Raw genomic sequence first — 114,684 nt, 5'->3', positions numbered from 1 at the left:
CAGCCCAGCACGCCGGCGTGGAAGGTGGAGAATCCGGTGCCGGCCATCACGAAGACGAACATCAGCCCGGCAGACGCGTTGAGGGCGCCGTGGGCCAGCGCCGCCGGCCAGACCGAATCCGAGCGCAGCCGCAGCCAGGCGAAAACACCGCCGAACACAATGCACATGCCGCACATGGCCAGGACGCCCAACCAGCCGGGTCCGTCCGGGTAGTTATAGCCAAGCAGGATCAGCGGGGCATGCCACAACCCCCATACGACGCCGGAAACCACGATCGCAGCGGGCGCACCGAGCGGCATCAGCCGCGGCAGCAACCAGCCGCGCCAGCCGAGCTCTTCGCCGAGGGCCGGAACCGTGTTGATGATGGTCCCAATGAAGATATTGATGAACTGCGCGGCCACCAGGACGCCGATGGGGATGGCCGGCAGCGGTGCCCCGACAGCCTCGGTCTGCTCGCGGAGGGCAGCTTCGAATCCGGAGAAGTTCTGGAAGTCAGCCGGGTAAACGCCCAGCCAAGCCCCTACGATCAGTGCCCCCATGACAAGGACAACCGGGACCACCAGCCCCAGGCCCAGGTAGAGCAGGAAGCGTCCCACCGGGCGCACCTGGACGAGTCCGAGTTCCCGCGGAATCGACGCGGGCCGATCCAGGAAACGGCTGACGATCAGGGCGGCTACCGCTGGCGTGAACATCATCAGTACCGCATAAACCCCGAAAAGCGGGTCCCGCAGACCGCCGCCAAGCCACAGCGGCAACGCCGCCAGCCACGCGAGTGCGTACGCGAGCACAATGAAGACGATAACGGGACGCCATTTAACCGCTGCCATAAGGCCAGCGTAATAGCTCAGGAAACCTGGGCCGGATCCCAGCTGAGTGAACGGGCCGAATCGATGGTAGCCTGCCCGAGCACCCGGGTGCCCTGGTAGAGCACCATGGTCTGGCCGGGCGCCACGCCGCGCATCGGCTCCACCAGTGTGACCACCAGTTCGGGCCGGCCGTCGTCGGCGGGCTGCACCTGTGCGCGGGCCGCAACCGGATCGCCATGGGCGCGGACCTGGACCATGCAGTCGAAATCGGTCCGGGACTCGACCTCGGCGATGGGCACGCCGGCCCAGGAGACCTTGATGCCGCGCATCTGGTCCACTGCCAGCAGCGCCTCGGGGCCAACGACAACCTTGTTTTCCTTGGGCCGGATCTCCAGCACAAAGCGTGGCTTGCCGTCCGCTGCCGGGCGGCCCAGCTTCAGGCCGCGGCGCTGGCCTACCGTGAAGGCGTTGGCGCCGTCGTGCTCCCCGACCACTTCGCCGGTCTGGTCCACGATCTGCCCGGTTTCCATCTCGATCTTCTCGGCCAGCCAGCCGCGGGTATCGCCGTCGGAAATAAAGCAGATGTCGTGGCTGTCCGGCTTGTTGGCCACGGAGAGCCCGCGCCGCTCGGCCTCTGCCCGGACCTCGGCCTTGGACGGGGTCTCGGCCAGCGGGAACATGGAATGCTTGAGCTGCTCGTGGGTGAGTACGCCGAGCACGTAGGACTGGTCCTTGGCCCAGTCGGCGGCACGGTGCAGCTCCCGGTTGCCGTCCGCGTCCTCGATCACCTTGGCGTAGTGGCCCGTGCACACGGCGTCGAACCCCAGCGCGAGCGCCTTCTCCAGCAGCGCGGCAAACTTGATCCGCTCGTTGCAGCGCATGCAGGGGTTCGGGGTGCGTCCGGCGGCATACTCGGCGATGAAGTCATCCACCACGTCTTCCTTGAACCGCTCAGAGAAGTCCCAGACGTAGTACGGAATGCCCAGGATGTCGCAGGCCCGCCAGGCATCGCGCGAGTCCTCGATGGTGCAGCAGCCGCGGCTGCCGGTGCGCAGCGTGCCGGGCATGCGGGACAGCGCCAGGTGGACGCCGACCACATCGTGTCCGGCTTCCACCGCGCGCGCTGCTGCCACGGCGGAGTCGACTCCGCCGCTCATCGCTGCCAATACCTTCATGAAAAATCCTTATGTGTTGTGTTCAATTGCAGTTGCCTTAATCCCCGGCGGGCTCGAAGGCGCTCCGGCGGCGCTGCTATTGCCAGCGCTCGGTGCCGGCCGTGACGATGCTGGACATGTGCCCGGCCATGCCGGCTTTCCTGGCCCGTGCGTAGGCGTCCGGCAGCACCTTCAACAATGCATCAACGTCATCGGCGGTCGATGTATGCCCGAGGCTGAACCGCTGGGCGCCGCGCGCCTCGTCTTCGCCCAGCCCCATGGCCAGCAGCACGTGCGAGGGCCGGGGCACGCCGGCGGTGCAGGCGGAGCCGGTCGAGGACTCAACCCCGGCCAGGTCGAGCAGGAACAGCAGGGAGTCGCCTTCGCAGCCGGGGAAGGTGAAATGCGCATTGCCCGGCAGCCGTTTGCCCGCCAGCTGAGGATCCGGCGTGCCGCGCAGCACCGCCTCGGGAACCGCACTTACGACGCCGGCAATCAGCTTGTCGCGCAGCCTCGCCAAACGTTCGCTTTCCTCGGCGAGATTTCCGACGGCGGCCTCCGCCGCCGCGGCAAAGGCAGCGATGGCGGGGGTGTCCAAGGTGCCGGAGCGGATGTCCCGTTCCTGCCCGCCGCCGTGCTGGACAGGCGTCAGCTTGACGCTGCGCCCAACCAGCAGTGCGCCAACACCCACCGGTCCGCCGATCTTGTGTCCACTGATGGCCATCGTGTCCAGCCCGGACTCTTTGAAGGACACCGGCAGGGAACCAAACGCCTGGACGGCGTCGGAATGGACCGGGACCCCGTAGGCGCGCGCCGCCGCGACAATCCCGGCGATGGGCTGGACCGAGCCGACCTCGTTGTTGGCCCACATGACCGCAACCAGCGCCACGGAGGAGGCATCGGCGTCGAGCTCAGCCTGCAGGGCCGGAAGCGAAACGACACCGAATTCGTCGACAGGCAGCCATACGATTTCCGCGCCCTCATGCGCGGCCAGCCATTCAACGGTGTCCAGCACTGCGGGGTGCTCCACCGGAGAGCAGATGATCTTCCGGCGGCTGGGATCAGCGTCGTGCCGGGCCCAGTAGAGCCCCTTGACGGCGAGGTTGTCCGCTTCGGTGCCGCCGGAGGTGAAGATGATCTCGCTCGGGTGCGCACCGGCGGCCGCGGCCAGGGATTCGCGCGCATCTTCGACCACCCTGCGGGCACGGCGGCCGGAGCCGTGCAGCGAGGAAGGATTGCCGCTGCGGCTGAGTTCAGTGGTGAGTGCGGCCAGGGCCTGCGCCGAAATGGGCGTGGTCGCCGCGTGGTCTAGATACACGGGCACACCAGAATTCTACCGGTCGCACGAAGAGTTCACGAAAATCACCTCCATTGACTTCCATCAACACCCTTTCTAAAGTCATAAATACCCGTTTTAGAGCAATTGCAATCCGGAGCCAGCACCGCACACCACGCAGTCAAGGAGCGCCATCATGGGGACCACATCAATCGTTATTGCGGGTGCGGGCCTGGCCGGCGCCACCGCCGCCGAGACCCTGCGCGGTGAAGGCTTCACCGGCGATATCACCCTGGTCGGCGCCGAACCCCACGAACCGTACATCCGTCCGCCGCTATCCAAGGCCTATCTGGCCGGGAGCGAGGACGCGTCCGCTGCCCTGGTCAAGGACCCCGGCTGGTATGCGGAGAACAAGGTCGATCTGCGGCAGCAGACATCAGTGGAGTCTCTCGATCCGGCCGGCCACTCCGTGACCCTGGCCGACGGCACGAAACTCGGTTACGGGCAGTTGCTGCTGGCTACCGGCGCTTCATCCCGGCGGCTGGATATCCCCGGCGCCGCGCTGGAAGGCATCCACTACCTGCGCTCACTCGAAGAGAGCAGCGCGCTGCACTCCGCGCTGGCCGGAGGCGGCAAGAAACTCGTGGTCATCGGACTCGGCTGGATCGGGATGGAGGTCGGCGCCACGGCCCGGCAACTGGGCAATGACGTAACGCTCGTCGGCCCCGAGGACGTGCCGCTGGGCCATGCCCTGGGCACTCTCATCGGCAACCAGTTCGCGGACCGGCACCGGCGGGAAGGCGTTATTATCCGTACCGGGATGACGCCGCTGGAGTTCACCGGCGGGGAAGGCACGGTCGAGGAAGTGGTCCTCGAGGGCGGCGAGCGCCTGCCCGCGGACTTGGTGCTCGTTGCCATCGGCGCCGTCCCGAACACAGCCCTGGCCAAGGCGGCCGGGCTGGCCGTGTCCAACGGTATCGATACGGACCAGAGCCTGCGCACTTCCGCAGCGGACGTGTTCGCCGCCGGTGATGTCGCCAACGCCTATCATCCGGCTCTTGGCCGCCCCTTGCGCAGCGAACACTGGGCCAACGCGATCGCCCAGGGCAAGACGGCGGCGCGGGTAATGCTGGGCCAGGATGCGGTCAACGATGACATTCCCTACTTCTACACGGACCAGTTCGATATCGGCATGGAGTATTCCGGCTACTTCCCGTGGGCCACGGCCGAGCCGGTCATCCGCGGTGACCTGGACGCCATGGAGTTCATTGCGTTCTGGTTGCGGGAAGGGCGCGTGGTGGCTGGTATGAATGTAAATGTTTGGGATGTGCAGGACGACATCCAGGACCTGATCCGCTCCGGCCGCCCCGTTGAAGCGGTGGACGTATCCAACACTGCCAAGGAGTTGAAGAGCCTGTGACGGAAACTGCGCTACCCGGCATCTACCTGCCGACCCTCGACCATCCGGTCCACACCTTCGGTGACCGGAAGATCGATTTCGACAACCAGGTAGCGCTGATGGCCATCATCAACCGCACGCCCGATTCCTTTTTCGACGGCGGCCGGACGTTTGCGCTGGAAGCGGCAGTGGACGCGTGCCTGCAGGCAGTTAACGACGGCGCCGACTGGGTTGACATCGGCGGTGTTCCGTTTTCACCGGGGCCGGCTTTGAGCGCCGCCGAAGAGGCAGAACGGATCGTGCCGGTCATCGAGGCCGTCCGCGCGCGGTCCAACGTCATCATTTCGGCCGACACTTTCCTGCCCGAGGTCGCAGAAGCCAGCATCAAGGCTGGCGCCAACGTCATCAATGACACCACCGGGCTGCAGAACAAAGACCTCGCCGCCGTCGTGGCCGCAAGCGGCGCCCACCTGGTCATCACGCATTCGCTGGCGGCGCCGCGGACCGTCTATCCGCGTCCCCAATACAACGACGTCGTCGTCGAAATTACGGACTTCCTGCGGCGCAAAGTGGATCTGGCCGTGGAGCTGGGCATCGCGCCCGAGAAGATCGTTATCGACCCTGGCCATGACCTGAACAAGAACACCCTGCACTCGCTGGAAATCACCCGCCGTTTCCAGGAAATAGCCGCTCTCGGTTTCCCTGCGCTGGCCGCCGTTTCGAACAAGGACTTCATCGGCGAGACGCTGGACCAGCCCAAGAAGGACCGCCTGTCCGGGTCCCTTGCTGCCGCCGTCATGTGCATTATGAACGGGGCCAGAATCGTGAGGATGCACAATGCCGCCGAAGCCAACTCGGCCGTGCGCTTTACCGAAGCGGCGCTCGGCTGGCGCGAACCGGCATATCTGAAACACAACATGGGCGAGTTCAACGAACCGGCGCAGCCGTGACCGAAGGGAAGAATCTATGACGGACGGCTCAGTCGCCCGGACTGCCGCACCGCTTGCCGCGATTAACCGGATCTTCCCGGAGGCCGCCGCTGACGCCACCGACGAGCAATTGCTGCAGTGGTACGGCGAACTGCCGCACAACGGGCCCTGGGTGCGCTTCAATTTTGTCTCCAGCCTAGACGGCGCCGCCACCTACGAGGGCAGGTCCGGTCCGCTGGGCAACGAGGTGGACCAGCACGTTTTCTCGCTCCTGCGCAGGCTTGCCGACGTCATCGTCATCGGAGCCGGCACCATCCGTGCCGAGGGATACGGCGGAGAACTGCTCTCGGCCGAAAGCCGGCGGTGGCGGATAGAACACGGCATGCCGGCCCGCCCTGCGTTCGCCGTCGTTTCCGGTTCGCTGAATCTGGACCCGGAGAGCGAACTGTTTGTCCAAGCACCGGTCCGTCCGCTGCTGCTCACCACGGCCAGAGCTGATGCCGGCCGCCGGCGGGCGCTGGAGGAGGTTGCGGATGTCGTCGACGCCGGGGACCAGCGGGTGGAACCGGCCAGGATCGTCAAGATCCTGACCTCCAGGGGACTGACCCAGATCCACAGCGAGGGCGGGCCCACTCTTCTGGGCTCCTTTGAAGCCGCCGGGCTGGTCGACGAACTGTGCCTGACCATGAGCCCCGTCCTGGCCGGGGGGACCGGCAAACGGGTGGCGGAACATGTGGCAGAACACGCACCGCAGGCCATGAGGCTTGCCCATATCCTCGAGTCGGACTCGATGCTGCTGCTGCGCTACCTCTCCGTTGCTCCGGCTTCCCAGCCGTGAGGCGCTGCCGGAGAAGCCAACGGCACCCGGAACCCGGTCCGCCTCCGGTTCGTTGAAATCCTGACAGAGCAACAGGAGCCAGCACCGCTAGACTTGCGTTCGGACAGCGGCGATTTCGACGGACTACAGGAAGGCGGCAGGTGACTCCCCCATCCCACTATGAGACTTTGGGGCTGCCTGCCAATGCCACCGCACAGCAGATCAAAGCGGCATACCGCCGGGCCGCACGTGCCACCCATCCGGACCACGGCGGCGACCCCTCCGCGTTCCGACAGGTGACGCTCGCCTATGAAGTGCTCAGCAATCCCCAGGCCCGAGCCCGGTACGACAGGTCCTATGGGACGGCGCCGGTTCCCAATGCACCCGCGGACAGCGCCGAGGCTTTTGCCGCCGGCTCCAATTTCACCACTGCCCCTCATCGCCGTCCCGGCGAACGGCGCGCGGCCGCTGCAGATGCGGCCGTCTACGTTCCGCCTTATGACTCGGCCGAGGCGTCAAGCTTGGTGCCGCTGTCGCTGGCGGGCCAGCAGATCCACGGGGCGCCCCGGAAACGCGGCGTCTTCGGCGCGGCATCACGGCTGCAGCGGGAAGCCCGGACGGTCCGGCTGCTGTCCCAGCAGATCCTGCCCGAGATGCCCTCTGCCCGCCTGGTCAACGGCCTCCACTCCCCCGCCGACCGCGGTTTCATCGACCATGCCCTGCTTGCCGGCTACCGGCTGGCCCTGATTGATTCCATGCTGCTGCCCAAAGGGATCTTCCGGTGGGATGGCTACACCCTGCGCAAGGACGGCCGCGTTGTCGAACCGCCCCAGCTGGCGCCCGCCGTCCGGCGCATGCAGGATCTCTTTCCGGAACTGAATGTGCAGGGCTGGACAGTCATCCATTCGCCAGACGGGAACCTGCACGAGCCTGTGGTCGACTATGCGCGGGGCTATGATCCCCACTCGCATGCTCCGGTCCATGTGGTGAACGCAGCACGGCTGATCCGCGAGCTGAAGAAGTTCCTGGGCAGCGGACCCGCTCCCAATACCGTGCATGTCCCCTCGCTGGGACGCCTGCTCTCCGGCATGCACAAATAACCCTTCGCGCCGCGGCGTGCATAGGATGGAGAGCGTGTTCCGCATTCTCTTCTACACCCCTGAAATCCCGGGCAACACGGGAAACGCCATCCGCCTGGCCGCGATAACCGGCGCCGAACTGCACCTGGTGGAACCGCTCGGCTTCTCCTTCGACGACGCCAAGCTTCGCCGCGCCGGACTGGATTACCACGATCTGGCGGTGGTCCACGTACACAAGTCACTGCAGGCTGCCTGGGACGATCTGCAGCCCCAGCGCGTCTACGCTTTCACATCCGACGGCGAACAGGCCTACACGGACATCGCGTACGTTCCCGGCGACGTGCTGCTTTTCGGCCCCGAATCGGTGGGGCTGCCCGAAGACGTCAAGCACGATCCCCACGTCACTGCCCGCCTGCGCCTGCCCATGCGGCCGTCGCTGCGCTCTTTGAACCTCGCCAACTCGGCGTCCATCGCTATCTATGAGGCCTGGCGGCAGCATGGTTTCGCCGGCGCACAGCTCTAAGACGTCATCCCCATTCACCCCGCCGCCCTTCTACAGGCCGCGGCACTATGCTAAGGACTTATGGAAACGCCACTGCCCCGAGACGACAAGGCCTCTTCATCTACTCCGGATTACGAGCCTGACTACGAACCCGAGCAGAACGCCCCGGATACCGGCGCTTCCGAGGACCCGTCGGTGCTGCACGCAGACCAGCTGACGGCGGAAGACGATATTCCGGCGCGCAGGCCGATGCCGGCCGCGACCAAGTGGATCCTCGTAGCCGTCGCCGTCGTTGTTTTGATTATCGGGGCTATCGCCGCCGTACAGACTCTGGGCCGCTCGGCCGAGCAGGATGTCCTCGACGCGTCGGATGTAGTCACCGCCACAGTGGAAGGCGACGACGGCGCCAGTGCCGACGTCGCAGTGTCCACCGACAGGAACGCCGCCGTCCTGACGTTCCGGAGCCTGTCTGCTGCCGGCGACGGCCAGATTTACCAGCTCTGGAAAATCCCCGCGAACGGTTCGGCACCGCAGTCTGTGGGGGCGCTCAGCAGCGAAAACGTCTCCGGCGAGGAACCCGTCATCATCGAAAATGTGATCGGTTTCAGTGAGATTGCCTTGACCCTCGAGGCCCGCGGCGGCGCGCAGTCGCCAACGCCGCCGTTCACCCTGTCCGCCCCGCTGGACCAGTAGCTCCACGAGGGCCCTTCGCCGCGCATGCCGCTAAGGGCCCTCGGAATCCTAGAAGCCGGCGATGGTGGCCGGGGTATTGATGCCGACAACGTGGAACGCCTCGGCACTGCGGCCTTCCTCCAGGCCGCCGCGGCGCGCGTTGGTGCGCAGCATCGAACGGACCCTGGCATCCATCCGTTCCACGTCCGGGTGCTGGCTCGCATGGATCCGGATGGCTTGCACTTTGGTATCGACAAATTCGGTGATGTCGACAAAATGGTTTTCCCGCTCCGCCGGTCCGCCGAAGAACCACAGATACGGCACCTTGTAGGCAGGCAGGCCGGCTTCGGCAAGTTCCGGATAGGCAAACGGATTTTCCACCGCGGGATAGACCGCACGGGTAACTGCCTCACCGCAGGCGAGATGGTCCGGATGGCTCTTCTGGATCCGGTCCCAGGCCCGTTCCGGGTGCATGGCCAGCACAATATCCGGACGGATTTTCCGCATCAGTTCCACCACCATGCCGACAACCTTGTAGCTCGGTTCCAGAAAACCGTCGCGCTGGTGAAGGAAATGCAGGTCCGACACGCCGCAGATCCGTGCTGCTTCGGCCTGTTCGGCCGCCCGCATCGCCACGATTTCCGGCCGGTGCGCCTCGTCGAATCCGCCGGCATCGCCGTCGGTCATGATGCAGTAGCTCACCTGCGTGCCGGCGGCGGTCCAGCGTGCAATGGTTCCGGCGGCGCCGAAATCCAGGTCGTCAGGATGGGCCGCGAAGACCAGGACCCGCTCAGGTGCGGTGACTGGCCCCTCGGCTTCCGTGGGCAAAGCTGGCATATGTTTCCTCAACCCTTCCGCTTGCGGATTTCCGCGGCTGCCTGCGGTCGCGCAGTGCGCTGCCGGCACAACTTAGCTAACCATACCGGCGGCGTCCCGGGACTCGTGCCACGGACTGGGCAGGCCCGGAACCGACGTAAAAAGAACCGGCCGCGGACCCGATGGAGGTTCCGCAGCCGGTCTGGTTCTTTACTTTAGGGAGATTCAGTTTTCCGGATTCTCGCCCACTGTTACGTCGATGCTCTGCTCTTCGCCGCCGCGCAGAACTTTCAGCGTAACGGTGTCACCCACGGGCTGCTCACGGATGGCCGCCGTCAGTGAGAGGCTATCCTCGATGACACGTTCCCCGACCCCCGTGATGACATCTCCTTCGCGCAGTCCGGCCTTGTCGGCAGGTGATCCCCCGCTGACGCCGGCGACCTCAGCCCCGACGGAGAACTGTGTGCCCCCGCGTGAAGCCTCCGCAGCCTTGGCCGTGACGGTGACGCCTAGATAACCGTGCGTTGCTTTGCCGTCGGCAATCAGGTCCTGGGCGATACGCTCTGCATAGCTGCTCGGGATGGCGAAACCGACACCGATACTCCCGCTGTCTTGGCTGGCGGATGCGATGGCAACGTTTACGCCGATGACTTCCCCGTTGGTGTTGACGAGGGCGCCGCCCGAATTGCCATGGTTGATGGCGGCGTCAGTCTGGATCACGTTGAGGTAGATGCTGCCCTTGCCGGAGGGCTGGTTGCCGGAATCTTCGGGGAACTGGAAGTTCCACTGGTCACCGGGATTAGGGGTTTCCTCTTCCTCGGGCACTTCCGAGGAAGACACGCTGATGGTCCGGCTCAGCGTCGAGATGATGCCGTCCGTCACCGTCCCGCTCAGGCCCAGGGGCGCCCCGATGGCGATGGCGGTGTCCCCGACATTGAGCTCGCTTGAGTCGGCGAAGGAAGCAGGCGTCAGACCTTGCGCTTCAATCTTGATCACGGCCAGGTCGGAAAGCGGGTCCGTTCCCACGATGCTGGCCCGGTGGACTTTGCCGTCGCTGGTGCGGACCTCCACGTTCGCGTCCGCAGCCTGCCCGCCCAAAGTGACCACGTGCGTGTTGGTGAGGATGTGGCCTTCCTTATCGAGGATAATGCCCGAACCGGAACCGCCCGAATTTCCCGAGGCGACGGAAATCGTCACGACGCTCGGGGATGCCTTGGCCGCGGCAGCAGTGATTTCATTGACCGAGTCGGTGTTGTTGACGATCAGCTGCTCCGCTGAACCGGAAACAACGGACGACGGCGCCACGTCACCCGCCAGCGACTGCGCTCCCACCGCCACTCCGCCGCCTGCGAGCCCGGCTAGGAGCATGCCGGCTACCAGTGTGCCGCTTCCGAACCGCTTCCCGGCGGCTCGCTTGGGCGTCTGGGTGTCCGTAGACGCAGCCGACGCGTAGTAAGGGGCGGAGCCGTGCTGCCCGTAGCCGGCCTCCGATGATGCGTCGGACTGGCCGTAGCTGCCGGAATGGCCGTACGCACTTTGCTGGCCGTAGGGATTGTGCCCGCCGTACTGATGCTGCTGCCCGTAGGAGCTCTGCTGCCCATAGGGGTTCTGCTGGCCGTAGGGGCTGGCATCGCTGTATCCCGTTTGCTGTGAAGCCGCGCCGTGCCGCGTCTGGTCGGCGGAGCCCTCGTCTGTGGTTTCGCCGGACGTCCCCGACTGGCTATGGTCCGAACCATCCCGCCGGTGCCAGCCCGTAAGCGGCTCGGTCGGCTGCGATGACTGAGGAAGCGACTGAGTACGCGGATTCTGCTCAGAACCTGCTGGCTCGCCCCTATCCGATTCGCCGGCTGGGGTGCGGTAATCAGCGTTGGCGTCCGCTGCAGTCGGTGGCTTTGCCGGCTGCGGCGGGACCTGGGGCCGGAAGGTGGCTTCCGGATCCTGGTTGTGCTCAGTCATAGTTTCCCTTTCCTTGGACTGTTACCACTATGCCTTCTCTATCTGAGACCCGGGCCGGTATTCGCTGGAAGAAAACTGGGAATACGCCGAATGCCCGGTGAAGCATGGGTTTCGCTCGGGTTGGCATACCGGAATCGGTCCGAACGGGACATTGCGCTTCCGGCGTACCCGCTCCCGAGACGGTAGATCCGGGTGGACGCTCCCACTACCGCCCCATAGAATCAAAAACGGGGCGGATCAACGGTGCGCTCCGGTATCCGCCACGATATCAACCGGGCTTCCGGACGATACTGAAGGGTTCTACATGCGATCACTGCTCACTCGTTTGGGGGCCGCTGTTGGGCTCTCGGCGGTCTTCATGGCTCCGGCCGCGGCCAACGCCGAACCACCGGTGGAGATCCCGCCCGGCGAGTTTGTGATTGATAAGGCAGGCGTCCTTGGTGCCGAACAGGCCGAAGTGGAGGATGCGATCAGCAACCTGCGCCAAGAAGAAGGCCTGGGCTTGTACGTCATCTACGTCGACGAATTCGAGAATCCCTCCGATGCGAGCGCCTGGCTGCTGGAGACCGCAGAGCAAAAAGGGCTGGGAAGTTCTGACAGCATGCTCGTCGTTGCGGTGGAATCACGTGATGCCCACTTCCAGTCTGCGGAAGGAAGTCCTGTTGCAGCCAGCGACCAGCAGATCTTCCAGTCGCTGAGCCCCGCACTCGCCCAGGACGAGTGGGCGGAAGCAGGCGTGCTGGCGGCAGAGGCCATCGCTGACGTGGCCTCCGGTGGCAGCGGAGACGTCGGTTCTTCCTCCGGCGGCGGTTCGCTGGCGCCGGTGCTCTTGATGGGCGGCGTCGTCGCAGCGGGCGGAGTCGGCACTTATTTGTATGTGAAATCCAAGCGCCGCAAGGGTTCCGGCCGCGGAGAACCACAGATCCAGCGTGGACCGGATGGCAAACCGATTGATCCGCATGACGCGATGAGCGTGGAGGATCTACGCAAGAAGGCCGGCAGCCTGCTGATTGCCGCCGATGACGCCATCAGATCCAGCGAGCAGGAAGTCGGCTTTGCCATGGCCCAGTATGGCGAGGCAGCTGTCAAGCCGTTCCACGAAGACATCACCGCGGCCAAAGCGCACATGATGGAGTCCTTCAAGCTCCAGCAGCAGCTCGATGACCACATTCCGGATACCGAGGAACAGCAACGGGCTTGGCTTGGCGACATCATCCGTCGCTGTGTAGCGGTCAGCGCATCGCTCCAGGAACACAAGGAAGATTTCGATGCGCTGCGGGAACTGGAAAAGAACGCTCCCGGAGCCTTGGCCAGCGCCCGTGAGGGTGCCGAGGCAGCGCGTAAAAGGTTGGATGCGGGCCGTGCCGACCTTGACCGGCTCCGTGAACGGTACGCGGACTCCGCACTTGAGCAGGTTCGCGACAACATCGATCAGGCGCAGGAACGGCTTGATTTTGTGGACAATGCTGCAGCCACCGCGCAGGAGAAGCTCGATGCCGGAGACCGCAGCGCCGCGGTTGTCGCCGTCCGGGCGGCGGAAGAAAGCGTCTACCAAGCCAATGTCCTCCTCGATGCGATCGGCAAAACGTCCAAGGACCTGGACGCCGCGAGATCGGCCATGGAAAGCGCAATTTCGGACACGGCCCAGGATCTTGCCCATGCCCGTGCCCTCATCGCTAACGGACAACATCCAGAGCTTGCAGGGCCGGTCGCCGAAGTCGAAACGGCGTTGGAAGGCATCCAACGCGAAATCGTCGGCGGCCGGATCGATCCGATCAGCATCGTCCAGCGCCTCGACGCGGCGAATTCACTGGACCGCTCGCTGACCGGCATCCGAGATGCCCAGGAACGCGCCCGTAGGGCACGCGAGTCGCTGCAGCACACCATCATGTCGGCCCAGGCACAGATCTCGGGAACCTCGGACTACATCCAGGCCCGCCGCGGCGGCGTCGGCAGTGAAGCCAGGACCCGGCTGGCTGAAGCCGAACGCAACCTTGCCTACGCTCTGCAGATCGCCGAATCGGATCCCGAACAGGCCCTCAACTATGCCCAGCAGGCTAACGCCCTCGCGCAGCAGGCCAGCCAGATGGCACAGCAGGATGTAGACGGTTTTGGCGGCATGGGCGGTATGGGCGGCTTCGGCGGCGGCGGAATGTTTGGTGGCCGCGGTGGCGGCCTCGGCGGCGCCATCCTTGGCGGAATCCTGATCGATTCCATCCTGCACGGCGGCCACGGCGGACACGGCGGCGGCTTCGGCGGCGGTGGCGGTGGTGGGGACATCTTCGGCGGCGGCGGCTTCGGCGGCTTCGGCGGTGGCGGTTTCGGCGACGGCGGAGGTGCCGGCGGCAACTTCTAACTGGATAAGAAACCGGGCAGCACAAGGGCTGTAGTCAAGAATCAGATAGCAGGACGAAAGGTATCACAGTGGTTAAGCAGTCAATCTTTGGCCGTATCGCACAGCTGGCAAAGGCCAACATCAACGCAGTTCTGGACCAGGCCGAAGACCCCCAGAAGATGCTGGACCAGATGGTCCGCGACTACTCGAACAACATTGCCGAAGCCGAGAGCGCCGTCGCCCAGACCATCGGCAACCTGCGCATGCTTCAGGACGATCACAACGAAGATATGGAAAACGCGCGCAGCTGGGGCAACAAGGCCTTGGCTGCCAGCCGCAAAGCCGACGAGTACCGCGCCGCGGGCAATCCCGCCGATGCGGAAAAGTTCGATAACCTCGCCAAGGTTGCCATCCAGCGCCAGATCTCTGCCGAGAACGAGGCCAAGGGTGTCGAGCCCACCATTGCCTCCCAGAATGAGGTTGTCGAAAAGCTCAAGACCGGACTCAACCAAATGAAGGGCAAGCTGACCGAGCTCCAAAACAAGCGCAATGAACTCGTGGCGCGCGCCCGTACGGCTGAGGCCCAGACCCAGGTGCACGACGCGCTCAAGAGCATCGACATCATGGATCCGACCAGCGAAGTGGGACGGTTCGAGGAAAAGGTCCGTCGGGAAGAAGCGCGGGTCCGCGGCGCTCAGGAACTGGCATCGTCGAGCCTGGATTCACAGTTTGAGAGTCTGGAGGATCTGGGCGAGCAAACCGAGATCGAAGCCCGCCTGGCTGCTTTGAAGTCCGGCTCAAGCTCTGCCTCAATCGAATCCGGCCAGTAGCAACATAGGACGGCCCTAAAGACGGCCGTCCGATGCGGGGCTGTGGTGAACGATGTCGCCACAGCCCCGGTATGGGCTTCTTCCCGTTCTCTTCGGAAACCACTCTGAAGCCTTAAGCCAAAAGGTCCCGACCGGATGTTTCCGGTCGGGACCTTTTCCTTGTTGCGGGGAGAGGATTTGAACCTCTGACCTCTGGGTTATGAGCCCAGCGAGCTACCGAACTGCTCCACCCCGCGGCGCGGTCTTTACTCTACCGGCCGCGGGGTGGCTACGCAAATCGGCGGGGTCAGCCCTCGGGTGCCGGGGCCGGCGTTTCCGCCGGAGCCTCTTCGCCACCCTCGGCGGGAGCCTCACCCGACACAATCCCTTCAGCTTCGAGCGCATCCTGCAGTGCCCGGTTCAGCTTCTCCTGGGCTGCACCGTAGGCCGCGAAGTCACCTTCTGCCAGCGCCGCCTCGCCCTCACGGATCGCGGCATTCGCCGCTTCAAGTGCCGCCCGCAGATTGGCCTCCGCGTTGCCGCCGCCACCTTCCGCAGGCGGGGCAGCCGGATCGTCCGGTGTCTCGCCGACGTTCCCGGCGTCGCCGGTCGTCGCACCGGAGTCGCCGCCGAAGACCTGGTCAAGGGCTTCGTCCAAGGTAGGAGCGAAGCCGACAACTTCGCCGAAGCTGACGAGTACGCGGCGGAGCGTCGGGTAAGCCGAGCTGCCCGAGGACTGGACATACACCGGTTGGACGTACAGCATGCCGCCACCGACAGGCAGGCTGAGCAGGTTGCCCTTGAGCACTTCGGTAGCACCCTGCTGCAGCAGGTTCAGCTCGGTCGATACTGCGGTGTCCGAGTTGAAGAGGTTCTGTGCCTGGCCCGGTGCGGGCACCGACAATGAGCGTGGAATATCAAGCAGCCTCAGCGTGCCGTATTCCTCGCTCTTGACGCCGTCCTCGCCGGTTCCGGCATCGCCCTCGGCGGCAAGGAAGCCGTAGAGGACGTTTCGCGCTTCCTCACCGGCAGGAACGAACGGGATGAACGGCGTGGTCAATGAGAAGGCAGCATTTTCCTGCTCGGGCATCTTCAGGGATAGGTAGAAAGGAGGTTGCTTCACGTCGGAATTCGCACCCAGCGTCGGATCGGTAGGCACTGCCCAGGCGTCGCTGTTCGTGTAGAACTTATCAACATCCGTCACGTGGTAACGGGCCAGGAGTTCACGCTGGACCTTGAAGAGGTCCTCCGGGTAGCGCACGTGGTCCATCAGTCCGGCTGACATTTCGCTGAACGGCTTGAGCGTCGTCGGGAACACTTTCTGCCAGGCCTTGAGAATGGGATCCTGATCATCCCAGGCGTACAGGTCCACTGAACCGTCATAGGCATCGACGGTGGCCTTGACGGCGTTGCGGATGTAGTTGACTTCTTCGGGCGGCAGAGCCACGCTTTGGCCGCCTGCGGTCGAAGAATCTGCAGTTGCTGACTGGAGCTGCTGCGGAGTCGAGTACGGGAAGTGCTTGCTGGTGGTGTAGCCGTCAACGATCCATTTGACCCGGCCATCAATGACGGCGGGATAAACATTTCCATCTACCGTCAGGTAGGGCGCGACCTTTTCCACCCGTTCCCGCGGATCCCGGTCGTAAAGAATCTGTGATTCGGCATTCACCTGATCCGAGAGCATCAGGTCGGTGGACTGGAATTTCAGCGCGTAAACAAGACGGTTGAAGGCGTTGCCCACGCTGGGTCCGCCGTCGCCTTCGAAGGTATTCCGCGACTCTGTCTCGGACTCCTCGCTCTGCGGACGGTCGATCTCGATCGGGCTGTCGCCTTCGGGTGCGCCAACAATGGAGTACTCGGGAGATTGCTCGCCGAAGTAGATCCGCGGCTCGTAGGCCTCTTCATTACCCAGTACACCCGTGGTCGGAATGCCGGACTGGATAAAGGTCGGCTTGCCATCGGGCTCGACGCTGGAACCGGCGGCGGCGACGACGCCGTAACCGTGGGTGTAGAGGACATGCTCGTTGACCCAGCCTGCGGGCACGCCCGCGGTGTTCAACTCACGCACCGCAATGACGGTGTCCTGGATCTCGCCGTCGATCTCGTAGCGGTCCACGTTCAGGATTTCCGGGAACTGGTAGTACTGCCGGAACTGCTGCAACTGGCTAAAGGCATCCGAGACCAGGTTGGGATCAAGCAGGCGGATGTTCGCCGTCGTTTCGGCGTCCTGCCGCAGGGCGCCAGCCTCGGCCTCAACGGTCGCGTTGTAGGTTGTGGTCTGGACCTCGTCGAGTCCGTAGGCCTGACGAGTCAGGGCGATGTTGTGCTCGATGAACTCCGCTTCGCGGCTCAGTTCGGACGGCTCGACTTGGAAGCGCTGGATGACCCATGGGTAAACGCCGCCGGCCAGAATAGCGGTAATGATCAACATGGCGGTACCGATGATCGGCAGGCGCCAGCGGCCCGAGAACACGGCGACGATAAACAGGATGGCCACAATGATGGCCGCCACGGCCAGAATCGCCTTGGTCGGGATGACGGCATTGACATCCGTGTAGAGCGCGCCAGTCCATTTGCCGGAATCCGACTGCAGGGTGCTGTAGCGGTCCAGCCAGTAATTCACACCCTGCAGGAGCAGGAAGAGGCCGGCGAAGACGGCTACGTGGATACGGGCAGCGTTGGAAGCGAAAAAGCCCTTCTCCTCCAGCCGGATCCCGCCGTAGAGGTAATGGGTCAGGAGACCGGCGATGCCTGCGATCAGTACCACGCTGACCAGGAACCCCGTCAGGAATCCCAGGAAGGGCAGCGTATTGGTGTAGAAGCTGTAGTCCAGGTTGAACTGGGGATCAGTTTGTCCAAAGGAAACCTGGTTGAAGAACAGCAGCACGGTCTGCCAGGCGGAGGCCGCCGCTGTACCGGCGAAACCACCGAGCACAATCGGAATACCGATCATTAGCAGCTTGCGTACGGGCTCGAGCTGCTCCTGGTACCGGTTGAGGTTATCCTGCAGAGCACTGTCCGGTGCATAGACCGGACGTGACCGGTAGGCGAGGCGCAGGCTCAGGTACACGGCAGCAGCCATGATCAGGAATGCGATCAGGAAGACGGCGATTTTCGTGCCGTTTTCCTTCAGGAATACTTCCAGATAGCCAAGCTGGTTGTACCAAAGGATATCCGCGTAGATTTGCGAGAAGAAGACGAACCCGACCACCAGCACGGCCACCACAATGAGGGTGGGTATCAGCGGGGAGCGTTTCCGTGTTAATTGGGTGGGCGCGGTTGGCCGGTCATCACGGGGCCGGTCTTGTCCGAATGTCACTCTTTACCTCATTGTCAGCGTGCGTTGTGCTTGACGGCGGATCCATGCCTATGCATGAGGCCCCTCCATCTAAACCACGAATGAGCAGCCCAGGAGGTTCCGCTTTCCTTCCATTCTGCCTTGTGGGAACGCCACAACGAAGTCAGGAGCGGCGCCCGCCGCCTTCTGACGCACGATTGTGACACGTCAGCCGCAGGCAGGAAGCGCTGAGCCGTCCTTGCCTTCGCCGAGCAGAGTCACGGCTTCCACGGCGTCTTCGAGAGTCGCCACCTTGACCACCTGCATCCCATCGGGCACATTGCCGACGACATCGCCGCAGTTGGCTTCCGGAGCAAGGAAAACGGTCGCGCCGCGCTGATGCGCGCCATACATTTTCTGTTCGATGCCGCCGATCGGACCGACGTTTCCGGACGAGTCGATGGTGCCGGTGCCGGCGACGTGCAGTCCCCCGGTCAGTTCCCCTGGCGTCAGTTTGTCAACGATGCCCAGTGCAAACATCATGCCGGCGCTGGGCCCGACGACGTTTTCCAGCTGAATTTTGACGTCGTAGGGGAACTCGAAGTCGGTCTCAAGCAGGACGCCGAGCTGATACGCGCCCTGGGCGTTCGCTTCCGGAGCGACCTGGACGGTCTCAGGCTCGCCGTCACGGAGGACCTTGAGCTCCACGGGTTCGCCACCGCTGGCATTGAGCTCATCACGAAGAACATCGATGTCCGTGACCGCGGTGCCGTTGATGCTTTCGATGACGTCATCCCGTGCCAGTAGATCTGCCGCAGCTGCACCCTCGGCGAAACCGACCACGGACAGGTCTTCCTCGAAGTCGACGCCCAAGTGGCTCAAGGCTGCCGCAACGGACGTTTCCTGCGAAGAGTCCATGGCTGCCGCGTTTTGGTTCTGGATCTGCTCGCCGGAGACACCCGGAGGGTATACGAGTTCTTCCGGCGTGACGCTCTTGTGTGGATCCAGCCAGGCAGAGGCTACTTCGAATAAACGCACAGAGCCACTGGGGCCGCCACTCATGTACACGGTAGTCATATCCAGTGCGCCTGAAGTGGGATAGGTCTTTTGGCCGGGGATTTCGATCAGCGGGACGTCGTTCACGGCGCCGATCGTGTTGAAGGTAGGACCGGGAGATTCCACGATGTAGGGCGATGGCAGAGCCAACGCAAGCACGCCAAGGACGACGGCGACGACGCCAGCGCCAATCATGACCGGATGCCGTCGGTTTTTTTGCTTGCGCGGCGTCAGCGGCGCTTGCTCCCCGAGGTCGGTCGGCTCAGTCAACAGTGGTTTCCTTCTCTCATCGTCGCCCGCGGCTTACTCCAGGCACAGCATGAAAGGCGCCGGTCAACCGGAGCCCTGCACCAGCCTACGCGCTTTGCCTGGGGGAACGCCCGCAATCCGGAGCCATCCACCTGGACGCTTCACTGCGCAACGAGGCCGCGCAACTCATTTGCCTAGAGCGAACCGGGCTCAACAAGCACGACATGGCGTGAAAACTAGCGGTAACGTGTAGTCAGAAGCAACAATCCGGCGACGGCCACAGGCCCTGTTCCACGCCCGCATGGCCCCAGCACACCCTCACAAGGACCGGTGGTATAGATGACCTCCAACCCATCCAACAACGGCGACGATCCGAAGGATCCGCTGTCCGAAATGTTTGCCAAACTTTTCGGCGCTGAGGGAGCCGGCATGGATCCCGCAGAAATAGCCAAGGCGGCAGGCCTGCCGTCCGATCCCAATGCCCTGGCGCAGATGATGCAGCAGGTCCAGGCCATGATGAGCGCCGAAAATGAAGGCCCGGTCAACTGGAAGCTGGCCCGCGAGAGCGCACGTAAGGTTGCTGCCTCGGACAGCGACCCCTCGGTTACTCCCGCCCAGTCCCGCGAGGTGGACGAGGCGTTGCGCCTGGCCGAGATGTGGCTGGATCCGGTCACCGATTTCGCCGGCACGGGACTCATGGGCAGGGCTTGGTCACGGGCCGAATGGGTTGAGGCCACGTTGCCGACCTGGAAGCGGTTAACCGAACCGGTGGCCAACAGCATTGCTTTCGCCCTCACGAGCGCGCTCTCCGAACAGGTGCCGGAGGACATGAAGGCGATGATGGGCGGGGCCCATTCGATGCTGCAGAACATGGGCGGCGCCCTGTTCGGGATGCAGCTGGGACAGGCCGTCGGTGCTTTGTCCAAGGAAGTTGTCGGTTCCACGGACATCGGCATCCCTCTGGCAGAAGGCAAAATGGCGCTGTTGCCCGCCAACGTCAGGGCCTTCGGCGAGGGCCTGGATATTCCTGAGTCGGAGATCCGGCTCTTCCTCGCGGTCCGGGAGGCGGCCCACGCCCGCTTGTTCATCCATGTTCCCTGGCTGGCTGGACACCTTCTGGGTGCTATCGAAGGCTATGCCCGAGGCATCCATATCGACATGTCCCGGATTGAAGAAGTAGCACGGGAAATCGATCCCACCAATCCCGAATCCATGCAGAACGCTCTCTCCCAGGGCGTGTTCATGCCGCAAAGGACACCGGAGCAAGACGCCGCCTTGGTGAAGCTGGAGACGACTTTGGCGCTGGTCGAAGGCTGGGTCGATGAACTGACAGCCGCGGCTACGGTGAATCTGCCCTCCGCGGGTGCATTGCGGGAAACCGTGCGCCGGCGCCGTGCAACGGGCGGACCGGCCGAGCATGCCTTTTCCGCTTTGGTCGGATTGGAACTGCGTCCCCGCCGCCTACGGGACGCGGCTGCTCTCTGGGCTGCTCTGGCCGAGGAACGCGGCATCGAAGGCCGGGATGCCATCTGGCACCACCCGGACTTGCTGCCGACGTCTGAAGATCTAGACGACCCGGCAGGCTTCAGTTCCCGGCGCCAACTGCTGGAAGCCTCGGATACGGAGGTCGACGAGGCCCTGCAAAAGCTGCTGGCGGGCGGATTTGATGAGCCTTCCGACGATGCTGATACGGATACCGGAGAGGATGAGAACGGCGACTCCAAGGATGGGCGCCAGGACTCCTAGTCCTCCACATCGTCGCCCAGCGGATCCCCGCCGCTGTCGCTGAGGCCCCGGCCCATCGCAAATGCTGCCCCGTCCAGAAATGCCTTGGCCCGGGCAAGGTCAGGATATGGCTCGAGCGTGCTCCAGAAATCCGGCCCGTGTCCGGGAACCACCAGGTGGGCGAGTTCATGCAGGATCACGTAATCGATGACCCATTGCGGCATGCCCTCGATCTTGTCGGAAATTCTGATGGTGCCGCGGGCCGGGGTGCAGGATCCCCAGCGCCCGTTCTGGTTGGACACCCACCGGATGCTCTCCGGGCAGGGCTTCCCGGAAATGTATCTGCCGGACAGCATGGCGGCCCGGTGCATAAGCGCTTCGTCGCTTCGGGCCCTCCGCTTTCCGACGTCGGCGTCCGATTTCACCTCGAGACGGGCGACCATCCTGGCTACCCACTCACGTTCCTGGGCGTCTGTGAAATGACCGGGAATGGAAATGACCATTTCGCCGTCGCGCCAGCCTGCAGATACCGTGCGCCGTCGCCGGTTGGAGCGCTTGACCACTACCGGTTTACCGTCCTTGGTGGTCAGCGCGGCCTGGCCGTCTCCTGCCCGTAAAGCTGTACTCTTTTGTCCGTCCCGCATGGCAACGACGTTACCGTGAATGGGCCTTCCCAAGAATCGCGCACTCGCTGCACCTTCGATTCTGTGGATAACTCCTTCCCCGCCACTTCCGGCATGCCAGCATGGAATCCCGGAACTTCGAAAGGAGAAAGCTGTGGCGGAGTTGAAGATCAATCCCGGTTTGCGCCTGATCGAGCGCCGGGGCACGGTGCAGATAGGCTTGGGCCCCACCGGCCTGGTTCTGGAGGGCACCGGCCAGGGGGATCTGGAATTTTTGTACCGCCTGCGGACCGGTCTCGACGACACGGAACTGGATCGCACTGCGGTGGACTGTGCCATCACCCCGGAAAGGGCGCAAGCGTTGGTGGCTGCGCTGGAAAGTGTGCTGGTAGAACCGCCGGCCAAGTCGGAGCAACTCAGCGGATTGCGTCTGGACCGTCTGGCGCCTGATCGGGCGCACTGGTCCGCGGTGTACTCCGTCGACTCGTCGTCGCTGCTGGCGGACCGGGCAAGGGCAGCCGTGCATCTGATCGGGCTGGGCAGAACGGGCGGGGCTGTCGCCTGTGCGCTGGCCGCTGCGGGCGTCGGCACACTACTGCTGGAAGACCGGGCCAGCGTGGGGCCCGCCGACGTAGGATCGGGAGCGTTCAGGCTGGCCGACGTCGGGCTGAACCGGGCGCAAGCTGTCCGGAAGATGATCCGCAACATCGACCCGACGGTTTCTACGCACATCCTGTCCAACAGTATGGACCCGGAAGCCGCCGCGGGTCGCCCGCGCTTCCTGAACCTCGTTATCTACACTGACCGTGATGTGCCCAACGCACGCATCAGCCGCGGCCTCTCCGAGGGTGACAATCCCCACTTGTCGTTGCTGCTTCGTGAGCGGGACGCGTTGATTGGCCCCCTGGTGGTACCCGGGCAATCCGCGTGCCTGGACTGCTTGGATCGGCATCACGCCCAAACGGATCCCGACTGGTATGAGCTGTGTTCGCAGGTACACGGCGCCAGCGCGGAGACCGGCGCCGTCGATGAAGTAGCCCAGTCTGTTGCCGCGGCGGGGCTGGCAAGCCTGCAATCGCTGCTCTTTCTGGATGGCAGGAACCGCCCGGCAGCCTGGTCCGCGGTCCTGCAGTTGCGTTCAGTCGATGGCGCCGTAGGCCGGCACGAGTATCGGCCCCATCCCGAGTGTGCCTGCCAGCTGCAGCCGGCCCTGCAGGACAGCTCTAGCGGCTCAAGGGGCTTTGAGGCTAATTAGTGGAAAGTATGCGCAACACGTCTTCGCCATAGCGTTCCAACTTGGCGGGCCCGACCCCGGCGAGACGCGAGAGTTCCTGGATGGACTGGGGTCGCGCTTCGGCAATAGCCACCAGCGTGGCATCCGTGAACACGACGAACGCCGGCACCGAAGACTCCAGGGCGATTTCCTTGCGCCACTGCCGCAAAGCCTCGAAGGTCGATTCCTCATAGGTAGGCGGGCAGTTTTGGCAGCGGCCGACTTTGCGTTCGGCGCCTGAATTGAGCAGAGTTCCGCACACTCGGCACACCGCGGGTGCCGCTTGCTTGCGGCGGGAGGGCTTGGCGCCCGTCCGGCTTTGCACTGAGGACGATGATTGCGGCCGCAGCCCGTCCAGGAACCGTGAAGGCTTCCGGTTGGCCCGGCCCCCGGGTGTGCGCGCCAGGGACCAGGACAGGGCAAGATGCTCGCGTGCCCGGGTGATCCCGACGTAAAGCAACCTGCGTTCTTCGTCCACGGCGTCATCCGTGTCCGCGAACGAGATCGGCATCAGGCCTTCGCTGAGTCCGACCAGGAACACGGCATCCCATTCCAGCCCCTTGGCCGAATGCAGCGAGGCCAGCGTGACGCCTTGGACAGTTGGCGCATGCTGGGCTGCAGCACGCTCTTCCAACTCGGTAACCAGATCCTGCATCGTGAACACACCACCGGACGCGCTCCCGCGCGCATTGTCCAATTCATCAGCCAGTGCCACGAGCGCCGCCAGGGATTCCCAGCGTTCGCGTACGGCACCACCGGATTGAGGAGCCTGGGCGGTGTAGCCAAGGTTGGCAAGGATGTCCCTGACCAGCTGCGGCACAGGATCCGTCCCTGCGGCCCGGGCGCCGGCGCGCAGCTGCAGCATGGCATCCCGGACTTCCTTCCTGCGGAAGAACCGCTCGCCGCCGCGCAACTGGTAACCGATATCCGCCGAGGCCAGAGCCTGCTCGTAGGCTTCCGACTGGCCGTTGGTCCGGTACAGCACGGCGATCTGGCTTGCCGCTACGCCTTCATTCAGAAGCGTCCGGATCCTTCCGGCTACCTGTGCGGCTTCGGCCTCGTCGTCGGCGCATTCCGTGAACGAAGGCTCCGGGCCGGTAGGGCGCTGGGCAATGAGTTCCAGCGGGGCGGGCCAGGGGTCGTTGCCGCCGCGCCGTGGCTGCCTGGTACGTGCCGCGAGCAGCGAGTTGGCCAGGTTCACTACCTGCGGGGTCGACCGGTAGTCCCGTACCAGCTTGACCACCTCGGCCTCGGGGAACCGCTTGGTGAACTCCAGCAGATGCCGGGAATTAGCGCCGGTGAAGGAATAAATGGTCTGGCTGGCATCGCCAACCACGCACAACTCGTCCCTTGGTCCCAGCCACAAGTCCAGCAGCCGTTGCTGCAGCGGGGACACGTCCTGGTACTCATCCACGACGAAGTGCCGGTACTGGTCCCGCACGGTGGCGGCGACCTTGGCATCTTCCTGCAGGATGCCAACCGTGATCAGCAGGACATCTTCAAAATCGATGATGTTGCGGTCCGTCTTGACGTCTTCATAGGCCTGGAAGAGCCGGGAAATGGTCGTCAGATCAAACCCTGCCGGCTCGACCCGGTCTGCCGCAGCCTTAAGGTAGGTGTCCGGGGTCAGCATGGACACCTTGGCCCACTCGATCTCCGCGGCCAGATCCCTGATCGCGGCCCGGTCCGTGGTCAACCGCAGCCGCCGAGCGGATTCGGCGATGACCTGGGCTTTGTGGTCCAGCAATCCCGGCAACGGGCCGCCCACAGCGTGGGGCCAGAAGTACTGCAGCTGACGCAACGCGGCAGCATGGAAGGTGCGTGCCTGCACCCCGCCCACGCCCAGGTCACGCAGCCGTGTGCGCATTTCGGCCGCCGCGCGGGCGGTGAAAGTCACCGCCAGCACCTGCTGCGGCTTGTAAACTCCCGAATGAACCCCATAGGCAATGCGGTGGGTGATGGCCCGGGTTTTGCCGGTGCCTGCACCCGCAAGCACGGACATAGGCCCGGTCAGCGTCGACGCAACGTGGCGCTGCTCCTCGTCGAGTCCGCCGAGAATTCTGGCTTCGAGATTGTCAGTGACATCCACAGGTAGTTCCAGGCTCACTTCCCGCCCAGCGGTTCCGGCAGCGCGCTGCCATACCAGTGTTCGATTAAGGCCCGGGCGATCGAGATGCCGCCCGCGACCTGGATCTCGCCGGATTCAATCCCCTGGGCGAGTTCGGCCCGCGTGAACCAGCGGACGTCCCTGATTTCCACACCGTCCGGGACCGTTTCGGTTCCCGTAGCGACTGCGGTGAAGCCCAGCATCAGAGAAGAAGGGAAGGGCCACGGCTGCGATCCCAGGTACTGCGGCGAGTGCACCACAATCCCGGATTCTTCCTCGATCTCCCGGATCACGGCCGCCTCGAGGGACTCCCCGGGTTCCACGAAACCGGCCAGCGTTGAGTATCGCCCCACGGGCCAACTGGCCGAGTTGCCCAGCAACAGCCGGTCGTCTGCGTCCACGACCGAAACAATGATGGCCGGATCGGTGCGGGGATAGTGCTCGCTGCCGTCGGCCGGGCAGCGACGGACCCAGCCACCGCTTTCCAACGTGGTCCGTGTCCCACAGCGCGGGCAGTGGGTATGGACAGCGTGCCAATTTGAGATCGCGGATGCTTCCGCGAACAGGCCCGCGTCCTGAGGCGACAGCGAAGTTGCGACGTCTCGCAATCCCATCCACTCGCCGTCGTTCTTTGCTTCAGCAGTTATCCCCGTCAGGTCTTCCAGGACAATATCCGTTCCCTCGGGAACTTCAGCCCCTGCCACTGCGCGGCCTAGATAGACGGGGTTTTCCGGCATACGGCGCCCGAGTGAAGGCTGCAGCACGATCTTGTTGCCCCGCACGAGCGTTTTACCCGCATTCATGAGCATGACCCAGGTGGATTCCAAGCCCCAGATATCGTCGAACAGGACCGGCTGGCTGCGGCGCTCACAACCCCGGTCCAGGGCGCTGCGGGCAAGGGTCAGGCCGCCCAGCGGAGGACAGCCTGTGGCGTGGGTTGTGGTGCTCATACCTCTACCGTACTAAGCGCGGCGGACCAATTGATATTTGGGCCCACAATCGGGGGAGAACAGGGGGCTCGCGCTTGCCCTGTGTCACGTTCTAGCGACTCGCCGCGGCATCCGCCATGGCTGGGGCAACATTCCAATTACGGTGGACTACGTGAGAAAGACTCCTATGGAACTGGCTGCCATGGCCAGCGCGGCCGTACCCGGGCTGGCGCCTGCCGGCGTTTCCGGGGCTCCCGACGACGCCGCGGACTTCACGTCCGCGGTAGTGATCGACGACGCCGGCAAGCAGTGGCGCGTCCGCTCCCCCCGTCATCCGGAAGCCAGCATGAGGCTCGAAACGGAGTTGCTGGTCCTGCGGTCCTTCTCTCCCGGCATCCGGGCCGAGCTGCCGTTCCAGGTGCCGTCCGTGGCAGGCACCGTCCAGCAAGGGGAGCTGCGCACGTTTGTCTACAACCATGTCCCCGGGGCTACTTTGGAACTCGAGACGCTCGTCGCCGAGGGCGGCAGAGTGCCCACCGAAATCGGCCGGGCCATGGCCGGAATCCATGACTTGCCGCAGGCCATGGTGGACCGCGCGGATTTGCCGAGCTACACCGCTGATGAGTTCCGTCAGCGCCGGCTGAACGAACTCGACCAGGCCGCCACGACCGGCAAGATCCCGCCGGCTTTGCTGCGCCGTTGGGAGCATGCGCTGGAGGATGTCACCCTCTGGAAGTTCAACCCGTCAGTGGTCCACGGCGACCTGCACGAGGACAACCTCGTCATCTGGGACGGTGCGGTCAGCGCCGTCACCGGATGGACGGATCTGCGGATCGGCGATCCGGCGGATGATTTTGCCTGGCTTATCGCCGTCCACGAACAGTCTTTTGCCGACGTCGTGCTGGAATCCTACAACAAGTACCGCAAGGAGCCGGTGGATCCCCACCTGATGCGCCGTGCCGCGCTGGCCGCGGAATTCGCCTTGGCACAGTGGCTGGTACGTGGTGTCGCTGCCGAGGATGCCGCAATGATTGCCGAAGCCGAGGAGATGCTGCAGGAACTTGAGTCCGATATCCGCGAATACGGCGGCCAGGAACTCAGCAGCGAAAAGCTTCCCGTGCCCGCGGCTCCGGCAGGTCCGCCCGCGGCGCCGCCCGAACCTGAGCGAGCCGGCACGCAGTCCGCAGAGCGGCCTGTCGCCGCGCCCCTGATCAGCGAGCGTGTGACGGCGGAGCCGATTCTTCCCGCGGTACCCTCGAAAACGCCAACCGCTGACGCTGGGCCGGTCAATGATACCGACACTGGGCCGGACGATAAGGAATCCGGCACGGACAAGGATGCCGGCGGTTCCGGCCTGAACCCGCCAAAGGAAGACGAGCCGACGGCAGACCGGCCCGGTTCGGCGGAGGCGAAACCGAAGACTCCCGCAGAGAAGACCGACGGCGGTGCCTCCGGCACGGAGACCGCTGCCGCTGATGATTCATTGACAACCACAGCGATCCCCATCATCGAGCCCCGTTCAGGTTCCTAGACGTTCGGAACCGGCGTACGCCGCGCGCACGATGGCTTCGAGTTCGGCTTCACCGGCCAAATCGTGCGGCCGCACGGTCTTATCCGCCGCCACATAATAGAACGCGGCCTTGACCTCCGCAGGGTCGATTCCCTGCAACCGGGCCCAGGCCAGCCGGTACACCGCGAGCTGAACGGCCCGCACACCCAGCTTGTCCGGCGAGGGCGGCGAACCGGTCTTCCAGTCCACCAGGTCCCAGGTACCGTCCTGATCCCGGAAGACAGCGTCGATCCGGCCTCGGACTACAACCTCATCCACTCTGGTTTCGACCGGTACCTCGATGGCCGCCGGCGCCTTCTCCGCCCATTCGGAGGCCTTGAACGTGGATTTCATCGTCTCCAGGTCGTAGGCCTCGTCAACATAGGAGTCCGCGGGCGAGGACAAGTCGTCAAGATCCAGCATGCCGGCGGTGCCGAAGTGCTCCTCCACCCAACTGTGGAACGCGGTTCCCTTGCGCGCGGCCATGCCGGGCCTGCGCGGCACGGGCCGACGCAAGGACTGCGTGACCTCGGCAGCGTTGTCCTTCAGCTCCACGAGCATAGAGGCGGAGATATGCGCCGGCAGCTCGATCTCGTTGGCTCCACGCGCAGCGTTGTGCTCCTGCAGCAGCAGCTCCGTTTCCCTTGCCCACGGTGCCCCCGGCTCAAGCTTCCGGTCCTCCGCAATGGCCTGCAGCACTGCCTGGCTGGCTGCCTCCATGGCAGCACGGCGGCCGGGACGGGCCGGTTCCGGCTCTCCACCGCGGAATATCAGCGGGCCTTCCAAGGGATCGTAGGGCCAGAAGGCCGTCTCGGTTTCCTCGCGGAACGGGTTGGTATCGCCAAGTTCCTCATCGGAGATCCAGGTACCGACCTGCACCGTCGCCGGCTTCTGGTGCGCCAGTTCAGCCAGCTCGGTGAGGAATATGGACGGTGCGGAGGGTTTAACCTTGCTGCCGGCCCAGCCCGAGGAGCTGCAGACAAGCAGGTGCTTGGCCCGGGTGTACGCTACGTAGGCCAGGCGCCGCTCCTCCTGTTCGTTGTGGGCCTGGACCTCACCTTTGTAGACTTCTTCGGCGGTGAACCAGGACAACTGGTCCGGCTGCTCGGTGTCCCACTGCGGCAGGTCCGCCCCGTCACCGCGCAGGGGCCAGGGCAAGGCCTCGTTTCCGCTGCTCCAGCGGTTGTCGGATCCGCTGGGAAAGGCGCCGTCGTTGAGCCCGGGGACAAACACAGCGTCCCATTCCAGTCCCTTGGAAGCGTGCACGGTCAGCAACTGCACGGCGTCCTTGCTCACGTCTATCTGGACGATGTCCAGCCCGCCTTCTTCCGCCGCGGCGGCTTCGAGCCAGGCCAGGAAAGCCAACAGGTCAACCCGTTGCGCGGTCTGCATGAAAGTCGCGGCGGCATCATGGAAGGTATCCAGATGCCGGCGTGCCTGGTGGATGGTAACGCCGGGTTTGGACGCCACTTCGATGTCGAGCAGCATGGCCCGTTCGACTTCGCCCAGCAACAGGGGAAGCTCGTCCCCCACGAAAGTCCGCAGCTGCCGGACCTCCGCCGACAGCCGCTCCAAGCGGGCCAGCGCTTCGGGGGTCAGCGAGCGGCCGTTGCGGGACGTCCAGCCAGGTTTGGGCAGCCGGTCCAGGGCCTCCACCAGGGAGGCCGCCTCCGCCAGATCCTGCTGGACAACCTGAGGGGATGCCTTGTCGTCGGCATCCAGGTCCACCGACTGCCGGTCCTCGGCCGCCCGGCGCCGCTGTGACTCCAGAAAGCGGGACCAATCAGCAAACGCCATCAGGTCCGCGGGCCCTATGCGCCAGCGGGCACCCGCCAGCAGGCGCATGAGGGAGTCGGAGCGGCCGGGATCGGCCAGCACTCGCAGCGTAGCGACGAGGTCGATTATCTCCGGTTGGCTCAGCAGCCCGGCCAACCCGACGATCTCGTAGGGAATGCCCTTGTCCGCGAGTGCTTTGGCGACGCCGGCGATCTGCGCCCGCCGGCGGCACAACACGGCCGTGGTGACAGGCTCGGCCCTGCCGGTCTCCGGATCCCGCTCGAATACAGTCCGGCGTGCCCTTGCCACGCCGGCAGCCACCTGTTCCGCTTCCTCGGACTCGCTGCGGTAGCGGGAGAGGGTCACCGTGCCCTCGACGGCGTTGGGCCGCGGCTTGAGTGCAGGTACCTCGAGCCGGCCCGGCTTCGACCGGTTCGGGTCCACCCTGTTCAGCGGCGCCGAAATCGTGTTGGCCATGGCGAGCACGTTCACGGCGTTGCGCCAGGCTACGGTCAGGAAGCTGGCGGGAGCGACGCTGCGCTGCCCGTCCTCGCCAACGAGCGGGAAATGCTGGCGGAAGGCGAAAAGTTGTCCGGCCGATGCTCCCCGGAATCCATAAATTGACTGGTTCGGGTCCCCCACCGCGGTAACGGGATGGCCGTCACCGAAGAGTTTGGAGAACAGCACCATTTGCGCGTGCGAGGTGTCCTGGAATTCGTCCAGCAGCACCACTTTGTATCGCAGACGTTCCAGCTCGCGGGCCTGCGGAACGTCCTTGGCGATCGCTGCCGCCAGAGAGACGAGATCGCCGTAGTCCAGCACTCCGCGCTCACGCTTGGCCCTGCCGTATTGTGCGGCGAGTTCGGCAACGGTGATCCGGGTCCGCAACCGGTTCAACAGAGACACGACGGCGGCTTTTGGCTGCCGCGTGCTGCCTTCCACATAGGGCAGCGAACCGATCCTCTCGACGTCGTCCTGCAGGAGTCCGATGGCGTCCTGCGGCGTTGCCAAATGCTCCGAGCACTCCGAGGCGAACTGCATGACTGCCTTGACCAGAGTGGACTTGGCCGCCGTCAGATGCCCGATATCCCCGTCATAAGCCTCCACCACTTGGCTGGCAAGCTGCCACGACTGCGCGCTGCCCAGCAGCACGACGTCGCGTTCGATGCCGAGCCGGAGCCCGTAGTCGGAAACCAATCCGTTGGCGTACGAGTGGTAGGTGGACACCTTGGGCTCCAGCAGTCCGGCCGCGTCATCCGCGCCCTCCGGCAGCAGCCCGTGGTGGGCGAGCTTGTTGAGCTGGACGCGGATCCTCGCCGCCAGCTCGCCAGCCGCCTTCCGCGTGAAGGTCACACCGAGGATCTCCTCCGGCCGGACCAGCCCGTTGGCCACCAGCCACACCACACGGTCCGCCATTGTGGCCGTTTTGCCCGAGCCCGCGCCCGCAATGATGAGGAGCGGCTGCAGTGGCGAACTGATGATGTCCGCCTGCTCGGGGGTGGGCAGATGCTGGCCCAGCATCCGGGCAAGTTCATCCGGGGCGTAGGTTGTGAGGACCTGTTCGACGCTCACTCGGTTACCTGCCTTCCTTCGGCGCACAGCGGGCAGAGTTCGGGGACACGGCACCCGTGCGAACCACCGCGTGCTTTTTGCGGATCGTGACGGGCTTCAAACCGATTAGCGGACATCAGACCGGCCGCCTCATGGATCATCGGAGTAGCCCAATCTTCAGCGGTGTCCAGTCCGTCCTGGTGCTGGACCTTGACGTTCTTCAAGTCCTTGCCTAGCTGGACCAGCGCGGCTCCGCCGGGATGGCGGCTGGCATTCGCTTCCCGGGATCCGGCCTCGTCAAAAGCCCCGGCCTTGACCGCGGCCTGGTAGCTGCCCAGCTGGGGATGCCGGTCCAGATCGGCCGCGTTCGGCGCCGATTTGCCCGTCTTGAGGTCGATGATCACGAGCCTGCCTTCGCGGTCCAGTTCCAGCCGGTCAACCTGTCCCCTCAGCCTGGCGATACGTTCAGGGCCTTCGATATCGACGGAAAAGTCCTGCTCTACGCCTAACAGGCTCCTCCCCTCGGACCGCATATGGAGTACGTACTGGGCCAGCCGGCGCACCATGCCCTCTGCCCGCTGGAAGTCCAGGCGGCCTTCCCAATTTTCCTTCATGCCCAGCGCCGGCCACCGACGGGTGAGTTCCTGGACGTACTCATTTCCGGTCGCATCGGGCATGTCCTGGGCAATGGCGTGGACCAGGTTGCCCAGGCTTCGGGCAAAGTCCGTGGCGGCCTCGCCGCCGGCCGCCTGAACAAACCAGTCCATCGGTGAGGCGTGCACCGCTTCCACCCGCGACGGCGACACCGGCACCGGCTGGTCCGGCGGCACGATCGGTGCATCGGTGGTCAGGGGCAGCAATCCCCACCATTGCGATGGATGTGCCCCCGGTACGGGAACGGGGCTTGAGGCCAGCATGGCGAGCCCCGCCGCTGCCTGGGCAGCGCGTTCGGGCTCCTTGGCTCCTTGCTGTGCCCACTGCCGCAATTCGGCGGCCAACGCGCGTACCGTCCGCGGCCGCATGACCGTGGTCACCGGCCGCGCCACTTCCTCGTCCAGCCACGGATCCACCACATCAAGGAACCCGGAAGGTTGGGCGTCCTCTGACTGCACGGCAATGCATATCAGTCTGCGCTCGGCCCGAGAGATAGCGGTTGAAAAGCTTCGGAGCTCGTCGTAACGCGTCTCCCGAAGCCTGGATACGACGTCGATTTGTCCTGCCTGCTCGATGCCATGCTCGAGGACATCCACGAACTGCGTACTGCCCAGCAGCTCTCCACGTAACCTGGTGTTGGGCCAGATACCCTCCTGGACACCTGCCACGATGACCATCGGCCAGCCGCGTCCCGCTGCGCTGGCCGGAGTCATCAGTTCCACGGCTTCACGCATTTGCGCGCGGGGAGCGAGGTTGTCCATCGGTAGTTCCTGGTTCAGCAGATAATCAAGGAACTGGGCGGGGCTGGAGCCGGGCAACTGGTCGACATACCGCTCCGCCGTTTGGAACAGGGCCATGAGAGCATCCAGATCCCGGTCCGCCCGGACACCCGCCGGACCGCCCTGAAGCGCCTGCGCGGACCACCTATCGGCAAGTCCCGCGGCGGACCATAAAGCCCACAGCACAGTCTCCGCATTGGCACCGGGCTCCTGTGCCGCCTGCGAACCTGAACCGAGCATCGCCGCGATCCGCTTTGCCGGCCCGGCTTCGCGGCCCAGAGTCTGGAGGGTCGCCGGATTCTGCAGCGCCTCCACCAGCAGTGCGTCGCTGGACCGGCCGCCGCCGCCGAGCCGCTCTTCACGTCGCAGCGACTGGCGGAGCCTGCGCAGGTCAATGGCGGTCGCGCCGCCCATCCGCGAGGTCAAAAGTTGGACTGCCGTTTCTGCGTCCAGCCGGTCCGGTTCCAGCACCATGGCAAAGGCATCCAGCAGCGGCCGGACGGCGGCTTCGTCCCGGACCGCCGTTTCCGCCACCGGAACCTTCACGGCGATACCTTGCCCGGAGAGATAACGTGCCAGTTGCGAAAGCTGGCCGCCGGTGCGGACGATTACTGCCATGTCGCTGAGCTTGAAGCCGTCAAAGAGCCGGGCTTCAAGAATCCGCTGGGCAACGTAGCGCTGCTCGTGGACCGGTGAATCAACCAGATGGGAACTGGCCTCCGGAGCCAGCCCCGAACGGGCCGGCTCCGTCTGCCGCCCATCAGACTCCGCAAATGTCAGTTCGCGTGCCTTTTGTGCCCCGGCGACCAAGGAAATCCGCGAGGCAACCCGTTGCCAGGCTGCCGACACCGTTGGCCCCATGCGGTGGGAATCGGTCAGGGCCATGGTCCGAAATGGTCCTCCACCGGATGCCAACAGCTCGGACAGGCGCGCCAACAGATCCGGCCGAGCGCCACGGAAACCCTGGACAACGGTGTCCGGGGAGGCCGTGACAATGGTGTCCTTGCCCTCGGCGAGGACGGCCAGCAATTCGTAGACGGCAGGATTGGCCTCCTGCAGGTCATCGACCAGAATCAGCCCGAGCCGCTGCCGTTCGCGGTCCAGGAAATCTTCATCGTCCATGAGCAGTTGCCGCGCCGCAGTGATAATACCGGCCGGGTCGAAGGCCTCCGGCATGCGCAGATCGATCAGGTCACGGTACTCCCGGAACAACCGCGCCGCCGACTGCCAGTCTTCACGCCCGCCGGCGACCCCCATCGCCTCCAGCTGTTCCGCGGTGCTGCCGTATTCAATGACGCGGTCGAACAGTTGCCGGATCTCGTGCCGGAATCCTCGGGTTCCGAGCGCCTCATCAAGCTCGCTGGGCCACCTGACGGCACCGCTGTGCCCGGTGCGGTGGCCCTGCAGCAGTTCGGCAATGATCTGATCCTGCTCCGGGCCGGACATCAGTCGCGGAGCCCGCTCCAGCAGCGGCAGCCGGCCCTCGGCCCGGGCTCTCCGGATCAGATCGAAGGCGTAGGCAGCCCAGGTCCTCGCCGGCGTTGTGCTGAGGCTTCGGTTCAGCCGCGCCGTGAGCTTGTCCCGCAGACGTGCAGCGGCCAGGCGCGACGGAGCCAGCATCAATACCCGCGCAGGATCCAGGCCGGTTTGTTCGACCCGGCGGACAGCGTGTTCGACCAGCACCGTGGATTTGCCGGTGCCCGGGGCACCATAAACGAGCACCGGACCACAGCCTTGGGGCAGCGAGATAACGTCATTCTGGTCCGGACGTTCGGCCGGCTGCTCTGCCCGGGACCGGTTCGGCCGCACCAGTTTGAGTTCCGGTGCTTGCTGCATTGGTTTGATCACGGTTCCATTCCATCAGCCGGCAGTGACATTTTTCGGCGGATATCTTCAATGCGATCAAAGTCATCATCATCCGGAAACCACCGTGCCAGCTGCATCCTGACCTTCGGCTCGTGTCCGGCCTCCCGAATGATGAGCGGCGTGCGCTCCCGTTGATAGCGGCCCACCGCCCGGCCCATCAGCTCGTTGGGCAACGTTCCGTCCGCTCGGATAACGCGCCACCATGCCACCAACGCGCCGTGGAGCGACATCACACGGCCAACCTGGCGGGCACCGCCGGAGCCGAGCAGTTCCGCTACGTCCCCATAGGAGAGGACCCGACCGGCCGGTATGAGTGCCGCCACTTCCAGAACGGCATCAACAAACTCGCGGCGCATGCGATCTACTCTAAATGGCAGCCGATGTGTTTTTATCCACAGGCGGCGGGGCTGCCCCGGAAATGTCGGTGCCGGCCGGTAGCGTTACCGGCATGAGCAGCTGGCATGAACTTCCCCGGGCAGCATTCGACGTCGAAACGACCGGACGGGATCCGCACGAAGCACGGATCGTCACCGCATCCATTATTCTTGTCAACGGGCTTGGGCGGCCGCTGCAAGAGCTGGAATGGCTGGTCAACCCCGGCATTTCCATCCCGGCCGAAGCCTCTGCCATTCACGGCATCACCAACGACAAAGCCGCCAAGGAGGGAATGGACGCCGCCCAGGCTGCAGCTGAAATCGCCCAGACACTCGGCAGCTATTTCGACGCCGGCATCCCGGTCATGGCGTTCAATGCCCCCTACGATTTCACGGTCCTGGCCGAAGAATGCGGACGCCACGGGATGGACATGCCGGAGCCCACACCCGTTATCGATCCGTTTGTCCTGGACAAGCAGATGGACCGGTACCGGCGCGGCAAGCGGAACCTGGTAGCGCTGAGCGAGTTTTACCAGGTGCCGCTGGAGAACGCCCACACTTCCGCCGCAGATGCCATGGCCACTATCGGCGTCGCCGATGCGCTGGCCATGAAATACCCAGAACTTCAGGTCGATCCCTCTGAGCTCCACGCATCGCAAGTGGAGTGGTGCGCCAAACAGGCCACGAATTTCCAGGAGTGGTTGCGCCGGACCAAACCGGACGCGGTGGTCGACGGCGTTTGGCCGCTACGGGAGGGTGTTGTGCACGCGCGGCCTACAGCTGCGGCAGGGCAGTCAATTTAGCGTCTGAATATTACGAATCTTTGCCCGGGTTCGGGAGCGCGGCCAGTCCTGTCATAATTTAAGCTGTCCGCTGCCCGTGCTGGCCGCCGCAGACCAGGACCCCGTCCCCAATCAGCCGAGGATTCATGTGATCACTGTTTCTGACCTGCGCAAGGTCTATCGCCAAGGCAACCGTGAAATTGTTGCTCTTGACGGAGTCAGCCTTGAGGTCCCGAAGGGATCAATTCACGGCATCGTGGGACATTCCGGGGCGGGCAAATCGACTTTGGTCCGATGCCTGACCCTGCTGGACTCCCCCACCTCGGGGTCGGTGAGCATCAACGGGGCCGAACTGAGCGCGGCCCGGGACGCTGATCTGCGCAGCGCACGCCGGCGCATCGGCATGATCTTCCAGCATGCCAACCTGATGGATTCCCGGACCACTGCGCAGAACGTTGCGCATCCGTTGGAAATCGTCAACACATCCAAGGACGCCATCAGCACAAAGGTGAATGAACTGTTGAAGCTGGTGGGACTGGAAGGCTTCGAAAACGCCTATCCTTCCCAGCTCTCCGGCGGCCAGCGCCAGCGCGTAGGCATTGCCCGCGCCCTCGCTTCCGATCCGGACGTCCTCCTCTGCGACGAGCCCACATCTGCTTTGGACCCGAAAACTACCGAAGAAATCCTTGTCCTGATCAAGGACCTCACCAAGCGCCTGCAGCTGACGGTGCTGATCATCACGCACGAAATGCACGTGGTCAAACGCGTCTGCGACTCGGTGTCCTTGCTGGCCGCCGGCCGCATCGTCGAACACGGCCCGCTGCGCGAGGTGGCAGCCAGTCTGGGCAGCGAGCTGTCCCGAACGTTGCTGCCGCTGCCCTCAGCGGAGCCGCTGGGCACCGGCGTCGTTCTTGAAATCCTTTTCTCCGGTGACACTGCCTCGGAACCAGTTCTAACCGCCGCCGCCCGCCGATTCAACCTGGACCTCAACGTACTCGCTGGCAGTGTCGAAACGTTGGCAGGCACGCAATTCGGCCACTTGCGCATCCAGCTTCCGGCAGGCACCGACGCCGGCCCCGTCGTCGAATATCTGCACAGCCAGGGAGTCTCGGTGCGTACCGCAGGAAAGGACGCCGCATGAACCTATTCGAGGACTTGTTCTCTAATCCGGCCATCACGAAGGCACTGCCGGAAGCCATCGGCGAAACACTGCTCATGGTGGGAATTTCGGGTGTCTTCACCGTGCTGATCGGGTTGCCTCTCGGCATCTTCCTCTATACCAGTGCGCCCGGAGGGTTGCGCCCGCTCCCGGTAACCAACCGCATCGTCTCGGACATCGTGGTGAACATCACCCGGTCCATTCCCTTCGCGATTCTGATGATTTCGCTGATTCCGCTCGCGCGGATCATCACCGGAACCTCCATCGGCGCCCTGGCCGCCACGGTATCCTTGACTATCGGCACCGTCCCGTTCTTTGCCCGTCTTGTCGAGACGGCGCTGCGGGACATCAGCTCGGGCAAGATCGACGCTGCCCTGGTCATGGGCTCCACCAGGATGCAGATTGTCCGAAAGGTTCTGGTACCGGAGGCCCTGCCGGGCCTCGTCGCGGCGCTGACGACGACAATGGTTACGCTGGTTGGCTACTCCGCCATGGCGGGCCTGACCGGCGGGGGTGGACTGGGACAGTTGGCCTACAACTACGGCTACCAGCGGTTCAACACGACCGTCATGATCGTCACCATCGTGCTCATAGTCATACTGGTCCAAGCCATCCAGTGGATCGGGGACGCCGTCGCCCGCCGGGTCGATCACCGCAGCGCTGCCACAGCCGGTTCGAAGAAATCCCGTCGGCATGAACCGGCCACCGTGGTCGGCGTCTAAAGCCAACATTGCCAGCTTCCCGCCCCGCTCTACAGCGTGGCGGAAGAATGCAGCCAGTAGCCGCTAGCTGCACCACGTCCGGAGAGGTCGAACACCTGCTCCGGGTTATTCGAAAGGAACGCACGCAGATGCGTAAAGCACTTACCCTCGTGGGCACCGGCCTTGCCGCGGCCCTGGCGTTGACGGCTTGCGGTGGATCGGATTCTGCCTCCAACGCTACTCCCGACCCGGCCAATCCTGTGACCGTCACGGTCGGCGCTGGCCCTGTTCCGCACGCACGGATCCTTGAGTTTGTAGACCAGAACCTTGCCAAGGACGCAGGCATTGATCTGGAAATCGAAGAGATGACCGATTACCAGACGCCGAATATCGCCCTGAGCGACGGTTCGATCGATGCGAACTACTTCCAGCATCTTGCTTTCCTTGAACAGCAGATCGAGGACAAGGGCTACGACTTCGAGCACGGTGCCGGAATCCACATCGAGCCGTACGCAGGTTTCTCTTCCAAGCATGACGACATCTCGGAGATCCCGGATGGTGGCACTATCGCCATCACGAATGACCCCGCGAACCAGCCCCGCGCTCTCAAAATGCTTGAAGAGGCGGGCCTGCTCAGCGGCATCGAGGAAGACTCCGCGGCCCTGACCCTGACGGAGGAGCAGAACCCCAAGGGACTGAAATTCGAGGAAAACCAGCCGGAAATCCTGCTTCCCCTCATCGACGATCCCAAGGTGGACCTGGCGATCATCAACGGCAACTTCATCCTGGAAGCCGGCATGAGCACGGATGACGCCCTGGTAGTTGAGTCCGTTGAAGATAATCCGTATGCCAACTTCCTCACCTGGCGCGCGGGCGAAAAGACTGAAGCCATCACCGTCCTCGAGGAGCTCCTGCACTCCCCCGAGGTCAAGGACTACATTGTGGAGACCTGGCCGAACGGCGACGTCACTCCGGCGTTCTAGCTTTCCCGGCCAGCAAGGCCGCATCAGCCACGCTTAACCACAAGGGAGCCGGCAGCACACGCTGCCGGCTCCCTTGTCAGTTCTGCCCCAAGGCTTGTTTGTCGTGTCGGGTCAGGACACCGTCTCCACAGACTTTTCCTCGAGCCGCACCCGCCGGCCTGACGCTTCCGGCTTCGTATCGCCCGTCCAGACCTGAATGACTGCCCAGGCCACCGCCGCCAACGGCACGGCAAGAATGGCACCGACAATACCGCCCAGGATGGTGCCGGCCGTCAGGGCGAGCAGGATGACCAGGGAATGGAGGCTGACGGAACGGCCCATGACGACGGGTTGCAGGAAGTTCCCCTCCAGTTGGTTCACCAGAACCACAACGCCGATCACCACCAGCGCGGCCACGGGACCGTTGGCCACCAGTGCCACGAGGGCTGCCAGCACGCCGGCCACCGTGGCACCCACTATCGGCACGAAGCCGCCGATGAAGATGAGCACGGCCAGCGGCAGCGCCAGCGGCACCTGCAGGATGATTAAGGCCAGACCAATGAAGATGGCGTCGACCGCCGCCACAATGGCGGTGCCCCGGACGTAGTTGCCCAGGACGTCAACGGCCCGCGAGCCGGCCAGCGCCATCTTCGCCCGGCGGCGGTAGGGGAACCAGCGCAGCAGGAATGTCCAGATCCGCTCGCCGTCTTTGAGGAAGTAAAACAGCACCACGGCCATCAGGACCGCGCCGGTGATGAACTGCGTCGCCGTGGACAGGCCGCTCAACGCGCTGCGGCCCACGGCCGCGCTGGTCAGGAAGTCCAGGACGCCGGCCAGCGCCTCGTCTATCTGCGCCTGATCCACCGGGAGCGGGAAATCAGCCAGGAAGCCCTGCAGCTGTGCCCAGCCTTCGGTAGCCGAACTGATGAGTTCATCCAGCTCGTTCCGAACGGCGACAACGATGCCGGTAATGACGCCGCCAAGCACCACAAGGATGCCCAGGAACGCCGTCGCGGTGGCCAGCGCACTGGACCAGCCCCAGCGCCTCAGGACGTTGACCACCGGATAGACCGCGGCCGCCAGGATGAGGGCAATCAGCACCGGGATGACCAGCAGCTGCAGTTGCAGCATCACGTACACGCTGACCGAGAGCAGCGTCAGGATCAGCAGCAACTGTGCGGAGCGCGTGCCCACCCGGCCCATACCATCGGTCCACAGATTTTGTTCCTGAACTTGGTCCCGCCGGGCAAACAACGCCATCAACATGCTCCTTGAAGTGGTTGGAAATCAGGCTCCAGGTGAGGCCGCGGCCGCCGCCTTGGCTGCCGCCGGAAGGGCAGCGTAAATCCGGTCCATGGCCTTGTCGTCATGCGCCGCGGAAAGGAACCACGCTTCGAAGACCGACGGCGGCAGGTAAACGCCGGAATCCAGCATGGAATGGAAGAACGGTGCGTACCGGAAAGCTTCCTGCCCTTGGGCGTCCTCGTAGTTGTGGACTCCGTTAGCCGAGGTTCCGAAGGCCACGCTGAAGAGGTTACCGGCACGCTGGATGCTGTGGTCCACGCCTGCTTCGCCCAGCGCGGCGGAGACCGCGCCGGACAATTCCAGGGACCGCCTGTCGATCCCGGCGTAGACCTCGGGCGTGGCCGCGGTCAGAGTGGCCACCCCGGCCGCCATCGCGATCGGATTTCCGGACAGCGTGCCGGCCTGGTAGACCGGCCCCACCGGGGCAAGATAATCCATAACCTCGGCCCGGCCGCCCAATGCTGCCACCGGCATACCGCCGCCGATGACCTTGCCGAAGGTCAGCAGGTCCGGCGTGAACGGAGCGTCCGTTCCCTCGGCTCCTCCGGTCAGTCCCCAGTAGCCTGCATAGCCGGTCCGGAAGCCGGTCAGAACCTCGTCCAGAATGAGCAAGGCGCCGTGCTGTGCGGTGATCCGGGAAAGTGCGGCGTTGAAGCCTGCGCCTGGTTCCACAACACCCATATTGGCGGGTGCAGCTTCGGTGATCACCGCGGCGATGTTGGGACCGTGGGTTTCGAACGCGGCTTCAACCGCGGCCAGATCGTTGTAAGGCAGGACCAGCGTCTCGGCAGCAGTAGCCTCGGTGACACCGGCAGAGCCGGGCAGCGCCAGCGTGGCAAGACCCGATCCGGCGGCCGCCAGCAGTCCGTCCAAATGGCCGTGGTAGCAGCCGGCGAACTTGATGATCAGGTTGCGGCCGGTAAAGCCGCGGGCCAGCCGCACGGCAGTCATGGTGGCCTCGGTGCCCGTGGATACCATGCGCAGCCGCTCGACGGCGGAAACCCGCTCCATCACAATGGCCGCCAGTTCGGCTTCGGCGGGCGTGGACGCGCCGAAGGACAGGCCGCGGTCCACCGCCGCGTGGACGGCGGCCAGCACCTCGGGATGGGCGTGGCCCACCAGAGCAGGCCCCCAGGAGCAAACCAGGTCAACGTACTCGCGGCCGTCGGCGTCGGTGAGGTAGGGCCCCTTGGCGGAGACCATGAAGCGCGGCGTCCCGCCCACGGATCCGAAGGCCCGCACGGGCGAGTTCACTCCCCCGGGCATCAGATGGCGCGCGCGTTCGAACAGTTCTTCAGAGCTAGTCATTCCTTAGTTGCTTTCCTTCAGCCAGCGGGCAATTTCTGTAGCCCAGTATGTCAACACCATATCCGCCCCGGCCCTCCGGATGCCCAGCACGGACTCGAGGATGGCGGGCTTGCGGTCGATCCAGCCATTGGCTGCCGCGGCCTCGATCATCGCGTATTCACCCGAAATCTGGTAGGCGGCTACCGGTACCGGCGACATGGCCGCAACATCGGCCACGATGTCCAGGTAGCTCATGGCGGGCTTGACCATCACCATGTCCGCGCCCTCATCGAGATCCAGTTCGACCTCAAGCAGGGCCTCGCGGCGGTTTGCCGGATCCATCTGGTAGGTCTTCCGGTCACCGCTCAGCTGCGAATCCACTGCCTCGCGGAAAGGTCCGTAGAAGGCAGACGTGTACTTGGCCGCGTAGGCCAGCACCGCGGTGTCCTTCAGGCCTGCCTCGTCGAGGGCCTGGCGGATCACGGCGACCTGGCCGTCCATCATGCCGGAGGGGCCCAGGACGTCGGCGCCGGATTGTGCCTGGATCACGGCCATCCGCGCGTAGATCTCCAGCGTGGCGTCATTGTCCACCGCCCCATCCGGGGTCAGGACACCGCAGTGGCCGTGGTCCGTGAACTCGTCGAGGCAAACGTCGCTCATAACCACCAGATCGTTGCCTACCTCGGCCTTCACATCTGCGATGGCCTTGTTCAGCACGCCGTCCGGGTCCACGCCTGCGCTGCCGGAGGCGTCGCGGGCGGCCGGCACGCCGAAGAGCATAATGCCGCCGAGGCCAAGTTCCACCGCTTCGGCCGCGGCCCGCTTGAGGGAATCTGTGGTGTGCTGGACGACGCCGGGCATGGACTGCAGCGGCGCCGGCTCGGAGATGCCCTCGCGGATAAACGCCGGCAGAATCAGCTGCGAGTGCTCGATCCGCACTTCAGCGGTGAGTTTGCGCAAGGCTGCGGTGGCACGGAGTCGGCGCGGTCGGTGGCTAGGAAAGCTCATCATCATCCTTCGGCTTTGGTGCGGTGCGGGTCTTGAGGGCCTCGGTCAGCGCGTCCGCGATCCCGGCCGGCGTCGGTGCGGTGGCGGTCGCGGCGATGTCCAGACCGAGCAATCCGGCTTCCTTCGCGGTGCTGTTGCCGATGGCTATCAGCAGCACATTTGGCGGCAGCTCGGGCGAGAGCTGATGCAGCCGGCGGGCCACGCTCGGAGACGTGAGAACGACAGCGTGAATCGCCTTTTCGGCGACGCCGCGGTTGAATTCTTCCACCGTCATGGGTTCCTGGTCTGCCCCGGCGAGGGCAGGAGAAACGGACTCCAGCACAGCGGTCAGGCGCCGCTCCGGCCGGGCCGGATAGTCCACCGTGTGGTAGGCAACCACAGGCAGCACCTGCCAGCCCTTATCCATCAGGCCCTCGAAAATGGTGTCCGCCGCGATGTCCGCCTGCGGCAGGAAGACGTTGGTACGCAATGCCGTTTCCGGACGGGGTTCGCCCGGCCGGGGCCAGTCCGCCACCAGTCCGACGGCGTCCATGGTGCCTTCGGGAACAAGGTCAACCTGCAGGCCCTCCGCTTCCAGGGCCGAAGCCGTACCCGACCCGACGGCCGCGATCTTGGTGTCACCGGACAGCGCCTTCAGTGTGGTGCCGAGTGCGGCTGCCCGCTGCTTCAGCGCCCGCACGGTGGTGATGCTGGTGACGACCATCCACTCGAAGCGGCCCTGGCCCAGCATGCGCAGCGCTTCGTCCAGTTCACGGCTGGACTCGGGTTCCTCGAAGTCGATCAGCGGCATCAGTTTCGGTTCGGCGCCTCTGCCGGACAGCTCGGCCACCATGGCACCTGCGCGGTCGGCACTGCGCGGCAGCACCACTACCAGCCCGGCGAGCGGACTCCCGGGGTTGCCTCGCGGCCGCAGCAGGGGCATGCTCAGCTGCCTGCCAAGGGGGTCAGTTCTCCGGCTCCCTGGGCCAGCAGGTCCTCGGCCAACCGGGCTCCCAGGCTTGCCGCGGCTTCCATGTCCGGGCTGTTGGTCTCCAGGCTGCTGCGCAGCAGGCGGCTTCCGTCCGGCCGGCACACTACCGCTTCGAGCCGGAGCACACCCCCGGCCAGCGTCGCCAGCGCACCGATGGGCGCACTGCAGCCCGCCTCAAGCCGGGCCAGCAGCGCACGTTCGGCGGTCACCGAGAGGCGGGTGGCCTCGTCGTCGTAATCCTGCATCGCCTTGGCCAGCGCGCTCCCGTCCGCGGCGTCGGCTGTACGGCACTCCACGGCCAGCGAGCCCTGTCCAGGGGCCGGCAGCATGACGGCCGGATCCAGCAGTTCGGTGATGGTCTCGGTCCGGCCCAGCCGGCTGAGGCCTGCGGCTGCAAGGACCACCCCGTCGAGGTCGCCTTTTTTACCCTCGATGACCTCGGGGCCGTGCATCCCCCGGACGCGGCCGAGCCGGGTTTCCACATTGCCGCGGATATCGATGACCTGCAGGTCCGGCCGGGCAGCGCGCAGCTGGGCGGCGCGGCGCGGGGAACCGGTGCCGACCTTCGCGCCGGCGGGCAGCTCGGTCAGGGTCAGTCCGTCCCGGGCACACAGCGCATCCCGCACATCGACGCGTGCCGGATACGCCGCGATCTGGAGCCCATCGGCCGCGCCGGTGGGCAGATCCTTGAGCGAATGCACGGCCACATCGCAGCGGTCATCGAGCAGGGCCTCGCGCAGGGCCGCAACGAAAACGCCGGTGCCGCCGATCTGGGCCAGCGAACCCTTCAGAATGTCGCCCTCGGTCTTGATCCGGACCAGCTCGTAGTCCACCCCGCCGGATGCGGCAAGGGCTTCGGCCACGGTTGTGGTCTGGGTGACGGCCAGGGCGCTGCCCCGGGTTCCTATGCGGACAGTGCTTGTCACGGTGCGGGTACTCCTACGGTGGAATCCATGCCGGCAACCGTGGGTTTTTCGCCGCGGCGGTTGGTGCAGCAGTTGGGGAAACACACATCCATCCACGGCCCCAGCTTGGTGGTGGCGGCGCGTTCGGCAATGGTGTTCTCGGCGGTCCGTTCGCAGACCAGGTCGACCAGGCCGGCAACGAACTTCTTGTGCACGCCCGGAGTCGGCACGCGGGCGGCGGCGAGGCCGAGCTTGCGGCAGGTCTCCAGCGCCTCGGTGTCCAGGTCCCAGATCACTTCCATATGGTCGCTGACAAAGCCCAGCGGGACAATGACTACGCCCTTCACGCCCTGCGTGGCCAGCTCTTCGAGGGCATCGTTGATGTCCGGTTCCAGCCAGGGCACATGCGGCGCCCCGGACCGGGACTGGTAGACCAGCGAATGTGCGACGCCGGCGGCTTCCGGAATCCGGTCCAGCACGGCCTGGCCGGTAGCCAAGTGCTGCGCAACGTAAGCGCTGCCGCCGTCGTACTCGGCGCCATCAGCCAAGCGCGGCCCGGCCGCCTCGGCGTCCCCCATGGGAATGGAGTGGGTAGCGAACATGATGTGCACCGGCGCGTCCGGCTCGCCCTTGGCGGCGAGGTCGGCGCGCACCGCGGCGAGCCCCTCGGCGACGCCCTCGACGAACGGCTCCACGAAGCCCGGGTGGTCGAAGTACTGGCGGACCTTGTCCACTTCCAGCTTGCCTTCCAGCCCGGTCTCCACCAGCGCCACGCCGAAGTCCTCGCGGTACTGGCGGCAGCTGGAGTAGCAGGAGTAGGCGCTGGTGGTGACGGCCAGCACGCGGCGGTGGCCGGCGTCGTACGCTTCGCGGAAGGTATCGGCGATGAAGGGCGCCCAGTTCCGGTTGCCCCAAAGCACGGGTAGGTCGATCCCGCGGCTGGCCAGTTCGGCCTCCATGGCCGCCTTGAGCGCCCGGTTCTGGGCGTTGATCGGGCTGATGCCGCCGTTGGCGCGGTAGTGGTGGGACACCTCTTCGAGCCGCTCATCGGGGATGCCGCGCCCGCGGGTGACATTGCGCAGGAACGGGATGACGTCTTCCTGGCCCTCGGGGCCGCCGAAGGACGCCAGGATGATGGCATCGTAGTTCTTCGGCGCCATCCTGCCGTTTTCGTCCACACCCGCGCGCGGATCGAAGTTTGTTTCGGCGGTGGTCACCGTAGTACCTCGGCAATCTCGGCGGGGCTGATGCGGCGGCCGGTGTAGAACGGGATTTCCTCTCGGACGTGGTTGCGGGCGTCGGTGTAGCGCAGGTGCCGCATCAGGTCGACCAGGTCGATCAGTTCCGGTGCTTCCAGGCCCAGGATCCATTCCCAGTCGCCCAGAGCGAAGGACGCCACGGTGTTGGCGAGCACCTGCGGGAAATCGCGGCCGAGCATGCCGTGGTCGCGCAGCATCTTGCCGCGCTCCTCGGCCGGGAGCAGGTACCACTCGTAGGAGCGCACAAACGGGTAGACGCAGAGCCAGGCTTCGGGTTCCTTGCCGAGCGCGAAGGACGGCGAGTGGTTCTTGGTGAACTCCGCGTCGCGGTGGACACCCATGGCGGACCAGACGATGTCCGCCTCTTCGAACAGCGCGGTGCGGCGGATGGTGCGCACGGCCGCCTGCAGCTCATCCGGCTTGGAGCCATGGAGCCAGATCATGACATCGGCGTCTTCGCGCATGGCGGAGACGTCGTAGGCGCCGCGCAGGGTCACGCCGGCATCGCCGAGGCGGGCGACGGCGGATTCGAAGTCGGCAACGGCGGAGTCCGCAATGTCCGCACCGGACCGCTTGAACACGGTCCAGAGGGTGTAGAAAAGCTCTTCTTCGCCCGGGGTTTCGACGGCGTTGGCGGATCCGGACGTGGACGTTTCACTCATGCTTACAGTCTGCCTTCTTCAGTAGTTATTAGTCGAAAACGGATCTTCTACCCATTGTAGAAGAAATTCAGGACGACGACGGCGCCGCGGCTTTCAGTTCTGCCGCGAGCTGGCGTGCGCGGGTCCGGCTGTCGGCCACCACGGCCACCAGCCCTGTTCCGGCCAGCCAGGCACCGGTCAGCTGCAGGTGGCTCCCGTCGGCAGCAAGCTCACGCACTTGGGCCACCCTGTCCCGATGTCCCACGGTGGCGGACGGCAGCGCGCCCACCCACCGGACCACCTTCCAGCCCAGCACATCCGGATCGGTGATCGGAGTGTCCATCAGCGCCGTGGCATCGCTCAGCGCCTGGCGGTACAGCTTCTCGTCGGGCCAGCCGGTGAAGTCTTCCGCGGTACCCGCCTGTCCAACCGCCCTGCCGTAGGACAGGCGCAGCACGTGGCTGCCCGGGCCGGTTTCGTCCGCGAGCCAGGGCCACTTGGCCGTGGCATGCGTGAGCGCCTTCGCCTTGATACCTTCGACCCCCGGCGCTACCAGCAGCCCGGTGCCGCGCGGCTTGGCATCCAGCTCCGGCTGGTCTACCACCAGCGTCACCAGTGCCACCGAGGGCCCTGGGGCAGGCTTCAGGTCAGCGATCCCGGGGATGGATTCCTGCAGCAGCGTCACCGCGGAGACGCCGTCCGCCGCCATCACCAGCCCGGCAGAGTCAAAGGTCCCGTCCGCGGATGCGACCCGCCAGCCGCCGTCGTGCTTTGCAATTGTTTTAACCGGCGAGGAGGCGCGCAACTGGACTTTGCGCCGTTTCAGATCGGCCAGCAAGGCCTCGGTCAGCCGGCCCATGCCGCCCGCTATTCCGGCCACCGCTGAGCCCGCCGGGGCCGCTTTGCGCATGGCGCCTACCGCGGCCTGCAGCGAGCCGTGGGTTGCCACCGAAGCACGCAGGCCCGGGGCAACCGAGTCCACATCCAGCACATCGGGATCGGCTGAATAGACGCCGGCCACCACCGGGGTCACCAGCCGCTCGAGCACGGTGCTGCCCATGCGGGCGCGGACCAGTTCGCCCAGGCTCAGCTGGTCTTTGCCCAGCAGGTTCCCCAGCGGCAGCATGCGGTCCGCCGCAGCTCGCAGGGAAGCCTTGCGGCCGATCGCCGCCACTATCTGCGGATCGGTGGGATCCGACGGAATGCCCAGCAGCCCGGTCTTGGGCAGCCGCTGGGCCGAGCCGGGCAACTGCACCCACGCGCCGGCCGGGTCGGGGGCCACAATGCTCTCCCCCAGTCCGAGTTCCCCGGCCAGTCCCGAGACGGCCTGCGAGCGTGTTGCGAAGGACTCCGCACCGGCGTCCAGCGTAAAGCCCGCCACCTCGTGCCGCGCCACGCAGCCGCCGAAATCCGCGGCTGCTTCCAGCACGGTGACCTGCACGCCCTGCATCGCAAGTTCGCGCGCGGCGACCAGCCCGGCGACGCCGCCGCCAACAACGACGGCGGTGGGAGCCTTGAGGGCCGGCAGGTGGCCCGTGCGCGGGGTGCTGCGGGAGGCAGCGCGGTCCGGGTACCCGGCGTCGGGACGCTGGTGGTGCGGCATGGCTACAGGTCCACCGAATGGATCAGCTTGACCACGCGGGTCAGCACATCCGGGTCTGTCTCCGGCGGGACACCATGCCCCAGGTTGACCACGTGCCCCGGAGCCGCGGCACCGGCGGCGAGTACTTCGCGGACGTGCTGTTCCAGCACTTCCCACGGGGCAGACAGCAACGCCGGGTCGATGTTGCCCTGCAGCGGGGTCTTGCCGCCCAGCCTGCGGTTGGCCTCGTCCAGTGGCAGACGATAGTCCACGCCGATCACATCGACGCCGACATCGCGCATGGCAATCAGCAGTTCGGAGGTGCCGGTACCGAAGTGCACCAGCGGAACGCCGAGGTCGCGGACGTGGTCCAGTGCGCGGGAGGAAGCCGGCGCCACGTGGCGGCGGTAGTCTTCCAGGCCCAGCGAGCCGGCCCAGGAGTCAAAGAGCTGTCCGGCGCTGGCCCCGGCTTCTAGCTGGGCGCGCAGGAACTTTCCGGAGGCATCCGCCGCCCAGTCGGTGAGGGCCCGCCATGTTTCCGGTTCGGCGTGCATCATGGTCCGCGGGCCCAGGTGGTCACGCGACGGCCTGCCCTCCACCATGTAGGCCGCGAGGGTGAACGGCGCACCTGCGAAGCCGATCAGCGGCTTCTTCCCCAGTTCATTGACCGAGAGGCGCACGGCTTCACGGATGGGCTCCAGCGCTTCATCGGTCAGGGTAGGCAGATTCGCGACGTCGGCGGCGGTCCGCACCGGGCTGCCCAGCACCGGGCCAACACCGGGAACGATGTCAACGTCCACCCCCGCCAACTTCAGTGGAATGACGATGTCGGAGAAGAAAATTCCGGCGTCCACATCGTGCCGCCGCACGGGCTGCAGCGTAATTTCGGCGGCCAGCTCCGGGTTCAGGCAGGAATCCAGCATCGCGATCCCCTGCCTCAGCTCGCGGTACTCCGGCAGCGAGCGGCCGGCCTGGCGCATGAACCACACCGGCCGCCGGTCGGGCTTCCCGCCGCGGTAAGCGGTAATCAGGGCAGAATCGGAAGTCCGGCCATCCATCAAGGGGTGGGAAGCATTCAACGTCATGCTTATAGATTCTGCTCCACCCGCGCGCTCAAGGCCAACGCGGCCGTCTCAGGACAGGGATGGTGGCAAAGGTCACCCGCCCGGATTGGGTGAACCCAAGGTAAACAGGCAATCCTAAGAAGAACTGGAAGTCCCTACGGGCTAAGATAAGAGGCGTTGTGGTTTTACTATCCTTGGTTGCGACCCATTCCGATCTTGATCTGGAAACGGTAGCCCGCTTGAGTGCCGGCTCCTCCCAGGTCGCTTCCAGCATGCTCAAGGACGGGAGTCCAATCTCCGGCGCCGTGGTCCTTGCCACCTGCAACCGCGTCGAGATCTACTGTGAAACCGGTTCCGAAACCGACATTGACGCCGCACGCAGTGCGGTCATCTCCGAGATCAGCGACCGTTCCGGGCTGGACGAAAACCTGGTTGCCCGCTCCTTCACCACCAATACCGGCCCCGAGGTCTCCCGTCACCTCTTTGCCGTCGGCGCCGGTCTCGATTCGGCTGTTGTGGGCGAGCGTGAAATCGCCGGCCAGGTACGCCGCGCCCTGAACGAGGCGCAGCAGGAGGGCACCGCCAGCGGGGCACTCGTGCGGCTGTTCCAGACCGCTTCCCGCACTGCCAAAGACGTTGGCGCCCAGACTGCCTTGGGCGGCCGCGGGCTTTCCATCGTTTCCGTTGCCCTGGATCTGGCCACCGATCTGGCCGAAGACCGCGACTGGGCATCCAAGAACGTCGTCGTTTTCGGTACCGGGGCGTATGCCGGGGCCACCATGGCGCTGCTGCGCGAACGCGGCTGCACCGGTATCTCCGTCTACTCATCCTCCGGCCGCGCGCGGACGTTCACCGAGACCCGCGGAGGCTTCCCCCTGACGGAAGAGACCTTGGGCGCCGCCGTCGCCGCTGCGGATGTTGTCATCGGTTGCAGCGGCAGCGACCGCCAGATCAGCGCCGCCGAAGTTGCCGCCGGTCGCGAAACCGAAGCCAAACCGCTGACCATCATCGACTTAGCCCTGACCCACGATTTCGATCCCTCTGTTGGCGAACTGAACGGCGTCGAGCTCATCACGCTGGAGTCCGTCCGGCTGGCCGCTCCGGAAGAGCAGGCAGAGTCGGTCAACCAGGCAGCAAAGATCGTGGACCACGCCGCCCGGGCCTTCGAGGAAAGCCAGCAGGCCCGCTCCGTGGACGCCGCGATTGTCGCACTGCGCCGGCACACCATGGCGGTATTGGAAACGGAACTGGAGAAGGTCCGCAACCAGCACGGCTGCACCGGCCCTGCCCAGGAAGTGGAATTCGCCATGCGGCGGATGGTCAAGCAGTTGCTCCACCTGCCGACGGTGCGTGCCCGCGAGCTCGCCGCCAGCGGCCAGCAGGACCAATACATCGCGGCCCTTAATGCGCTCTACGGCATCAGCGTTGCAGAACCCGCCGCAGCGCCGGCCCGCTCAACCAGCGAAGACAGCTGCCCCGTTGACCATACGGTCGGCAGCCGGGAACAGGCCGCCACCGCCTGAGCCTTCCGGCTCAGTACACCGGCTTCTCCGGCTCCACTTCACGCACCCAGCTGAGGATGCCGCCGTCGAGATGCCGTACACGGGTATAGCCGTGGTCCAGCAGATTCTGCAGCACCTCGGCCGAACGCGTCCCGGCCTTGCAGTGGAAGACAAGGTCCCGGTCCCGGGGCAACTCGCCCAAGGCCTCTCCGGACAGGATCCGCCCCTTCGGAATCAGCGTGGCACCGGGAATGCTGACGATCTCGAATTCCCCCGGCTCGCGTACATCGATCAGCTCAAAGTCTCCGGGGCCTTGTCCGCGGGACTGGAGCATGGCCGCCAGTTCGGGCGCAGAGACCGTATGGCCGGCATCCACCGTGGCTCCCGGCGCCACACCGCAGAACGCTTCGTAGTCCATCAGCTCGGTGATCGGTTCACCGTCCGGGTCCTTGCGCACGCGCAGTTCGCGCCAGCTCATCTGGAGCGAGTTGAAGATCAGGACCCGGCCCAACAGCGTCTGGCCAATGCCGGTAATCAGTTTGATGGTCTCGTTGACCATGACGGAACCGATCTGTGCGCAGAGCACGCCCAGCACGCCGCCTTCGGCGCAGGAAGGCACGGATCCTGCCGGCGGAGCTTCGGGGTAGAGGTCGCGGTAATTCGGCCCGTACTTGTCCCAGAAAACACTGACCTGCCCGTCGAACCGCAGGATCGACCCCCAGACATAGGGCTTGCCCAGGATCGCGGCGGCATCATTGACCAGGTAACGGGTGGCGAAGTTGTCCGTGCCGTCCAGAATCACGTCATAGCCGGCGAAGATCTCCAGCGCGTTGGACCTGTCCAGCCGCACTTCATGGAGCACCACGTCCACCCCGGGGTTGAGGTCCAGGATGCTATCCCTCGCCGACTGCGCCTTGGTACGGCCCAGATCGGCGACGGTATGAATGACCTGCCGCTGCAGGTTGCTGGTCTCGACCACATCATCGTCAATAATGCCGATCCGCCCTACTCCGGCCGCTGCCAGGTACAGCATGGCCGGAGAACCCAGCCCGCCGGCACCGATGACGAGGACCTTGGCGTTCTTCAGCCGGAGCTGTCCGGCCATCCCGACTTCGGGAATGATCAGGTGCCGCGAGTACCGCTCCATCTCGGCCTGCGTCAGCTCCGCCGCGGGCTCCACCAGCGGCGGCAACAACACTGATTCCTGCGTATTCATAGTGCCAATCTACGCCGACGCGCGTGGGTTGGCAGAATAGATGAATTGATCTGTATTACCGACGCGTAAACTGACTGGAGAACGATAGTCAAGATTTCCTGCTATACCGGCGCACGGCCACAATCCGGTGCCAGATGAGGTCCGACAGTGAGTACTGATTCCCGGCCGGCGGCCAAGCCTGCCCGTCTGCCCCGTGAGGAGCGCCGGCGCCAGCTGCTCCAGGCAGCGCACGAAGTTTTTGTCGCCAATGGCTACCACGGCGCCGCCATGGACGAGATCGCGGAGACGGCCCGGGTCAGCAAGCCCGTGCTTTACCAGCATTTCCCGGGTAAGCGGGAGCTCTATCTGGCATTGCTGGACCACCATCTGGAATCGCTCACGGCCATGTTGATGGCGGCGCTGAACTCCACTAACGACAACAAGCTGCGCGTCCATGCCACCATGGACGCCTACTACCGCTTCATTTCCCAGGAGAGCCAGGCACACCGGCTGGTGTTCGAATCGGACCTGAACAATGATCCGGACGTCAGCAAACGTCTGGAGGACTTCAACGCCCAGCTGGCCAGCGCCATTGCCGCCGTCATCGCCGATGATACGAAACTTTCGGAGGTGGAGGCGACATTGCTGGGGCGGGCGTTGGCCGGTATGGCCCAGATCAGCGCCCGTTACTGGCTCCAGGCCGATAACGAGCTCGAGCGTGATACCGCCGTCGATTTGATCTACCGTTTAGCTTGGCGCGGAATTTCACGGTTCCCGAAGGAATCCTAAGATAGATTTCGAACCAGACATCGTTCGCACACCAGGAGGCATCAGTAGTGGAAATCAAGATTGGTATTCAGAACGTCGGCCGCGAGATCGTCGTCGAGTCCGACGAGTCCGCGGATGAAGTTGCCGAAATGGTTTCCCGTGCCATGAACGGCGGCGCCGAGCTGCGCCTGAAGGACAGCAAGGGCAACGTGGTCATCGTCCCGACCAATGTCCTCGGCTATGTGGAGATCGGTGCCGAGGAGCCGCGCAAGGTCGGCTTCGGGGTTCTTTAACTAAGCGGCACTAATGGTCCAGTTCGTACTGATCATTCTGGTGGCAGCCGCCGTGGGCATGAGCGCGTGGGGCATTGACAACAAGCGCCACGCCTACGGCGTCCTGCTGCTGCCGGCCTCGGCAATCGTGGCAGCCACCATCTTGTGGCTCATCCTGATGTTCGCAGGCCTTGGCTCCCAGCCCGGCGTGGATTATCTGAGCTGGCTGCTGCCCATGGTGTTGACCGTTCCCGTGGCCTGGCTCACGGTGTTCCTGGTGGGACGCCGTCGCGTCGCCGCGGATGTGGAGCGTCTGACCGAAGCCCTGCGCTGATCCGCCGAACGGGGTGCTTGGCCGTCAGGCCGGGTATTTGTCCGGCTGGGAGGTGGCTCCCAGGCGGATGGCAAGCTCACTCAACGAAGTGGCGGCAGCGACGTCGCGGGTTGTTACTGCGGACCCCGCATCATGGGACGTCAACCTGATGAAGACCTTGTTGTAGCGCCAGTCGAGGTCCGGATGGTGGTTGGCCTCTTCCGCCAACTCTCCGGCCCCGGCGATGAAATCCAGTGCAGCCCGTCCGTTCTCAAGCTTGAAGACGGTAACCAGCGCTCCCTCGCTGTGGCGCCAATCCGGCAGCGTCCTGAGCTGTTCATCGATCTGCTTGCTGTCCAGCTTGTCCTCGGCGCCCATTGCTCCTCCTGTGGCTAGAGATCCGGGCGGCCTGCAAATGACGATGAAGCCAATGCGTGCTCCCGTTTGGGAATCCGGCCGCCTGTTGCCGCCAGCCTACCGGCGATGACCGCATGTTTGAAGGCTTCGGCCATGCGGACCGGATGCTGGGCCCTGGTCACTGCCGTAGCCAACAGGACAGCGTCGCAGCCGAGCTCCATGGCCAGTGCCGCATCCGACGCCGTGCCAATGCCGGCGTCCAGTACTACCGGAATCCCGGCGCGCGAGACAATTAACTCGATGTTGTGCGGATTGAGGATTCCCAGCCCGGTACCGATAGGAGCACCCAGCGGCATCACGGCGGCAGCACCCAGCAGCTCGAGCCGGCGGGCCAGCACAGGGTCGTCATTGGTGTAGGCGAAGACCTTGAATCCGCGGTTGACCAATGCTTCGGTTGCCTCCACGAGTTCCACCGCGTCGGGCAGCAGCGTCTCTTCGTCGGCGATGACTTCGAGTTTCACCCAGTTCGTCTCCAGGGCTTCGCGCCCCAGTTCGGCGGTCATCACCGCCTCCCGTGCCGTGTAGCAGCCGGCAGTGTTTGGCAGCACCCGGATGCCATGGCGCTCCAGCAGGTCGAAGACCGAGGTGCCGCTGCCGGCCGCGTAGCGGCGCATCGCTACCGTTGTGAGTTCTGTTCCGGAAGCCAGCAGGGCCTCGCCCAAGCCGTCCAGGCTCGGCGCGCCGCCCGTACCCATGATCAGGCGCGATCCGAGGGTAACTCCGTCGATCATCAGTTCGTCCATTACTTAGCCTCCCTGTACTGCGGTCACGAGTTCCACGCCGTCGCCGTCTGCGAGCATGGTCCGGGCCCAGCTTCCGCGCGGCGCCACCTCCGCGTTCAGTGCTACAGCTACGCCGAGCCGTCCGCCGTCGGCCGGTCGCCCGTCCTCGGTCAATTCGCGGCCTGTGGTCAGGGCCACCAGTTCGAGCAGTGTCGGCGCGGTCGGCAAGGTGTGCGGACTGCCGTTGACGGTGATCTTCATGCGTGACTCTCCTTGGTCATATTGCTGAACCTGTCGGGATTGAATTGCTGTAGCTGGGCGGCGATTTGCACTCCGTCGATGAGGTCAGCGCAGATCCTGGCCGCGACCGGCGTCAGGAGCACTCCATGACGGAAGAATCCGGTGGCAACTACCAAACCCGGAAGGCCTTCCGTCCCTGCCGCCACCCGCCCCAGCAGCGGCGCATTATCCGGTGTTCCCGGCCGGGCGCGGCAGGTCATCTCTTCGAGCGCGAGTTCCGCCACGGCCGGCACCAGCGTCTGGGCGTCGCGTAGCAACTGGTACACCCCGCCGGCCGACACGTCCGCCGATCCGTCCTCACGCTGGGTGGCTCCGATCACCACCGTGCCGTCCCCGCGCGGGACAAGATAAACAGGGTGCCCGCGTACGATGCCCCGGATTGTGGAGGTGAGGAACGGCTGCAGGCCCGCCGGCACGCGCAGCCGCAGAATGTCCCCGTATACCGGACGCAGCGGCAGCCGCAGCCCCTCGGGCAGGCCGGTCAGTGCGGCGGCCGCAAGCCCGTTCGCGACCACTGTTTCGTCGGCCGGGATAACCTCACCGCTTGCCAACTGCACGCCAACAACCGCGCCGTCAGCATCAGTGATAAGTCCGGCTGCCGTTTCACTCACGACGGCGGTGCCTGAGTTCCGCAGCATCGTCAGTAACGCTGCGGAAAGGGCCCGCGGGTCCACCTGGTGGTCTCCCGGTGCGTAGAAAGCGCCGGTCAGAGCCGGGCCCAGGCTGGGTTCGAGCCGTCGGGCCTCGCGGCTGGTGATTTCGTGGACCTCGAGTCCTTCGGCCAGCTGCGCCTGTTTCAAGTCCGCGAGCATGGCGCGGTCCGCGGCGTCGAAAGCGGCAACCAAGGTCCCGGTTTCCTGGTAACCGGTCTCCCCCAGCCCCGCGACGAACCCAGGGTAAAGCCGGGCGGACTCGCGGGTCAGCGCCAGCAGCCGCTCCTCCTGGTAGTGCAGCTCGCTGACAGGGGCCAACATGCCGGCGGCGGCGTAGGTGGCGCCCGCGGCCGGGGCTGGATCGATGATGGTGGCATGGTGGCCGCGGCGGGTGGCTTCTGCAGCGATTCCCAGTCCGACAATGCCCGCGCCGATGACGGCAACATGTTTGGACAACTTTGAGCTTCCTTCCCTACGCCGGCATGACCCGGATCAGGTTCGACGGTCGGTGCCAGGCACCCTCTCAGCCTGTCGGCCGCCGGCAATTGCCGCACGTGCCGCCTAATCAGGCTCCCGCAGTGTTTTCTCCAGTGTAGCCATATCCAGGACTTCGCCCACGTCACATCCCGCCGCAAACCGCTGCCCGGGAACCGCGGAGTTCATTGCGCAGTTTGCCATTATGGTTGCTGGTATGGATTTTTCCTCTGCCCAGCTTTACCTTTGCACCGACTCCCGCCGCGACCGCGGAGACTTCGAGCAGTTCCTGGATGCCGCCTACTCCGGCGGTGTGGACATCATCCAGTTGCGGGACAAGTCCCTCGATGCCGCCGAAGAGCTGGAGCTGCTCGGCGTGCTCGCCGACGTTGCCGCCCGTCATTCGAAGCCGTGGTCCGTCAATGACAGGGCGGATCTGGCTGCGGTGGCCGGGGCGCCGGTCTTCCACGTCGGCCAGCAGGACCTGCCGCCGGCCGCGGCGCGGTCGGTGCTTGGCCCCACGGCCGCAATCGGCCGCTCCACCCACACTCCGGAACAGGCCGCAGCTGCCCTGGCCGATGACGCCCTGGACTATTTCTGCACCGGGCCGCTCTGGGCTACCCCTACCAAGCCGGGCAGGGCCGCCGTCGGTCTTCAGCTGGTGGAGTTTACTGCCGCCCAGCAGGCGCAGTCGGGTTCCGGCAAGCCGTGGTTTGCGATCGGCGGCATCGATCTCGACAACATCGGTCAGGTGGCGGATGCCGGGGCCAAACGCGTCGTCGTCGTCCGTGCCGTCACCGATGCCGATGATCCGGCCGAGGCGGCCCGCGCGCTGAAGTCGGCGCTGCCGCCGCTGTAACCGCTGGTCCGGCCGGCCGGGCAGACTAAACTTTCAGGCGGTCAGGCCCAGGGCATTCATCCGGCGGGAATGGTTCCGGGTCAGTTCCGCGAAGAGATCCGCGGTGACGGCCTGCTGGGAGGAAGGTTCGTCCAGTCCCAGCAGGGCGCCCAGGAAAGCGCGTTCAATCCCGATGCGCTGCGCCTGCGTCAGCGCCTCGCCGACCAGCCGCCGGCCCCACAGGGCCAGCCTCGAGGCCAGCCGCGCATCGTGCTCCAGCGCCCTGCGCAGCCGGGCGGTGAGCAAGACCAGCTGGTCCCCGTTTTCCTTAATCCTGGACACCAGCGCGCGGGTATCGGGATCCAGCCGGTCGGCGATCGCACGGTAGAAATCGCCCGAAACGGCATCGGTGACATAGGCCTTCATCAACGATTCGTACCAATCCCCGGGCCGCGTCCGCTCGTGGAACGCGTCGATCGACGCCTGGAAGGGCGCCATGGCGGCCTGGACGTCGATACCGAGGCGCGCCAGCTCGGCGCTGACAAGTTCAAAGTGCCCGAATTCGACGACGGCGAGGCGCCCGAGATCAGCGCGGTCTTTCAACGTCGGGGAGAACCGTGCGTCCGAGGAGAATCGCTCAAAGGCAGACAGCTCTCCGTAGGCCATGACGCCATAAAGATCGATGACATGCTGCAGATGTTCCGTTCCTGTCCCGTTGCTGGTGGTTGGACGATCAGCGGGGAAGGGTCTTTCGGAGCTCATGAACACCACCCTAACGCCCCACCTGCGGCGCTCTGGCGATAGGCTGGGCCTGTGCCGTATTCACACGTTGACGCCAAAGTTAATGAATCGCAGCATCTGCTCGCCCGTGTGCTGAGGGAACTGCGCACTGAGCTGGAACTTCCCGCGGCGTTCTGCCCTTCGGTCCTCGCAGAAGCCGAGAAGGCTGTGGCGGAACAGTCCATGCCTGCCGTGGACCTGACCGGGCTGGACTTCGTCACCATTGATCCACCAAGCTCCACCGACCTGGACCAGGCGATGTATATCGAGCGCGACGGCGAGGGCTACCGGCTCTGGTACGCCATCGCCGATGTTCCTGCTTTTGTTGCTCCCGGCGGTGAACTTGATGCTGAGACGCGGCGTCGCGGCCAGACCATCTACGCTCCCGATGGACGCATCCCGCTGCACCCGCCGGTGATCAGCGAAGACGCCGGCAGCCTCCTCCCGGACCAGGACCGCAGCGCTTTCGTGTGGGAATTCGAGCTCGACGCTGCCGCCGTTGTCAGCACTGTGTCGCTGCGACGGGCCAGGATGCGCAGCCGGGCCAAGCTGAACTACGAACAGGTCCAGCAGGACATTGATTCCGGCGAAGCACCGGTCTACCTGCAGCTGCTCAAGGAAGTAGGGCTCAAGCGCATCGAGCTGGAGCGGCAGCGCGGCGGCGCGAGCCTGAACCTTCCGGATGAGGAGATAGCCCATGACGGCCGCCATTACTTCATCGTGGCGCGGCCGGCACGGCCGGTCGAGGATTGGAACGCCCAGATTTCGTTGATGACCGGCATGGCGGCGGCGGAAATCATGCTCGAGGGCAAGGTAGGAATCCTGCGCACCATGCGCGCTCCGGACGAGGAGTCGGAGGCCCGCTTCCGCCGCCAGACCAAGGCGCTGGGCCATCCCTGGCCGGAGGGGATTGCCTATGGCGAATATCTCCGCGGGCTCGATACCGCGGATCCGAAACAGCTGGCGTTGATGGACGCCGCCGGATCGCTGTTCCGCGGCGCCGGCTACACACCGTTCGACGGCGAGGTGCCGCGGGAGCAGACCCAGGCCGCGATCGCTGCACCCTACGCCCACACCACCGCGCCGCTGCGCCGCCTGGTGGACCGCTTTGTCCTGGTCATCTGCGAAGCGCTCTGCGCCAAGACAGAGGTGCCGGGCTGGGCCCGGCAGGCCTTGCCTGAGCTCCCCCAACTGATGGCGGCCGCGGACCAGCTGTCCGGACGGCTGGAACGTGCGGCACTGGACGCGGTGGAAGCGGCCCTGCTCAGCCACCGGGTGGGCGAGGAATTCGACGCCGTGGTTATCTCGGCCCGTAATTCGAACAACCACTCGAACCACAGTGCCAACGGAAATGGCCGCCAGGAAGCCGTACCGCGCGGCACTATCCAAATCAGTGATCCCGCTGTCAGTGCGCGTTGCGACGGCGAACTGCAGGCTGGCACTGCCATCAGGGCCCGCTTGGTCGAGGCCGATATCGAGAAGCGCACTGTCCGGTTCGAGCTGATCAGCCCGGCCTGAACGGTCCGCACGGCCGCGTCACGCAGACGGTCGGCAGCCGATTTGCTCCCAGCCGGTAGACTGGACATGTAGAACTGGATGCCCGGTCGTTGATTGTTAGTAAATTTCATCAACAGATCCGCACCTACGCGATCTTTAACCCGCCGGCATGGCCACGATGGCCTGCACCGGCACGCAGTTGTTAGCCCGCGATCGGCTTCCACTGGCTGCGTCACGCAACCGGACAGTTCCGCACGGCCGCTAGATGACCGTGTCGTTGAGCACCGGGGCCCAGGCGCCTTATTTTGAATGGTATTTAATTGAACACTGAGAATTCCCTCGTGGACCAGAACAACCTGCTCCATGCGGAAAACAGCCTTGAAGAAATCGAAGTCGAGGCCAGCCTCGCTTCCGACGAGCGTCCGCACGAGATTCCGCAGCAGACCTTCGCCGACTTCAACGTCCGCGCCGACATCGTCCGCTCGCTCTTCGACGCCGGCATTACGCACCCTTTCCCGATTCAGTCCATGACCCTGCCCGTGGCACTCGACGGCCACGACATCATCGGCCAGGCGAAGACCGGCACCGGCAAGACCCTGGGCTTCGGCATTCCCGCGCTGCAGCGCGTCGTCGGTCCTGAAGACGACGGCTACGACAAACTGCCCGTCCCCGGCGCCCCGCAGGCTCTCGTCATCGTTCCGACCCGCGAGCTTGCCGTGCAGGTGGCCAAGGACCTCACCACCGCTTCGCGCTACCGCAACGCGCGCATCGCCACCATCTATGGCGGCCGTGCCTACGAGCCGCAGACCGAGATGCTGGCCAAGGGCGTCGAAGTGGTGGTCGGAACGCCGGGCCGTTTGATCGACCTGCACCGGCAGAAGCACCTGAACCTGAAGAACGTGCGCATCGTGATCCTCGACGAGGCGGATGAAATGCTGGACCTGGGCTTCTTGCCCGATGTCGAAACGCTGATCGCCGCCACCCCTGCCATCCGGCAGACCATGCTCTTCTCCGCTACCATGCCCGGCCCCGTTGTCGCCATGGCGCGCCGCTACATGACGCAGCCGACGCACATCCGCGCCGCGGACCCGGACGACGAGGGCATCACCAAGAAGGATATCCGCCAGGTCATCTACCGTGCGCACAACTTGGACAAGACCGAGGTTGTCTCCCGGATCCTGCAGTCCCGAGGCCGTGGCCGTACCATCATTTTCACGAAGACCAAGCGCACCGCCGCCAAGGTCTCCGAAGAGCTGATTGACCGCGGGTTCGCCGCCGGTGCCATCCACGGCGACCTGGGCCAGGGTGCCCGCGAACAGGCGCTGCGTGCCTTCCGCAGCGACAAGGTAGACGTGCTCGTTGCCACTGATGTCGCTGCCCGCGGTATCGACGTCGACGACGTTACCCACGTGATCAACTACCAGTGCCCGGAAGACGAGAAGACCTACTTGCACCGCGTGGGCCGCACCGGCCGTGCCGGCAACAAGGGCACCGCGGTCACGTTCGTGGACTGGGACGATGTTCCCCGCTGGGGGCTCATCAACAAGGCCCTGGGCCTGGACCAGCCGGAGCCGGTGGAAACCTACTCCTCTTCTCCGCACCTGTTCACGGATCTGGACATTCCCGAGGGAACCAAGGGCCGCCTGCCCCGTAACCAGCGCAAGCTCGCGGGCATCGGCGCCGAAGAGCTTGAAGACCTCGGCGAAACCGGCAAGAAGCACGGCGGACGTGATTCCGGCCGCCAGGGCGGCCGTGGCTCCGAACGCGGTGGCAGCCGCGGCCGCGGCGAAGGCCGTTCCGAAGGCGGATCCCGCGCGACCGAACCTTCCGACGCGAGCCGCCGGCGCCGTCGTCGTTCTTCGGGGACCGAGGAAACTGCCGGCCGTACGGCCACCGAGCGGCCGGCCCAGGCCGAGAACACCACCAAGACCGAGGGTGAAAGCGTCCGTCCGCGCCGCAGCCGCAGCCGTACCCGGCGGCGCAACGGCGAAGTGGTCAACGCGCCGGATGCCGCCGGCGCCGGTAACGCGGAATAACCGGCAGTACCGGACGAGAAACGGATATCTCTTCAGTTATGACGGAGGCTGTCTCCGGGCACGGGCCCGGTTCTTTGTGGTCGCCGGACGGCAGCAATCTGGTGGTGCACGCGGACAACGCGGACTTCCTGCCGACACTGCCGGACGGCGCCTTCACGCTCATCTACGTCGACCCGCCGTTTAACACCGGCCGATCCCAGCGGCGGCAGCAGCTGTCCATGGTCCGCAGCGCCGACGGCGAGGGCGACCGGGTGGGATTCCAAGGCCGCTCCTACCAGACCATCAAGGGCATGCTCTCCAGCTACGATGATGCGTTCGATGACTACTGGTCCTTCCTTGAGCCCAGGCTGGCCGAGGCATGGCGGCTGCTCGCCGACGACGGCACGCTGTATCTGCACCTGGACTACCGCGAGGTGCACTACGCCAAGGTGCTGCTGGATGCCCTTTTCGGCCGAGAGTCCTTCCTGAACGAAATCATCTGGGCCTACGATTACGGCGGCCGCGCGAAAAACCGCTGGCCGGCCAAGCACGACAACATCCTGGTCTACGTGAAGAACCCTCGCACCTACCACTTCGACAATGCCGAAGTGGACCGCGAGCCTTATATGGCCCCGGGCCTGGTCACCGCGGAGAAGGCTGCCCGAGGCAAACTTCCCACCGACGTCTGGTGGCATACCATCGTCTCGCCCACAGGCAAAGAAAAGACCGGCTACCCCACGCAGAAGCCCGAGGGCCTGCTCCGGCGCGTTGTCGCCGCCAGCAGCCGCAAGGACGACTGGGTGCTGGACTTCTTTGCCGGTTCGGGCACCCTCGGCGCCGTGGCAGGACAGCTGGGACGGCGCTTTGTCTGCGTGGACCAGAACCCGCAGGCCATCGAGGTCATGGACAAGCGGCTCTCGCCCCAGGCCTCTGTAGTGCGGTTCGAGACAGCACCTGCGCCTTAGGATCTAAACACCCACCAAGCCTGCGCGCTGCGGGCATATCAAAGGCGGCCGGACAGTTTCGAACTGTCCGGCCGCCTTTGTTGGCAGCGGGTCGCTAAATGATGGAGCGGCCCTCTCTACGGGCCTCGACCCAGTCACGGAGGAATCCCTTGCAGATCATGAACAGGGTTCCGCCGACGATCACCGGCCACATCAGTACGTAAATCGTCAAAAGCATGGTGCTATCCATTGGTGTCTCCTTTACTTCCCGGTGCCGCTTGCAGCGGTGCCGGCAGCGGTAGCGTCGAGCTCCGGATCCGTCTCGGAATCCGTGTCGTAATCGCCGATGCGCTGCTTGATCAGGTCGAAGTCGAAGTCCTGCCTGCTGCGCACCGACATGGCGAAGCAGATCACGGTACTGACGGCGTAGGCCACCAGCGAACCGGTCAGGACCGTGTAATCATGCAGGAAGCCAATGGCGAACGGTGCCGCAACCAGCGCGCCAAGGGCGCCGATGATCCTGGCCGCCTTGAGCCCGAAGAACCCGAAGGACATCAGACCAAGCACAACGCCGATGCCCACCACGGAGACCACGTCGAAGACGATGCCCGTAGCGCCATCCATCGGGAACCACTCGAAGCGGACCGGGATGAAGACGGCCAGTGCAGCCAGCACCGAAACGGTGAACGCCTTGTTGGTGACCTTGCCCCAGTAGAAGCTGGCGATCACCGGGAAGACCAGCGCGCCCCAGAGTGCGCCAACGAAGACCAGCAGGTCGAGGATGTTCATCTGTCCGCTGGCGAAATACAGTGCAGCGGCGGTGGCAACGATCATGGTGATACGCCCGACCATCAGCATGGTCTTCGGATTGGCTTTGCCCTTGGCGATGTTCTGGCCGTAGACGTCCGCCATCATGATCGAGGACAGCGCGGCCAGATCAGAGTCGGCCGTCGAAGACAGAGCGCCGATGATCATGATCAGGAAGACACCCAGCAGGATCGGCCCCAGGTAGGTGGAGGCCATCTGCGGAATCAGGTTGTTGGTGTCGCCGCCGGACGGTGAAATGCCCAGGTACAGCGCCATGACGCCGAGCATGCCGATACCGATGATGGTGGCACCGTAGCCGATCGTCGCGGTGACGAAGGTCTTCTTGATTAGATCCTCACGCACTGCGAAGAGCCGCTGGGCGATGGTCTGGTTGCCGATGGCGTAGGCCAGCACGGCGGCGATGTACGGCGCACCCTGGTTCAGGAATGCATCCGAGGAGAAGAAGTTGGATTGCTGCGGTGTCAGATTCGCCGCACCCTGGGCGAACATGTCGGGACCGCCGGCGGAGAAGAAGACCACCGGAATAATTACGACGACGGCGCCCAGCATGGCGACGACCTGGGCAAAGTCCGTCATCACGGAAGCCCGGAAGCCGGACCACAGCGTGTAGAGCAGTACGCCGGCGGCAATCACGATGATGCCTTGGGAGAAGCTGAACGGTGACAGCAGCGCAATCAGAGCACCGCCGGCGATGAAGTTCGAGGTGAGGCTGATGAGGCTCCCGACGACGTTCGAACCGGCCAGCATGAGCTGGCTGGAACGACCGTGTCGGGCGTGCATAACCTCAGCGAGCGTATGGGCTTTGGGCGCTACCTTGCGGATGCGCTTGCCGAAGGGGTAGATGAACAGAATCATCAGTGCACCCCAAAGACCGTAGTGGATCGGTCCCGAAATACCGTAGGTGTAGCCAGAGGTTGCCGAGGCGTACATGGAGGACGCCCAGATCCAGGTCGCCGTCATGCTGGCCGCGGAAATACCGAAGCCGACTTTGTTGCCTGCGGTCATGTAACCGTCTGCGTTTTCCTTCTTTTTCCCGATGAGTGTGGACATCAGGAGTGTGCCACCGTAAAACAGCACCAGCAGCAGGATTACTGTCCAACCGCTCAGTTGATAGAACTCCGCCTCAGGCGTCATTCGTTTCCTCTCCTCATGACAGGCTCACCGGGCACCTGCCAGATTCAACGCGCGCCGGCCGTCACGGCTCTATTTCCACGTATCGTCCGGCGGTTCCTCGTCAAAAGGCCGCGGACATCTGAATCCGGTGATGGATTCGAGGCGCGCACTCCCGTCCGGCACGACGCCGGACCCAAAACAAGCTGCATTCGCTGCAGCATACAAAAAGCGGCCGGAATCCCTCCGCGCCGCCAAGGCAGTGGCTGTTCTTCAGCCGACCACGGGATTATTCATGCTTCCTACCTGTGCATTTCCGGCTCAAAGACATCGGAACGTTGCTACAAGCAAGCATCGTGCTTTCACGATATTAGCACCGTTGCGGTTGTTATCCGCTGTTTGTGTCGCGCTGCGGGAGGTAGGCGGCACTTCCCGTGCCCAATTCGAGGATCCTTTCCAGCACCTGGACAGAGGTCGTATTCTCCCCCAGCCGGTTGGGTTTTCCCGTCCCGTGGTAGTCGCTGGATCCGGTAACCAGCAGCCCGTTTTCGGCGGCGAACCGCCGGAGCCACGCCTTGCCGTCCTCCGGATTATCCCGGTGGTCAACCTCCACGCCGTCGAGCCCGGCGTCGATCATTTCGTGGAAGACTTCCTCGTCGACAACCCTGCCGCGGCTGGAGGCCACGGGATGGGCGAAGACGGCCACGCCGCCCGCCTGCTTAATCAATTCGACGGCGTGCGCGGGTTCCGGCGCGTAGTGCGTGATGTAATACCGCGACCGGGACGTCAGAATGTGGGCGAATGCCTCGCTGCGGTCGGAGACTATACCCGCCGCCACCAAAGCATCAGCGATATGCGGACGCCCCACCGTTGCACCGTGGGCGGTATGGGCGTTGACGTCCGCCCATGAGATCGGATAGTCCTCCGCCAGCAGCTCGACCATCCGTTCCGCCCTTGTCAGCCGTGCGTCCCGGGCCTTGCCGATTTCCGCCAACAGCCCGGGGTGGGCCGGGTCGTGCAGGTAGGCCAGGACGTGCACGCTGATCCCCTGCACGGAGTGGCAGGTCACTTCCATGCCGGGCACCAGCCCGATGCCGCATTCACGCGCAGCCGCGAAAGCGGGCTCCCAGCCCGCCGTCGAGTCGTGGTCGGTCAGCGCGACTACGTCCAGACCTGCGGCAGCAGCCGAACGTACGACGTCGGCGGGCGGCTGCGTGCCGTCCGAGACTGTGGAGTGTGCGTGCAGATCGATTCTCACGCCACCAATCTACCGCGCACCGGCACCGGAATGCTGTGCTGGAACGTTTGGCAGGGCTTCGCGCCGGTGAGACGATGGTTCGGTGAGTACAGACGTCAATAACAGCGCCCCCCTGCAGGCTTCCGAAGGGCAGCCGCTCGAAGAGCGCGGAAACAACCGATCGCAGCGCCCGGAATCCGATGCTTTCAAGGACTTCATGGGCAGCAAGTGGGCACCGAGAACCGCCCAGGCCCGCGCCAAAGCCGAGGTGGCAGCGCATGCCGCGCGCCGCCGTCGCGCCATTTCGGAGAAGTTCCGCGGCGAGCGGTTGGTCATCCCCGCCGGTCCGCTCAAGGTCCGCTCCAACGACACGGACTACCGGTTCCGCCCGCATTCCGGCTTCGCCCATCTGACCGGTCTCGGGCTGGACCATGAGCCCGAAGCCGTCCTGGTTCTGGAACCGACGGCAGAAGGCACGGGCGACGACGGCGGCCACCACCATGCCACGCTCTATTTCCGCCCGCTGTCGGGCCGGGATACGCCGGAGTTCTACGCCAACGCACGCTACGGTGAATTCTGGATCGGCCCACGGCCCACCCTGCCCGAGCTCAACCAACTGCTGGACCTGGATACCGCGGACCTGAGTGAGCTCGAGGTAGCCATCACCAAGGGCGCCGGAGTGGTCAGCGTCGGCGGCATGCGTATCCGTTTGCTGCGCGAAGTGGACATGAACGTGGACGCGCTCGTTGATACTTCCCGCATCAATACGGGTGTGGATCTGGAAGAGTCCGACAAGCTTGACGCCTTGCTGGCCGAAGCCCTGTCCGAACTGCGCCTGCTCAAGGACGAGTGGGAAATCGAAGAAATCAAAAAGGCCGTAGCCGCAACCATCAATGGCTTCCATGAGGTGGTCAAGGTCCTGCCGCGCGCGATCACCCATGACCGGGGCGAGCGCGTGGTCGAAGGTGCGTTCTTCGCCCGCGCCCGTGAAGAGGGCAACGACCTCGGCTACGACACGATTGCCGCCGCTGGAAACAATGCAACGATCCTCCACTGGATCCGCAACAACGGCCGGGTCAACGCCGGCGATCTGCTGCTGCTCGATGCCGGGGTCGAGGCCGACTCCCTTTATACCGCGGACGTAACCCGCACCCTTCCGGTCAACGGCAGCTTCACTGAGATCCAGCGCAAAATCTACCAGGCTGTGCTGGACGCGGCGGACGCCGGTTTCGCCGCTGCCCAGCCCGGCGCGAAGTTCCGCGATGTGCACACGGCTGCCGTGACGGTACTGGCCGAGCGGCTGGACGAGTGGGGTGTGCTGCCCGTTCCATTGGAAGAGGCTCTCTCGGAACACGGCCAGCATCACCGGCGCTGGATGCCGCACGGAACCAGCCACCACCTGGGTCTGGACGTCCACGACTGCGCGCAGGCCAAGCGCGAGCTGTACCTGGACGGCATCCTCACGGAAGGCATGGTCTTCACCATCGAACCGGGCCTCTACTTCAAGAACGAAGACCTGGCGGTCCCGGAGGAATACCGCGGCATCGGTATCCGGATCGAGGATGACATCCTGATGACCGCCGCTGGCCCGGTAAACCTCAGCGCAGCGCTGCCGCGCAAGCCGGACGAGGTCGAGTCCTGGATGGCCGGCATCTACAGCCCCACCGGGGAATAGCCGGGTCGCGCTGGGCAGGCCTTCCGCCGGCCCGGCGCCGCAGGACCAGACGCAGAGACAGTAAGGGACGGATCCGATGCGGATCCGTCCCTTACTGTTTGGTTTTCGCTGAAGGAAGCCGGCAGCCTTACTGGCGCGGCTGCTCCGCGGGACCCTCGGGATTCTGGTCCTGGTTCCGTTCGTCTGGATTGCGGGAAGGATCAACGCGGTCATCGGGCTGGCCCGGCTCCTGCTCCGGCGTGACCCGGACGCCGTACTGGGGACGGCCGTCCGGCAGATCCGGGAAACGCCCCCGCACCGGCGGACCCGTTGGCTCGCCGCCGTTTTCCTCACCAGCACCTGCTGAGGGCTGGCTGTTTGGCTGCGGCGGGATGCCCGGCTGGCCGGGCTGGTTCTGGCCGGGCTGCTGGTAGGGATCGCCCCACTGCGCCGGACGGTCCGGCATCGGCTGCTGTTGTTGCTGCTGCTGCTGCCCGCGGCCCGGCCCCTGTGCACCAGGGTGGAAGGCATGACCGGGCATCGGCAGCTGTGAGGCCAGCCGGCGAGCCTCATGCGCCACCTCGGTGGCAACGACGACGTCGTAGCTGGTAGCAACCGTCTGCTGGGTCGAAGTGAAGTCCCGCTTGCCGCGCGTAAACGCATAGCTGACCACGCCGAACAGGATCCAGAACGCGGCGCCCATGGCCATCGAGGAGAGCACCAGCATGTAGCTGCCGCCACCGCCGAACAGCATCAGCAGGAGCCCGACGAACAGGCCGAACCATGCACCCGTTGCCGCCCCGGAGAGAGCCACCTTCGGATAGCTCAGCCGGCCAGTGACGCGTTCCACGGACTTGAGGTCATTGCCTACAATGGACACGTGCTGGACGGGGAACTCCTGGTCCGCCAGGTAGTCCACTACTTTCTGCGCGTCCAGGTAGGTCCGGTAGTTGCCGAGCAGCTCGCCTTGCGGAAGCCCTGGTTTCAGGTCACGTGATTCGGTACGGCCAAGCATTGACATACCCTCATTGTCTCCCACATTGTCCCGACAGTGTGCCCGGTATCGCTTCAGGTGAACGTTTGTGCCCTTTGGGGCGCCCCGGTGCGGCTTGGACGGCGCATACCACGTAGCCTAATGGTGTGAGCACAAATCCAACCAGAGTCTTCGTTGCACGCCTGCTCGGCCTGGACGTTTTCGACCCTTTGGGCGACCGTCTGGGTCGGCTGCGTGATGCTGTTGCGCTTGACCGCGGCGGGGCCAAACCGCCCCAGGTCGTCGGCATTGTCGTAGAGGTGCCCGGCAAGAAACGCGTCTTTGTGCCCATGACCAGGATTACCTCGATCAACGCCAGCCAGATCATCTGTACCGGATTGGTCAACCTACGCCGGTTCGAACAGCGCGGCGCCGAAATGCTGATGGTCGCGGAGATGTTCGACCGCCGGGTCACTCTAGCGGACGGCAGCGGCGACGCCACCATCGAAGACATCGCGATGGAAAAGTCCCGCAACGGCGACTGGTACGTCTCCCAGCTGTTTGTCCGGCGCGGCCATTCCACATCCCCGCTACGCAGCCTGCGCCGCAATGAGACGCTCATCATTGACTGGAACGAGGCCCAGCAGGGCGCCGGGAACGAGCCGCAGGCCGCAACGGCGTTCGTGGCCAGTCACGAGGACCTCAAAGCAGCGGACTTTGCCGAAGCCCTGCACGAGATGACAGGCAAACGCCGGATCGAGGTAGCCAGCGAGTTGCAGGACCAGCGGCTCGCGGCGGTGCTCCAGGAACTTCCGGACGATGACCAGGTCCAGATCCTGTCCTCGCTGGATATTGAACGAGCCGCGGATGTCCTGGAAGAAATGGACCCCGACGACGCCGCGGACCTGTTGGCGGAACTGCCCGAAGAGCAGAAAGAAGAACTGCTCCAGCGCATGGAGCCTGAGGAAGCCAAAGACGTCCGACGGCTGATGGAGTATGAGGAGAACACTGCCGGCTCCATCATGACCCCGGTTCCCGTCATCCTGCCTCCGGAAGCTACAGTGGCCCAGGCCTTGGCCCACGTACGCCGCGAGGAACTGACTCCTGCGTTGGCATCGGCCATTTTCGTCTGCCGGCCGCCGCTGGAAACACCCACGGGCCGCTATCTCGGCGTCGTGCATATCCAGCAGCTGCTGCGCTACCCGCCGCCGGAGGCATTGGGCAATATCGTGGATACGGATCTTGACCCAGTATCGGATCAGGCGGACGTCAGCGAGGTGGCGCGGATGCTGGCCACCTACAATCTGAACTCGCTCGCGGTGGTGAACGAGGACGACAGGCTCGTTGGCGCGGTTACGGTGGATGATGTGCTCGACCATCTGCTCCCCGACGACTGGAGGGCGCAGGATGATGATGTATCGCTGAGCCGGAAGGTGGGCCGCAATGGCTGAGAAGAAGAATACCGCCGGTGCGCTGGACATCCCCCGCGAGGCGCGCGCCCGTCTGCTTCCGCGCTTGCGGCCCAACCCGGATGCCTTCGGCAGCGCCACCGAGAATTTCGCCCGGTTCATGGGAACCCCGCAGTTTCTGGTCTGGATGTCGGTCTTCTGCCTGATCTGGCTCGGCTGGAATACGTGGGGGCCTCCGTCGCTGCGCTTCGACAGCGCGGCGCTGGGTTTTACCGCGCTGACCCTGATGCTTTCCTTGCAGGCGTCCTACGCGGCACCGTTGCTGCTGCTGGCCCAGAACCGTCAGGACGACCGGGACAAGGTCTCGCTCCAGCAGGACCGCCAGCGGGCCGAGCGGAACCTTTCCGATACGGAGTATCTGACGCGCGAACTGGCCTCGCTGCGCATCGCGCTGCAGGAAGTGGCCACCCGAGACTTCGTCCGCAGCGAGCTCCGAAGCGTCCTCGAGGAACTCCTCGAGACCGACGACGGCGAAGAGCGTCCCGTCCGCAGGGGCAAGAAGAAGGTCTCGGACGCGACTGCTGCCTTGCCCAGAATTTCCGCTCGTCCTCAGAAACAATCCGAAAGCTAGGCCGTGACACCCCATCATCCCCAACCCGACAGGCAGTCCGTCCAACGGGCCCTGGAAAAAGTCATCGACCCGGAACTGCGCCGGCCGATCACCGAACTGGGCATGCTAAAGGGTTTTTCCATTGACGACGGCGGCGCTGTCACCGTAGAGGTGTTGCTCACCATCGCCGGGTGCCCCCTTCGCGACACCATTACCGGCGATGTTGAGAAGTCGCTGGCAGCCGTACCCGGAATCAGCGCGGTTTCGGTGGTACTGGACGTGATGACGCAGGAACAGCGCACGGCCTTGAAGAAACGGCTCAAGGGCCCCGGCGCGGAGCGCGGCATTCCCTTCAACGATCCGTCCTCGCTGACCAGGGTCTACGCCGTGGCCAGCGGCAAGGGCGGCGTGGGTAAATCCAGCGTCACCGTGAATCTCGCGTGTGCCATGGCGGCCCAGGGGTTGCGCGTGGGGATCATCGATGCGGACGTTTACGGTTTCTCCATCCCCGGGCTGATGGGTATCACCGGCGCCCCCACGCGTGTGGACGAAATGATCCTGCCGCCGGTGGCCTACGGCGTCAAAACCATCTCTATCGGCATGTTCGTCTCGGGAAACCAGCCGGTGGCGTGGCGCGGACCGATGCTCCACCGCGCACTGGAGCAGTTCCTGACCGATGTCTATTTCGGCGACCTTGACGCGCTCTTCCTGGACTTGCCGCCCGGCACCGGGGACATCGCCATCTCCGTATCGCAACTGCTGCCCGAGTCCCGGATACTCGTGGTCACGACGCCGCAGAGCGCTGCGGCCGATGTCGCCGAACGGGCCGGGTCCATCGCGGCGCAAACGGGCCAGCAGATCGCGGGCGTCATCGAGAACATGTCGTGGCTTGAGCTGGAGGACGGCAGCCGGGTGGAAGTTTTCGGCGCCGGAGGCGGCCAGGTCGTGGCCGAGCGGTTGAGCAGCACCCTGGAGAAAGATATTCAGCTGCTGGGCAGTGTCCCCTTGGATCCGCGGCTTCGCGAGGGCGGCGACCGCGGCGAACCCATCGTCCTTGCGGGCGGCCCGGCAGGGTCTTCACCGGCAGCCAAGGCTTTGCGGGGCATCGCCGCGGAGCTGGCATCCCGTCCACGCGGCCTCGCCGGCCGTCCGCTGGGTGTCAGTCCGGCCTAGGTGGCCTCGACGTCGAAAGGTGCAGCCTGACCCGGCTCGAGCCGCTCGATCCGTTTGGTCCCGGGGCCTGCTCCTGGACGCGCTGCTGCCGCAGAGGTTCCGGCCGTTTTCGTTGCCGTAGCGGCACCGGCCACACCGGCGGCTCCGGCCGCCAGGGCAGGAGCTGACTTCGTTGTGCTGCGCTGCTGGCCAAAATCGTCGTCTTCATCGTCGTCCAGCAGAGCTTCCTTGATGATCCGGCGCGGGTCATATTGACGTGGATCCAGCTTGCGCCAGTCCATATCAACGATTTCGTCGCCGACTTCTTCGCGGAGCTGGTCTTTGGCTCCGGCAGCCATCCTGCGCAGCTGCTTAACGAGCCGGCCCAGCTGGGCAGCATATTCGGGCAAACGCTCAGGACCGAGCACCATCACGGCAATTACCGCGAGAATGACCAATTCCGATCCGTTAATTCCGAGCACGTTTGAAGATTACCTGTTCCTGCCCTGTAACGGCCAACTTTGGCAATGGCTCATCGCTCACCCGCAGGCTCAATCAACTTGCCCAGCCCACGGATAATCCGGCTGAACGGATCGTCCGCTGGTTCTTCTTCCGGAAGCATCAGCCGTGACTTCTCCGTCACGATGATCTGGTTGACTGTCTCCGGCAGGGCCGACAGCGGGATGTCGGCCCACACCGTGTAGGTCACATTCTCCGAGTCCAGCACTACGGTCCAGTCATTGGCCGCGTACACCCACATCTCCCGGTCCATGCCATCCACCGGATGGAACCCGTCGGCTGCCACCGTGTTTCCTGTCACCGCATTCACTGCGGCCTCGGCGCGGGTGGCATCAGGTTCCTCGTTCCTGATCCGCTCCGTGCCGCGACGTTGTTCCGTAACGACAACGGTCCCGGTCGCTTCATTCGCCAGCTCTATCCGGACGGCCGGTGCACCGGCAATCTCGATTTTTCGGGCGGAGACGAACTCATAACCCATGCCGACAAGCTGCGGGCAGTTCCACCCGTCGCCACGCAGTTCGGCAAGGCCTTCGCGGTCCAGTTCCTCGACGCTGCCGGCGAGGTTGGACTGCAGCTCCTGCGTTCCCTGCCAGTCCGCGCCGGAGGAACCGGCACCGCCGGCAACGGGACGGGAGTCTTCGCCACCGAGCACATAAGCTGTGCCGGCAGTCAGGGCCGCGAAGCCCGTCAAGACGCTGCACACCGTCAGCGCGGTACGCTGCCGCGTAGACCCGGCAGGTCCGCGCTCCGCGTCCGGCAGTGCGGGTGCCGGCGAGGCCGGTGCAGCATTAGCCGTACCCGTGGAGGCGGTTACGAAGGCATGGGAACTGCGGCTGAGGATTCTGCTGGCAAGATCGGGGCCGGGCGGCGGCACGTCGAGGGCACGCAGGCGCTCCTGGATGGCGCGGTGTTCCGCAACAGACTCACGGCATCGCGCGCAGCGCTGCAGGTGGCGTTCAAAACCCGGCCGGCGCTCGTCAGCAAGTTCGCCGTCCAGATACTCCGCCAAATCACGTTCGGGGTGGCGCATAGTGGATTCAGTGTGCTCCGGCCACGCGGGGTAGTTTCAGCCGCGCAGGCCGCTTGGCAGCCGGGTCGCGGTGTGCCAGCTTCTCACGCAGCATGGTCCGTCCGCGGTGAATGCGCGAACGGACGGTGCCCAGCTTGACGCCCAATGCCGCGGAGACCTCGTCGTAGGAAAGTCCCTCCAGGTCGCACAGTACAACCGCAGCCCGGAAGTCAGGCGGAAGATCTTCAAGCGCTGCCTGCACATCGACGTCGAGATTATTGAATTCGAAGCTGCGTTCCGGCCCTGGATCGCGGCCGGGAATACGTGCTTCGGCGTCTTCGGCGAGCCCGTCGAAACGGATCCTGCTCTTCCTCCGCGCCTGATCCAAAAAGAGGTTGGTAGTGATCCGGTGAAGCCAGCCGTCAAGCGTGCCCGGCTTGAAATTCTCGAGGGAGCGGAACACCCGGACGAAGACTTCCTGGGTGAGGTCTTCGGCGTCGTACTTATTGCCGGTGAGGCGGTAGGCGAGCCGATAGACCTTGGCCGAGTGGTTGGTAACTACTTCTTCCCAGGTCGGAGCAACCCACGGCGTCTCCGCCCCGGCAGCGGCCGGCTCTTCGGTGGCATCCTGCTGCAGTTTGGTCATAGCTACTCCCCTCGGCGGTTGCCCGTTCGCTTCAGCCCTTGGCTACGTTCGGGTCTGAGGTACGTCCCCCGGCAACCGTGAAACACAATTGGCCTACGGATGTCCATCCTCACTCAGCAAGCTGGGAGAATTCTGTTAGTAACCTGCACGAAGGCGCAACACTGGGGCGTCTCGCTCTCCCGCGCCACGGATACGCGGCAGTAGCAGTAGGCTGGGGCTGGAATATGAAGATTCTTCCGGAGAAAGTGATGGTTCATGAGCGCCGATAAGCAGACCAGCTGGTCCTACACGGAGGGACTACCCACCGAGGATGAGGTATTGCTCCGCGCACGTGAACGCTCCTACGAACTCGGCGTCGCCACAGTGAGTCCCGGTGTTGCCGCCGCCTTGACGGTTCTGGCCGCCGGTTCCAAAGCACACACCGTCGTCGAGATCGGTTCGGGCGCGGGCGTTTCGGGCGTCTGCCTGCTCCGTGGCCTGCCCGCCAACGCCGTCCTTACGACCATCGACTCCGATGTGGACCATTTGCGCGCCGCCCGCGAGGCCTATGCCGAGGCAGGAATTCCCAGCAACCGCACCCGGACGATTTCCGGCCGGGCGGCTGACGTGCTGCCGCGGCTGACCGACGGCGCCTACGACCTGGTCTTTGTGGATGCCGACAAGCCCTCCTACCCCCTCTATGTGGAGCGGGCCGTGCGGCTGCTCAAGAGCGGCGGAATGCTCATCATCAACGACGCGCTGGACAAGGACCGCGTCTCGGACCCGGCCATCCGGGAGGAAACCACCAACACCTTGCGGCAAGTGGGCAAGAGCATCCGGGAAAACGAGGACCTCATCTCGACCGTTCTGCCCACGGGTGACGGACTGTTGCTGGCCGTCAAACGCTGAGGCTAACCGCGGTAGCCGGCCAGGAATGACAGCAGCAGGCGCGCACCGTAGCCGGTTGCGCCCTTGGTGACCTCGGCTTCGTCGGCAGTGGACCGCGCCGGGCCGGCGATATCCAGATGGATCCACGGTGTCTGCCCGACAAACTCCCGAAGGAACAGCGCCGCCGTGATGGATCCGGCCTGCACCTTGGACTTCGGTGAAGATATATGGGACAGATCCGCCACCGTGGAATCCAGCGAGGACCGGTATTCCTCCGCAGCCTCCGCGAGGGGCATATGCCAGACCCGCTCCCCCGACAGCTCGGCTGCACGTTCGAATCCGCTGACCAAATCCTGTCGGGTTCCGTACAACGCTGCATGCCGCCGGCCGAGGCCCAGTGACGCGGCACCCGTCAGCGTTGCAATATCGATCAGCACGTCCGGGGCCAGTTCGTCACGGGCAAACGCGAGGGCATCGGCGAGGACCATGCGTCCTTCGGCGTCGGTATTTCCGATTTCAACGGTGGTGCCGTCATAGGTCCTGACGACGTCACCCGGACGATAAGAGGCGGCACCGATGGCATTCTCGGCCAGTGCCAGCAGGCCGGTGACACGATGCGGAATACCAAATTCGGCGGCGGCGTGCAGCACAGCCAGTACGACGCCGGCGCCCGCCATGTCCGTTTTCATCGGCACCATTGCTTCACGCGGCTTCAACGACACCCCGCCGGTGTCGAACGTGATGCCTTTTCCGACCAGGACAATATGCTGCGCATCCGGGGCGGCATCCGCCGGGGTGTAGGACAGCTGGACCAGACGGGATTCATGCTCAGACCCGCCGCCCACGGCAAGCAGGCCGCCAAATCCGCCAGCTGCCAGCTCCGCTTCATTCCAAAGGCGCACCTCGAGTCCGCTTTCGGCCGCGAGGCGTTCGGACTGGCGTGCCATCCACACCGGGTTCTTGACGTTGGAAGGCATGTTCGCCAGGTTGCGGGCCAGCCAGACGGCCTTGCCCGTGGCCACTGCCGCGGCCAAGGCGGTTTCGGACGCGCCGGTCAACTCCAGGCTGCGCGCCATCGGCTTCGGGGCAGGCGAGGTTCCGGCCCTCGGCGGCCGGTAACCGCCGAGCAGGAAACCCTCGACGAAGGCACGCTGTGCCAGCTCGTCCAGGCCGTCGACGACGCTGGCGCGCATGGTTTCCACGCCGAAAGTCGCCTTGGCCAGGGCCGCTCCGGCCTTGCGCAGGCTGGCCGGCGATTCGTCCCCGACACCAAGGAACAGCAGTCGTTGGGGCAGCCCGGATTCGCGGCGCGGCGCAGTGACCGCCAGGATTTCGGCGGCCTTGCCGGTCACCGAATTCGCCTCGGCCAGGACAGCTACGTCGACGTCGTACATGGCGGCCGCTTCCGCTGCGCCCTGCCGCGGCTGCGGCGTTCCCCGCTCCTCGGAATTTCCGCCCGAGACGCCGGAGGTGCCGATGGGAACTACCAGCACGCTGACACCAGTGCCCGGTTCCGGCACCACATGCCCCTTGTCCAGCGCGGGCCGGGCCACGATGGCGGAGGGCCGGGGTGCGACCAGCGCCTCTTCGAGCGTCCTGGTGGTCAGTTCGTCTGGTGTAGCTGCAGGGTGGCCCACTCGCTCAGGCCTTAGCTGGCGACACTGTCGGTGACACCGAGCAGGCAGTCCTTGAGATTGCCGGCCTCTTCGGCATTGAGTTCCAGTACCAAGCGACCGCCGCCGTCGATCGGAACCCGCAGAATGAGGCTGCGCCCCTCCTTGGTGACTTCCATGGGTCCGTCACCTGTACGCGGTTTCATCGCAGCCATTTGGTTTTCCCTTTCACCGTGGGCGGACAAGTTTGTGACTTGTTCGCCCGTCAACATGTCAGCACGGCAAGATTTGGCAGTCGGCCGTGCGTCATCCATTCACCATTATCGCGTACATCACAGGCCGGTGCTAATTACCGCGCCACGTATGAGGCTTCGTGTCGGAACGCTACGGCCGGTGTTACGGCGGGTAGTCTCCTCCACCGGGCAGTTCCGTCCAGGACCACAGCCAAGCCACCCAGACAATCTGTCCGGCGAGGAACATCACGCCCAGGCACACTCGGTAGGCCGTGCTGCGCGAGGCCATCGCGGCTACGAGGGCAAAAGGGAACAACGGCAGCAGCAGGCGGAACGTGCTGGTTTGTGGATGCAGGAACGCGAAAAGGTAGGCAGCATAGGCGGCACACCATAGCCGCAGTTCCATGCCGATTCTCCGCGCCGGCCCGCTGCTCAGGCACAACACTGCCGCTGCCATCAGGACCAGCGGAGCGAGTACGCCGCCTACGGGGCCGAACAGGTCCTTGCCCATATCGAACCAAGGCATGAACAGCACCAGGTCATCCCCGCGCCACGCGGTTTCCGTTGCCGTATACGCGTCCATTTCGCCCGTGATGGCCCAGGCGAGCGCAGGCCAGGTGAGCGCGCCGGCGCAACTGACGAGCGCCAGCGCTACGATGCGCAGAAATTCCGGCGTCTGAAGTTCGTCCTCTTGCCGGCGCCAAAGCCGCCACAGCAGATACGCCCCCATCATCGCCGCGAACGGGACACCTGTCGGCCGGGACAGGCACATCAACAGGACCACCGGGACCGCCAACAGATAACGCCGCGTGATGACCAGATACAGGCTGCCCGCCAGCAGCGCAAGGTTTAGTGATTCGGCATAGGGAACCTGCAGTATCGGCGATACCGGAAATACAGCCACGAACACCACGGCCCAAAGGGCAGTGCCGTGCCCGGCAAACAACCGGAACAGCTTATAGATAATCGCTGCCGCCACGAAACCGGCCAGCGTTGCGGCAACAGGGGCCAGGATCTCCCAGTCCAGACTCGTGACAGCATTCAACCCGCGGATGATTGCCGGAAACAACGCGTAGAACGCCCACGAATTTTCCTGCGCCTGCCCGTCCCCGGCGCGCGGGATCTCGGAAGGATACCCATCGCGGTAGATCTGTTCATACCAGGCGCTGTCCCAGACACCGATGAAGGACAGGTAGTCGGGATGGCCGCGGCCCCAGGGGCTGGGTCCTTGTTGGCGCGCGACCGCGAGGAAAACAAACAGCGAGTAGAGCCGGGCCAGTCCGTAAAGGACCACCACGTGGACCCACCAAGGCCAGGCCGCGACCCGCTCTTTCCAGAACGCCAGTTCGTCTCTGAGAAAGCTGCCGGCCCGGCCCTGGCGCGTCGGACTAATCATGAGGCCGGCGGAAGCGGAGTTCCGTCGTCGTTCTTCCAGTGTCTTTCTCTCCTGAGTTCGCTGATGAGTTCGTCCCTCGCAGCCAGCTCGCGTCGCAGCCTGTCCAGGACCTCGTCCACCTGGTCCATGCGGTAGCCGCGAAAGGCCACCGAGAACCGAAGCCGGTCGATGTCTGACGCAACCGGATGTTCGGGCAACAGCACTGCCGGCAGCCGCGGATCGGATTCACTCAGACCGTCCAGCGCCGGAACTTCTCCTCGTTCCCAGCCTTGGCCGGCCGCTGTCTTCGCGCGCCGGCTGACCCGTCCGGAGGCGACCAGGGCCACGGCACCTGCGGTGGCTATGGCGAGGAAGACCAGGAACAGACTCACGGGACCATCGTGCCAGATGCGGCCATCGCCTTACACGTCCACGATGCTGCCCGAGGGGCGGCCGCGGCTCTGCAAGAGCCCCGCCAGGATCCCGTCAACCGCATCCTCAGCGGTATCCACTACGCGCACCAGATCCAGGTCGACTTCCGCGATCATGCCTTCTCCCAGCAAGGTGCCGCGGACCCATTCCATCAGCGGATTCCAGAAAGCACTCCCCACCAGCACAATGGGAAACGACGTAACCTTCTGCGTCTGCACCAGCACCATGGCTTCGAACAACTCATCCATGGTGCCGAGACCCCCGGGCAACACGATGAAGCCCTGCGCGTACTTGACGAACATGGTCTTGCGCGCGAAGAAGTACCGGAAGTTGATCCCCAGATCCACCCAGTCGTTCAGGCCCTGCTCGAAGGGCAGCTCTATCCCCAGTCCCACGGACAGCCCGCCGGCTTCACTGGCACCCTTGTTCGCCGCTTCCATCGAACCAGGACCGCCCCCGGTGATGACAGCGAAACTCTTCTCCACCAGCCGTCGTCCGATCTGTTCGGCGATGTCGTAGTGCTTGGTTCCGGGACGCGTGCGGGCCGACCCGAAAACACTGACCGCAGGCCCCAGCTCCGCGAGGGTGCCGAAACCTTCCACAAACTCACTCTGGATCCGGAGCACCCGCCACGGGTCGGTGTGGGTGAAATCCGCTTTATCCCGCGTATCCAGCAGGTACTGGTCGGCCTGCGGAATATTCGCTTGGGAACGGCGCAACTCCACGGACCCCTTATGCCGCGAAGGCATCCGTGCCGCGATCTCGGACGGCAGCGGAATTTCATGCTGGTGGTTACTCATTCCCCAAGGCTACCTACCAAACCCGCGCCGCGAAGCGGTTTTAGCGACGTTTATCCAACCGATAGCCGAACCGGCCACATTAAACTTCAATCACGATTCGGCCATTCATTCCCCTAAATGCATCGCTTCGTGGGAATCTTTCGCTAGATTCAACTCATGACCCGTGACGCCCAACACAGTGAATCGACGCCGATGGCTTCCAGCAGTGCGGCTGCAGGCAGTTCTCCGCGCTCAAACCAACCTCTGGTCCTGCTCAAGGACGTCAACAAGCACTTCGGTCCGCTGCACGTGCTGCAAAACATCAATCTTGAAGTCACCAAAGGCGAAGTCGTCGTCGTTATTGGTCCCTCGGGTTCGGGCAAGTCCACGCTGTGCCGGGCCATCAACCGCTTGGAAACGATCGACGACGGCGAGATCCTGATTGACGGCAAGAAGCTTCCTGCCGAAGGCAAGGAACTGGCCAATCTGCGCGCCGACGTCGGCATGGTCTTCCAGTCCTTCAACCTGTTCGCGCACAAGTCCATCGTGGAAAACGTCACGCTTGGGCCGCTGAAGGTCAAGAAGATGAAGAACGGCGCGGCCAAGGAACTGGCGATGAGCCTGCTTAAGCGCGTCGGTGTGGCTAATCAGGCGGACAAGCTGCCGGCTCAGCTCTCCGGCGGCCAGCAGCAGCGCGTGGCAATTGCCCGCGCCCTGGCGATGAAGCCCAAGGTCATGCTGTTCGACGAGCCGACGTCCGCGCTGGACCCGGAAATGATCAACGAAGTGCTGGACACCATGGTCCAGCTCGCCAAGGAAGGCATGACCATGATCGTGGTGACCCACGAAATGGGCTTCGCGCGCAAGGCGGCGGACCGGGTGATCTTCATGGCTGACGGCCAGATCGTTGAACAGGCCACGCCGGAAGAATTCTTCACCAACCCCAAGAGCGACCGGGCCAAAGACTTCCTGGGCAAGATCCTCAACCACTGACCTCCCGACCGGAAATTTTATCCGAAGTAATCACTAGCAAGGAGAAAACATGCGCAAGACCCGCTTTGCAATGGCGGCAATGGGTGCCATTGCCGCACTGACACTGTCCGCCTGTGGCGGCGACGGCGGCAACGGGGGCGAAACTGCCGGCAGCGGAGAAGGCGAAACCCTCCGCGTCGGAATCAAGTACGACCAGCCGGGCCTGGGTTTCAAAGACGGCAACGAGTTCACCGGTTTCGACGTGGACGTTGCTAAGTACGTTGCCAACGAACTGGGCTACACCGAGGACCAGATCGAGTTCGTCGAGTCTCCTTCGGCCAACCGCGAGAACATGCTGGCCAACGGCCAGGTCGACATGATCTTCGCGACCTACTCCATTACGGATGAGCGCAAGGAAACCGTGGACTTCGCCGGGCCGTACTTCGTCGCCGGCCAGGACCTGCTGGTTCGCGCCGAAGACACCGAGATCCAGGGTCCGGATGACCTCAACGGCAAGAACCTGTGCTCCGTCACCGGCTCCACTTCGGCACAGCGCATCAAGGAGGAGCATGCCGAGGAAGTGAACCTCCTCGAACGCCCGGGCTACGCGGAATGCGTGACCGCTATGCAAAGCGGCCAGATCGACGCCGTGACCACCGACGACATCATCCTGGCCGGTCTGGCTGCCCAGGAGAACTTCGCCGGGCAGTTCAAGGTTGTCGGCAACCCGTTCTCCGAAGAGCGCTACGGCGTCGGCCTGCCCAAGGGCACGGATCTTTGTGCCGACATTAACGCAGCGATCAACAAGATGGTGGAAGAGGGCGCCTGGGAGGAAGCTCTCGCAGCCAACACCGAAGGCGTCGACTACAAGTTCAACGAGGAGCTGAACCCGCCGACGCCGGGCGATTCCTGCGCATAATTGCACATTCTGTGAGGCAGGCTATCCGGCCTGCCCCACAGTCACCCAAAGTCACTCCCATGAGAGGGGATGGACAGTTTGACAGAGTATTTCCAGAGCTATCTGACGGCGTTGGAGACCTATAACGTCGTCGGGGCGCTGTGGGTCAATATCCAACTCACGTTCTGGTCCGCCCTGTGCTCGCTGGTACTCGGTACCGTCCTGGCGCTGATGCGGATTTCGCCGGTGCCGAGCTTCCGCTGGGCCGGCACTGCGTACGTCAACATTTTCCGGAACACTCCGCTGACCATCATCATGGTCTTCTGCATCCTGGTGGCCATCTTCCAGCTCCAGTTGAACCTCTCCAGCGACTTCAACTTCAATTTCTTCCTGTGGGCCATCGTCGGCCTGTCGGTCTACCACGCCGCATTCGTCTGCGAATCCATCCGAAGCGGCGTCAACACCGTGCCCCTGGGCCAGGCCGAGGCGGCCCGCGCCATCGGCCTGAGTTTCCTGCCGGCAGCACGCCTGGTGATCCTGCCCCAAGCCTTCCGTGGGGCCGTTGCCCCGCTGGGCAACACGTTGATTGCGTTGACGAAGAACACCACCGTTGCAACGGTGGCGTCGGTACCCGAAGCAGCCGGTCTGATGAAGACCATGATCGAGTTCCGGCCGGACGTCATCATGGCCATCTTCGCCACCTTCGCACTTGGCTTCGTCATCATCGTCATACCCATCGGCCTCGTGACAACCTGGCTCTCCAACAAACTGGCGGTGGCACGATGAAAATCCAGCAAAGCGTCCTCTTCGATGCGCCCGGTCCGAAGGCCCAACGGCGCATCCTGGCCACCAATGTGCTGGGCATCATCCTTTTCCTCGGTGCCGCAGCCTTCGTGCTCAAAGGGCTGAATGACCAAGGCCAGCTTGAGTCGGAACTGTGGACACCGTTCCTGACTGCAGATGTGTGGCAGTTCACCATTCTTCCCGGGCTGATGAACACCTTCAAGGCAGCGGCCGCGGCCATTGTCACGTCCGTGCTGTTCGGCCTGCTCTTCGGCGTCGGGCGGCTCGCAGCAAACCGTGCGGTCCGCTGGATCTGCGGCATCATCGTCGAATTCTTTCGGGCAGTCCCTGTTCTGCTGATGATGATCTTCTTCTGGCTGCTGCTTGGCCGGCTCCAAATCGTAGAACCGGCGGATACTCCGTTCTTCGCCGTCGTGTTAGCGCTGACGCTGTACAACGGTTCAGTGATCGCCGAACTGGTGCGCTCCGGCGTCTACGGGCTGCCCAAGGGCCAGCGCGAGGCGGGCATGGCCATCGGCATGACGCGCGGACAGTCACTGCGGAGCATCGAGCTGCCGCAGGCGCTGGTAGCCATGCTGCCCTCGCTGATCAGCCAGTTCGTGGTCATCCTGAAGGACTCCGCGCTCGGCTCCATCATCACCTACTCCGAACTGCTGCGGGCCATGCAGATCTACGGCTCGGCCGGCCCCATCCTCCAGGCGCTGACCGTGGCCGCCGTACTGTTCATCATCATCAACTTTGCACTTTCGTGGGTGGCCCAGAAACTCTCCGGGCTGCTCAGCAGCCGCACCTCCGGAAAGACCCGGCCCGCCAGCGCGCCAACACTGGTAGCCAAAGTCTGACAACAGCTCCTTAACCACCCGGGGTTCCCGGCAGCATGGCTGCCGGGAACCCCGGGTCTTTTAACCTTCAGGCTAACTCGAGAGCCACCTGTCCAAGGCCCGGAAGCATTCGCGGATGGCTTCGGCCGGAACATGCTCATTGTCTGTGTGGGCAAGGAGCGCATCCCCGGGACCGAAATTAACGGCAGGAATACCCAGCGCGCTGAAACGGGCCACGTCGGTCCAGCCGTATTTAGGCTTCGGCTCCGCGCCGACAGCCGCAACAAAATCCGCGGCGGCCGGATGGTTCAGACCTGGGCGGGCGCCAGCTGCGGCATCGGTGCGGACAACTGCGAAGCCGTCCAGCAGGTTCCGGACGTAGGCCTCGGCATCGTCCGGGGTCTTATCCGGGGCGAAGCGGTAGTTGATTTCAACGACAGTGCTGTCCGGAATGACGTTTCCAGCCGTGCCGCCGTGGATCTTCACCGCATTCAAGCTCTCCCGGTACTCGAGGCCGTCCACCGTGACCGTGGCAGGCTCATGATCCCGCAGCCGGGTCAGGATCTCCGCCGCCGCATGAATGGCGTTCTGCCCCATCCAGGCGCGGGCCGAATGGGCTGCCTTGCCCACAGTGGTCACTTCGAACCGGCTGGTACCGTTACAGCCGCCCTCCACCGTGCCGTCCGTCGGCTCCAGCAGGATGGCGAAATCCCCCTGCAGCAACTCCGGATAGTGATCGACCAACCGGCCCAATCCGCTGAGCGAAGCTTCAACTTCTTCATGGTCATAAAAAACATAGGTGACATCCCGGGCCGGATCGACCAGGCGGGCGGCCAGTGCCAGCTGGACAGCGACGCCGCCCTTCATGTCCGTGGTGCCGCGGCCATAGAGGACCTCACCGTCCCAGCTGGACGGGACCGTTCCGCGGGATCCGGCCGTCAACGGCAGCGGGACAGTGTCCAAGTGGCCGGCCAGGATGACGCGCTCGTCGCGGCCCAGATCGGTCCGGGCAACAATGGCATCGCCGTCGCGTGTGACCTGAAGGTGCGGCAGTTCCCGCAGCGCCGCTTCTACGGCATCGGCCAGTTCCCGCTCGTTTCCGGAGACACTGTTAATATCAATAAGCGCTGCCGTGAGGTCGGCAACATCGGAGGTCAGATCCAGGGCAGTGGTGAAAGCAGTCACTCCCCTAGCGTAACGGTGTCAGGGGGCCAGTTCCCGTCGGTAGACTTGAGTGCATGCCTGAGAACAACACCGCTGCAACAGTCTCCCGCACCGCCTACGGCACCGGCCTTGCCACCGTCGCCTCCAACGGCATTGTTCTGGATGTCTGGTACCCGGCTCCCGGCCTCGGGCAGGCTCCCGCCGCTGCTGAGACCGATACCGAGCTGAAGTCCTTCGCAGAACAGGGCGAGGATGCCGAGCGTGGCACCCGACTTGAGCTGGTCAGCCGGAGCATTGACCTTGACGCCGCCCCGGCAGACACGGCCGATGCCTATCTGCGGCTGCACCTGCTCTCGCACCGTCTTGTCACCCCCAACTCGCTGAACATGGACGGCATCTTCGGCCTGCTGGCCAATGTCGTCTGGACCAACTTCGGTCCTTGCTCCGCGGAGAACTTCGAAGCAACGCGTCTGCGGTTGCGCCGCCGCGGCGCAGTCACCGTCTACGGCGTGGACAAGTTCCCGCGCATGGTCGATTATGTCCTGCCCACCGGTGTCCGCGTTGCCGATGCGGACCGCGTGCGGCTCGGCGCACATCTGGCCGCAGGCACCACCGTCATGCACGAGGGCTTCGTCAACTTCAACGCCGGCACGCTCGGCACCTCCATGGTCGAGGGCCGGATCTCCGCCGGCGTCATCGTCGCGGACGGCTCCGATGTGGGCGGCGGCGCCTCAATCATGGGTACCCTCTCAGGCGGCGGTAAGGAACGCATCAGCATCGGCGAACGCGTCCTGCTCGGTGCCAATTCCGGCGTCGGCATCAGCATCGGTGACGACTGCGTCGTCGAGGCCGGTCTCTACGTGACCGCCGGCACCCGGGTCAATCTGCTGTCGGCCGACGGCGAAGCCCGACAGATTAAGGCAGTGGAGCTGTCAGGCGTATCGAACCTGCTCTTCCGCCGCAACTCCATCTCCGGCGTCGTTGAAGTCCTGCCCCGCAAGGGCCAGACGGTTGAGCTCAACGCCGCCCTGCACGCCAACTAGAAGGTACGTGTAACCACAATGGCCCGTTCACGGCGGCGCCGTCGCAGCGTTCTCGTGCTGCTGGTGCTGCTAGCCCTGGTAGTCGGCGGCCTCTGGCTGGCCGCCACCTCCATCGACCGTTCCCAGATGCTCGTCCGGGAGCGCTGCACGGCTGTGGTGGGTCCGGAGACCTTTGAACTGGCTCCGGACCAGGCTGCCAATGCGGCCCTCATCGCCGGAATTTCCATGCAGCGCGGGCTGCCTGCCCGCGCTGCATCGATCGCACTGGCGACGGCAATCCAGGAGTCGAAGCTGCGCAATATCGGGCATGGAGACGACGCCGGGCCGGATTCGCGCGGACTGTTCCAGCAACGGCCCACACAGGGTTGGGGCACCGAGGAGCAGGTCATGGATCCGGTCTATGCGACCAATCGGTTTTACTCGGTGCTGGAAGACATTCCCGACTACGAAAGCCTGCCGGTTACCGAGGCTGCGCAGCAGGTTCAGCGCAGCGCCTACCCCGACGCCTATGCAGACCACGAAGGCGAGGGCAAGGCCTTCGCCTCAGCACTGACCGGCCACTCCCCCGCCGCCTTGAACTGCGTGCTCAAGGAAGCCGAGTCGGCCGGCGATCCTGCCGAAGTCGAAGCTGCCCTGGAGGTCTCGCACCCTGGGTTGGAAACTGCCGTCGAGAACGGAACCCTACGCGTGCAGGCAGGCGACAAGACCGGCTGGGCGGTGGCCCAATGGGCAGTGGCGTCAGCCAAGGAACTCAATATCAACTCGGTGTCCTTCGCCGGTCTGAGCTGGCAGCGTGCCGACGGCGAGTGGCTCGCGGCCGGGTCGGAAACGGGAACTGTGGTCATCACGATGGCGGAGCAGCCCTGAACCGGCCTGCGGCGGCAGCTCTAACTAGACGAGCAGTTCCACGATCGGCTGGATAAAGCTCCGGTACGACCCCTCGTCATCGATCAGATACTGGTTCAGGAGAACCTTGTCCGGTTCCACAAACCAGGCGCGGCGTTCCCGCAGCGGCAACTCGACTAACTTGAGCTCGAAGCCACGGGCGTCGCGTCCCAGCTCCATTTCCCGGTCCTGCACCATCTGCCCGACCAGTTTGGTCTTACCGCTGGCTTCGCGCTCCTCGGCCAGTTGGCGGTAATCCGCCACACGTTCACTGGACCAGCTCATCGCCGCCCCGAAGTGCGCCTGCAGCAGCTTCTGCAGCGCAGGGCTGGCGTCGAAGGCCGGGAAGGCAGGAGGTACCAAAGCATCAGCCGCGGCCTGGTCCTCCGCGATCAGGAGCGACCACCATTGCTCCCACTCCTGCCGCAACGCCCGCGTACCGCCGACATGCGAGGTCAGCTGGCGCGGATCGGCTTTCCTGACCGGTGGATCAGCGCCGCACACGGCAGGCAAGCCTGCGCCGTCCAGACCGGCCACATCATGCAGGTACAAGGCCAGAAGCAAATGCGCCGAGGTGTCGGTTGTTATCCGCCACCCGGGCCCGCCGGTGTGATGCATAGACCAAGATCCTTTCGAACCGTCCTAGATCCACTCTAGACCGTGGTGAGGCAGGCGACCACCGCAAAATATCAGCGCATAAGGCATCAGCTACTAGGCTTGGTGCTATGAAGATACTGGTCACCGGAGGCACCGGCTACATTGGCTCGCATACAACATTGGCCTTGCTTGAGGCGGGACATGACGTGGTCGTCGTGGATAATCTGGCCAACTCCAGCGAGGAATCGCTGCGCCGCGTGCAGGAGCTGGCCGGGCGGAAGGTCGCGTTCCATAAGGCGGATCTTCTCGATGAGGTCAGACTCGGCGAAGTCTTCGATGCCGCGCGCGTCGACGCGGTGATCCATTTCGCCGGCCTTAAGGCGGTGGGCGAATCCGTGGACCAGCCGCTGCATTACTACCACAACAACGTCGGAGGCACGCTCAACCTGCTGCGCACCATGGAAGCGCATAACGTCCGCACCATCGTTTTCAGCTCATCCGCCACCGTCTACGGGAACTCCGACGAGGTGCCGCTGACGGAGAAGATGCCGCTGGATGCCACCAACCCCTACGGCCGGACCAAGGAACAGATCGAGGACATCCTCTCCGACCTCGGCGCCTCGGACGATCGCTGGCACGTTGCGCTGCTGCGTTACTTCAATCCCGTGGGCGCCCACCAGTCCGGCCGGATCGGCGAGGATCCCACGGGCGTCCCGAACAACCTGCTGCCATTCGTTGCGCAGGTTGCGGTGGGCCGCCGCGACAAGGTCCGTGTCTTCGGCAGCGACTATCCGACGCCGGACGGCACGGGCGTGCGCGACTACATCCACGTGATGGACTTGGCCTCAGGGCACCTGGCGGCATTGGACTTCATTGCCGGCAGGCCGGGCGTACGCCGGTGGAACCTGGGCACCGGCCGCGGCTCGTCGGTCCTGGAGGTCCTCTCGGCGTTCGGCAAAGCCGCCGGCTTCGAGATTCCCTACGAGCTCACCGACCGCCGGCCCGGCGATGCCGCCATCAGCTACGCCGACGCTTCCGCTGCCTTGGCGGAACTGGGCTGGTCGGCGCACCGGACGCTGGAGACGATGTGCGAAGACCACTGGCGCTGGCAGAAGAACAACCCCAACGGCTACGCCGTCTAAAGCCAACAACGACGACGGCGGCAGCCTCCCAGCGCAAGGAGGACTGCCGCCGTCGTTGTCTAAGCACTAAGCCGTAATACAAGCGTTAAAGGGCCAGGGCCCCGGAAGTCCGGAGCCCTGGCCCTTGGCGCAACTGCCCGTTAGCGCATGGGGTACTGCCGCTCGCCCTCGCCCGTGTAGAGCTGGCGCGGACGGCCGATCTTGGTTTGCGGGTCCTTCATCATTTCGCGCCACTGGGCAATCCAGCCCGGCAGGCGGCCGATGGCGAACAGGACCGTGAACATCTTCTCCGGGAAGCCCATGGCCTTGTAAATCAGTCCGGTGTAGAAGTCCACGTTCGGGTACAGCTTGCGCTCAATGAAGTAGTCATCGGCCAGGGCCTTTTCTTCCAGCCGCATGGCGATGTCCAACAGTTCGTCGTTGCCGCCGAGCTTGCTGAGGATCTCGTGGGCGGTTGCCTTCACGATCCTGGCGCGCGGGTCGTAGTTCTTGTAGACCCGGTGGCCGAAGCCCATCAGCCGGACGCCGGCTTCCTTGTTCTTGACCTTCTCCATGAAGTCCTCGGGCTGCATGCCGGAGGACTGGATCTGGCGCAGCATATTGAGGACGGCCTCGTTGGCGCCGCCATGGAGCGGGCCGAAGAGGGCGTTGATGCCGGCGGAGACGGAGGCGAACATATTCGCGTTCGAGCTGCCAACCAAACGTACCGTGGAGGTCGAGCAGTTCTGCTCGTGGTCCGCATGCAGGATCAGCAGCAGATCCAGCGCCTTGGCCATGGTGGGGTCCAATTCATACGGCTCGGCCGGAAGCCCGAAGCTCAGCCGCATGAAGTTCTCCACCAGATTCATGGAGTTGTCCGGGTACAGCAGCGCCTGGCCGATGGACTTCTTGTGCGCATAGGCCGCGATCACAGGCATCTTGGCCATCAGGCGGATGGTGGACAATTCCACCTGCTCGTCATCGAACGGGTCCAGGGAGTCCTGGTAGAACGTGGACAGCGCGGAAACGGCCGAGGAAAGCACCGGCATCGGATGCGCGTCACGCGGGAAGCCGCCGAAGAAGCCCTTGAGCTCTTCGTGCAGCAGGGTGTGGCGGCGGATGCGCTGGTCGAAGTTTTCCAGTTCGGAAGGGGTGGGCAGGTTGCCGTAGATCAGCAGGTAGGAAACTTCGAGGAAGCTCGAGTTCTCGGCCAGCTGGTCAATGGGGTAACCGCGGTAGCGCAGGATGCCCGCATCGCCGTCAATGTAGGTGATCGCCGAAGTGGTGGCCGCGGTGTTCATGAAACCGGGGTCAAAGGTGACGGCACCGGTCTGCTTCAGCAGCTTCGAAACGTCGTAGCCGTCATTGCCTTCGGCCGCTTTGAGCCGCGGGAGGTCGAGTTCGCCGCCATCGTAATGCAGGGTAGCACCGGATTGCTCAGTCATTGAGTCCCCTTCAGGAGGTGTATGGAAACTAGCGCACACACGGCGGTATCGGGGCGCCGAAGGTATGCATACTCGGGTAAAACGCTACCCGCATAGTGCCCGGGATAACTAATCGTACGGTCACTTTTTGGTCACTAACGCAGGCAACAGAGGCCCGGATTTGTGCTTGCCTGACGGCGCAAGTCACGTCGGATCAGCTCAGCCGCTCGACGGCGGCGTCGATCCGTTCATCACTTCCGGTCAACGCAACCCGGATGAAGCCCTTGCCCTGTTCGCCGTAGAAGACGCCGGGCCCGACGACGACGCCAAGCTGGGCCAGGCGGTCCACCGTGGTCCAGGTATCTTCGCCCGCGGTTCCCCAGAGATACAGCCCGGCCTCCGAATGCTGGATCTCGATGCCGAATTTCTGCAGCGCCGGCAGCAAGCGTTCGCGGCGGCCGCGGTACAGATCTTTCTGCGCCTGTACGTGGCCGTTGTCCGCCAACGCGCTGCGCATCGCTTCCTGGATGGGATACGGGACGATCATGCCGGCATGCTTGCGGCTGTTGATCAGGTTCGGCATCAGCACCGGATCGCCCGCAACGAACGCTGCCCGGTAGCCGGCCAGGTTCGACTGCTTGCTGAGCGAGTAGATGCTTAAAAGTCCCTCATGGCTGCCCTGGGCCACCTGCGGATCCAGCACGCTGGGAACGGTTTCCCCGCCGCGTGCCGGATCCCACTGGCCCCAGCCCAGTTCGGCGTAGCATTCGTCCGACGCGACGACCGCGCCGAGAGTACGCGCCTGGTCCACGATTTCGCGCAGCGATCCGCGGTTCCGGACGATGCCGGTGGGGTTGCCGGGCGAGTTCACCCAGACGAGCTTGACCCGCCGGCGGACGTCGGGCTCAAGGTCATCCAGATTGTCTGCGGCAACAGGGGTAGCGCCTGCCAGCAGCGCACCGATGTCGTAAGTCGGGTAGGCCACCACGGGCCGCACCACGACGTCGTTCTTTCCCAGGCCGAGCAGCAGCGGCAGCCACGCCACCAGTTCCTTAGAGCCGACGGTGGGCATGATGGCCGCTGGATCCAGACCGGAAACGTTGCGGCGGCTGGCAAACCAGTCCGCGATGGCCTCACGCAGCGCCGGTGTACCGTGCGTGGTGGGATAGCCCGGCGCGTCAGAAGCCGCCTTCAGTGCCTCCTGCACCACGGCCGGCGTGGGATCTACCGGCGTACCGATAGAGAGATTAACTGCCCCGTCCGGATGAAGCGAGGCCTTTTCGAGATAAGGCTGCATCGCGTTCCATGGGTACTCGGGCAGGCGCAGACCAAAACCTTCCATGCCTACTCTTGGTTCTGGGGAGGAAGCACGGCGATGATCGGGTGGTCCTTGTGCGTGTTGCCGATCTTGGCGGCACCGCCCGGGGAGCCGAGATCGTCGAAGAACTCCACGTTGGCCTTGTAGTACTCGGCCCACTGCTCGGGGGTGTCATCTTCGTAATAAATGGCCTCGACCGGACACACGGGTTCACAAGCGCCGCAGTCCACACACTCGTCGGGGTGAATGTAGAGAGAACGCTCGCCTTCGTAGATGCAGTCCACCGGGCATTCTTCAATGCACGCCTTGTCTTTGACATCCACGCACGGCTGTGCGATTACATACGTCACGTCCTTGAGCACCTTTCGTTGTCAGCTACCACCAAGGGTATCGCTTGGTCCATTATCTAACAGCGGCCGATGTCACACGTACTATGAAGGGGTGAGATCGGCTACGCCATTGGACTTCCTGCGAGGAGCAGCGCCCGGGACCAGGGTAGTGGTACGCTACCGCATTGACGACGGCGTCACGGACGCGCTGGGCTACCTGGTCAGCCTCGACGCCACCGAGTGCACGGTCCGCACGCGCCGGGGCGACGTTGTGGTCCCGCTGGACCGGGTCGAGGCCGCGAAGGAAGTGCCTCCTCCCCCGGCGCCGAGAGCACCTCGCCAGCCGGCCCCCTAGCTGTTACGCCCGAAGTCCATATTTGTGATTGAGAAACATCAATCATCGGTGCTGCCTCACGTATGCTGGGTACATGCCAACGGACCAGGACCTTCAAGCTACCGGACGCGCGCTCAGCTCCCCTGTCCGCCTCCGCATACTGCGACTCTGCCTGCACCGCTCGCGGACCAATAAGGAGATCGCGGAACTGCTGGAAATGAATCCGGCCACCTCGCTGCACCACGTGCGGACCCTGCTCAACACCGGGTTCCTCGAGGCTGAAGAACCGCGCAAGGGCAACCGCGGGGCCAAGGAAGTTCCTTATCGGGCTACCCGGATGTCCTGGGGCGCCAAAATGCCCGACGCCGCACCCGTCCTGGTCGAGACGTTCCTGCAGGAGATCGACGGGCTCGCCCCGGACGAGATTGAAACCACCAGAATGGGCATCAAGCTCAATGATGCCAACCGCAAGGAAATGATGGACAAGATCCGCGCCGTGCTGGAAGACTATGCCCGCCGGCCGGCGGATGAGGACGGCACCGCGACGTCGATCTTCCTCGCCCACCACGTGGACCGCACAGCCAACTAGCGCCGCGGCTTGAGCGCCCAGGCGGCGGCCATGATGGCCAGCACGACGGCGACTGCCAGCCCGATCATCCAGATCTTTCCGGCGAGTTCGATGCCCAGCTGAATCTCGGCCGTGGTCTCGGTAACGATGAGCGGATCGCCGAAGACACTGGTGGCCATGATGCCCACCAGCAGGTAGGTCACCATGCCGGTCAGGCCCGTGGCCAGGACATTGTTCGCCCGCATGCCAACCCAGACCATCACCGCGAAAGCGAAAACCAGCGCCAGGACCGCTCCCCACGGGTAAACCTGGTCCCCTGCGTAGGCAATCTGACCGTGGAGATTGGTGCCCAGCGCGGCGGCGATAACGCCACCAACGACGGCGGTGCCCCACCCTGCCAACGGATGTTGCCGGCGTCGTACTCTTGACACCGAGCCTTGGGCATCTGGGGATTTAAAAGCCGGAGGCAACCCACTTCCATAGTCCGTGGGTTGCCTCTGTTCAGTCATAGGACCAGTTTAGGCCTTGGCGCGGGCGCGGCTTGCCTTGGCCCGTTCGTTGGAGTCAAGAATCAGCTTGCGGATCCTGATGGATTCAGGGGTGACCTCGACACATTCGTCCTCGCGGGCGAATTCGAGGGATTCCTCCAGGGTGAGGATCCGCGGCGGGGTCAGGTTCTCGAAGCTGTCCGAGGAAGCGGCACGCATGTTGGTGAGCTTCTTTTCCTTGGTGATGTTCACGTCCATGTCGTCGGCGCGGGAGTTCTCGCCCACGATCATGCCCTCGTAGACCTCCGAGGTCGGCGGAACGAAGAAGGAACCGCGTTCCTGCAGGTTGATCATGGCGAACGGCGTCACGACGCCGGCGCGGTCTGCAACCATGGAACCGTTGGTGCGGTATTCGATCGGGCCGGCCCACGGCTCGTAGCCTTCGGAGATGGACGCGGCGATGCCGGCGCCGCGGGTCTCGGTCAGGAACCGGGTGCGGAACCCGATCAGGCCGCGGGCGGGAATGATGAATTCCATCCGGACCCAGCCGGTGCCGTGGTTGGCCATGTTGACCATGCGGCCCTTGCGGGCGGCCATCAACTGGGTGACGGCGCCGAGGTACTCTTCGGGTACGTCGATGGTCATGTGCTCCATGGGCTCATGGATCTTGCCGTCGATGGTCTTGGTAACCACCTGCGGCTTGCCGACGGTGAGCTCGAAGCCCTCGCGGCGCATCTGCTCCACCAGGATGGCCAGCGCCAGCTCGCCGCGGCCCTGGACCTCCCAGGAATCAGGACGTTCGGTCGGCAGGACCTTGAGCGACACGTTGCCGATCAGTTCCTTGTCCAGACGGTCCTTGACCTGGCGCGCGGTGACCTTGGCGCCCTTGACCTTGCCGGCCAGCGGGGAAGTGTTGATACCGATGGTCATGGAGATGGCCGGATCATCAACGGTGATCATCGGCAGCGGCTGCGGGTTCTCGGCGTCCGTCAGGGTCTCACCGATGGTGATTTCCTCGATGCCGGCGACGGCGACAATTTCGCCCGGGCCCGCCTCTTCGGCCGGAACGCGGGTCAAGCCCTTGGTCGCCAGCAGTTCGGAAATGCGCACGTTCTTCAGCTCGCCGTTCTGGCGGGCCCAGGCAACCGTCTGGCCCTTCTTCAGTGTGCCGTTGTAGATGCGCAGCAGGGCCAGGCGGCCCAGGAACGGGGAAGCATCCAGGTTGGTCACGTGTGCCTGCAGCACACCGGCCGGATTGTAGGTAGGTGCCGGGATGTGCTCCATGATGGTCGCGAAGAGCGGCTCCAGGTCTTCATTGTCAGGAGCGGTGCCGTCCGCGGGCTGCTCCAGCGAGGCGCGTCCGAGCTTCCCGGACGCATAGACCACCGGCACGTTCAGCACGGCGTCCAGGTCCAGGTCCGGAACTTCGTCGGAGAGGTCCGAGGCGAGGCCGAGCAGCAGATCCATCGATTCGGCGACGACGTCGTCAATGCGGGCATCGGGGCGGTCGGTCTTGTTGACCAGAAGCACGACGGGCAGCTTGGCAGCCAGTGCCTTGCGCAGCACGAAGCGGGTCTGCGGCAGCGGGCCCTCGGAAGCATCAACCAGCAGCACAACGCCGTCGACCATGGACAGGCCGCGCTCAACCTCGCCACCAAAGTCGGCGTGGCCGGGAGTGTCGATGACGTTGATGGTGACATTTTCGCCCTTGGCGGAGGGACCGGAATAGAACACGGTGGTGTTCTTCGCCAGAATGGTAATACCCTTTTCGCGCTCCAGGTCACCGGAGTCCATGACGCGCTCTTCGACATCGCCATGGCTTGAGAATGCCCCGGTCTGCTTCAGCATGGCGTCCACCAGAGTGGTCTTACCGTGGTCAACGTGGGCAACGATAGCGACGTTACGAAGGTCGCTGCGGACGGCGCTCTGCGTCGACGTGGTGGTTTCAGACATGCGAGAATGCTCAATTCAGGTGGAGAACTAAAGGGACGGCGAAATGCGCAGCCGTGCGCCCTCAAAAGGGGGCATGTATATTCTAGCGGCATAGGGAAATCCTCACCTAATGCAGATTTTCCGGGCACGCCGGATCGGGGCCGCGGATTCTGCTGCACGGCCCCGATCCTGCCTGCTACTTAGGTGGAATCCGCGTCAGGCTACCTCGGGAGGCAATTCCAGACTTGATCCCGGGATAGCCGCCAACAGGGCGCGGGTGTATTCCTGCCCAGGTTCGTCAAAGACCGCATCCGTCGTGCCGGCTTCGACCACCCTGCCCTTCTCCATGACACAGACATGATCCGCAATCTGCCGCACCACTGCCAGGTCGTGGGTGATGAACAGATAGCTCAGGCCCAGTTCGTGCTGCAGGTCTGCCAGCAGGTTCAGGATCTGGTCCTGCACCAGCACGTCCAGGGCCGATACCGCTTCGTCGCAGATCACCACTTCAGGATCGAGAGCCAAAGCACGGGCAATGGCAATTCGTTGCCGCTGGCCGCCCGAGAGCTCGTTCGGGAACCGCCGCATGACCGAGGCAGGCAGGGCCACTTGGTCCAGCAGCCTGCGCACTTTGGCTTCGCGGCTCTTTTTGTCGCCGATGTTGTGTACGCGCAGCGGCTCCTCGATGGTGCGGAAAATGTTGTACATCGGATCCAGCGAGCCGTATGGGTCTTGGAAGATCGGCTGGACCCGACGGCGGAAAGCCAGCAGTTCCTTCCCCTTGAGGGAGCCCATATCGACGCCGTCGAACCGGATTTTCCCGCTCGTCGGGTCCTCGAGGTTCAGCACCATCCTGGCGACCGTGGATTTACCCGAGCCGGACTCCCCCACCACTGCAGTGGTGGTTCCGCGTTTGATCGCGAAGGACACATCATCCACTGCCTTGAAGTTGGTGGTTTTGCCGAACCCTCCCCGCAACTTGAACACCTTGGTCAAGTTGCTGACCTCGATGACGTTGTCGGCCGTTTCCGCGGATGCCTCTGCCGGCGCCAGCAGTTCCCCCGTCTCGATTCCAGCCGCCTTGGCAGACTGGATCCGGCGGGAGGCGAGCGACGGCGCCGCCTCCACAAGCCGCTTGGTGTAGGGGTGGCGCGGGTTGGTCAGAATCGCATGGGCGGGGCCGGACTCCACAACGCGGCCCTTGTACATGACCACGACTTTCCGTGCGCGTTCTGCCGCCAAGCCAAGGTCGTGGGTAATCAGCAGCACCGCCGTGCCAAGCTCCGCCGTCATGGTTTCCAGATGGTCCAGGATCTGCCGCTGTACGGTGACGTCCAGGGCAGACGTCGGCTCATCGGCGATCAACAACCGCGGACGGCAGGACAGACCGATCGCGATCAGCGCACGCTGCCGCATGCCGCCGGAGAACTCATGCGGGAACTGTCGGGCGCGCCGTTCTGCGTCCGGCAGCCCCGCCTCGGCCAGCACCTTGGCGACGTCGGAAGGCCCGGCGGGGAGACCGTTGGCTTTCAGCGTCTCCCGTACCTGGAAACCGATCTTCCACACTGGATTCAGGTTGGACATGGGATCCTGGGGGACCATACCGATGGAGCTGCCCCGCAGCTCAACAATGCGCTTGCTGCTGGCCCCCGTCAGGTCTTCGCCGGCGAAGGTAATCCGGCCGCCGCTGACCCTGCCGTTGCCGGGCAGCAGCCCGATGGCGGCCAGCGCCGTCGTGGACTTTCCTGACCCGGACTCCCCCACGATCGCCACCGTCTCACCCGGCATCACTGTCAGATGGGCGTCCTTAACCGCCTGCACCTCACCGGTGGACGTGGTGAAGCTGATGGCTAGATCGCGGACTTCCAGCAGAGGTTCGTTGCTATTGACTTCGTTGATTACTGTCATCGTTTTCTGGCCTTCGGGTCCAGGGCATCCCGCAGAGCGTCCCCAAGCATGATGAAGCTCAGGACGGTAACGGAGAGTGCGGCGGCGGGCCACAGCAAGGTGGAGGGATTCGAACGCAGGGAAACCTGCGCCGAGGAGATGTCGTTGCCCCAGCTCATCACGTCCGGCGGCAGCCCGATACCAAGGAAGGACAGCGTTGCCTCGGCGACGATGAAGATGCCGAGGTTAACGGTGGCCACAACGATGACCGGCGCCAGCGAGTTCGGAATGACATGCCGCACCAGCGCCGCCGGCCGGGAGACGCCCAAGGATCTGGCCGCAGTCACGAAGTCCGCGTTCCGCACGGAAAGGACCGCGCCGCGGGTGATCCGGGCAATCTGGGGCCATCCGAACACCGTCAAGGTGATGACAACCGTCCAGACGTTGCGGTTTTCCCTGAAGAAGGGCAGTTGCATGATGATGATGGCTCCGAGAATCAGCGGCAGGGCGAAGAATACGTCGCCCAGCCGTGCGATCACCGAATCGAGCCAGCCGCCGTAGAAGCCCGCGATCGCACCAAGGGTTCCACCGATGATCAGTGCCCCCAAGGTGGCGAAGATGCCCACCGTGAGGGACGCCTGCGTACCGTAGATGATCCGGGAAAAAACGTCACAGCCCTGCAGCGTGAAGCCCATCGGGTGCCCGGGTACCGGATCCCCGTCGGAATTCGCCAGCAGGCAGTTCTGGTTGGGCGGCGTTTGGGTAAAGACGCCCGGGAAGAGCGCGACGAAGACGATCAGGACAATCAAGATGGTCGAGATGATGAACAACGGTTGCTTGCGCAGATTCCGCCATGCCTCCGCCCAGAGGCTCAGCGGCTGTACGTCCTCAGCCACGTTGTCCGTGGCATGAAGCGGAGTCTCATCCAACGGAGCGACGTAGTGTTCGATCTTTTCAGTGCGTTTCTCAGGCATAACGAATCCTCGGATCAAGCCAGGCGTACAGAACATCGACCAGCAGGTTGGCCAGGATGTAGACCATCACCAGCACGCTGACAATGGACACAATGGTCGGCCCTTCGCCGCGGAGCACGGACTGGTAGAGTCGCTGGCCGACACCGGGCACATTGAAAATCCCTTCCGTCACGATTGCGCCACCCATAAGTGCTCCGAGATCCGCTCCCAGGAAGGTGACCACGGGAATCATAGAGTTCCGCAGGATATGCACGACGACGACGCGCTGCCGGCTCAAGCCCTTGGCCGTCGCTGTGCGCACGTAGTCCGCATGCATGTTTTCGATGATCGACGTTCGGGTTAGACGCAGCACATAGGCAAAGGACACCAGTCCGAGCACGATCGCCGGAAGGATCAGGTCAAGCCAACCGGCATCGCCACCGACCGTGGGCTTCGCCCAACCGAGTTTCACTCCGACAACAAACTGCATCACAAAGCCCAGCACGAAGATGGGGATCGCGATGACGATCAAGGAAGCCACCAGGACGGTGCCGTCAAACAGCTTGCCCTTCCGCAGGCCGGCAACGACGCCGAAGATAATGCCGAACACGGCCTCGAAGATCAGGGCCAGGATCGCCAGCCTGATCGTCACGGGGAAGATCTGGACCAGCACCTCGGCCACGGGCCTGCCGGAGAAATCATTGCCCAGATTAAAGGTGACCAGGTTCTTCAGGTAGAGGAAATACTGCACGAGGAAGGGCTCGTCGAGGTTGTATTGCTCTCTGAGCTGGGCGGCAACTGCTTCATTGACCGGACGGTCGCCGAACAGCGCCTGGATGGGGTCGCCTGGCAACGAAAATACCAGGAAATACACGAGGAAGGTTGCCCCGAAGAAGACGGGGATCATTTGGAGGAACCGCCGGATGATGTACCACGTCATTGTGTAGCTTCTTCCGACGGAACCAGCAGGAGACTAGTCATTCACATGCCTGTTCTTTGCGAGTCCGGCACAGTTCGGGGGCCGGCCAAGGATGGCCGGCCCCCGAACAGCCGTTAGATGGTTCTTACTTGCCGGTGATGTTGTGGTAGATCGGAACACCGTTCCAGGCGGTGTCGACGTTCTCGACGTTCTCGCTCCAACCCACCTGCCGCACCTGGTACCAGAGCGGGATCGCCGGTAGGTCCTGGAGCAGGATCTCCTGCGCCTCGTTGAAGATGGCGTTGCCTTCTTCGGGAGTTTCGGCGTTCAGACCCTCGTTGAGCTTCTTATCGAACGCTTCGCTGGAATACTCGCCGTCGTTGGAACCAGCACCCGTGCCGAACAGCGGACCGAGGAAGTTGTACAGCGACGGGTAATCCGCCTGCCAGCCGGTGCGGAATGCTCCGGTCATGTCCTTGGCCGTGATCTTGGTGCGGACTTCGGCGAAGGTTGCGTACGGTTCGAACTGCGCGTCGATGCCCAGGTCGTTCTTCAGGCCGTTGACGACGGCTTCGATCCATTCCTTGTGGCCGCCGTCGGCGTTCGAAGCGATGGTGAAAGTCCGGTCGCCCCAGGGATCGATTTCATCGGCCTGCGCCCAAAGCTTCTTGGCTTCTTCGGGGTTGTATTCAAGCACTTCGCTGCCCGGGATGCTCTCGTCGTATCCGTCGAGAACAGGAGCGGTGAATTCGGTTGCGGGCTGGCGTCCGCCGGAGAAAATGACTTCAGTAATCTCGTCGCGGTTGATGGCCATCGAAATGGCCTTGCGGCGCAGTTCGCCGGCCTCGCCGGTCCACTCATCGAGGTACTGCGGGATGGTGATGGTCTGGTTTCCGGCGTATGCCTTTTCCAGCCAACGGCCCTCTCCGAGGTCCGTCTTGAAGTTCGCCAGCGAACTCGGTGGGATCGTGTCGAGCAGATCGAGGTTGTTCGCCAGCAGGTCCTGGTACGCGGCTTCGAAACCGGAGTAGAACTTGAAGGTGATGCCCCCGTTCTTCGGCGTGCGGGTTCCTTGGTAATCAGGGTTGGGCGTCAATGCGATCTGAATGTCGTGCTGCCAGGCGCCCTCGTCTGCCAGCATGTACGGGCCGTTGCCCACCGGATTATTGCCAAAGGCTTCCATGTCTTCGAAGGCAACCTCGGGAAGCGGCGAGAAGGCCGTGTAGCCAAGCCGCAGCGGCCAGTCGGATTCCGGCTGGGCAAGTTCAGCAGTGAACGTCAGGTCGTCGACGACTTTCAGGCCGGACATCTCGTTTTTGGTGCTGCCTTCGGCACTGACTTCGTCGTACCCGGCGATGCTCTCGAAGAAGTACTGGCCAAGCTGTGCGTTTTCGGCCGCAGCGCCGTAGTTCCAGGCATCCACGAAGGAGTTGGCAGTAACGGGCTCGCCGTTCGTGAACGTCTGGTCGGCCTTGAGCTTGATCGTGTAGTTCTGCGAATCCTCGGTCTCGATGGACTCCGCCATCTCGTTGACCGGTTTGCCCTCGGCATCGTAACTGATCAGCCCCTCGAAGAGGAGGTCCACCACGCGGCCGCCGCCGACCTCGTTCGTGTTGGTGGGGATCAGCGGATTCTGCGGCTCCGTACTGTTGGCGGTAATAACTGCAGCAGCGTTGCCCTCTCCGCCTTCGGTGCCACCTCCTCCACCGCACGCACTCAGGGCCAAGACAGCAGCTGCGGCCAGGCCGATCAGTTTCGATGTTCGCGCGAAACGCATGTCGATTCCTCTTTGCAGTCGGAACGCCCGGCATCGGATTGCGCCGGGCCAGCCAGAGCGAACTTGAATCTGAGTCCGCCCCAACTTTTGGTCGTGATCAGGATATTCCCGACCTGTGACCTCGGTAACAGTATTGGGTTTTCGATTGGGTTGCAATTTGCCCCAAGGAGGCGGCCGGCAAGCCCGTTCAGCGCCATTCTCCCGCGTCAGTGCGGGAAGTGGCGGTATTAGCCGAAATCAGGATGTAACGTTTTTGCATCGGTAGACGGAACTGGCGCTCGGGCGTGTCTGTCCTCGTAGATGCAGCTAGGTGAGTTGGATTAGCGTCGCCTTCCAGAAGGACTTCCAATGATCCAACTGCTCCGGCGTTTCCAGCTTCTCGTGCTGCAGAGATAGCGCTGACTTGCCCGGGGCCTTTTCATAGATGTTGACGTTCACCCGCGAACCGTCGGCCAGGCCACAGCGCCAGTAGCGCCACTTGGGGGTTTCACTCAGTTCCGGACCTCTGCTGATACCGACTCCGGAAAAATCCTGAGCGGCCCCGATCAGGGCTACCCACTTGTCCCTGGCCTCGTCCATGGTGCCGGGCACTGTCTTGCTCGTAGAAGTCTGGAATCTGCCATCACAGTCCTGCCCCGGCACGCGCCGCCCGATCAACTGCTCGAAAGCGACTGTGGCCGATTGCGCCCACCAGTCCGTGGCCAGACCGGCATCCTGCAGGGCTTGGGCGATCTCCTTATGACTCTTCTCTTTGGCATCGATGGAGGTCAGGAACTCCTCGACTTCAGTCCATGACCTGCCGATGCCTCGTTCGATCGCCTCAATGTTCATGGTGCGGATCATCGATTACTCCTTCGTTTCCGCCACGTAGCGAAAGACCACCGGGGTCCGGTCAATATCCTTTCACGGACCGGACCCCGGAGCTATGGATGGTGGAGAGGGCAAGGGACTAATCAGCCGTGGCCAGGAGTTGTGCACGCAACTCCCTGCGCTCACGCTGCTTGTCGGGATCCGGCAGCGGTACCGCTGCCAGCAGACGCTGCGTATACAGCTCCTGCGGATGGCGGAGTATCTGGTCGCGTGTGCCCTGCTCCACGATGCTCCCGTGCCGCATAACGCAGATCCGGTCAGCCAGGACATCGATGACTGCAAGGTCGTGGGTGACGAAGAGGCAGGCGAAACCAAGTTCACGCTGCAGATTCTGGAAAAGTTCCAGGACAGTCGCCTGGACGGAGACGTCCAGCGCCGAGGTCGGCTCGTCCGCAACCATCAGCTTCGGTTCCAAAGACAGGGCCCGGGCAATTCCCACACGCTGCTTCTGCCCACCAGAGAGCTCGTGTGGATAGCGGTTCCGGTAGCCGCGGGGCAGCTCAACCTGATCGAGCAGCGTCTCGATATTCCGCTGCAGGGCCGCGCCTTTGGCGACACCGGCAAGGAACATGGGCTCGCCAATACTTTCTCCAATAGGGAGCCTCGGATTCAGCGACGAAGAAGGATCCTGGAAGACCATGCCGACTTGACGCCGGAGTGCGTGCAATTGCTTTCGGCTGGCTCCCGCTATCTCCCGACCGACAACCTTCAGGGAGCCTTCGGCCACCGGCAGAAGGCCGACGGCGGCACGACCGATAGTGGTTTTACCGGATCCCGATTCTCCGACAAGGCCTACGACCTGGCCTGGATAAATGGCGAGGTTGGCTCCCTCCACCGCCCGGAATGCCGGTACTCTGCCCTGCTTCGGGTATTCGATGGCAACATTGGTCAGTTCCAGGACCGGATCGCCATGTTCTCTCTCTCGGGCAACCATGCCCAGTGCCGCCTCGTTGGCAGCTTCCCTACGCTTTAGCTCCGTCTCATCAACCTCGCGGAGGCTAATTCCCGTTGCTGCAGCGAGGGCGGCGGTGACATCGATGTCGTCGTTGCCAGTGTGATGGCCCCCCAGGTGTGGCACGGCAGCCAGCAGTTGCTGCGTGTACTCATGCTGCGGGTCGTTGAAGATCTCCTGCGCCGTTCCCGTTTCGACGATCCGGCCACGCCGCATCACGGCGATACGATCCGCCAGATCGGCGACCACACCCATGTCGTGGGTGATCAGGACGATGGCGCTGTCCAGTTTGTTGCGTAGATTGCGCATCAGGTCCAGGATCTCCGCTTGGACCGTCACGTCAAGAGCAGTGGTCGGTTCGTCGGCGATCAGCAGCTTCGGATCGCATGACAGCGACTGCGCGATCATGGCGCGCTGCCGTTGTCCGCCGGACAGCTGATGGGGATAGGATTTGAATGCTTTCTCCGGATCGGGCAGCTCGACTAGCTCAAGCAGGCGCATGGCACGGTCTTTGGCTTCGTCAGGAGAAATGGCATTGTGCAGGCGCAGCGTCTCCACAATCTGAAAGCCGATGGTGTACACCGGGTTCATCGCCGTCATCGGTTCCTGGAAAATAACGGCCACGTCATTGCCTCGAAGCTGGCGCAGTTTGTTGGGATTGAGTCCCAGAATCTCCCGGCCGTTGAGCTTCACGCTGCCGCGCACACGGCTGTTGGCCGGCAACAATCCCAGAAGCGCCATGGAGCTGGCGCTTTTGCCCGAACCGGACTCACCGACAATGGCGAGCACCTCGCCTGCCGAGACCTTGTAGTTCAGATCGATGGCGGCCGGCACCCACTCCTTCTCCACACCAAAATCGACGCTCAGATCTGAAACCTCCAGCACCGGCGGTTCTGCGCCGCCAGCGGGGGTTCCGGTATAGACGGGGATGGCAGGATCGATCATTTCAGTCATTGCGGGTTTGTCCTTCCAACTGCTCCCAGCCGGCTTGTTCCATTAGTGATGTGGCGCATGACCCTGACACGATGGAAGCATGTCCAGTCATGACACCGACGCTCCTGTTGTTTTCCGGCCGAGAAGTGCCGCTTGGTTGACGGGTGTTGTCTGGCTCGTTGTGTTGTTCAGCGTGCTTTCCACGGCCGTGACGCATGGATTCCCGGCTCTCGTGCCTCTTGTGCCTTTGGTAGCCCTTGGGTACCTGGCGTGGTGGCTGGCCTGGTACCCGGCCGTCGTTGTTTCCAGCGACGGCGTGGCGCTGCGCAATCCTCTGCTGACGGTACAGGTTCCGTGGAATGCCCTGATCATGGTTGATACGAAATACGCGCTGACATTGGTGACCCCAAAGGGAAAGTTCGCCGCATGGGCGGCGCCGGCGCCTGGCATCTTCGGTGTCCAGCGAGCACAGCCGGGGCATGTCCGCGGGCTGCCTGAGGTGACCTATGGGCCGGGCGAGTCCGTGCGTCCCGGTGACCTGTCTAATTCCGACTCGGGTGCCGCGGCCTTCCATGTCCGCTCCCGCTGGGCCGGACTGATCGCTTCCGGCGCCGTGGCTACTGGCGAGGCGGACACGGCTACCGTCACGAAAAGGCCGAACTGGCCGGTTCTTGTTGCGGCAGCAGCCCTGGTTGTAGCCAGCGTGCTGTCGTTGACCGGCTGACCACCGTGCATCAAGAAGATCTTCAGCCATCTGAAGCCTTCTTCGTCCGGTAGTCCGCGGCGCGCTGGCCACCATCCGGTGCGGCCGCCGCACCGGCTTTCCTGACATTGAACTTCTTCTGCCGCGGGTCGAAAGCGTCGCGCAGTCCGTCCCCGATGAAGTTGATGCACAAGCAGATGGCAACAATGAAAAGTCCGGGCCACCAGAAGAGCCACGGGCGGGTCGAAAACGCTTCCTGGTTCTGGCTGATCAGCGAGCCCAGCGAAACATCGGGTGCCTTCACACCCATGCCAATGTAGGACAGGCTGGTTTCCAGCAGAATGGCAGCGGACATACTCAGCGTCACGCTGACAATGATGACGCCCACGGCGTTGGGCAGAATGTGCTTAAAGATGATTCGGGCATTCGAGGCACCGGCGATACGTGCCGCATCCACGAATTCGCGTTCCCGCAGGGACAGGAATTCCGCCCGCACCAGCCGGGCGAGACCCGTCCAGGCGACAAGTCCGACGAACAGGCCCAAGAAATAGGGCTGGATTCCCGCTGGAATCCAACGCGCAGCAAGTTGCCCGAGAACGGCCGCCAGAATGATCAGTGGAATCACGATGACGACATCCGTGAGGCGCATGAGCACCGCCTCGATCCTGCCGCGGAAGAAACCAGAGACAGCTCCGACCACGACGCCGATCGCGCCACCGACGATGCCGATAATGAACATGACGGCTACCGAAATCTGCACGCCTCGCATCGTCTGGGCGAACGTATCCCTACCCAGCCGATCTTGGCCGAACGGGTGGTCTCCCAAGCTGAACGGGAAAAGCTGCAGTGTAGGCTCTCCGCCATTGGCCAGATCATTGACCTCGTTATAGGTGTATTTCCACCAGCCCGGCAAACCGAAGAAACCGCCCGCGGAATAAGCCAGAACGAGAATGAGCAAGAACAGCGCCAGGCTGATCAGTGCGGCGGTGTTGCCCATGAACCTCTTGCGGACAATCTGCCCTTGGCTTAGTCCTGCCTTCTCTTCCGGCACCGCAGGTTTAGTTGAAATAGTACTCGTGGTGGTCATGCCTTAACCCTCACTCTCGGGTCCAGAGCGGAGTAGACGAGGTCCGCTATGAGGTTGAAGACGAGCGCCAGGATACCCGTGACCAGGAAAACCCCCATGACGGGATTCGGATCAACATGCTCGAGGGCCTGAATAAAGAGTTGCCCCATGCCGGCAAACGCGAACACCCGTTCGGTGATGACGGCACCGCCGATAAGTCCGCCGATGTCGTAGGCCACGATGGTGGCAATGGGAATCAACGCATTTCTGAACGCGTGGCGCATGACCACCGTCCGCTCGCCGAGCCCCTTCGCCCGTGCGGTGCGGATGTAGTCCATGTTCATGATTTCCAACATCGAAGACCGCGAATACCGGCTGTAGGAGGCCAGTGAAATGAGCAGCAGTGCGATGGTGGGCAGAAGCAAATGGGTAAAGGTATCCAAGCCGTGCACCCAGAAGTCCCCCTCCAGGTTCGGCGTCTCTGCACCAATGGTGGCGATGGGCCGGCCGTTGACTCTGTCGTTGTTGAAGTAGGCAGGCCATGCCTGCATGTACCGGTCCAGAAGGACCAGCCCCGCGGTCAGGAACGACGTAATAACGGCTGCGCTCATGTTCTGGCGTCTGTCGTAGCCCCCCATGACGTATCCGACTCCCAGCCCCACCAGGATTGTCGCTACGGCCAACAGGAAAACCATCAGGCCTGTTGCCTGGGCCAGCAGCGGCTGGATGGGAAAATACACCACGATGCCGACGGCAACCATCGTCAGGGACGAATACAGTGCCCGCCGGTTCTTCAAGCCCGCAGTCAACAAGGTTGCGCCGAAGGCGATTCCCGCACCCGTGACCGCGATAACCGGTAGCCCAAGCCCTGGAGAGCTGAGCCAAGACGTCGCCGACAGCAGCCAGAGGACCCCGCCAGCCAGCACGAACCCGACACCCGCGGCCTTGAGTCGGACGGGTACAGTTCCACGAGCGCAGATGAACCAAATTGCGGCGCTCACCACGCTAATGATAATTATCGATGAAAGGGGTATCTGAGGTTCCCGCAGGAAGTTGTTGAACCCAATGGCAACGTATTCCTTGAGCAGAACTGCTACCCAGAAAACCGGCAGTGAGAAGAAAAGGAACGCCATAAAGGTGACGCCATAGTCCAATGTGCTGTACTGACGCAGCGCCGTGACAATGCCGAGCGAAACACCAATAAGCACCGCTAGAATCGCAGCCGCGCTGACCAGCAGTATGGTCATGCCCATGGCCCGGCCCAGCGCCTCGGTCACAGGCTGTCCCGTGATAGAAAATCCAAGATCGCACTGGCCGGCGAACGGAACCAAGCATTTTGCCGCGCCTCCCAACCAGTGAAAATAGCGTATGGGTGCCGGCACGTTCAGGTCCAGGAGCTCAATACGCTGCTGGATGAGCTCTTCCTTATTCGGCTGGTTACTCGTGCGAAGGTCGGCAAGAGGGTCGCCGGACAGTGCCGTTAATTGGTAGACCAAGAATGAGGCACCCAGGAGAATCAGTACGGCTGTGAATAGCCGCCGCACAATATAGGTCACCATCGTATGTATAAACCTCGTTTTTCACTTCCCGGACGATGTGATCCGGTTGCCCGCCGCTGGCACTCCGATCAGAGAGGGGAGATTCAGGGCCGCAATGGGTCAGGGACGTTTCAGGAGACTGCAAAGGCGCCGGGACCGTTGTTGCATATGGTCCCAGCGCCTTGCAGTAGCCTGCGCGTTAGAACGTTAGGGAGTTACTCACCCTTGACTTTCCAGTCCCAGAAGTTCCAGAAGACACCGGTCTGGTTCGGCTGGTAGACAACGCCTTCAACACGTTCGCTGTTGTAAGCATCCAGCCCCACCGACTGGAAGAGCGGCAGACCGTAGAACGAGTCCCACACCAGCTTGTCGATCTTGGTGATGATCTCGTCCTGTGCAGCAGCGTCCGTGGTGACCATGAGTTCGTCCATCAGCTTGTCGGCCTCGGGATCGGAGAAGCCGTTGTAGTTTGAACCGCTGTCCGTACGGAAGATCTGCGGTACGCCGCTAACGCCGACACCGGAGTTGATCCAGCCGTAGATGGACGCATCATAGGTGCCGGTTCCCAAGGCAGCACCCCAGTCAGAGGCACCCAGGCCGCCGTCGACAATTTCGAACCCTGCCTGCTCGGCAGATTCCTGGATCAGCGCGAAGGCATCCACGCGGTTCGGGTTGTCCTTGTTGTACATGATCCGAACTTCGGGGGTCTCTCCGTTGAGCAGCTCCTTGGCGCCTTCTATGTCAGCTTCCTGGTATGCCTCCGAGCCGTTAGATGCGGCGGACGTTTCATATGCTTCCTGGGCAGGAACAAAGAACTGCGAGTCCAGAGGTTTCGCGTCTTCCTTCAGCGGCTTCACGATGCGGTCCACGATGGTCTGCCGTGGAACAGCTTTCATGAAAGCTTCCCGAACATTTTCATCCTCGAAAACGCCGGTGTAATTGAGGTCGATATGGTCATAAGCCAGCTGATCGTCGACTTCTACCGTGACGCCTTCAATGGATTCGAGCAGCTCGACTGTGTCTGCAGAGGGCTGAGGCGCAATGATGTCCACCTCACCGTTCTCCAGAGCCTGGACCTGGTCGGGAGCGGCACCGATGAACCGGACGGTAATTTCGTTCACGTTCGGCGTTGGGCCCCAGTCATAGGACTCATTGCGTACCAGAGTGATTGACTGGTCCGGCGTGATGCTGTCCACCACGAAAGGCCCGCTGGAGAGGTAGAGCGATTCGTCACCGGGCAGGGACTTCGTGTCGAATCCGGTGTTATATACATCGGCAACTGCCTGCAGTTCGGCATTCGGATCTGCAGGGCTCGCCGCGTCACCGCGTTCCAGTCCCTGGATTAAATCAATCAGGGCTTGCTCGTCAGCCAGACCGGCCTTTTCGGCTATGACATGCGCAGGCATGCCGACACCGCCGTCATTCAGACCTCCAAAAACGATCTCCCAGTCGGCGTACGGCTTGGAGTAGGTCAAGGTGATTGAGCGGCCGTCGTCGCCGATCTCCGGGATCTCGGTCAGTCCCAGCCCGCTGGTGTCACCTGCATAATCAAAGTAGGAAGTCCCTTCGGTGACTTCACCGGTTTCCGGATCGACCGTCGCATCGTTGGCGTAACCGGATTCGGCGACCCAGTTCAACAACAGGTCGGCCGCGTCGACAGCATTGCCGTCGGACCATTGGACTCCCTCGTTGACCGTGTACTTCACGACCAGCGGATCATCGGAAAGCTTCTCGTACGTTCCGAATTCTTCATTCCGGACTACGTTGAGTTCATTATCGATGTGGTAAAAACCGCCGCGGGTCATATAGGCGATCTTGCCGTTGATATCAACGTTGCCTGCCGCGGTGTCCGAGTTGAACGAACTGAACGCATTGGTCTCAGCGACGCTAATGGTTCCACCGGTAGCCGCGGTATCACCTGCACCTTCGGATGCGGTATTTCCGCCACCCGTCGACGCGCAGGCACTCAGTGCCATAGCCGCGACAGCAGCAACACCGATTGCTTTGGAAGTACGTCCGAAACGCATTCCGCCTCCTAGTTCCTCAGAGTGATGTGTGTGGCCGGTTCGCCCATCGGGATCCGGGAAGCACGATTTGGCTACCCCCGAAAGACTGCCATAGAAGTGGCATGCCTCACATGCATAAGAGCGTAAACTGTTACACCTACTCTTGGGTATAAAAAACTTGCTTCACAACGGGTTGTTATCGAGATGCAACCAAACGACGGCGCAACATAGCTTCCCGAAGCAGACTCTTCATGCCGAGCACAAGACCACTTAATCCCCGGAAACACGCGGCAAAACGGGGTATAAAAGAACCAGCGGCCCCGTTCGTTTGGAATCGGAACCGCTGGTCGGGATGATATTTAGTTATTGGCTGCTAACTGGTTTGCTGGCGCCGCGGCACCTCACCGGCAGCTACATCCACTTCACGCCGTCCTTCTCGTACTCCCGAATACGATAGGCAATCATCCTGGTGAGCACGTCTGCGGGTACAGGCTCGTTGTACGGAAGCTGTACCGAGCCTTTGCCGGTCATGTATTCGGTGAGCTGATCGCTGAAAGCGGCCAGGGTGGACGGAGTAAAGACGAAATTTGCGTGCTTTTGATGACCACTGAAAACGAACAGGATTGTTCCCAGCGAGTAGGCCGGGTTACCCCATTTGAGTCCTTCGGCGGCATTCGGAGCGCCGGCGCGGCTTATTTTTCGCAACTCCCGAAGCCGCGGCTGGACGGCCTCGGGAAACGAATTGATGTACTCGTCGACACTCTCGTGCTGTATCGCCATAGGACTACCTTGCCATCATCGGCACAGACCTCAGATGTTAAAGCGGCCCTCCACCACGTTTCAGCGCATACAAACGTTTAGAACAAGAGCCAGACTGCACTGGTACTGCGATTCGTGAGCGGTCAGCACGCGTTGGGCTTCGATCACAACGTCCATCGGACTACACAAAGCAACGACCGGGACATCAGGCTTCCGACACTCGCGCTAGGCGTTCGAGTCGGCTCGGACGAGTAAGTGTCTGCGCAAAATCAACGAGATCATTGAGCTCTCGTGACAATTCGGCGAGCTTCCACACGACATCGCAGAGCTCCTGCTCAAGCCACCGCTCATCTGGGGAGTACTCAACGTCCACTGCGACTTCCCTGCCAGCTGCCACGTCGTCCTCCGTCGGGCCGCTCCATAAAAGTTGATCATGTTGCCATACAATTCGGCGACGCCTCCATTCATCGCGCGAAGGCACCTTATGCGTCCAGAACTCCCCCGAGTTCGAGAAGCAGAACCACAACGACACCAGTCCCGTCCACGCTCGCCGAGTGAGGATACGGGCAAGGACAGACTTCTGGTCACGCAGTTCATCGTTCCAAACGCTCTGGACCCCATCGATTGCGTCCTTCACTTCATCGGAACGCTCACGGACTGGCACTTTCGGGCCAAAACTCACGAGACAGTCGCGGCCACATTCGACATGGTCATCGACTTCCCTGTTCCAGTAGCGCGATCGCGGAGTCGTACGTTGTGTCCACTTGTACCACTGCTCAGCGTGATACTTCTCGATCCGGAACATGTGGACCATCTCGTGCATCTGCTCCCTTGTCGCGCCCGCGAGCACGGCTAGGGCCGGTGTCGCACGGTGCAGCTGTTTGAGTGCATTCACGTCGCGTTCTCGGCGGAAGGATCGACGTGCGACGGTGCGCTCGCTGACCAGCACTTTGACGATGACGAGCATTAGCGGAATTACGGCGGCAACGATCGCGGCGAGCGTGGCCTCCGAAAACGTCACCGTCTCCAGAAAGGAGCTCAATGCCGCATTACCGGCGCGTATCAGGTCCGGGAACGCGGTAAGCGTGGAAGCGAACAACACCGCCATACCGAACGCGGTCAGGAAGAACCCTGGCATCGCCGCGATGAACGTGCACACCCAGCGGAGCATCAGCCACACCCTGCGGAGAATCCACCGCAAGATACGAAGGACCATGTGCTCGTTGCGCACAGGCGGGAGACGTGTGATCCGTTCCGTTCCGCCAGAGGATGTTCGGACGACACGGGTGGCGAGCCACAGCAGCACACCCTCGATCCGCGCGCTGCTCGCCTCTAGCCGCACTACATCAGCGAGCGTTGCATCGACTGCGAGTCGCTTCGCGCAGCAGCGTGTCAACTGCGCTACCGCGAGGAGAAGCCACCGACAGATGAGGGCGACAAAAGCGAAAGCTATCGCGTAGACGACGATCCCTGATAAGAAGACCTGACCGGGTACGCCCTGATTCGCAAGCACCGCCCTCATCCATTCGAATGGCTCGAGCACCCGATCGATCCACTCCATAACTGACCGCGCTCCTTCACATTGCTAAGCGCCACCCAGCGTGTCATGAACCACCCGCTGGCCGCACCGACGCGGAGGATGCCGAGGCTCCTACGCGCCACGGAACCTGTCGAGGAGGTGCAGCAAGCCTCAGGGGGCACAGAGGGCGTCAGGTCGACGCAGTCCGGGAGATCCTCCTGCACACTGCCCTCGCGCAGAACGGTGGTGATCGTAGAGCGGTGCCGAGCCGACTCCAAGAGGTCGGACGGCGGTCCACAGAGACTGGTTTTGCACCATTGCGCCGAGCAAGACCACGCCAGGGCGGATCAGTATCAGCTGAAAGGCTGAACCGAAACTCGACTAGACATTAAACCTAAATTCAACAACGTCGCCGTCGGACATGACGTACTCTTTGCCTTCGATCCTGACCTTGCCGCGTGCTTTAGCCTCTGCCATCGAGCCGGCGCCGACGAGATCGGCGAAGGAGACAACTTCAGCTTTGATGAAGCCGCGCTGGAAATCGGAGTGGATAACACCGGCTGCCTGCGGAGCGGTATCGCCCTGATTGATCGTCCAGGCGCGTGCTTCCTTCGGCCCGGCCGTCAGGTAAGTCTGGAGGCCCAGCGTATGGAAGCCGACCCTTGCCAGCTGGTCCAAGCCCGATTCATCCTGGCCGTTCATCTCCAGCATCTCGCGGGCTTCTTCCGGTTCCAGCTCCACCAGATCCGACTCCAGCTTCGCGTCAAGGAACACGCAGTCCGCCGGAGCAACCAGTTCACGCAACTCCGCCTGGCGCTCGGCGCTGCCCAAAATAGTGTCATCGACATTGAAGACATAGATAAAGGGCTTGGCCGTCAGCAGGCTCAGCTCCCGCAGGTTTTCGACGTCGAGCTTGTCGCTCTCGACAGAGGAGAAGATCGTATCCCCGCGCTCAAGTACCTTCCGGGCTGCCTCCATGGCGGCCAGTTCGGCGGCGTCGCGCTTCTTGATCTTCACTTCCTTTTCAACCCGCGGCAGTGCCTTTTCCAGCGTCTGCAGATCCGCGAGGATCAGTTCGGTGTTGATGGTTTCGAGATCGGAGCGCGGATCCACCTTGCCTTCAACGTGGACCACATCGGGGTCATCGAACACGCGGATGACCTGGGCAATGGCCTGGGCTTCACGGATATTGGCCAGGAACTGATTACCCAGCCCTTCGCCTTCGGAGGCGCCCCGGACAATCCCGGCGATGTCGACAAAAGACACGGTCGCCGGCAGGATGCGCTGGGAGCCGAAGATTTCCGCAAGCTTATCCAGCCGGGAATCCGGCAAGGGCACCACACCGACATTCGGCTCGATGGTCGCGAACGGATAATTCGCCGCCAGAACCTGATTGCGGGTCAGTGCGTTGAAGAGAGTTGATTTGCCGACGTTGGGCAGTCCGACGATGCCAATAGTAAGAGCCACGGTATCTAAGGATACCGGTGAGGTACCCGGCTCAGCGATTCGGCCGGAACGGTGGCGCAAACGACGCCCCGGCTTCGCCTAAATTGTCATAGCCGGCTGGCATGGTTGAGCTATGGATGCGTTTCAGATTGTGCTCACATTGCTCATGCTGGTTATTGGGGCAGCGGCCGGGGCTGCGGGAACTGCGGTGGCATACCGCCGCAGGGTCGCCGTGCTCGCGGAAGAAATTGACGACGCCGGTGCCCGGCTTGGCAACGCAACGGCCCGTTTGGCGGCGGCCGAGGCGGAAAGTCGGTTGCTGGCCCAGCAGAACCGGCAGCTCACCGCCAGCAGCGAGCAGGACAACTCTGTCCTTCGCGCCCTGGTCCCGGTCGGGGAGAAACTGAAGACCGTCCAGCAGCAGGTTAACGTGCTCGAGCGGGACCGCGTCGAACAATTCGGCCAGCTGGCCGAACAGCTGCGCGCCGCGCAACTCAACGATGAGCAGTTGCTGCGCTCCACCCAGACCTTGACTGCCGCATTGCAGTCAAACTCCGCGCGCGGGCAGTGGGGAGAAGTCCAGCTCCGCCGGGTGGTGGAGGCCGCCGGCATGCTGGCGCACGTGGACTTTAGCGAGCAGGTGCATCTGGTGCGGGCCGAACGCGCTCTTCGACCTGACATGCTGATCCATCTGCCCGGCTCCAAATCACTCGTGGTGGATGCCAAAGTGCCGCTGCGGGCGTATCTGGAAGCCCAGGAACTTCCGTCCTTCGGCTCCGCGGAGGAACGTGAAAAGCGGGCCGGCCTGCTGGCCACACATGCCAAGGCCGTCAAGGCACACGTGGACGCGCTTGCAAACAAGAAATACTGGGATGGGGTGGCTGCCTCCCCCGAACTCGTCCTGTGCTTCCTGCCCGCCGAGTCCGTTCTTTCAGCAGCCTTGCATAGTGAACCGGGCCTGTTGGATTACGCCTTCTCGCGCAACGTTGCCCTGGTCTCCCCCGTCTCCCTGCTGGCCACGCTGAAGTCGGTCGCCTTCACCTGGCGGCAGGAAGTCCTCACCGAGAATGCCCGGGAGATCTTCGAGCTCTCCCGCCAGCTCTACGACCGGCTCGGCACCCTTGGTGAGCATGTGACGAAGCTGGGCTCGTCCCTGAAAGGTTCGGTGGAAAAGTACAACGCCTTCGTCGGAACGCTGGAGTCCAGGGTCCTGCCGACAGCGCGGAAGATCAGTGCCTTTGACCCGTCTTCGCTGAAGGAAGCGCCTGCCCCTCAAGCATTGGAGAGCACGCCACGGCTGTTGGCCGCACCGGAGCTCATTGCCGACCAGGAGCGGAGTGCCTAGCCATAGGCACGCAACTGCCCCGTCCCGCCACGTTTAGCGTGCGGGCCGAGGGCCCCTGCCGCCGAGACCGCGTGAAACGTCGCCCTTTTCCTTCAGCGTGGCGCGCAGTTCCTTGGGCAGCGAGAACAGGATGTCCTCTTCCGCGGTGACCACTTCCTCAACATCGGCATAACCGTAGTCAGCGAGCAGGCTCAGGACTTCGCGCACGAGGACCTCCGGCACGGACGCTCCGGAGGTCACGCCGACAGTGGAGATGCCTTCAAACCAAGACTCGTCGACCTGGTTCGCAAAGTCCACGCGGTAGGAAGCCTTGGCGCCGTATTCCAGTGCCACCTCCACAAGGCGCACGGAGTTGGAGGAATTCGCCGATCCCACCACGATGACGAGTTCCGCCTGCGGGGCGATCTTCTTAATCGCAGCCTGCCGGTTCGAGGTTGCATAGCAAATATCGTCGCTGGGCGGATCCTGCAGAGTCGGGAAGCGTTCCTTGAGCAGGTTGACGGTCAGCATAGTCTCGTCCACGCTCAGCGTGGTCTGCGACAGCCAGATCACCTTGTTCGGATCCCGGACCTCAACCTTGTCGACATCTTCCGGACCGTTGACGATCTGGATATGCTCGGGGGCTTCTCCGGCAGTTCCCTCGACCTCTTCATGGCCCTCATGTCCGATGAGAAGAATGTCGAAATCGTCCTTTGCGAAACGGACGGCCTCGCGGTGCACCTTTGTCACCAAGGGGCACGTCGCGTCAATCGTCTGCAGTCCGCGCTCGTCGGCAGACTGCACGACGGCAGGCGAAACGCCGTGGGCGGAGAAGATAACCAGTGCACCCTCGGGCACCTCGTCTGTCTCTTCGACGAAGATCGCGCCCTTTTCTTCCAACGTGCTGACCACATGGAGATTGTGCACAATCTGCTTACGCACGTAAACCGGCGGGCCGTAATGCTCGAGCGCCTTTTCGACGGCGATGACGGCGCGGTCGACGCCTGCGCAGTACCCGCGCGGGGCAGCAAGCAGGACCTTGCGGGGGCCTTCGACCGGTGCGGCGGAGGCAATGTCTTCGGGGCTGCGGCGCCTGCGCGGAATAGTGGGCATCGGAACGGAGACAGCAGTGCTACTCATACCTCCATGCTAGCCGTTAGGCCCTTCGACCCGAGAGTTGGCGGGCTGTTACACCAATCACCGCGGCAGCCAATCCCGCCCCGGCGAGCACGACGGCCCAGGGCTGGAAAGACGTTGCCGCGAGTTCGACGAACCGAGCGGTAAAGGCATCGGCAACAGGGCCGGCCGCATCGTGCTGCGCGGCCACGTCCGGGGCCGCCTCCGCTGCCAGCCAGAATCCGACGCCGAGAATAACCGCGCCGACACCAAGCCAGGCAAGGGCAGTCGACGCCCTTCTCGCTACCAACAGGGTCAGCAACAGGCCGGCCAACGCTCCTGCCGAAATCCAGCGCCACTCGTTGGCAACACGCTGTACAAGGTCGACCGATTGCAACTGATCTGCCTGGCCGATATCGACAATCAGCTCCTCTTGTACGGGGATCTCTGTGCCTAAGGTGTCCGCTACCCGCTGAATCGCCAAGGCAACAATGGGAGCGATATCAAGCCGGAGGGCCCCCTCATCCGGGCCTTCTGCCTCCAGCGTCAGAGTATGGGACTTCGCCAAAGCTTCATTCCATGCCTGCGGGAACTCTTCCAGTCCGGTGACGGCTCCGGCGGCCCTGGCGATGATGGGATCAACCAGCTCCTGGAGCCCCGGCGGCAGCTGGCTTTGGTTGCGCACCTCTTCCGCGATGGCTTCTGCCAGGGCGCTGCGGAACTGGGCGTCCTGCCCCATGGGTGCCGCCAATTCGACGAAGCCTTGCTGGTTCGTCAGGTTCTGGCTGGTCCATGCCGCAGGCACGGCGACGGCGGTCATCACCAATGTGACCAGGCCAAGGATCAAGGCAAGGACGGAACGCATCCGCAGGCTCCTCTCCGCCGGCTTCCTGAGAGGCGCAGAATGCCTCTTGGGATAAGTAGAACAGAATCAATAATGTCTGCGATAGCTGATAAGAATGTAAGGATCGCTGTACTGTAGCTGCGCCAAGCATCGCCGAGAGGGACACTACGTGAACCAGAACCCGGGGCCACCCACCGGTGGCCAGCTGGATGCCCCGGCCAAGCCATCCACACTGCCTGCTACCGCCCTGGAGACCTCGGCGGAGAATCCCTGGCCGTTGCGGCTGCTTTCGCAGAAGCTCAAGAGCCACATTGACCGTGTCCCGCCCACCTGGATCGAAGGCCAAGTGATTGAGCTCAACAGGCGGAACAATGTCACGTACCTCACGCTGCGGGACACGGAAGCGGAAGCATCGTTCAGCCTCGTGGCCTGGGGCAGTGTCATGGCCCGGCTGGAGTTTCCCCTTGAGCCGGGATCGCGTGTCGTGGCGCAGTTGAAGCCGGATCTGTACGTCAAGACCGGCCGGCTCTCGATGCAGACCCGCGATATCCGCCCTGTGGGTCTGGGCGATCTGCTGGCGCGGCTCGAACGGCTTCGCCATGCCCTTGCAGCCGAGGGACTCTTCGCGCTCCAACGCAAGAAACCACTTCCCCTGCTGCCGCACCGCATCGGGCTGATTACCGGCCGGGACTCGGATGCCATGAAAGACGTTATCCGCAACGCTTCCCTGCGCTGGCCCGCCGTGGCCTTCGAAGTACGGGAAGTCGCTGTCCAGGGTGTTAATGCCGTAACCCAGATCCAGCGCGCATTGCTGGAACTGGACGCCCGCGAGGATGTCGACGTCATTGTCATTGCCCGCGGCGGCGGATCCCTTGAAGATCTGCTGCCCTTCAGCAGTGAAGATCTGATCCGCGCGGTTTCGGCTGCCCGCACGCCGGTGGTCAGCGCTATCGGACACGAAGCGGACCGTCCCCTGCTGGACGAGGTCGCGGATCTCCGCGCTTCCACTCCGACCGATGCCGCAAAGCGTATTGTCCCCGATGTCAACGAGGAACTCGCAAGGATCGCCCAGGCACGGCAGATGCTGGACCGCAGGGTGGACCAGTTGATCCGGGTCGAGAGCGAGCGGCTGACCGCTATCCGTTCCCGTCCCGTTCTGGCCAATCCTGCCAGCATGGTGGAAGCCCGGCACGAGGATCTGCAGCGTTTGTCCACACGCGCCTACAACTGCATCTCGGCCGCTGTACACCGGGATTCGGACCGCATCGCCCATCTCAGGGCGCAGGTTCGTTCCCTCTCGCCGCAAAACACCTTGGACCGTGGCTACGCCGTGGTACAGCTTCCGGACGGAAGCGTCCTGCGCGACAGCTCTGACGCCGCTGCTGGAACGCGGCTTCGCGTGCGTGTTGCCGTCGGCGAACTGTCTGCCGACGTCGCTCCGTAATACTGAACAACACCATCAATCCGAAAGCGGGAACCAGCATGGATGCCGAGAATTCTGTCGAAAATGCCGATGTCGCATCGCTGAGCTACGAGCAGGCACGGGAGGAACTCGTCGCCGTTGTGAGCCAGTTGGAAACCGGCGGGGCCAGTCTTGAACAGTCGTTGGCCCTATGGGAACGCGGCGAAGCCCTGGCCGCCCGCTGCGAAGCGTGGCTGGAAGGGGCCAGGCAGCGCCTCGACGCAGCCAGGGCCAACGCGGCGGGCGGACCAGCGGCAACGGGAATGGCGGAACCAGGCAGGGACTAACCTTCGCGGTCAGCTTTCAGCCAACCGCTTTTTCTCTGCCGCCACGTCGAAATCCGCCTTGGGCCACTGGGGATTGATGTCTTCAAGCACATCGATCAGCAGCTGTTGGACTGCGATCCGCGCGTACCATTTCTTGTCCGCCGGGACGACGTACCAAGGCGCGATATCTGTACTCGTGCGTTCCAAGGCGATCTGGTACGCCTGCTGATACTGGTCCCAGAATGAGCGGTCATCGACGTCGCCGGGGTTGTACTTCCAGTGCTTATCCGGCCGGTCCAGCCGTTCCTGCAACCGGCCTTTCTGCTCATCCTTGCTGATGTGCAGCAAGACTTTGATGATGTGGGTACCGCCCGCTGCGACCCTGGCCTCAAAGTCCCTGATGAGGCTGTAGCGCAGTTCAATCTCGTCGGCCGGAGAGAGCTTGCGGACCCGTTGGACCAGCACGTCCTCGTAATGCGAGCGGTCAAAGACACCGATGATCCCGGGCTCCGGCAGTTCTTTTTCGATCCGCCACAGGAAGCCCTTG

103 protein-coding genes, 1 tRNA gene and 1 riboswitch (2 of these 105 cut by a window edge) are annotated in these 114,684 nt (G+C 63.8%); of the genes, 41 read left to right on the top strand and 63 right to left on the bottom strand.

What is annotated here, in order from left to right; translation table 11 throughout:
• From HGO92_RS09335 to HGO92_RS09325, 3 genes are all read right to left on the bottom strand, one after another.
• Positions 1 to 827 carry the 5' portion of a CPBP family intramembrane glutamic endopeptidase gene (locus tag HGO92_RS09335; RefSeq protein ID WP_169994025.1) on the bottom strand. The gene continues 115 nt to the left of window position 1, outside the view, so only the first 827 of its 942 coding nucleotides appear in the window; its start codon is at positions 825 to 827; its stop codon lies off the left edge, out of view.
• A gap of 17 nt (positions 828 to 844) precedes the next feature.
• On the bottom strand, positions 845 to 1,981 hold the full coding sequence (mnmA, locus tag HGO92_RS09330; protein ID WP_169994022.1) for a tRNA 2-thiouridine(34) synthase MnmA: 1,137 nt from the start codon (positions 1,979 to 1,981) through the stop codon (positions 845 to 847).
• A gap of 76 nt (positions 1,982 to 2,057) precedes the next feature.
• Entirely contained in the window at positions 2,058 to 3,284 is a 1,227-nt protein-coding gene (locus HGO92_RS09325) for an aminotransferase class V-fold PLP-dependent enzyme (RefSeq protein ID WP_169994020.1), read from the bottom strand.
• 148 nt (positions 3,285 to 3,432) lie between these two features.
• Between HGO92_RS09325 and HGO92_RS09320 the strand changes: the two genes are divergently transcribed.
• From HGO92_RS09320 to HGO92_RS09295, 6 genes are all read left to right on the top strand, one after another.
• Positions 3,433 to 4,656 (top strand): NAD(P)/FAD-dependent oxidoreductase, encoded by a 1,224-nt coding sequence (locus tag HGO92_RS09320; RefSeq protein ID WP_169994017.1) that lies wholly within the window; start codon positions 3,433 to 3,435, stop codon positions 4,654 to 4,656.
• A complete protein-coding gene (gene folP / locus HGO92_RS09315) occupies positions 4,653 to 5,585 on the top strand; it encodes a dihydropteroate synthase (protein WP_346768901.1) in 933 nt (310 codons plus the stop codon). The genes HGO92_RS09320 and folP overlap by 4 nt, the downstream gene beginning before the upstream one ends.
• 16 nt (positions 5,586 to 5,601) lie before the next feature.
• A complete protein-coding gene (locus HGO92_RS09310) occupies positions 5,602 to 6,402 on the top strand; it encodes a pyrimidine reductase family protein (RefSeq protein WP_169994014.1) in 801 nt (266 codons plus the stop codon).
• Positions 6,403 to 6,542: 140 nt separating this feature from the next.
• Positions 6,543 to 7,481, top strand: coding sequence for a DnaJ domain-containing protein (locus HGO92_RS09305; RefSeq protein WP_169994011.1), 939 nt, complete (start codon positions 6,543 to 6,545; stop codon positions 7,479 to 7,481).
• Positions 7,482 to 7,515: 34 nt separating this feature from the next.
• Positions 7,516 to 7,983: a TrmH family RNA methyltransferase gene (locus tag HGO92_RS09300; RefSeq protein ID WP_169994009.1), complete on the top strand. Its 468-nt coding sequence runs from the start codon at positions 7,516 to 7,518 to the stop codon at positions 7,981 to 7,983.
• A 60-nt stretch (positions 7,984 to 8,043) separates the two neighbouring features.
• Positions 8,044 to 8,655 (top strand): anti-sigma factor, encoded by a 612-nt coding sequence (locus tag HGO92_RS09295; RefSeq protein WP_169994006.1) that lies wholly within the window; start codon positions 8,044 to 8,046, stop codon positions 8,653 to 8,655.
• Positions 8,656 to 8,703: 48 nt separating this feature from the next.
• Here the strand turns inward: HGO92_RS09295 and HGO92_RS09290 are convergent, their stop codons facing one another.
• Positions 8,704 to 9,471, bottom strand: coding sequence for a PIG-L deacetylase family protein (locus tag HGO92_RS09290; RefSeq protein ID WP_169994003.1), 768 nt, complete (start codon positions 9,469 to 9,471; stop codon positions 8,704 to 8,706).
• 204 nt (positions 9,472 to 9,675) lie between these two features.
• The gene (locus HGO92_RS09285; RefSeq protein ID WP_169994001.1) at positions 9,676 to 11,406 is read right to left on the bottom strand and encodes a S1C family serine protease; all 1,731 of its coding nucleotides are present in this window, start codon (positions 11,404 to 11,406) and stop codon (positions 9,676 to 9,678) included.
• 304 nt (positions 11,407 to 11,710) lie between these two features.
• Here HGO92_RS09285 and HGO92_RS09280 point away from each other — a divergent pair, with 304 nt between their 5' ends.
• Together HGO92_RS09280 and HGO92_RS09275 are read left to right on the top strand one after the other, a co-directional pair.
• Complete coding sequence (locus HGO92_RS09280) at positions 11,711 to 13,762, top strand: TPM domain-containing protein (RefSeq protein ID WP_169993998.1); 2,052 nt, start codon at positions 11,711 to 11,713, stop codon at positions 13,760 to 13,762.
• A gap of 68 nt (positions 13,763 to 13,830) precedes the next feature.
• Positions 13,831 to 14,571: a PspA/IM30 family protein gene (locus HGO92_RS09275; RefSeq protein ID WP_169993996.1), complete on the top strand. Its 741-nt coding sequence runs from the start codon at positions 13,831 to 13,833 to the stop codon at positions 14,569 to 14,571.
• 162 nt (positions 14,572 to 14,733) lie between these two features.
• Here HGO92_RS09275 and HGO92_RS09270 read toward each other — a convergent pair.
• The 3 genes from HGO92_RS09270 to HGO92_RS09260 form a co-directional block, all read right to left on the bottom strand.
• Positions 14,734 to 14,807, bottom strand: a tRNA-Met gene (locus tag HGO92_RS09270).
• 50 nt (positions 14,808 to 14,857) lie between these two features.
• Positions 14,858 to 17,869 carry a UPF0182 family membrane protein gene (locus tag HGO92_RS09265; protein WP_440915769.1) on the bottom strand — a complete coding sequence of 1,004 codons (3,012 nt, stop codon included), beginning with the start codon at positions 17,867 to 17,869 and terminating at the stop codon, positions 14,858 to 14,860.
• 186 nt (positions 17,870 to 18,055) lie between these two features.
• Positions 18,056 to 19,153 carry a YlbL family protein gene (locus HGO92_RS09260; protein ID WP_240974523.1) on the bottom strand — a complete coding sequence of 366 codons (1,098 nt, stop codon included), beginning with the start codon at positions 19,151 to 19,153 and terminating at the stop codon, positions 18,056 to 18,058.
• 318 nt (positions 19,154 to 19,471) lie between these two features.
• Between HGO92_RS09260 and HGO92_RS09255 the strand changes: the two genes are divergently transcribed.
• Positions 19,472 to 20,878, top strand: coding sequence for a zinc-dependent metalloprotease (locus tag HGO92_RS09255; RefSeq protein WP_169993993.1), 1,407 nt, complete (start codon positions 19,472 to 19,474; stop codon positions 20,876 to 20,878).
• On the opposite strand, the gene HGO92_RS09250 is transcribed toward HGO92_RS09255, so the two are convergent.
• The gene (locus HGO92_RS09250; RefSeq protein WP_169993990.1) at positions 20,875 to 21,501 is read right to left on the bottom strand and encodes a M48 family metallopeptidase; all 627 of its coding nucleotides are present in this window, start codon (positions 21,499 to 21,501) and stop codon (positions 20,875 to 20,877) included. The two genes, HGO92_RS09255 and HGO92_RS09250, sit on opposite strands and share 4 nt — an antisense overlap.
• Before the next feature lie 133 nt (positions 21,502 to 21,634).
• Here HGO92_RS09250 and HGO92_RS09245 point away from each other — a divergent pair, with 133 nt between their 5' ends.
• Positions 21,635 to 22,735, top strand: a complete 1,101-nt coding sequence (locus HGO92_RS09245) for a ThiF family adenylyltransferase (RefSeq protein WP_169993987.1) — start codon at positions 21,635 to 21,637, stop codon at positions 22,733 to 22,735.
• Here the strand turns inward: HGO92_RS09245 and HGO92_RS09240 are convergent.
• Together HGO92_RS09240 and nudC are read right to left on the bottom strand one after the other, a co-directional pair.
• Positions 22,728 to 24,842: an ATP-dependent DNA helicase UvrD2 gene (locus HGO92_RS09240; RefSeq protein ID WP_346768900.1), complete on the bottom strand. Its 2,115-nt coding sequence runs from the start codon at positions 24,840 to 24,842 to the stop codon at positions 22,728 to 22,730. The two genes, HGO92_RS09245 and HGO92_RS09240, sit on opposite strands and share 8 nt — an antisense overlap.
• A gap of 14 nt (positions 24,843 to 24,856) precedes the next feature.
• Positions 24,857 to 25,810, bottom strand: coding sequence for an NAD(+) diphosphatase (gene nudC / locus HGO92_RS09235; RefSeq protein ID WP_169993980.1), 954 nt, complete (start codon positions 25,808 to 25,810; stop codon positions 24,857 to 24,859).
• Positions 25,811 to 25,961: 151 nt separating this feature from the next.
• Here nudC and HGO92_RS09230 point away from each other — a divergent pair, with 151 nt between their 5' ends.
• Positions 25,962 to 27,320, top strand: coding sequence for a phosphotransferase (locus HGO92_RS09230; RefSeq protein ID WP_169993977.1), 1,359 nt, complete (start codon positions 25,962 to 25,964; stop codon positions 27,318 to 27,320).
• On the opposite strand, the gene HGO92_RS09225 is transcribed toward HGO92_RS09230, so the two are convergent.
• The 3 genes from HGO92_RS09225 to HGO92_RS09215 are packed head-to-tail and all read right to left on the bottom strand — an operon-like array spanning position 27,309 to position 34,320.
• Positions 27,309 to 30,635: an ATP-dependent helicase gene (locus HGO92_RS09225; protein ID WP_169994430.1), complete on the bottom strand. Its 3,327-nt coding sequence runs from the start codon at positions 30,633 to 30,635 to the stop codon at positions 27,309 to 27,311. The genes HGO92_RS09230 and HGO92_RS09225 overlap by 12 nt on opposite strands.
• Positions 30,636 to 30,682: 47 nt before the next feature.
• Entirely contained in the window at positions 30,683 to 33,934 is a 3,252-nt protein-coding gene (locus HGO92_RS09220) for an ATP-dependent helicase (RefSeq protein ID WP_169994428.1), read from the bottom strand.
• 8 nt (positions 33,935 to 33,942) lie between these two features.
• Complete coding sequence (locus HGO92_RS09215; protein WP_169993974.1) at positions 33,943 to 34,320, bottom strand: MGMT family protein; 378 nt, start codon at positions 34,318 to 34,320, stop codon at positions 33,943 to 33,945.
• A 92-nt stretch (positions 34,321 to 34,412) separates the two neighbouring features.
• Here HGO92_RS09215 and HGO92_RS09210 point away from each other — a divergent pair, with 92 nt between their 5' ends.
• The 4 genes from HGO92_RS09210 (at position 34,413) to HGO92_RS09195 (ending at position 37,963) form a co-directional block, all read left to right on the top strand.
• A complete protein-coding gene (locus tag HGO92_RS09210) occupies positions 34,413 to 35,141 on the top strand; it encodes a 3'-5' exonuclease (protein WP_169993971.1) in 729 nt (242 codons plus the stop codon).
• Positions 35,142 to 35,268: 127 nt separating this feature from the next.
• The gene (locus HGO92_RS09205) at positions 35,269 to 36,261 is read left to right on the top strand and encodes an ATP-binding cassette domain-containing protein (protein ID WP_169993968.1); all 993 of its coding nucleotides are present in this window, start codon (positions 35,269 to 35,271) and stop codon (positions 36,259 to 36,261) included.
• Positions 36,258 to 37,001: a methionine ABC transporter permease gene (locus tag HGO92_RS09200; RefSeq protein ID WP_169993965.1), complete on the top strand. Its 744-nt coding sequence runs from the start codon at positions 36,258 to 36,260 to the stop codon at positions 36,999 to 37,001. Before HGO92_RS09205 ends, HGO92_RS09200 begins: the two co-directional genes overlap by 4 nt.
• A 128-nt stretch (positions 37,002 to 37,129) precedes the next feature.
• Positions 37,130 to 37,963: a MetQ/NlpA family ABC transporter substrate-binding protein gene (locus HGO92_RS09195; RefSeq protein WP_169993962.1), complete on the top strand. Its 834-nt coding sequence runs from the start codon at positions 37,130 to 37,132 to the stop codon at positions 37,961 to 37,963.
• A 111-nt stretch (positions 37,964 to 38,074) separates the two neighbouring features.
• Here HGO92_RS09195 and HGO92_RS09190 read toward each other — a convergent pair whose 3' ends face one another.
• The 9 genes from HGO92_RS09190 to hemE all read right to left on the bottom strand — a co-directional run bounded on the left by HGO92_RS09190 (position 38,075) and on the right by hemE (position 47,984).
• On the bottom strand, positions 38,075 to 39,202 hold the full coding sequence (locus HGO92_RS09190; RefSeq protein WP_169993959.1) for an AI-2E family transporter: 1,128 nt from the start codon (positions 39,200 to 39,202) through the stop codon (positions 38,075 to 38,077).
• Between the two features lie 27 nt (positions 39,203 to 39,229).
• Positions 39,230 to 40,555, bottom strand: a complete 1,326-nt coding sequence (gene hemL / locus HGO92_RS09185; protein WP_169993956.1) for a glutamate-1-semialdehyde 2,1-aminomutase — start codon at positions 40,553 to 40,555, stop codon at positions 39,230 to 39,232.
• Between the two features lie 3 nt (positions 40,556 to 40,558).
• Positions 40,559 to 41,542, bottom strand: a complete 984-nt coding sequence (gene hemB, locus HGO92_RS09180; RefSeq protein ID WP_169993953.1) for a porphobilinogen synthase — start codon at positions 41,540 to 41,542, stop codon at positions 40,559 to 40,561.
• Positions 41,529 to 42,464 carry a uroporphyrinogen-III synthase gene (locus HGO92_RS09175; RefSeq protein ID WP_169993951.1) on the bottom strand — a complete coding sequence of 312 codons (936 nt, stop codon included), beginning with the start codon at positions 42,462 to 42,464 and terminating at the stop codon, positions 41,529 to 41,531. Before HGO92_RS09175 ends, hemB begins: the two co-directional genes overlap by 14 nt.
• A 2-nt stretch (positions 42,465 to 42,466) precedes the next feature.
• Complete coding sequence (gene hemC / locus HGO92_RS09170) at positions 42,467 to 43,438, bottom strand: hydroxymethylbilane synthase (RefSeq protein ID WP_169993948.1); 972 nt, start codon at positions 43,436 to 43,438, stop codon at positions 42,467 to 42,469.
• Positions 43,435 to 44,577: a ferrochelatase gene (locus HGO92_RS09165; RefSeq protein WP_169994426.1), complete on the bottom strand. Its 1,143-nt coding sequence runs from the start codon at positions 44,575 to 44,577 to the stop codon at positions 43,435 to 43,437. Before HGO92_RS09165 ends, hemC begins: the two co-directional genes overlap by 4 nt.
• 53 nt (positions 44,578 to 44,630) lie before the next feature.
• Positions 44,631 to 45,338 carry a hydrogen peroxide-dependent heme synthase gene (gene hemQ / locus HGO92_RS09160; protein WP_169993945.1) on the bottom strand — a complete coding sequence of 236 codons (708 nt, stop codon included), beginning with the start codon at positions 45,336 to 45,338 and terminating at the stop codon, positions 44,631 to 44,633.
• Between the two features lie 67 nt (positions 45,339 to 45,405).
• Positions 45,406 to 46,920 (bottom strand): protoporphyrinogen oxidase, encoded by a 1,515-nt coding sequence (hemG, locus tag HGO92_RS09155; protein WP_169993943.1) that lies wholly within the window; start codon positions 46,918 to 46,920, stop codon positions 45,406 to 45,408.
• Positions 46,921 to 46,922: 2 nt separating this feature from the next.
• Positions 46,923 to 47,984 carry a uroporphyrinogen decarboxylase gene (gene hemE, locus HGO92_RS09150; protein WP_169993940.1) on the bottom strand — a complete coding sequence of 354 codons (1,062 nt, stop codon included), beginning with the start codon at positions 47,982 to 47,984 and terminating at the stop codon, positions 46,923 to 46,925.
• Positions 47,985 to 48,142: 158 nt separating this feature from the next.
• Here hemE and HGO92_RS09145 point away from each other — a divergent pair, with 158 nt between their 5' ends.
• Positions 48,143 to 49,486 carry a glutamyl-tRNA reductase gene (locus HGO92_RS09145; RefSeq protein WP_169993937.1) on the top strand — a complete coding sequence of 448 codons (1,344 nt, stop codon included), beginning with the start codon at positions 48,143 to 48,145 and terminating at the stop codon, positions 49,484 to 49,486.
• Between the two features lie 10 nt (positions 49,487 to 49,496).
• On the opposite strand, the gene moeB is transcribed toward HGO92_RS09145, so the two are convergent.
• Positions 49,497 to 50,681 carry a molybdopterin-synthase adenylyltransferase MoeB gene (moeB, locus tag HGO92_RS09140; RefSeq protein WP_205834324.1) on the bottom strand — a complete coding sequence of 395 codons (1,185 nt, stop codon included), beginning with the start codon at positions 50,679 to 50,681 and terminating at the stop codon, positions 49,497 to 49,499.
• Positions 50,682 to 50,828: 147 nt separating this feature from the next.
• On the opposite strand from moeB, the gene HGO92_RS09135 reads away from it, so the two are divergent.
• Genes HGO92_RS09135 through HGO92_RS09125 form a run of 3 tightly spaced genes read left to right on the top strand, consistent with a single transcriptional unit; the run spans position 50,829 to position 52,034 of the window.
• Complete coding sequence (locus HGO92_RS09135; protein ID WP_139004764.1) at positions 50,829 to 51,449, top strand: TetR/AcrR family transcriptional regulator; 621 nt, start codon at positions 50,829 to 50,831, stop codon at positions 51,447 to 51,449.
• A gap of 47 nt (positions 51,450 to 51,496) precedes the next feature.
• Complete coding sequence (locus HGO92_RS09130; protein ID WP_169993934.1) at positions 51,497 to 51,721, top strand: DUF3107 family protein; 225 nt, start codon at positions 51,497 to 51,499, stop codon at positions 51,719 to 51,721.
• Between the two features lie 13 nt (positions 51,722 to 51,734).
• A complete protein-coding gene (locus HGO92_RS09125) occupies positions 51,735 to 52,034 on the top strand; it encodes a hypothetical protein (RefSeq protein WP_169993931.1) in 300 nt (99 codons plus the stop codon).
• A gap of 24 nt (positions 52,035 to 52,058) precedes the next feature.
• Here HGO92_RS09125 and HGO92_RS09120 read toward each other — a convergent pair whose 3' ends face one another.
• The 4 genes from HGO92_RS09120 to thiO all read right to left on the bottom strand — a co-directional run bounded on the left by HGO92_RS09120 (position 52,059) and on the right by thiO (position 54,561).
• Entirely contained in the window at positions 52,059 to 52,391 is a 333-nt protein-coding gene (locus HGO92_RS09120; RefSeq protein WP_169993928.1) for a 4a-hydroxytetrahydrobiopterin dehydratase, read from the bottom strand.
• A 14-nt stretch (positions 52,392 to 52,405) separates the two neighbouring features.
• Entirely contained in the window at positions 52,406 to 53,173 is a 768-nt protein-coding gene (locus tag HGO92_RS09115; RefSeq protein ID WP_169993925.1) for a thiazole synthase, read from the bottom strand.
• A gap of 3 nt (positions 53,174 to 53,176) precedes the next feature.
• The gene (gene thiS, locus HGO92_RS09110; protein ID WP_169993923.1) at positions 53,177 to 53,413 is read right to left on the bottom strand and encodes a sulfur carrier protein ThiS; all 237 of its coding nucleotides are present in this window, start codon (positions 53,411 to 53,413) and stop codon (positions 53,177 to 53,179) included.
• A complete protein-coding gene (thiO, locus tag HGO92_RS09105; protein ID WP_169993921.1) occupies positions 53,410 to 54,561 on the bottom strand; it encodes a glycine oxidase ThiO in 1,152 nt (383 codons plus the stop codon). The genes thiS and thiO overlap by 4 nt, the downstream gene beginning before the upstream one ends.
• Positions 54,558 to 54,692: riboswitch (TPP riboswitch) on the bottom strand. Its footprint overlaps the gene before it by 4 nt.
• A 104-nt stretch (positions 54,693 to 54,796) precedes the next feature.
• Between thiO and thiE the strand changes: the two genes are divergently transcribed.
• A complete protein-coding gene (gene thiE / locus HGO92_RS09100) occupies positions 54,797 to 55,438 on the top strand; it encodes a thiamine phosphate synthase (RefSeq protein ID WP_169993919.1) in 642 nt (213 codons plus the stop codon).
• A gap of 33 nt (positions 55,439 to 55,471) precedes the next feature.
• Here thiE and HGO92_RS09095 read toward each other — a convergent pair whose 3' ends face one another.
• Positions 55,472 to 56,179: a ferritin-like fold-containing protein gene (locus HGO92_RS09095; RefSeq protein ID WP_169993918.1), complete on the bottom strand. Its 708-nt coding sequence runs from the start codon at positions 56,177 to 56,179 to the stop codon at positions 55,472 to 55,474.
• Positions 56,180 to 56,230: 51 nt separating this feature from the next.
• On the opposite strand from HGO92_RS09095, the gene HGO92_RS09090 reads away from it, so the two are divergent.
• The 3 genes from HGO92_RS09090 to HGO92_RS09080 all read left to right on the top strand — a co-directional run bounded on the left by HGO92_RS09090 (position 56,231) and on the right by HGO92_RS09080 (position 60,674).
• Positions 56,231 to 57,715, top strand: a complete 1,485-nt coding sequence (locus HGO92_RS09090; RefSeq protein ID WP_169993916.1) for an RNB domain-containing ribonuclease — start codon at positions 56,231 to 56,233, stop codon at positions 57,713 to 57,715.
• A gap of 299 nt (positions 57,716 to 58,014) precedes the next feature.
• On the top strand, positions 58,015 to 59,730 hold the full coding sequence (locus HGO92_RS09085; protein WP_205834323.1) for a DEAD/DEAH box helicase: 1,716 nt from the start codon (positions 58,015 to 58,017) through the stop codon (positions 59,728 to 59,730).
• A gap of 38 nt (positions 59,731 to 59,768) precedes the next feature.
• On the top strand, positions 59,769 to 60,674 hold the full coding sequence (locus tag HGO92_RS09080) for a DNA-methyltransferase (protein ID WP_169993914.1): 906 nt from the start codon (positions 59,769 to 59,771) through the stop codon (positions 60,672 to 60,674).
• Positions 60,675 to 60,768: 94 nt separating this feature from the next.
• On the opposite strand, the gene HGO92_RS23725 is transcribed toward HGO92_RS09080, so the two are convergent.
• From HGO92_RS23725 to HGO92_RS09070, 3 genes are all read right to left on the bottom strand, one after another.
• Positions 60,769 to 60,903 (bottom strand): putative transporter small subunit, encoded by a 135-nt coding sequence (locus tag HGO92_RS23725; RefSeq protein WP_240974522.1) that lies wholly within the window; start codon positions 60,901 to 60,903, stop codon positions 60,769 to 60,771.
• 11 nt (positions 60,904 to 60,914) lie between these two features.
• Positions 60,915 to 62,615: a sodium:solute symporter family protein gene (locus HGO92_RS09075; protein ID WP_169993912.1), complete on the bottom strand. Its 1,701-nt coding sequence runs from the start codon at positions 62,613 to 62,615 to the stop codon at positions 60,915 to 60,917.
• Positions 62,616 to 62,979: 364 nt separating this feature from the next.
• Positions 62,980 to 63,849, bottom strand: a complete 870-nt coding sequence (locus HGO92_RS09070; protein WP_169993911.1) for a PHP domain-containing protein — start codon at positions 63,847 to 63,849, stop codon at positions 62,980 to 62,982.
• An 82-nt stretch (positions 63,850 to 63,931) separates the two neighbouring features.
• Here HGO92_RS09070 and HGO92_RS09065 point away from each other — a divergent pair, with 82 nt between their 5' ends.
• Positions 63,932 to 65,503, top strand: a complete 1,572-nt coding sequence (locus HGO92_RS09065; protein WP_169993909.1) for an aminopeptidase P N-terminal domain-containing protein — start codon at positions 63,932 to 63,934, stop codon at positions 65,501 to 65,503.
• 127 nt (positions 65,504 to 65,630) lie between these two features.
• Here HGO92_RS09065 and HGO92_RS09060 read toward each other — a convergent pair whose 3' ends face one another.
• On the bottom strand, positions 65,631 to 66,503 hold the full coding sequence (locus tag HGO92_RS09060) for a YflT domain-containing protein (RefSeq protein ID WP_169993907.1): 873 nt from the start codon (positions 66,501 to 66,503) through the stop codon (positions 65,631 to 65,633).
• Positions 66,504 to 66,622: 119 nt separating this feature from the next.
• Here HGO92_RS09060 and HGO92_RS09055 point away from each other — a divergent pair, with 119 nt between their 5' ends.
• From HGO92_RS09055 to HGO92_RS09045, 3 genes are read left to right on the top strand one after another with little or no spacing between them, the layout of a single operon-like run.
• Positions 66,623 to 67,906, top strand: coding sequence for a magnesium transporter MgtE N-terminal domain-containing protein (locus HGO92_RS09055; RefSeq protein ID WP_169993904.1), 1,284 nt, complete (start codon positions 66,623 to 66,625; stop codon positions 67,904 to 67,906).
• The gene (locus HGO92_RS09050) at positions 67,899 to 68,495 is read left to right on the top strand and encodes a DUF1003 domain-containing protein (RefSeq protein WP_169993901.1); all 597 of its coding nucleotides are present in this window, start codon (positions 67,899 to 67,901) and stop codon (positions 68,493 to 68,495) included. Before HGO92_RS09055 ends, HGO92_RS09050 begins: the two co-directional genes overlap by 8 nt.
• A 3-nt stretch (positions 68,496 to 68,498) precedes the next feature.
• Positions 68,499 to 69,647, top strand: a complete 1,149-nt coding sequence (locus HGO92_RS09045; protein ID WP_346768898.1) for an Mrp/NBP35 family ATP-binding protein — start codon at positions 68,499 to 68,501, stop codon at positions 69,645 to 69,647.
• Here the strand turns inward: HGO92_RS09045 and HGO92_RS09040 are convergent.
• Genes HGO92_RS09040 through sigE form a run of 3 tightly spaced genes read right to left on the bottom strand, consistent with a single transcriptional unit; the run spans position 69,644 to position 71,800 of the window.
• Positions 69,644 to 70,108 carry a twin-arginine translocase TatA/TatE family subunit gene (locus tag HGO92_RS09040; RefSeq protein WP_169993898.1) on the bottom strand — a complete coding sequence of 155 codons (465 nt, stop codon included), beginning with the start codon at positions 70,106 to 70,108 and terminating at the stop codon, positions 69,644 to 69,646. The genes HGO92_RS09045 and HGO92_RS09040 overlap by 4 nt on opposite strands.
• 50 nt (positions 70,109 to 70,158) lie before the next feature.
• The gene (locus HGO92_RS23460) at positions 70,159 to 71,175 is read right to left on the bottom strand and encodes a zf-HC2 domain-containing protein (RefSeq protein ID WP_205834322.1); all 1,017 of its coding nucleotides are present in this window, start codon (positions 71,173 to 71,175) and stop codon (positions 70,159 to 70,161) included.
• A 7-nt stretch (positions 71,176 to 71,182) separates the two neighbouring features.
• Positions 71,183 to 71,800 carry an RNA polymerase sigma factor SigE gene (gene sigE / locus HGO92_RS09030; RefSeq protein ID WP_169993895.1) on the bottom strand — a complete coding sequence of 206 codons (618 nt, stop codon included), beginning with the start codon at positions 71,798 to 71,800 and terminating at the stop codon, positions 71,183 to 71,185.
• A gap of 255 nt (positions 71,801 to 72,055) precedes the next feature.
• On the opposite strand from sigE, the gene HGO92_RS09025 reads away from it, so the two are divergent.
• Complete coding sequence (locus HGO92_RS09025; protein ID WP_169993892.1) at positions 72,056 to 72,688, top strand: O-methyltransferase; 633 nt, start codon at positions 72,056 to 72,058, stop codon at positions 72,686 to 72,688.
• Between the two features lie 2 nt (positions 72,689 to 72,690).
• Here the strand turns inward: HGO92_RS09025 and HGO92_RS09020 are convergent, their stop codons facing one another.
• From HGO92_RS09020 to HGO92_RS09000, 5 genes are all read right to left on the bottom strand, one after another.
• Positions 72,691 to 74,304, bottom strand: coding sequence for a M17 family peptidase N-terminal domain-containing protein (locus HGO92_RS09020; RefSeq protein WP_169993890.1), 1,614 nt, complete (start codon positions 74,302 to 74,304; stop codon positions 72,691 to 72,693).
• 11 nt (positions 74,305 to 74,315) lie between these two features.
• Complete coding sequence (locus HGO92_RS09015) at positions 74,316 to 74,495, bottom strand: DUF3117 domain-containing protein (RefSeq protein ID WP_074703315.1); 180 nt, start codon at positions 74,493 to 74,495, stop codon at positions 74,316 to 74,318.
• A 181-nt stretch (positions 74,496 to 74,676) separates the two neighbouring features.
• Entirely contained in the window at positions 74,677 to 75,909 is a 1,233-nt protein-coding gene (locus HGO92_RS09010) for a putative hexosyltransferase (protein WP_169993887.1), read from the bottom strand.
• Entirely contained in the window at positions 75,906 to 76,280 is a 375-nt protein-coding gene (locus tag HGO92_RS09005; protein WP_169993884.1) for a DivIVA domain-containing protein, read from the bottom strand. Before HGO92_RS09005 ends, HGO92_RS09010 begins: the two co-directional genes overlap by 4 nt.
• 30 nt (positions 76,281 to 76,310) lie before the next feature.
• Entirely contained in the window at positions 76,311 to 77,120 is an 810-nt protein-coding gene (locus HGO92_RS09000; RefSeq protein ID WP_205834321.1) for an LOG family protein, read from the bottom strand.
• 192 nt (positions 77,121 to 77,312) lie between these two features.
• Here HGO92_RS09000 and HGO92_RS08995 point away from each other — a divergent pair, with 192 nt between their 5' ends.
• From HGO92_RS08995 to HGO92_RS08980, 4 genes are all read left to right on the top strand, one after another.
• Positions 77,313 to 78,092, top strand: coding sequence for an amino acid ABC transporter ATP-binding protein (locus tag HGO92_RS08995; RefSeq protein WP_440915772.1), 780 nt, complete (start codon positions 77,313 to 77,315; stop codon positions 78,090 to 78,092).
• 49 nt (positions 78,093 to 78,141) lie between these two features.
• Entirely contained in the window at positions 78,142 to 78,990 is an 849-nt protein-coding gene (locus tag HGO92_RS08990; protein WP_169993881.1) for a glutamate ABC transporter substrate-binding protein, read from the top strand.
• A gap of 69 nt (positions 78,991 to 79,059) precedes the next feature.
• Positions 79,060 to 79,755 (top strand): amino acid ABC transporter permease, encoded by a 696-nt coding sequence (locus HGO92_RS08985; protein WP_169993879.1) that lies wholly within the window; start codon positions 79,060 to 79,062, stop codon positions 79,753 to 79,755.
• Entirely contained in the window at positions 79,752 to 80,615 is an 864-nt protein-coding gene (locus tag HGO92_RS08980) for an amino acid ABC transporter permease (protein WP_169993877.1), read from the top strand. Before HGO92_RS08985 ends, HGO92_RS08980 begins: the two co-directional genes overlap by 4 nt.
• Positions 80,616 to 80,687: 72 nt before the next feature.
• On the opposite strand, the gene dapE is transcribed toward HGO92_RS08980, so the two are convergent.
• Entirely contained in the window at positions 80,688 to 81,779 is a 1,092-nt protein-coding gene (gene dapE, locus HGO92_RS08975; protein ID WP_169993875.1) for a succinyl-diaminopimelate desuccinylase, read from the bottom strand.
• A 53-nt stretch (positions 81,780 to 81,832) separates the two neighbouring features.
• Here dapE and dapD point away from each other — a divergent pair, with 53 nt between their 5' ends.
• Together dapD and HGO92_RS08965 are read left to right on the top strand one after the other, a co-directional pair.
• Entirely contained in the window at positions 81,833 to 82,801 is a 969-nt protein-coding gene (dapD, locus tag HGO92_RS08970) for a 2,3,4,5-tetrahydropyridine-2,6-dicarboxylate N-succinyltransferase (protein WP_169993873.1), read from the top strand.
• Positions 82,802 to 82,819: 18 nt separating this feature from the next.
• Complete coding sequence (locus tag HGO92_RS08965; protein ID WP_169993872.1) at positions 82,820 to 83,668, top strand: hypothetical protein; 849 nt, start codon at positions 82,820 to 82,822, stop codon at positions 83,666 to 83,668.
• Between the two features lie 24 nt (positions 83,669 to 83,692).
• Here the strand turns inward: HGO92_RS08965 and HGO92_RS08960 are convergent, their stop codons facing one another.
• Positions 83,693 to 84,304, bottom strand: a complete 612-nt coding sequence (locus tag HGO92_RS08960; RefSeq protein ID WP_169993870.1) for a hypothetical protein — start codon at positions 84,302 to 84,304, stop codon at positions 83,693 to 83,695.
• Positions 84,305 to 84,411: 107 nt separating this feature from the next.
• Between HGO92_RS08960 and galE the strand changes: the two genes are divergently transcribed.
• A complete protein-coding gene (gene galE / locus HGO92_RS08955) occupies positions 84,412 to 85,425 on the top strand; it encodes a UDP-glucose 4-epimerase GalE (protein ID WP_169993868.1) in 1,014 nt (337 codons plus the stop codon).
• 140 nt (positions 85,426 to 85,565) lie between these two features.
• Here the strand turns inward: galE and HGO92_RS08950 are convergent, their stop codons facing one another.
• The 3 genes from HGO92_RS08950 to fdxA all read right to left on the bottom strand — a co-directional run bounded on the left by HGO92_RS08950 (position 85,566) and on the right by fdxA (position 88,496).
• Positions 85,566 to 86,849 carry a citrate synthase gene (locus tag HGO92_RS08950; RefSeq protein WP_169993866.1) on the bottom strand — a complete coding sequence of 428 codons (1,284 nt, stop codon included), beginning with the start codon at positions 86,847 to 86,849 and terminating at the stop codon, positions 85,566 to 85,568.
• Between the two features lie 193 nt (positions 86,850 to 87,042).
• Positions 87,043 to 88,170, bottom strand: a complete 1,128-nt coding sequence (gene dapC, locus HGO92_RS08945) for a succinyldiaminopimelate transaminase (protein ID WP_169993865.1) — start codon at positions 88,168 to 88,170, stop codon at positions 87,043 to 87,045.
• 2 nt (positions 88,171 to 88,172) lie between these two features.
• On the bottom strand, positions 88,173 to 88,496 hold the full coding sequence (gene fdxA / locus HGO92_RS08940; RefSeq protein ID WP_074703313.1) for a ferredoxin: 324 nt from the start codon (positions 88,494 to 88,496) through the stop codon (positions 88,173 to 88,175).
• A gap of 91 nt (positions 88,497 to 88,587) precedes the next feature.
• On the opposite strand from fdxA, the gene HGO92_RS08935 reads away from it, so the two are divergent.
• Complete coding sequence (locus HGO92_RS08935; RefSeq protein ID WP_346768897.1) at positions 88,588 to 88,830, top strand: putative acetyltransferase; 243 nt, start codon at positions 88,588 to 88,590, stop codon at positions 88,828 to 88,830.
• 73 nt (positions 88,831 to 88,903) lie between these two features.
• Positions 88,904 to 89,398 (top strand): ArsR/SmtB family transcription factor, encoded by a 495-nt coding sequence (locus HGO92_RS08930; protein WP_169993864.1) that lies wholly within the window; start codon positions 88,904 to 88,906, stop codon positions 89,396 to 89,398.
• Here HGO92_RS08930 and HGO92_RS08925 read toward each other — a convergent pair.
• From HGO92_RS08925 to HGO92_RS08890, 8 genes are all read right to left on the bottom strand, one after another.
• Positions 89,395 to 89,886, bottom strand: a complete 492-nt coding sequence (locus tag HGO92_RS08925) for a hypothetical protein (protein WP_205834320.1) — start codon at positions 89,884 to 89,886, stop codon at positions 89,395 to 89,397. The genes HGO92_RS08930 and HGO92_RS08925 overlap by 4 nt on opposite strands.
• Positions 89,887 to 89,895: 9 nt before the next feature.
• Positions 89,896 to 91,818, bottom strand: a complete 1,923-nt coding sequence (gene typA / locus HGO92_RS08920) for a translational GTPase TypA (RefSeq protein WP_169993862.1) — start codon at positions 91,816 to 91,818, stop codon at positions 89,896 to 89,898.
• Between the two features lie 195 nt (positions 91,819 to 92,013).
• Positions 92,014 to 93,705, bottom strand: a complete 1,692-nt coding sequence (locus HGO92_RS08915; protein WP_169993861.1) for an ABC transporter ATP-binding protein — start codon at positions 93,703 to 93,705, stop codon at positions 92,014 to 92,016.
• Positions 93,702 to 94,658: an ABC transporter permease gene (locus HGO92_RS08910; RefSeq protein WP_169993860.1), complete on the bottom strand. Its 957-nt coding sequence runs from the start codon at positions 94,656 to 94,658 to the stop codon at positions 93,702 to 93,704. Before HGO92_RS08910 ends, HGO92_RS08915 begins: the two co-directional genes overlap by 4 nt.
• Entirely contained in the window at positions 94,651 to 95,577 is a 927-nt protein-coding gene (locus tag HGO92_RS08905; protein WP_169993859.1) for an ABC transporter permease, read from the bottom strand. Before HGO92_RS08905 ends, HGO92_RS08910 begins: the two co-directional genes overlap by 8 nt.
• 124 nt (positions 95,578 to 95,701) lie before the next feature.
• Positions 95,702 to 97,333 (bottom strand): peptide ABC transporter substrate-binding protein, encoded by a 1,632-nt coding sequence (locus tag HGO92_RS08900; protein WP_169993858.1) that lies wholly within the window; start codon positions 97,331 to 97,333, stop codon positions 95,702 to 95,704.
• A 306-nt stretch (positions 97,334 to 97,639) separates the two neighbouring features.
• A complete protein-coding gene (locus HGO92_RS08895; protein WP_169993857.1) occupies positions 97,640 to 98,176 on the bottom strand; it encodes a hypothetical protein in 537 nt (178 codons plus the stop codon).
• 106 nt (positions 98,177 to 98,282) lie between these two features.
• Positions 98,283 to 100,100: an ABC transporter ATP-binding protein gene (locus HGO92_RS08890; RefSeq protein WP_240974533.1), complete on the bottom strand. Its 1,818-nt coding sequence runs from the start codon at positions 100,098 to 100,100 to the stop codon at positions 98,283 to 98,285.
• A gap of 220 nt (positions 100,101 to 100,320) precedes the next feature.
• Here HGO92_RS08890 and HGO92_RS08885 point away from each other — a divergent pair, with 220 nt between their 5' ends.
• Positions 100,321 to 100,812, top strand: a complete 492-nt coding sequence (locus tag HGO92_RS08885) for a PH domain-containing protein (RefSeq protein ID WP_169993853.1) — start codon at positions 100,321 to 100,323, stop codon at positions 100,810 to 100,812.
• A 22-nt stretch (positions 100,813 to 100,834) separates the two neighbouring features.
• Here the strand turns inward: HGO92_RS08885 and HGO92_RS08880 are convergent, their stop codons facing one another.
• From HGO92_RS08880 to ychF, 6 genes are all read right to left on the bottom strand, one after another.
• Positions 100,835 to 101,878: an ABC transporter permease gene (locus HGO92_RS08880; protein ID WP_169993852.1), complete on the bottom strand. Its 1,044-nt coding sequence runs from the start codon at positions 101,876 to 101,878 to the stop codon at positions 100,835 to 100,837.
• Positions 101,875 to 103,416 (bottom strand): ABC transporter permease, encoded by a 1,542-nt coding sequence (locus HGO92_RS08875; protein WP_169993850.1) that lies wholly within the window; start codon positions 103,414 to 103,416, stop codon positions 101,875 to 101,877. Before HGO92_RS08875 ends, HGO92_RS08880 begins: the two co-directional genes overlap by 4 nt.
• A gap of 194 nt (positions 103,417 to 103,610) precedes the next feature.
• Positions 103,611 to 105,422 carry an ABC transporter family substrate-binding protein gene (locus tag HGO92_RS08870; protein WP_169993848.1) on the bottom strand — a complete coding sequence of 604 codons (1,812 nt, stop codon included), beginning with the start codon at positions 105,420 to 105,422 and terminating at the stop codon, positions 103,611 to 103,613.
• Positions 105,423 to 105,812: 390 nt separating this feature from the next.
• A complete protein-coding gene (locus tag HGO92_RS08865) occupies positions 105,813 to 106,181 on the bottom strand; it encodes an iron chaperone (protein ID WP_169993846.1) in 369 nt (122 codons plus the stop codon).
• 184 nt (positions 106,182 to 106,365) lie between these two features.
• Entirely contained in the window at positions 106,366 to 107,721 is a 1,356-nt protein-coding gene (locus tag HGO92_RS08860; protein ID WP_169993844.1) for a hypothetical protein, read from the bottom strand.
• Between the two features lie 339 nt (positions 107,722 to 108,060).
• Entirely contained in the window at positions 108,061 to 109,146 is a 1,086-nt protein-coding gene (gene ychF, locus HGO92_RS08855) for a redox-regulated ATPase YchF (RefSeq protein WP_169993842.1), read from the bottom strand.
• A 112-nt stretch (positions 109,147 to 109,258) separates the two neighbouring features.
• On the opposite strand from ychF, the gene HGO92_RS08850 reads away from it, so the two are divergent.
• Complete coding sequence (locus tag HGO92_RS08850; protein ID WP_169993840.1) at positions 109,259 to 110,470, top strand: DNA recombination protein RmuC; 1,212 nt, start codon at positions 109,259 to 109,261, stop codon at positions 110,468 to 110,470.
• 33 nt (positions 110,471 to 110,503) lie between these two features.
• Here HGO92_RS08850 and HGO92_RS08845 read toward each other — a convergent pair whose 3' ends face one another.
• Positions 110,504 to 111,589: a 4-hydroxy-3-methylbut-2-enyl diphosphate reductase gene (locus HGO92_RS08845; protein WP_169993838.1), complete on the bottom strand. Its 1,086-nt coding sequence runs from the start codon at positions 111,587 to 111,589 to the stop codon at positions 110,504 to 110,506.
• Between the two features lie 16 nt (positions 111,590 to 111,605).
• A complete protein-coding gene (locus HGO92_RS08840) occupies positions 111,606 to 112,430 on the bottom strand; it encodes a hypothetical protein (RefSeq protein ID WP_169993836.1) in 825 nt (274 codons plus the stop codon).
• 148 nt (positions 112,431 to 112,578) lie between these two features.
• Here HGO92_RS08840 and xseA point away from each other — a divergent pair, with 148 nt between their 5' ends.
• On the top strand, positions 112,579 to 113,853 hold the full coding sequence (gene xseA / locus HGO92_RS08835; protein WP_346768896.1) for an exodeoxyribonuclease VII large subunit: 1,275 nt from the start codon (positions 112,579 to 112,581) through the stop codon (positions 113,851 to 113,853).
• Positions 113,854 to 113,891: 38 nt separating this feature from the next.
• A complete protein-coding gene (locus HGO92_RS08830; RefSeq protein ID WP_169993834.1) occupies positions 113,892 to 114,158 on the top strand; it encodes an exodeoxyribonuclease VII small subunit in 267 nt (88 codons plus the stop codon).
• Between the two features lie 9 nt (positions 114,159 to 114,167).
• On the opposite strand, the gene HGO92_RS08825 is transcribed toward HGO92_RS08830, so the two are convergent.
• On the bottom strand, positions 114,168 to 114,684 hold the 3' portion of the coding sequence (locus tag HGO92_RS08825; RefSeq protein WP_169993831.1) for a PPK2 family polyphosphate kinase. Its footprint extends 335 nt past the window's final position; only the last 517 of its 852 coding nucleotides appear in the window; the start codon falls outside the window, past its right edge; the stop codon is at positions 114,168 to 114,170.

The organism is Crystallibacter degradans (assembly GCF_012952295.1).
GTDB classification, from domain to species: Bacteria; Actinomycetota; Actinomycetes; order Actinomycetales; family Micrococcaceae; genus Crystallibacter; species Crystallibacter degradans.
The sequence above is the reverse complement of the archived record's forward strand: the minus strand, read 5'-3'. Positions and strand labels throughout refer to the sequence as shown.

Excerpts from the sequence above, each read along its gene's own strand:
- mnmA (WP_169994022.1), bottom strand. The coding sequence starts at position 1,981 with ATGAAGGTATTGGCAGCGATGAGCGGCGGAGTCGACTCCGCCGTGGCA.
- HGO92_RS09320 (WP_169994017.1), top strand. The coding sequence starts at position 3,433 with ATGGGGACCACATCAATCGTTATTGCGGGTGCGGGCCTGGCCGGCGCC.
- HGO92_RS09310 (WP_169994014.1), top strand. The coding sequence starts at position 5,602 with ATGACGGACGGCTCAGTCGCCCGGACTGCCGCACCGCTTGCCGCGATT.
- HGO92_RS09295 (WP_169994006.1), top strand. The coding sequence starts at position 8,044 with ATGGAAACGCCACTGCCCCGAGACGACAAGGCCTCTTCATCTACTCCG.
- HGO92_RS09290 (WP_169994003.1), bottom strand. The coding sequence starts at position 9,471 with ATGCCAGCTTTGCCCACGGAAGCCGAGGGGCCAGTCACCGCACCTGAG.
- HGO92_RS09285 (WP_169994001.1), bottom strand. The coding sequence starts at position 11,406 with ATGACTGAGCACAACCAGGATCCGGAAGCCACCTTCCGGCCCCAGGTC.
- HGO92_RS09280 (WP_169993998.1), top strand. The coding sequence starts at position 11,711 with ATGCGATCACTGCTCACTCGTTTGGGGGCCGCTGTTGGGCTCTCGGCG.
- HGO92_RS09255 (WP_169993993.1), top strand. The coding sequence starts at position 19,472 with ATGACCTCCAACCCATCCAACAACGGCGACGATCCGAAGGATCCGCTG.
- HGO92_RS09250 (WP_169993990.1), bottom strand. The coding sequence starts at position 21,501 with ATGCGGGACGGACAAAAGAGTACAGCTTTACGGGCAGGAGACGGCCAG.
- nudC (WP_169993980.1), bottom strand. The coding sequence starts at position 25,810 with ATGAGCACCACAACCCACGCCACAGGCTGTCCTCCGCTGGGCGGCCTG.
- HGO92_RS09225 (WP_169994430.1), bottom strand. The coding sequence starts at position 30,635 with ATGCTGGGCCAGCATCTGCCCACCCCCGAGCAGGCGGACATCATCAGT.
- HGO92_RS09220 (WP_169994428.1), bottom strand. The coding sequence starts at position 33,934 with ATGCAGCAAGCACCGGAACTCAAACTGGTGCGGCCGAACCGGTCCCGG.
- HGO92_RS09215 (WP_169993974.1), bottom strand. The coding sequence starts at position 34,320 with ATGCGCCGCGAGTTTGTTGATGCCGTTCTGGAAGTGGCGGCACTCATA.
- HGO92_RS09210 (WP_169993971.1), top strand. The coding sequence starts at position 34,413 with ATGAGCAGCTGGCATGAACTTCCCCGGGCAGCATTCGACGTCGAAACG.
- HGO92_RS09200 (WP_169993965.1), top strand. The coding sequence starts at position 36,258 with ATGAACCTATTCGAGGACTTGTTCTCTAATCCGGCCATCACGAAGGCA.
- HGO92_RS09195 (WP_169993962.1), top strand. The coding sequence starts at position 37,130 with ATGCGTAAAGCACTTACCCTCGTGGGCACCGGCCTTGCCGCGGCCCTG.
- HGO92_RS09190 (WP_169993959.1), bottom strand. The coding sequence starts at position 39,202 with ATGGCGTTGTTTGCCCGGCGGGACCAAGTTCAGGAACAAAATCTGTGG.
- hemL (WP_169993956.1), bottom strand. The coding sequence starts at position 40,555 with ATGACTAGCTCTGAAGAACTGTTCGAACGCGCGCGCCATCTGATGCCC.
- hemB (WP_169993953.1), bottom strand. The coding sequence starts at position 41,542 with ATGAGCTTTCCTAGCCACCGACCGCGCCGACTCCGTGCCACCGCAGCC.
- HGO92_RS09175 (WP_169993951.1), bottom strand. The coding sequence starts at position 42,464 with ATGCCCCTGCTGCGGCCGCGAGGCAACCCCGGGAGTCCGCTCGCCGGG.
- HGO92_RS09165 (WP_169994426.1), bottom strand. The coding sequence starts at position 44,577 with ATGGCGCCGAAGAACTACGATGCCATCATCCTGGCGTCCTTCGGCGGC.
- hemQ (WP_169993945.1), bottom strand. The coding sequence starts at position 45,338 with ATGAGTGAAACGTCCACGTCCGGATCCGCCAACGCCGTCGAAACCCCG.
- hemG (WP_169993943.1), bottom strand. The coding sequence starts at position 46,920 with ATGCCGCACCACCAGCGTCCCGACGCCGGGTACCCGGACCGCGCTGCC.
- hemE (WP_169993940.1), bottom strand. The coding sequence starts at position 47,984 with ATGACGTTGAATGCTTCCCACCCCTTGATGGATGGCCGGACTTCCGAT.
- moeB (WP_205834324.1), bottom strand. The coding sequence starts at position 50,681 with ATGAATACGCAGGAATCAGTGTTGTTGCCGCCGCTGGTGGAGCCCGCG.
- HGO92_RS09125 (WP_169993931.1), top strand. The coding sequence starts at position 51,735 with ATGGTCCAGTTCGTACTGATCATTCTGGTGGCAGCCGCCGTGGGCATG.
- HGO92_RS09120 (WP_169993928.1), bottom strand. The coding sequence starts at position 52,391 with ATGGGCGCCGAGGACAAGCTGGACAGCAAGCAGATCGATGAACAGCTC.
- HGO92_RS09115 (WP_169993925.1), bottom strand. The coding sequence starts at position 53,173 with ATGGACGAACTGATGATCGACGGAGTTACCCTCGGATCGCGCCTGATC.
- thiS (WP_169993923.1), bottom strand. The coding sequence starts at position 53,413 with ATGAAGATCACCGTCAACGGCAGTCCGCACACCTTGCCGACCGCGCCG.
- thiE (WP_169993919.1), top strand. The coding sequence starts at position 54,797 with ATGGATTTTTCCTCTGCCCAGCTTTACCTTTGCACCGACTCCCGCCGC.
- HGO92_RS09095 (WP_169993918.1), bottom strand. The coding sequence starts at position 56,179 with ATGAGCTCCGAAAGACCCTTCCCCGCTGATCGTCCAACCACCAGCAAC.
- HGO92_RS09080 (WP_169993914.1), top strand. The coding sequence starts at position 59,769 with ATGACGGAGGCTGTCTCCGGGCACGGGCCCGGTTCTTTGTGGTCGCCG.
- HGO92_RS23725 (WP_240974522.1), bottom strand. The coding sequence starts at position 60,903 with ATGGATAGCACCATGCTTTTGACGATTTACGTACTGATGTGGCCGGTG.
- HGO92_RS09075 (WP_169993912.1), bottom strand. The coding sequence starts at position 62,615 with ATGACGCCTGAGGCGGAGTTCTATCAACTGAGCGGTTGGACAGTAATC.
- HGO92_RS09060 (WP_169993907.1), bottom strand. The coding sequence starts at position 66,503 with ATGTCAATGCTTGGCCGTACCGAATCACGTGACCTGAAACCAGGGCTT.
- HGO92_RS09050 (WP_169993901.1), top strand. The coding sequence starts at position 67,899 with ATGGCTGAGAAGAAGAATACCGCCGGTGCGCTGGACATCCCCCGCGAG.
- HGO92_RS23460 (WP_205834322.1), bottom strand. The coding sequence starts at position 71,175 with ATGCGCCACCCCGAACGTGATTTGGCGGAGTATCTGGACGGCGAACTT.
- sigE (WP_169993895.1), bottom strand. The coding sequence starts at position 71,800 with ATGACCAAACTGCAGCAGGATGCCACCGAAGAGCCGGCCGCTGCCGGG.
- HGO92_RS09025 (WP_169993892.1), top strand. The coding sequence starts at position 72,056 with ATGAGCGCCGATAAGCAGACCAGCTGGTCCTACACGGAGGGACTACCC.
- HGO92_RS09015 (WP_074703315.1), bottom strand. The coding sequence starts at position 74,495 with ATGGCTGCGATGAAACCGCGTACAGGTGACGGACCCATGGAAGTCACC.
- HGO92_RS09010 (WP_169993887.1), bottom strand. The coding sequence starts at position 75,909 with ATGATTAGTCCGACGCGCCAGGGCCGGGCCGGCAGCTTTCTCAGAGAC.
- HGO92_RS09000 (WP_205834321.1), bottom strand. The coding sequence starts at position 77,120 with ATGAGTAACCACCAGCATGAAATTCCGCTGCCGTCCGAGATCGCGGCA.
- HGO92_RS08995 (WP_440915772.1), top strand. The coding sequence starts at position 77,313 with ATGGCTTCCAGCAGTGCGGCTGCAGGCAGTTCTCCGCGCTCAAACCAA.
- HGO92_RS08990 (WP_169993881.1), top strand. The coding sequence starts at position 78,142 with ATGCGCAAGACCCGCTTTGCAATGGCGGCAATGGGTGCCATTGCCGCA.
- HGO92_RS08985 (WP_169993879.1), top strand. The coding sequence starts at position 79,060 with ATGGACAGTTTGACAGAGTATTTCCAGAGCTATCTGACGGCGTTGGAG.
- HGO92_RS08980 (WP_169993877.1), top strand. The coding sequence starts at position 79,752 with ATGAAAATCCAGCAAAGCGTCCTCTTCGATGCGCCCGGTCCGAAGGCC.
- dapD (WP_169993873.1), top strand. The coding sequence starts at position 81,833 with ATGCCTGAGAACAACACCGCTGCAACAGTCTCCCGCACCGCCTACGGC.
- HGO92_RS08965 (WP_169993872.1), top strand. The coding sequence starts at position 82,820 with ATGGCCCGTTCACGGCGGCGCCGTCGCAGCGTTCTCGTGCTGCTGGTG.
- HGO92_RS08960 (WP_169993870.1), bottom strand. The coding sequence starts at position 84,304 with ATGCATCACACCGGCGGGCCCGGGTGGCGGATAACAACCGACACCTCG.
- galE (WP_169993868.1), top strand. The coding sequence starts at position 84,412 with ATGAAGATACTGGTCACCGGAGGCACCGGCTACATTGGCTCGCATACA.
- HGO92_RS08950 (WP_169993866.1), bottom strand. The coding sequence starts at position 86,849 with ATGACTGAGCAATCCGGTGCTACCCTGCATTACGATGGCGGCGAACTC.
- dapC (WP_169993865.1), bottom strand. The coding sequence starts at position 88,170 with ATGGAAGGTTTTGGTCTGCGCCTGCCCGAGTACCCATGGAACGCGATG.
- HGO92_RS08930 (WP_169993864.1), top strand. The coding sequence starts at position 88,904 with ATGCCAACGGACCAGGACCTTCAAGCTACCGGACGCGCGCTCAGCTCC.
- HGO92_RS08925 (WP_205834320.1), bottom strand. The coding sequence starts at position 89,886 with ATGACTGAACAGAGGCAACCCACGGACTATGGAAGTGGGTTGCCTCCG.
- typA (WP_169993862.1), bottom strand. The coding sequence starts at position 91,818 with ATGTCTGAAACCACCACGTCGACGCAGAGCGCCGTCCGCAGCGACCTT.
- HGO92_RS08915 (WP_169993861.1), bottom strand. The coding sequence starts at position 93,705 with ATGACAGTAATCAACGAAGTCAATAGCAACGAACCTCTGCTGGAAGTC.
- HGO92_RS08910 (WP_169993860.1), bottom strand. The coding sequence starts at position 94,658 with ATGCCTGAGAAACGCACTGAAAAGATCGAACACTACGTCGCTCCGTTG.
- HGO92_RS08905 (WP_169993859.1), bottom strand. The coding sequence starts at position 95,577 with ATGACGTGGTACATCATCCGGCGGTTCCTCCAAATGATCCCCGTCTTC.
- HGO92_RS08900 (WP_169993858.1), bottom strand. The coding sequence starts at position 97,333 with ATGCGTTTCGCGCGAACATCGAAACTGATCGGCCTGGCCGCAGCTGCT.
- HGO92_RS08895 (WP_169993857.1), bottom strand. The coding sequence starts at position 98,176 with ATGATCCGCACCATGAACATTGAGGCGATCGAACGAGGCATCGGCAGG.
- HGO92_RS08890 (WP_240974533.1), bottom strand. The coding sequence starts at position 100,100 with ATGATCGATCCTGCCATCCCCGTCTATACCGGAACCCCCGCTGGCGGC.
- HGO92_RS08880 (WP_169993852.1), bottom strand. The coding sequence starts at position 101,878 with ATGACCACCACGAGTACTATTTCAACTAAACCTGCGGTGCCGGAAGAG.
- HGO92_RS08875 (WP_169993850.1), bottom strand. The coding sequence starts at position 103,416 with ATGGTGACCTATATTGTGCGGCGGCTATTCACAGCCGTACTGATTCTC.
- HGO92_RS08870 (WP_169993848.1), bottom strand. The coding sequence starts at position 105,422 with ATGCGTTTCGGACGTACTTCCAAAGCAATCGGTGTTGCTGCTGTCGCG.
- HGO92_RS08865 (WP_169993846.1), bottom strand. The coding sequence starts at position 106,181 with ATGGCGATACAGCACGAGAGTGTCGACGAGTACATCAATTCGTTTCCC.
- HGO92_RS08860 (WP_169993844.1), bottom strand. The coding sequence starts at position 107,721 with ATGGAGTGGATCGATCGGGTGCTCGAGCCATTCGAATGGATGAGGGCG.
- HGO92_RS08850 (WP_169993840.1), top strand. The coding sequence starts at position 109,259 with ATGGATGCGTTTCAGATTGTGCTCACATTGCTCATGCTGGTTATTGGG.
- HGO92_RS08845 (WP_169993838.1), bottom strand. The coding sequence starts at position 111,589 with ATGAGTAGCACTGCTGTCTCCGTTCCGATGCCCACTATTCCGCGCAGG.
- HGO92_RS08840 (WP_169993836.1), bottom strand. The coding sequence starts at position 112,430 with ATGCGTTCCGTCCTTGCCTTGATCCTTGGCCTGGTCACATTGGTGATG.
- HGO92_RS08830 (WP_169993834.1), top strand. The coding sequence starts at position 113,892 with ATGGATGCCGAGAATTCTGTCGAAAATGCCGATGTCGCATCGCTGAGC.